Annotated in this window: 111 protein-coding genes and 1 pseudogene (2 of these 112 running past the window's edge); 70 read left to right on the top strand and 42 right to left on the bottom strand. The window is 67.7% G+C overall.

Annotated elements, in window-relative coordinates; all coding sequences use genetic code 11:
• The 9 genes from aosR to AC5592_RS18425 form a co-directional block, all read left to right on the top strand.
• Positions 1–554 carry the 3' portion of an oxidative stress transcriptional regulator AosR gene (aosR, locus tag AC5592_RS18465; protein ID WP_063013169.1) on the top strand. The gene continues 16 nt to the left of window position 1, outside the view, so the window shows 554 of its 570 coding nt (coding positions 17–570); the start codon falls outside the window, past its left edge; its stop codon occupies positions 552–554.
• A 42-nt stretch (positions 555–596) separates the two neighbouring features.
• On the top strand, positions 597–1655 hold the full coding sequence (locus AC5592_RS18460) for a P1 family peptidase (protein WP_063064945.1): 1059 nt from the start codon (positions 597–599) through the stop codon (positions 1653–1655).
• Between the two features lie 163 nt (positions 1656–1818).
• Positions 1819–2241, top strand: coding sequence for a M67 family metallopeptidase (locus AC5592_RS18455; protein ID WP_063064944.1), 423 nt, complete (start codon positions 1819–1821; stop codon positions 2239–2241).
• 47 nt (positions 2242–2288) lie between these two features.
• Positions 2289–2600: a MoaD/ThiS family protein gene (locus AC5592_RS18450; protein WP_051024368.1), complete on the top strand. Its 312-nt coding sequence runs from the start codon at positions 2289–2291 to the stop codon at positions 2598–2600.
• Between the two features lie 5 nt (positions 2601–2605).
• On the top strand, positions 2606–3568 hold the full coding sequence (locus AC5592_RS18445; protein WP_036498670.1) for a cysteine synthase: 963 nt from the start codon (positions 2606–2608) through the stop codon (positions 3566–3568).
• 307 nt (positions 3569–3875) lie between these two features.
• A complete protein-coding gene (locus AC5592_RS18440) occupies positions 3876–4445 on the top strand; it encodes a rhomboid family intramembrane serine protease (protein WP_232329425.1) in 570 nt (189 codons plus the stop codon).
• Between the two features lie 69 nt (positions 4446–4514).
• Positions 4515–5279 carry a cyclic nucleotide-degrading phosphodiesterase gene (locus tag AC5592_RS18435; RefSeq protein WP_036498675.1) on the top strand — a complete coding sequence of 255 codons (765 nt, stop codon included), beginning with the start codon at positions 4515–4517 and terminating at the stop codon, positions 5277–5279.
• Between the two features lie 52 nt (positions 5280–5331).
• Positions 5332–6099, top strand: a complete 768-nt coding sequence (rph, locus tag AC5592_RS18430) for a ribonuclease PH (RefSeq protein WP_063064943.1) — start codon at positions 5332–5334, stop codon at positions 6097–6099.
• Positions 6099–6707 (top strand): non-canonical purine NTP pyrophosphatase, encoded by a 609-nt coding sequence (locus AC5592_RS18425; protein WP_063064942.1) that lies wholly within the window; start codon positions 6099–6101, stop codon positions 6705–6707. The genes rph and AC5592_RS18425 overlap by 1 nt, the downstream gene beginning before the upstream one ends.
• An 18-nt stretch (positions 6708–6725) precedes the next feature.
• Here the strand turns inward: AC5592_RS18425 and AC5592_RS18420 are convergent, their stop codons facing one another.
• From AC5592_RS18420 to AC5592_RS18410, 3 genes are all read right to left on the bottom strand, one after another.
• Positions 6726–7133: a DUF3817 domain-containing protein gene (locus AC5592_RS18420; RefSeq protein ID WP_063064941.1), complete on the bottom strand. Its 408-nt coding sequence runs from the start codon at positions 7131–7133 to the stop codon at positions 6726–6728.
• Complete coding sequence (locus AC5592_RS18415) at positions 7130–7603, bottom strand: hypothetical protein (protein ID WP_063064940.1); 474 nt, start codon at positions 7601–7603, stop codon at positions 7130–7132. Before AC5592_RS18415 ends, AC5592_RS18420 begins: the two co-directional genes overlap by 4 nt.
• Before the next feature lie 64 nt (positions 7604–7667).
• The gene (locus tag AC5592_RS18410) at positions 7668–8543 is read right to left on the bottom strand and encodes an oxidoreductase (protein WP_063064939.1); all 876 of its coding nucleotides are present in this window, start codon (positions 8541–8543) and stop codon (positions 7668–7670) included.
• A 230-nt stretch (positions 8544–8773) separates the two neighbouring features.
• On the opposite strand from AC5592_RS18410, the gene AC5592_RS18405 reads away from it, so the two are divergent.
• Positions 8774–10807 carry an MDR family MFS transporter gene (locus AC5592_RS18405; RefSeq protein ID WP_063064938.1) on the top strand — a complete coding sequence of 678 codons (2034 nt, stop codon included), beginning with the start codon at positions 8774–8776 and terminating at the stop codon, positions 10805–10807.
• A 55-nt stretch (positions 10808–10862) separates the two neighbouring features.
• On the opposite strand, the gene AC5592_RS18400 is transcribed toward AC5592_RS18405, so the two are convergent.
• Positions 10863–12071, bottom strand: a complete 1209-nt coding sequence (locus AC5592_RS18400; protein WP_063064937.1) for an FAD-dependent oxidoreductase — start codon at positions 12069–12071, stop codon at positions 10863–10865.
• 188 nt (positions 12072–12259) lie between these two features.
• The gene (locus AC5592_RS18395; RefSeq protein ID WP_063064936.1) at positions 12260–12919 is read right to left on the bottom strand and encodes a PadR family transcriptional regulator; all 660 of its coding nucleotides are present in this window, start codon (positions 12917–12919) and stop codon (positions 12260–12262) included.
• Between the two features lie 381 nt (positions 12920–13300).
• Here AC5592_RS18395 and AC5592_RS18390 point away from each other — a divergent pair, with 381 nt between their 5' ends.
• Complete coding sequence (locus tag AC5592_RS18390; RefSeq protein ID WP_036498705.1) at positions 13301–13915, top strand: NAD-dependent epimerase/dehydratase family protein; 615 nt, start codon at positions 13301–13303, stop codon at positions 13913–13915.
• 31 nt (positions 13916–13946) lie between these two features.
• On the opposite strand, the gene AC5592_RS18385 is transcribed toward AC5592_RS18390, so the two are convergent.
• Positions 13947–14732, bottom strand: a complete 786-nt coding sequence (locus AC5592_RS18385; RefSeq protein ID WP_036498770.1) for a helix-turn-helix domain-containing protein — start codon at positions 14730–14732, stop codon at positions 13947–13949.
• Between the two features lie 85 nt (positions 14733–14817).
• Here AC5592_RS18385 and AC5592_RS18380 point away from each other — a divergent pair, with 85 nt between their 5' ends.
• On the top strand, positions 14818–15255 hold the full coding sequence (locus AC5592_RS18380; RefSeq protein WP_063064935.1) for a hypothetical protein: 438 nt from the start codon (positions 14818–14820) through the stop codon (positions 15253–15255).
• Positions 15256–15296: 41 nt separating this feature from the next.
• Complete coding sequence (locus AC5592_RS18375) at positions 15297–15956, top strand: pentapeptide repeat-containing protein (RefSeq protein WP_063064934.1); 660 nt, start codon at positions 15297–15299, stop codon at positions 15954–15956.
• Here the strand turns inward: AC5592_RS18375 and AC5592_RS18370 are convergent.
• A complete protein-coding gene (locus tag AC5592_RS18370; RefSeq protein ID WP_063064933.1) occupies positions 15953–16690 on the bottom strand; it encodes a VIT1/CCC1 transporter family protein in 738 nt (245 codons plus the stop codon). The two genes, AC5592_RS18375 and AC5592_RS18370, sit on opposite strands and share 4 nt — an antisense overlap.
• Positions 16691–16791: 101 nt before the next feature.
• Here AC5592_RS18370 and AC5592_RS18365 point away from each other — a divergent pair, with 101 nt between their 5' ends.
• Positions 16792–17439, top strand: coding sequence for a class I SAM-dependent methyltransferase (locus tag AC5592_RS18365; protein WP_036498714.1), 648 nt, complete (start codon positions 16792–16794; stop codon positions 17437–17439).
• Here AC5592_RS18365 and AC5592_RS18360 read toward each other — a convergent pair.
• Both AC5592_RS18360 and AC5592_RS18355 read right to left on the bottom strand, forming a co-directional pair.
• Positions 17411–18373: an MBL fold metallo-hydrolase gene (locus AC5592_RS18360; RefSeq protein WP_232329417.1), complete on the bottom strand. Its 963-nt coding sequence runs from the start codon at positions 18371–18373 to the stop codon at positions 17411–17413. The genes AC5592_RS18365 and AC5592_RS18360 overlap by 29 nt on opposite strands.
• A 22-nt stretch (positions 18374–18395) precedes the next feature.
• Positions 18396–18842 (bottom strand): MarR family winged helix-turn-helix transcriptional regulator, encoded by a 447-nt coding sequence (locus tag AC5592_RS18355; RefSeq protein WP_051024370.1) that lies wholly within the window; start codon positions 18840–18842, stop codon positions 18396–18398.
• Between the two features lie 93 nt (positions 18843–18935).
• Here AC5592_RS18355 and AC5592_RS18350 point away from each other — a divergent pair, with 93 nt between their 5' ends.
• Entirely contained in the window at positions 18936–19883 is a 948-nt protein-coding gene (locus AC5592_RS18350) for a phosphotransferase (RefSeq protein WP_036498718.1), read from the top strand.
• An 11-nt stretch (positions 19884–19894) separates the two neighbouring features.
• Here AC5592_RS18350 and AC5592_RS18345 read toward each other — a convergent pair whose 3' ends face one another.
• Positions 19895–20461, bottom strand: coding sequence for a YbhB/YbcL family Raf kinase inhibitor-like protein (locus tag AC5592_RS18345; protein ID WP_063064932.1), 567 nt, complete (start codon positions 20459–20461; stop codon positions 19895–19897).
• Complete coding sequence (locus tag AC5592_RS18340) at positions 20458–20871, bottom strand: alpha/beta hydrolase family protein (RefSeq protein WP_157121989.1); 414 nt, start codon at positions 20869–20871, stop codon at positions 20458–20460. Before AC5592_RS18340 ends, AC5592_RS18345 begins: the two co-directional genes overlap by 4 nt.
• On the opposite strand from AC5592_RS18340, the gene AC5592_RS18335 reads away from it, so the two are divergent.
• From AC5592_RS18335 to AC5592_RS18280, 12 genes are all read left to right on the top strand, one after another.
• Entirely contained in the window at positions 20861–21142 is a 282-nt protein-coding gene (locus tag AC5592_RS18335) for a MarR family winged helix-turn-helix transcriptional regulator (protein WP_157121987.1), read from the top strand. The genes AC5592_RS18340 and AC5592_RS18335 overlap by 11 nt on opposite strands.
• A gap of 106 nt (positions 21143–21248) precedes the next feature.
• Entirely contained in the window at positions 21249–21824 is a 576-nt protein-coding gene (locus tag AC5592_RS18330) for a methyltransferase family protein (protein WP_063064930.1), read from the top strand.
• A 69-nt stretch (positions 21825–21893) separates the two neighbouring features.
• The gene (locus AC5592_RS18325) at positions 21894–22982 is read left to right on the top strand and encodes a calcium:cation antiporter (protein WP_063064929.1); all 1089 of its coding nucleotides are present in this window, start codon (positions 21894–21896) and stop codon (positions 22980–22982) included.
• Positions 22983–23259: 277 nt separating this feature from the next.
• Positions 23260–24105, top strand: coding sequence for an ABC transporter permease (locus tag AC5592_RS18320; protein WP_063064928.1), 846 nt, complete (start codon positions 23260–23262; stop codon positions 24103–24105).
• A 1-nt stretch (position 24106) separates the two neighbouring features.
• Positions 24107–24973 carry an MlaE family ABC transporter permease gene (locus AC5592_RS18315; RefSeq protein WP_063064927.1) on the top strand — a complete coding sequence of 289 codons (867 nt, stop codon included), beginning with the start codon at positions 24107–24109 and terminating at the stop codon, positions 24971–24973.
• 5 nt (positions 24974–24978) lie between these two features.
• Positions 24979–26004, top strand: coding sequence for an MlaD family protein (locus tag AC5592_RS18310; protein WP_083870621.1), 1026 nt, complete (start codon positions 24979–24981; stop codon positions 26002–26004).
• Positions 26001–26999 carry an MlaD family protein gene (locus AC5592_RS18305; protein ID WP_036498738.1) on the top strand — a complete coding sequence of 333 codons (999 nt, stop codon included), beginning with the start codon at positions 26001–26003 and terminating at the stop codon, positions 26997–26999. Before AC5592_RS18310 ends, AC5592_RS18305 begins: the two co-directional genes overlap by 4 nt.
• Positions 26987–28033: an MlaD family protein gene (locus AC5592_RS18300; protein WP_036498741.1), complete on the top strand. Its 1047-nt coding sequence runs from the start codon at positions 26987–26989 to the stop codon at positions 28031–28033. The genes AC5592_RS18305 and AC5592_RS18300 overlap by 13 nt, the downstream gene beginning before the upstream one ends.
• Positions 28033–29118: an MlaD family protein gene (locus tag AC5592_RS18295; RefSeq protein WP_036498785.1), complete on the top strand. Its 1086-nt coding sequence runs from the start codon at positions 28033–28035 to the stop codon at positions 29116–29118. The genes AC5592_RS18300 and AC5592_RS18295 overlap by 1 nt, the downstream gene beginning before the upstream one ends.
• Positions 29115–30176, top strand: a complete 1062-nt coding sequence (locus tag AC5592_RS18290; RefSeq protein ID WP_063064926.1) for an MlaD family protein — start codon at positions 29115–29117, stop codon at positions 30174–30176. Before AC5592_RS18295 ends, AC5592_RS18290 begins: the two co-directional genes overlap by 4 nt.
• Positions 30173–31129: an MlaD family protein gene (locus AC5592_RS18285; protein WP_063064925.1), complete on the top strand. Its 957-nt coding sequence runs from the start codon at positions 30173–30175 to the stop codon at positions 31127–31129. Before AC5592_RS18290 ends, AC5592_RS18285 begins: the two co-directional genes overlap by 4 nt.
• A 22-nt stretch (positions 31130–31151) precedes the next feature.
• Positions 31152–31784 (top strand): hypothetical protein, encoded by a 633-nt coding sequence (locus AC5592_RS18280; protein WP_036498745.1) that lies wholly within the window; start codon positions 31152–31154, stop codon positions 31782–31784.
• 22 nt (positions 31785–31806) lie between these two features.
• Here the strand turns inward: AC5592_RS18280 and AC5592_RS18275 are convergent, their stop codons facing one another.
• Both AC5592_RS18275 and AC5592_RS18270 read right to left on the bottom strand, forming a co-directional pair.
• A complete protein-coding gene (locus AC5592_RS18275; RefSeq protein ID WP_063064924.1) occupies positions 31807–32286 on the bottom strand; it encodes a carboxymuconolactone decarboxylase family protein in 480 nt (159 codons plus the stop codon).
• The gene (locus AC5592_RS18270) at positions 32283–33377 is read right to left on the bottom strand and encodes an NAD(P)H-dependent amine dehydrogenase family protein (RefSeq protein WP_063064923.1); all 1095 of its coding nucleotides are present in this window, start codon (positions 33375–33377) and stop codon (positions 32283–32285) included. The genes AC5592_RS18275 and AC5592_RS18270 overlap by 4 nt, the downstream gene beginning before the upstream one ends.
• Before the next feature lie 124 nt (positions 33378–33501).
• Between AC5592_RS18270 and AC5592_RS18265 the strand changes: the two genes are divergently transcribed.
• The gene (locus tag AC5592_RS18265; protein WP_036498749.1) at positions 33502–33798 is read left to right on the top strand and encodes a DUF6412 domain-containing protein; all 297 of its coding nucleotides are present in this window, start codon (positions 33502–33504) and stop codon (positions 33796–33798) included.
• A gap of 113 nt (positions 33799–33911) precedes the next feature.
• Positions 33912–34745, top strand: a complete 834-nt coding sequence (gene yidC / locus AC5592_RS18260) for a membrane protein insertase YidC (RefSeq protein WP_051024375.1) — start codon at positions 33912–33914, stop codon at positions 34743–34745.
• On the opposite strand, the gene ctaD is transcribed toward yidC, so the two are convergent.
• Entirely contained in the window at positions 34742–36487 is a 1746-nt protein-coding gene (gene ctaD, locus AC5592_RS18255) for an aa3-type cytochrome oxidase subunit I (RefSeq protein WP_083870622.1), read from the bottom strand. The genes yidC and ctaD overlap by 4 nt on opposite strands.
• A gap of 339 nt (positions 36488–36826) precedes the next feature.
• Here ctaD and AC5592_RS18250 point away from each other — a divergent pair, with 339 nt between their 5' ends.
• Both AC5592_RS18250 and AC5592_RS18245 read left to right on the top strand, forming a co-directional pair.
• Positions 36827–39376, top strand: coding sequence for an ATP-dependent Clp protease ATP-binding subunit (locus tag AC5592_RS18250; RefSeq protein WP_063064922.1), 2550 nt, complete (start codon positions 36827–36829; stop codon positions 39374–39376).
• Positions 39377–39390: 14 nt separating this feature from the next.
• Complete coding sequence (locus AC5592_RS18245; RefSeq protein ID WP_198163874.1) at positions 39391–39801, top strand: DUF1801 domain-containing protein; 411 nt, start codon at positions 39391–39393, stop codon at positions 39799–39801.
• A gap of 75 nt (positions 39802–39876) precedes the next feature.
• Here AC5592_RS18245 and AC5592_RS18240 read toward each other — a convergent pair whose 3' ends face one another.
• Positions 39877–40593, bottom strand: coding sequence for a TetR/AcrR family transcriptional regulator (locus tag AC5592_RS18240; protein ID WP_051024376.1), 717 nt, complete (start codon positions 40591–40593; stop codon positions 39877–39879).
• 113 nt (positions 40594–40706) lie between these two features.
• Between AC5592_RS18240 and AC5592_RS18235 the strand changes: the two genes are divergently transcribed.
• Both AC5592_RS18235 and AC5592_RS18230 read left to right on the top strand, forming a co-directional pair.
• Complete coding sequence (locus AC5592_RS18235; RefSeq protein WP_036498754.1) at positions 40707–41477, top strand: SDR family NAD(P)-dependent oxidoreductase; 771 nt, start codon at positions 40707–40709, stop codon at positions 41475–41477.
• A gap of 104 nt (positions 41478–41581) precedes the next feature.
• A complete protein-coding gene (locus AC5592_RS18230; protein ID WP_036498801.1) occupies positions 41582–42064 on the top strand; it encodes a nuclear transport factor 2 family protein in 483 nt (160 codons plus the stop codon).
• A 13-nt stretch (positions 42065–42077) separates the two neighbouring features.
• Here AC5592_RS18230 and AC5592_RS18225 read toward each other — a convergent pair whose 3' ends face one another.
• Positions 42078–43145 carry an AraC family transcriptional regulator gene (locus AC5592_RS18225; RefSeq protein WP_232329416.1) on the bottom strand — a complete coding sequence of 356 codons (1068 nt, stop codon included), beginning with the start codon at positions 43143–43145 and terminating at the stop codon, positions 42078–42080.
• Between the two features lie 9 nt (positions 43146–43154).
• Between AC5592_RS18225 and AC5592_RS18220 the strand changes: the two genes are divergently transcribed.
• Complete coding sequence (locus AC5592_RS18220) at positions 43155–44627, top strand: flavin-containing monooxygenase (protein ID WP_036498757.1); 1473 nt, start codon at positions 43155–43157, stop codon at positions 44625–44627.
• Positions 44628–44682: 55 nt separating this feature from the next.
• On the opposite strand, the gene AC5592_RS18215 is transcribed toward AC5592_RS18220, so the two are convergent.
• Positions 44683–45105, bottom strand: a complete 423-nt coding sequence (locus AC5592_RS18215; protein ID WP_036498760.1) for a PPOX class F420-dependent oxidoreductase — start codon at positions 45103–45105, stop codon at positions 44683–44685.
• 149 nt (positions 45106–45254) lie between these two features.
• Between AC5592_RS18215 and AC5592_RS18210 the strand changes: the two genes are divergently transcribed.
• The 3 genes and pseudogenes from AC5592_RS18210 to AC5592_RS18200 form a co-directional block, all read left to right on the top strand.
• A complete protein-coding gene (locus tag AC5592_RS18210) occupies positions 45255–45740 on the top strand; it encodes a methylated-DNA--[protein]-cysteine S-methyltransferase (protein ID WP_063064920.1) in 486 nt (161 codons plus the stop codon).
• Positions 45730–46473, top strand: coding sequence for a 2OG-Fe(II) oxygenase (locus tag AC5592_RS18205; RefSeq protein ID WP_051025429.1), 744 nt, complete (start codon positions 45730–45732; stop codon positions 46471–46473). The genes AC5592_RS18210 and AC5592_RS18205 overlap by 11 nt, the downstream gene beginning before the upstream one ends.
• A pseudogene (locus AC5592_RS18200) lies at positions 46466–46753 on the top strand (Ada metal-binding domain-containing protein); the annotation flags it as partial. The gene AC5592_RS18205 and the pseudogene AC5592_RS18200, both read left to right, overlap by 8 nt.
• 6 nt (positions 46754–46759) lie before the next feature.
• On the opposite strand, the gene AC5592_RS18195 reads toward AC5592_RS18200, so the two are convergent.
• Positions 46760–47137: a hypothetical protein gene (locus AC5592_RS18195; RefSeq protein ID WP_036508983.1), complete on the bottom strand. Its 378-nt coding sequence runs from the start codon at positions 47135–47137 to the stop codon at positions 46760–46762.
• A 375-nt stretch (positions 47138–47512) separates the two neighbouring features.
• On the opposite strand from AC5592_RS18195, the gene AC5592_RS18190 reads away from it, so the two are divergent.
• Positions 47513–48217: a VIT1/CCC1 transporter family protein gene (locus AC5592_RS18190; RefSeq protein WP_063064919.1), complete on the top strand. Its 705-nt coding sequence runs from the start codon at positions 47513–47515 to the stop codon at positions 48215–48217.
• 25 nt (positions 48218–48242) lie between these two features.
• Here AC5592_RS18190 and AC5592_RS18185 read toward each other — a convergent pair whose 3' ends face one another.
• Positions 48243–48416 carry a hypothetical protein gene (locus AC5592_RS18185; protein ID WP_156055668.1) on the bottom strand — a complete coding sequence of 58 codons (174 nt, stop codon included), beginning with the start codon at positions 48414–48416 and terminating at the stop codon, positions 48243–48245.
• Between the two features lie 118 nt (positions 48417–48534).
• Positions 48535–49533: an acyl-ACP desaturase gene (locus tag AC5592_RS18180; protein ID WP_063064918.1), complete on the bottom strand. Its 999-nt coding sequence runs from the start codon at positions 49531–49533 to the stop codon at positions 48535–48537.
• Between the two features lie 217 nt (positions 49534–49750).
• On the opposite strand from AC5592_RS18180, the gene AC5592_RS18175 reads away from it, so the two are divergent.
• From AC5592_RS18175 to AC5592_RS18165, 3 genes are all read left to right on the top strand, one after another.
• The gene (locus AC5592_RS18175) at positions 49751–50995 is read left to right on the top strand and encodes a KasA/KasB family beta-ketoacyl-ACP synthase (protein WP_036508992.1); all 1245 of its coding nucleotides are present in this window, start codon (positions 49751–49753) and stop codon (positions 50993–50995) included.
• 95 nt (positions 50996–51090) lie between these two features.
• Positions 51091–52959, top strand: a complete 1869-nt coding sequence (fadD32, locus tag AC5592_RS18170; protein WP_063064965.1) for a long-chain-fatty-acid--AMP ligase FadD32 — start codon at positions 51091–51093, stop codon at positions 52957–52959.
• Positions 52960–53121: 162 nt separating this feature from the next.
• Positions 53122–53322, top strand: a complete 201-nt coding sequence (locus tag AC5592_RS18165; protein ID WP_062963520.1) for a hypothetical protein — start codon at positions 53122–53124, stop codon at positions 53320–53322.
• 54 nt (positions 53323–53376) lie between these two features.
• Here AC5592_RS18165 and AC5592_RS18160 read toward each other — a convergent pair whose 3' ends face one another.
• Positions 53377–54543, bottom strand: a complete 1167-nt coding sequence (locus AC5592_RS18160; RefSeq protein WP_063064917.1) for a thiolase family protein — start codon at positions 54541–54543, stop codon at positions 53377–53379.
• 221 nt (positions 54544–54764) lie between these two features.
• On the opposite strand from AC5592_RS18160, the gene AC5592_RS18155 reads away from it, so the two are divergent.
• From AC5592_RS18155 to AC5592_RS18145, 3 genes are all read left to right on the top strand, one after another.
• Positions 54765–56279, top strand: a complete 1515-nt coding sequence (locus AC5592_RS18155) for a hypothetical protein (protein WP_063064916.1) — start codon at positions 54765–54767, stop codon at positions 56277–56279.
• Positions 56280–56323: 44 nt separating this feature from the next.
• On the top strand, positions 56324–57163 hold the full coding sequence (locus AC5592_RS18150) for a DUF72 domain-containing protein (protein WP_036509023.1): 840 nt from the start codon (positions 56324–56326) through the stop codon (positions 57161–57163).
• 86 nt (positions 57164–57249) lie between these two features.
• The gene (locus tag AC5592_RS18145) at positions 57250–59784 is read left to right on the top strand and encodes an MFS transporter (RefSeq protein ID WP_063064915.1); all 2535 of its coding nucleotides are present in this window, start codon (positions 57250–57252) and stop codon (positions 59782–59784) included.
• Here AC5592_RS18145 and AC5592_RS18140 read toward each other — a convergent pair.
• Positions 59757–60248 carry a hypothetical protein gene (locus tag AC5592_RS18140; protein WP_063064914.1) on the bottom strand — a complete coding sequence of 164 codons (492 nt, stop codon included), beginning with the start codon at positions 60246–60248 and terminating at the stop codon, positions 59757–59759. The genes AC5592_RS18145 and AC5592_RS18140 overlap by 28 nt on opposite strands.
• Before the next feature lie 387 nt (positions 60249–60635).
• Between AC5592_RS18140 and AC5592_RS18135 the strand changes: the two genes are divergently transcribed.
• Genes AC5592_RS18135 through AC5592_RS18125 form a run of 3 tightly spaced genes read left to right on the top strand, consistent with a single transcriptional unit; the run spans position 60636 to position 64104 of the window.
• Positions 60636–61685, top strand: a complete 1050-nt coding sequence (locus AC5592_RS18135) for a helix-turn-helix domain-containing protein (protein WP_063064913.1) — start codon at positions 60636–60638, stop codon at positions 61683–61685.
• Positions 61682–63085 (top strand): pyridoxal phosphate-dependent aminotransferase, encoded by a 1404-nt coding sequence (locus tag AC5592_RS18130; protein WP_063064912.1) that lies wholly within the window; start codon positions 61682–61684, stop codon positions 63083–63085. Before AC5592_RS18135 ends, AC5592_RS18130 begins: the two co-directional genes overlap by 4 nt.
• Positions 63082–64104: a Rossmann-fold NAD(P)-binding domain-containing protein gene (locus AC5592_RS18125; protein ID WP_036509009.1), complete on the top strand. Its 1023-nt coding sequence runs from the start codon at positions 63082–63084 to the stop codon at positions 64102–64104. Before AC5592_RS18130 ends, AC5592_RS18125 begins: the two co-directional genes overlap by 4 nt.
• Here the strand turns inward: AC5592_RS18125 and lipB are convergent.
• From lipB to AC5592_RS18110, 3 genes are all read right to left on the bottom strand, one after another.
• Positions 64047–64697 carry a lipoyl(octanoyl) transferase LipB gene (gene lipB, locus AC5592_RS18120; protein ID WP_051025431.1) on the bottom strand — a complete coding sequence of 217 codons (651 nt, stop codon included), beginning with the start codon at positions 64695–64697 and terminating at the stop codon, positions 64047–64049. The two genes, AC5592_RS18125 and lipB, sit on opposite strands and share 58 nt — an antisense overlap.
• Positions 64698–64759: 62 nt before the next feature.
• On the bottom strand, positions 64760–65989 hold the full coding sequence (locus AC5592_RS18115) for a DUF475 domain-containing protein (protein WP_083871434.1): 1230 nt from the start codon (positions 65987–65989) through the stop codon (positions 64760–64762).
• A 122-nt stretch (positions 65990–66111) separates the two neighbouring features.
• On the bottom strand, positions 66112–66606 hold the full coding sequence (locus tag AC5592_RS18110; RefSeq protein WP_232329415.1) for an aggregation-promoting factor C-terminal-like domain-containing protein: 495 nt from the start codon (positions 66604–66606) through the stop codon (positions 66112–66114).
• Positions 66607–67004: 398 nt separating this feature from the next.
• Between AC5592_RS18110 and AC5592_RS18105 the strand changes: the two genes are divergently transcribed.
• Genes AC5592_RS18105 through AC5592_RS18095 form a run of 3 tightly spaced genes read left to right on the top strand, consistent with a single transcriptional unit; the run spans position 67005 to position 71042 of the window.
• Positions 67005–67514: a MarR family winged helix-turn-helix transcriptional regulator gene (locus tag AC5592_RS18105; protein ID WP_063064910.1), complete on the top strand. Its 510-nt coding sequence runs from the start codon at positions 67005–67007 to the stop codon at positions 67512–67514.
• Between the two features lie 13 nt (positions 67515–67527).
• Positions 67528–70224: an MFS transporter gene (locus AC5592_RS18100; RefSeq protein ID WP_084506835.1), complete on the top strand. Its 2697-nt coding sequence runs from the start codon at positions 67528–67530 to the stop codon at positions 70222–70224.
• Positions 70221–71042: a YceI family protein gene (locus AC5592_RS18095; protein ID WP_036509014.1), complete on the top strand. Its 822-nt coding sequence runs from the start codon at positions 70221–70223 to the stop codon at positions 71040–71042. The genes AC5592_RS18100 and AC5592_RS18095 overlap by 4 nt, the downstream gene beginning before the upstream one ends.
• Before the next feature lie 22 nt (positions 71043–71064).
• Here the strand turns inward: AC5592_RS18095 and AC5592_RS18090 are convergent, their stop codons facing one another.
• Together AC5592_RS18090 and AC5592_RS18085 are read right to left on the bottom strand one after the other, a co-directional pair.
• The gene (locus AC5592_RS18090) at positions 71065–71397 is read right to left on the bottom strand and encodes a hypothetical protein (protein ID WP_036509016.1); all 333 of its coding nucleotides are present in this window, start codon (positions 71395–71397) and stop codon (positions 71065–71067) included.
• 203 nt (positions 71398–71600) lie between these two features.
• Positions 71601–72776 carry a PucR family transcriptional regulator gene (locus AC5592_RS18085; RefSeq protein WP_063064909.1) on the bottom strand — a complete coding sequence of 392 codons (1176 nt, stop codon included), beginning with the start codon at positions 72774–72776 and terminating at the stop codon, positions 71601–71603.
• A gap of 249 nt (positions 72777–73025) precedes the next feature.
• Here AC5592_RS18085 and AC5592_RS18080 point away from each other — a divergent pair, with 249 nt between their 5' ends.
• On the top strand, positions 73026–74570 hold the full coding sequence (locus AC5592_RS18080; RefSeq protein WP_063064908.1) for a long-chain-fatty-acid--CoA ligase: 1545 nt from the start codon (positions 73026–73028) through the stop codon (positions 74568–74570).
• 103 nt (positions 74571–74673) lie between these two features.
• On the opposite strand, the gene AC5592_RS18075 is transcribed toward AC5592_RS18080, so the two are convergent.
• The 7 genes from AC5592_RS18075 to AC5592_RS18045 form a co-directional block, all read right to left on the bottom strand.
• Positions 74674–76737, bottom strand: a complete 2064-nt coding sequence (locus AC5592_RS18075) for a CocE/NonD family hydrolase (protein WP_063064907.1) — start codon at positions 76735–76737, stop codon at positions 74674–74676.
• A 108-nt stretch (positions 76738–76845) separates the two neighbouring features.
• Positions 76846–78078 carry a cytochrome P450 family protein gene (locus AC5592_RS18070; protein ID WP_063064906.1) on the bottom strand — a complete coding sequence of 411 codons (1233 nt, stop codon included), beginning with the start codon at positions 78076–78078 and terminating at the stop codon, positions 76846–76848.
• Complete coding sequence (locus AC5592_RS18065) at positions 78075–79352, bottom strand: cytochrome P450 (protein ID WP_063064905.1); 1278 nt, start codon at positions 79350–79352, stop codon at positions 78075–78077. The genes AC5592_RS18070 and AC5592_RS18065 overlap by 4 nt, the downstream gene beginning before the upstream one ends.
• Entirely contained in the window at positions 79349–79927 is a 579-nt protein-coding gene (locus tag AC5592_RS18060) for a GTP-binding protein (protein WP_269750197.1), read from the bottom strand. Before AC5592_RS18060 ends, AC5592_RS18065 begins: the two co-directional genes overlap by 4 nt.
• 49 nt (positions 79928–79976) lie before the next feature.
• On the bottom strand, positions 79977–80342 hold the full coding sequence (locus tag AC5592_RS18055; protein ID WP_063064904.1) for a DUF742 domain-containing protein: 366 nt from the start codon (positions 80340–80342) through the stop codon (positions 79977–79979).
• A gap of 10 nt (positions 80343–80352) precedes the next feature.
• On the bottom strand, positions 80353–80760 hold the full coding sequence (locus AC5592_RS18050) for a roadblock/LC7 domain-containing protein (protein WP_036506268.1): 408 nt from the start codon (positions 80758–80760) through the stop codon (positions 80353–80355).
• Entirely contained in the window at positions 80757–82172 is a 1416-nt protein-coding gene (locus AC5592_RS18045; protein WP_232329414.1) for a sensor histidine kinase, read from the bottom strand. The genes AC5592_RS18050 and AC5592_RS18045 overlap by 4 nt, the downstream gene beginning before the upstream one ends.
• 494 nt (positions 82173–82666) lie before the next feature.
• On the opposite strand from AC5592_RS18045, the gene AC5592_RS18040 reads away from it, so the two are divergent.
• From AC5592_RS18040 to AC5592_RS18030, 3 genes are all read left to right on the top strand, one after another.
• Entirely contained in the window at positions 82667–83470 is an 804-nt protein-coding gene (locus AC5592_RS18040; protein ID WP_036506274.1) for an SDR family NAD(P)-dependent oxidoreductase, read from the top strand.
• Between the two features lie 8 nt (positions 83471–83478).
• Positions 83479–84327, top strand: coding sequence for a TIGR03619 family F420-dependent LLM class oxidoreductase (locus AC5592_RS18035; RefSeq protein WP_063064964.1), 849 nt, complete (start codon positions 83479–83481; stop codon positions 84325–84327).
• Positions 84328–84470: 143 nt separating this feature from the next.
• Positions 84471–84947: a nuclear transport factor 2 family protein gene (locus AC5592_RS18030; protein ID WP_036506264.1), complete on the top strand. Its 477-nt coding sequence runs from the start codon at positions 84471–84473 to the stop codon at positions 84945–84947.
• A 7-nt stretch (positions 84948–84954) separates the two neighbouring features.
• Here AC5592_RS18030 and AC5592_RS18025 read toward each other — a convergent pair whose 3' ends face one another.
• The 3 genes from AC5592_RS18025 to AC5592_RS18015 form a co-directional block, all read right to left on the bottom strand.
• Positions 84955–86721, bottom strand: a complete 1767-nt coding sequence (locus AC5592_RS18025) for an oleate hydratase (RefSeq protein ID WP_063064903.1) — start codon at positions 86719–86721, stop codon at positions 84955–84957.
• 66 nt (positions 86722–86787) lie between these two features.
• Positions 86788–87648, bottom strand: coding sequence for a 3-hydroxyacyl-CoA dehydrogenase (locus tag AC5592_RS18020; protein ID WP_063064963.1), 861 nt, complete (start codon positions 87646–87648; stop codon positions 86788–86790).
• Between the two features lie 41 nt (positions 87649–87689).
• The gene (locus AC5592_RS18015) at positions 87690–88346 is read right to left on the bottom strand and encodes a TetR/AcrR family transcriptional regulator (protein ID WP_306304660.1); all 657 of its coding nucleotides are present in this window, start codon (positions 88344–88346) and stop codon (positions 87690–87692) included.
• Positions 88347–88554: 208 nt separating this feature from the next.
• On the opposite strand from AC5592_RS18015, the gene AC5592_RS18010 reads away from it, so the two are divergent.
• From AC5592_RS18010 to AC5592_RS17970, 9 genes are all read left to right on the top strand, one after another.
• Complete coding sequence (locus tag AC5592_RS18010; RefSeq protein ID WP_198163873.1) at positions 88555–89541, top strand: DUF2804 domain-containing protein; 987 nt, start codon at positions 88555–88557, stop codon at positions 89539–89541.
• Positions 89542–89663: 122 nt separating this feature from the next.
• Complete coding sequence (locus AC5592_RS18005) at positions 89664–90461, top strand: MlaE family ABC transporter permease (protein WP_036497686.1); 798 nt, start codon at positions 89664–89666, stop codon at positions 90459–90461.
• 12 nt (positions 90462–90473) lie between these two features.
• The gene (locus AC5592_RS18000; RefSeq protein ID WP_036497687.1) at positions 90474–91319 is read left to right on the top strand and encodes an MlaE family ABC transporter permease; all 846 of its coding nucleotides are present in this window, start codon (positions 90474–90476) and stop codon (positions 91317–91319) included.
• A gap of 43 nt (positions 91320–91362) precedes the next feature.
• Positions 91363–92496, top strand: a complete 1134-nt coding sequence (locus AC5592_RS17995) for an MCE family protein (protein WP_063064962.1) — start codon at positions 91363–91365, stop codon at positions 92494–92496.
• Positions 92493–93515, top strand: a complete 1023-nt coding sequence (locus AC5592_RS17990) for an MCE family protein (protein WP_063064902.1) — start codon at positions 92493–92495, stop codon at positions 93513–93515. The genes AC5592_RS17995 and AC5592_RS17990 overlap by 4 nt, the downstream gene beginning before the upstream one ends.
• A complete protein-coding gene (locus AC5592_RS17985; RefSeq protein ID WP_063064901.1) occupies positions 93515–94549 on the top strand; it encodes an MCE family protein in 1035 nt (344 codons plus the stop codon). The genes AC5592_RS17990 and AC5592_RS17985 overlap by 1 nt, the downstream gene beginning before the upstream one ends.
• Positions 94546–95793: an MCE family protein gene (locus AC5592_RS17980; protein ID WP_084506833.1), complete on the top strand. Its 1248-nt coding sequence runs from the start codon at positions 94546–94548 to the stop codon at positions 95791–95793. The genes AC5592_RS17985 and AC5592_RS17980 overlap by 4 nt, the downstream gene beginning before the upstream one ends.
• Positions 95790–96911 carry an MCE family protein gene (locus tag AC5592_RS17975; protein ID WP_063064900.1) on the top strand — a complete coding sequence of 374 codons (1122 nt, stop codon included), beginning with the start codon at positions 95790–95792 and terminating at the stop codon, positions 96909–96911. Before AC5592_RS17980 ends, AC5592_RS17975 begins: the two co-directional genes overlap by 4 nt.
• Positions 96908–98416 carry an MCE family protein gene (locus AC5592_RS17970; protein WP_232329413.1) on the top strand — a complete coding sequence of 503 codons (1509 nt, stop codon included), beginning with the start codon at positions 96908–96910 and terminating at the stop codon, positions 98414–98416. The genes AC5592_RS17975 and AC5592_RS17970 overlap by 4 nt, the downstream gene beginning before the upstream one ends.
• Before the next feature lie 18 nt (positions 98417–98434).
• On the opposite strand, the gene AC5592_RS17965 is transcribed toward AC5592_RS17970, so the two are convergent.
• Both AC5592_RS17965 and AC5592_RS17960 read right to left on the bottom strand, forming a co-directional pair.
• Complete coding sequence (locus tag AC5592_RS17965) at positions 98435–99046, bottom strand: hypothetical protein (protein ID WP_063064899.1); 612 nt, start codon at positions 99044–99046, stop codon at positions 98435–98437.
• Entirely contained in the window at positions 99043–99882 is an 840-nt protein-coding gene (locus AC5592_RS17960; protein WP_232329412.1) for an Rv1363c family protein, read from the bottom strand. Before AC5592_RS17960 ends, AC5592_RS17965 begins: the two co-directional genes overlap by 4 nt.
• Before the next feature lie 268 nt (positions 99883–100150).
• On the opposite strand from AC5592_RS17960, the gene AC5592_RS17955 reads away from it, so the two are divergent.
• Both AC5592_RS17955 and AC5592_RS17950 read left to right on the top strand, forming a co-directional pair.
• The gene (locus AC5592_RS17955) at positions 100151–101350 is read left to right on the top strand and encodes a cytochrome P450 (protein WP_063064898.1); all 1200 of its coding nucleotides are present in this window, start codon (positions 100151–100153) and stop codon (positions 101348–101350) included.
• A gap of 121 nt (positions 101351–101471) precedes the next feature.
• Entirely contained in the window at positions 101472–102266 is a 795-nt protein-coding gene (locus AC5592_RS17950; protein ID WP_063064897.1) for an SDR family NAD(P)-dependent oxidoreductase, read from the top strand.
• 71 nt (positions 102267–102337) lie between these two features.
• Here AC5592_RS17950 and AC5592_RS17945 read toward each other — a convergent pair whose 3' ends face one another.
• Positions 102338–103606 carry an alpha/beta hydrolase family protein gene (locus tag AC5592_RS17945; RefSeq protein WP_063920339.1) on the bottom strand — a complete coding sequence of 423 codons (1269 nt, stop codon included), beginning with the start codon at positions 103604–103606 and terminating at the stop codon, positions 102338–102340.
• Between the two features lie 299 nt (positions 103607–103905).
• On the opposite strand from AC5592_RS17945, the gene AC5592_RS17940 reads away from it, so the two are divergent.
• Positions 103906–104799: a universal stress protein gene (locus tag AC5592_RS17940; RefSeq protein WP_036507841.1), complete on the top strand. Its 894-nt coding sequence runs from the start codon at positions 103906–103908 to the stop codon at positions 104797–104799.
• 45 nt (positions 104800–104844) lie between these two features.
• On the opposite strand, the gene AC5592_RS17935 is transcribed toward AC5592_RS17940, so the two are convergent.
• Complete coding sequence (locus AC5592_RS17935; RefSeq protein ID WP_063064895.1) at positions 104845–106104, bottom strand: cytochrome P450 family protein; 1260 nt, start codon at positions 106102–106104, stop codon at positions 104845–104847.
• A 1224-nt stretch (positions 106105–107328) separates the two neighbouring features.
• On the opposite strand from AC5592_RS17935, the gene AC5592_RS17930 reads away from it, so the two are divergent.
• Positions 107329–108276, top strand: a complete 948-nt coding sequence (locus tag AC5592_RS17930) for an alpha/beta hydrolase (protein WP_063064958.1) — start codon at positions 107329–107331, stop codon at positions 108274–108276.
• Positions 108277–108304: 28 nt separating this feature from the next.
• On the opposite strand, the gene AC5592_RS17925 is transcribed toward AC5592_RS17930, so the two are convergent.
• Positions 108305–109762 (bottom strand): wax ester/triacylglycerol synthase family O-acyltransferase, encoded by a 1458-nt coding sequence (locus AC5592_RS17925; RefSeq protein ID WP_063064894.1) that lies wholly within the window; start codon positions 109760–109762, stop codon positions 108305–108307.
• 452 nt (positions 109763–110214) lie between these two features.
• On the opposite strand from AC5592_RS17925, the gene AC5592_RS17920 reads away from it, so the two are divergent.
• The 3 genes from AC5592_RS17920 to AC5592_RS17910 form a co-directional block, all read left to right on the top strand.
• On the top strand, positions 110215–111012 hold the full coding sequence (locus tag AC5592_RS17920; protein WP_157121984.1) for a DUF8176 domain-containing protein: 798 nt from the start codon (positions 110215–110217) through the stop codon (positions 111010–111012).
• Between the two features lie 76 nt (positions 111013–111088).
• Positions 111089–113242: a molybdopterin oxidoreductase family protein gene (locus AC5592_RS17915; RefSeq protein ID WP_063064892.1), complete on the top strand. Its 2154-nt coding sequence runs from the start codon at positions 111089–111091 to the stop codon at positions 113240–113242.
• Positions 113243–113354: 112 nt separating this feature from the next.
• Positions 113355–113505 carry the 5' portion of a biotin/lipoyl-binding carrier protein gene (locus tag AC5592_RS17910; RefSeq protein WP_036504493.1) on the top strand. 65 nt of this gene lie beyond the right edge of the window, so only the first 151 of its 216 coding nucleotides appear in the window; the start codon lies at positions 113355–113357; its stop codon lies beyond the right edge, outside the window.

The raw sequence follows: 113505 nt of genomic DNA, 5'->3' as shown, positions 1-113505 counted from the left end.
GGAAGAACTCGCTGAGCGGGCTCAAGCTGCGGTCGGAGATGGACCCCCGGGAGGCGGACGTCCTGCGTTCGCTGGTGGGGGCGGTAACCGGACTGCTCACCGATCGGGCCCGATCCACCCCCGAGGACGATCTCGCGGAGCTGACCGGACTTCGCACCGGCAACAGCGTTCCCCCGGACGATCCGCGACTGGCGCGGCTGCTGCCCGACTTCCATCGCAAGGAACCCGGTTCTCCGGACGCCGACCGCGCCGATCTCAACAGCGCCCTGCGCAGTCTGCACGAACCCGAGATCATCGACGCGAAGGTGGCCGCCGGCACGGTGGTCCTGGAAACCCTGCCCGAGCGCGGCGGCAAGATCGTGCTCACCCCCGAACAGGCCGACGCCTGGCTGAACGCCCTCAACGACGTGCGGCTGGCACTGGGCACCGCACTGGGCATCGACGCCGACACGCCCGACCAGCTCGATCCCGACGATCCGCGCGCCCCGCACCTGGACGTCTACCACTGGCTCACCTGGATGCAGGATTCGCTGCTGCACGCCCTCGCTCCCTGACTCCGCGCGCGCTCGCGCAGGCCCACCTCTGCAGGAGGACATGTGACTTCGGTGCCGGGACCTCGGGATTCGATCACCGATGTGGCGGGTGTGCTCGTCGGCCACCACCACGAACTCGATCCGGACGCGACGCTCGGCTCCGGCGCCGCGACCGGCTGCACCGTGGTGCGCGTGCCGGGCGGAGCCACCGCGTCGGTCGATATGCGGGGCGGGGGACCGGGCACCCGTGAGACCGATCTGCTCGATCCCGGACAGACGGTGCGGCAGGTGAACGCGGTGCTGCTCACCGGCGGCAGCGCCTACGGGCTGGCGGCCGCCGACGGGGTGATGCGCCGGCTGGAGGAGGACGGCGAGGGCATTCCGATGGATCCGGCCGATCCCTCGCGGGTGGTGCCGATCGTTCCCGGCGCGGTGATCTTCGATCTCCCGGTGGGAGCGTGGGATATCCGTCCGACCCCGGAATTCGGTTATCGCGCAACGCGATCGGCGAGCGAGACTTTCGAGCGTGGCAGTGTGGGGGCCGGCGTCGGTGCGCGGGCCGGTTCCATCAAGGGCGGAATCGGTACGGCCAGTGTGCGTTTCACCGCGGGACCGGCCGCCGGCCACACCGTCGGGGCGCTGGTGGTCGCCAATCCGGTGGGTTCGGTATTCGATCCGCGTACCGGCCTGCCGTGGGGTGCGGGTACCGACGGACCGGAGCATTTCGGTCTGGCACCGGCCACCGCCGAAGCCCTGGCCCGTGCCAATGCGCTGCCGGTGAAGGGGACGGTGCTCAACACCACCATCGGTGTCGTCGCCACCGATGCCGCGCTGGATCCGGCGGGCTGTCGCCGGCTCGCGGTCACCGCGCACGACGGGCTGGCTCGGGCGATCCGGCCGGCCCATTCCCCGCTCGACGGCGACACGCTGTTCGCGCTGGCCACCGGCACGATCACCGCGGAGTCGAATATTCCACTGCCACCCGCGTTTCCGGCGGATCTGTTGCTGCTCGACGAACTGTGCACCGCGGCCGCGGTCTGTGTGGAGCGGGCGATCGTGGACGCGATCCTGCGGGCGAACCCGGTGGCCGGCATCCCGACCTACCGCGAGTTGTTCGGCTGAGTCCCGGCCTGCCCCGATCGAGGCATTCCGTGCCGTGTGATGCGCTATATCAGGCCCGCCCGTGCGGTGGGTGGGAATAGCCGAATATCCTCGGCCGTTGACGGCAGCGATACGACCCGCGCGGGCCGGGCGCGTCGCGGGCGTGAGCGGAAGGATTCGAACTGTGCTGGTGATCAGGGCCGATCTCGTGGATGCGATGGTGGCGCACGCCCGCGCCGATCATCCCGACGAGGCCTGCGGTGTGATCGCCGGCGCCGAGCGCTCCGACCGCCCCGAGCGTTTCGTGGCCATGGTCAACGCCGAGCGCTCGCCCACCTTCTACCGGTTCGACTCCGGCGAGCAGTTGCGGGTCTGGCGGGAGATGGACGACCGTGACGAGGAGCCGGTGGTGATCTACCACTCGCACACCGCCACGGAGGCCTATCCCAGCCGGACGGACATCTCGTACGCCTCCGAGCCCAACGCCCACTACGTGCTGGTGTCCACCCGCGACCCGCAGGAGCACGAACTGCGCAGCTACCGGATCCTCGACGGTGTGGTCACCGAGGAACCGGTCAAGATCGTGACCGAGTACCCCCCGGCCTGAGCCCGACGCGTCCGCGAACCAGGCGACCAGAAGAAACAGGAGCACCCATGTCGGTAACCGTGTCCATCCCGACCATCATGCGCACCCTCACCGGAGGTGAGAAGCGGGTCCAGGCGACCGGTTCCACCCTCGCCGAGGTGATCGGCGACCTCGAGGCCAACTACCCCGGACTCGAGCAGCGCCTGCTGTCCGACGGCAAGCTCAACCGCTACGTCAACATCTACGTCGACGACGAGGACGTGCGCTTCGCCGGTGGGCTGGAGGCCGAGGTTCCGGCCGACGGCTCGGTGACCATCCTGCCTGCCGTCGCCGGAGGCGGCCTGGACAGCACCGTCGCCGGCGGCGCGCTCGGCCGCTGATTTCCGTGGCACGCTACGAATCGCTGATCGAGACCCTCGGCAACACCCCGCTGGTGGGTCTGAAGACGCTGTCGCCCCGATGGGATGGTGACGACCACGTCCGGTTGTGGGCCAAACTGGAGGACCGCAACCCGACCGGGTCGATCAAGGACCGTCCGGCCCTGCGCATGATCGAGCAGGCCGAGACCGACGGCACGCTGCGGCCCGGCTGCACGATCCTGGAGCCGACCAGTGGCAACACCGGCATCTCGCTGGCCATGGCCGCCAAACTCAAGGGGTATCGCCTGGTCTGTGTGATGCCGGAGAACACCTCGGTCGAGCGGCGGCAGTTGCTGACCATGTTCGGCGCCGAGATCATCGACTCCCCGGCCGCCGGCGGCTCCAACCAGGCCGTCGCGAAGGCCAAGCAGATCGCCGCCGAACATCCCGACTGGGTGATGCTGTACCAGTACGGCAATCCGGCCAATGCCGATGCGCACTATCAGGGCACCGGCCCGGAGATACTGGCGGACCTGCCGGAGATCACCCACTTCGTCGCTGGGCTCGGCACCACCGGGACCCTGATGGGGACCGGCCGCTACCTGCGGGAGAACGTCGCGGAGATCGATATCGTGGCCGCCGAGCCGCGCTACGGCGAACTGGTCTACGGGCTGCGCAACATCGATGAGGGCTTCATTCCGGAACTCTACGACGAATCGGTGCTGACCTCGCGGTTCTCGGTGGGGCCCTACGACGCGGTACGGCGCACGCGGGAGCTGGTGCTGGAGGAAGGCATTTTCGCCGGTATCTCCACCGGCGCGATCCTGCACGCCGCCCTCGGGGTGGGCAACAAGGCGTTGCGCGCGGGTAAGCGGGCCGATATCGCGTTCGTGGTGGCCGACGGCGGCTGGAAATACCTGTCGACCGGCGCGTACGACGGCACGCTGGAGGAAGCCGAGGAACGTCTCGAAGGTCAGCTCTGGGCCTAGTGCTTCCGGCGGGCCGGTCGTCCCGCGGCCGAGTGCCGGTCCTCGCCGCAGCGGTACCGTTGAGGGCGAGCGACCGGACGGCCGGTCTCGCGAGGAGGTGATGGCGGTGGCCGAGCAGATGGGTCCGTCGTTCGACCCGGATCGGATTGCCGCGCTGCGGGCCGAACTGCAGAAGTCCGCGGGAACGCCCGCCGGTTCCGTACCGTCCGGTTCGCAGTTTCCGTCGCCCCGGCCCACCTCGTCGGCGTCGGCGTCGGAGCCCGGACGTACCGCCGCGCTGAAGTTGTTGTGGCAGCGGGCAATTGCGATGACGCTCACGTTCGTGGCGTTGTTGTACGCGGTCGAGGGCGTCGACACCGTCTCGCATCACGACCTCGACGGTGCGGGGGTGCGACCCCGGACGGCCGAGGGGCTGGAGGGCATCGTCTTCGCTCCCGTACTGCACGCGAACTGGGCGCATCTGATCGGCAACACCCTGCCGGTGATCGTGCTGGGCCTGCTGACGCTGCTCACCGGGATCGGTCGCGGACTGGCCGCCACCGCGATCGTCTGGGTCGTGGCGGGGGTCGGCACCTGGCTCACCGGGGCGAGTGGTTCGGTGCACATCGGCGCCTCGGTGCTGGTGTTCGGCTGGCTCACCTATCTGATCTCGCGCGGCCTGTTCACCCGCCACCTGTGGCAGATCCTCGTGGGTGTCGTCGTGGGGTTGGTGTACGGCTCGATTCTGTGGGGTGTGCTGCCCGGCCAGGCCGGAATCTCTTGGCAAGGACATCTTTTCGGTGCGTTGGGTGGACTGCTGGCCGGCTGGGTACTCTCATCGAATGAACGTCGTCATCGTCGCGAGGAGAGTGCCGGCCGCCTCGCATCGTCGGGGTGACTGCGGCACTCGGCCGGCGATTTGGGGGATCCCCAGTTGAGTGAGAATGCAGCGTGGCAGCATGGGGGAATGCGACTCACCGTCCTCGGGTGTTCGGGCAGTGTGTCCGGCCCGGATTCCCCTGCGTCGGGCTATTTGCTGACCGGTCCGGATATGACCCCCACCGTGATCGATTTCGGTCCCGGCGTGCTGGGCGCGTTGCAGCGCTACCTGGACCCTGGCGAGGTCGACATCTTCCTCACCCATCTGCACGCCGATCACTGCCTGGACCTGCCCGGATTGCTGGTGTGGCGGCGATATCACCCGAACCCGCCGACGGGGAAGGCCATCGTGCAGGGTCCCTCGGATTCGGCGCTGCGGATCGGTAACGCCTCGGCCGAGATCGGCGGCGAATGCGACGACTGGTCCGACGTGATCGATATGCGCCCCTGGCAGGAGGGCGCCGAGGTGCGTTTCGGTCCCGGCCATACGGTGGTCGCCCGCCGGATGTACCACCCGCCGGAGTCCTACGGCCTGCGCATCACCACCGCCGCCGGCCGCACCCTGGTCTACACCGGTGATACCGCCTTGTGCCCCGCGGTGTTCGAACTCGCGGAGGGCGCCGACGTGCTGCTCTCGGAGGCCTCGTGGACCCACGATCCGGCCAATCGCCCACCGGGCATTCACCTTTCGGGTACCGAGGCCGGAATGATCGCCGCCCGTGCGGGTGTCGGCGAACTGCTGCTCACCCACATTCCGCCGTGGACCTCGCGCGAGGACGTCATCGCGGAGGCCAAGGAGCAGTTCAGCGGTCCCGTGCACGCGGTCTCGCCGGGTGAGGTCATCGAAATCTGAGCACCCACCCCGCCGGGGCGGAGGCGTCGTACCCATCCCTTAGGCTGGCGTTGTGTCTAGACGAGCCGATGGCAGAGCGGACGACGAACTCCGCGAGGTAAGGATCACCCGGGGATTCACCACGCATCCGGCGGGTTCGGTACTGGTCGAATTCGGTCAGACGCGGGTGATGTGCACCGCGAGCGTCACCGAGGGGGTGCCCCCGTGGCGGCGTGATTCCGGATTGGGCTGGCTCACAGCCGAATACGCGATGCTACCGGCCGCCACCCACACCCGCAGCGGGCGCGAGTCGGTGAAGGGCAGGGTCGGCGGGCGCACCCAGGAGATCAGCCGTCTGGTCGGCCGGTCGCTGCGGGCGTGCATCGACCTGGCCGCGATCGGCGAGAACACCATCGCCCTCGACTGCGACGTCCTGCAGGCCGACGGCGGCACCCGCACCGCCGCGATCACCGGCGCCTACGTGGCGCTGACGGACGCGATCACCTACCTGGGCGCTGCCGGGCGCCTGGCCGACCCGCAGCCGATCTCGTGCATGATCGCCGCGGTCAGCGTCGGCGTGGTCGACGGGCGGGTGCGCCTGGACCTGCCGTACGAGGAGGATTCGCGCGCCGAGGTCGATATGAACGTGGTCGCGACCGACACCGGCACCCTGGTCGAGATCCAGGGCACCGGCGAGGGCGCCACCTTCCCGCGCTCCACCCTGGACAAGCTGCTGGATTCGGCACTGGCCGGCTGCGAGCAGCTGTTCGAGGTGCAGAAGCAGGCGCTCGCGCTGCCGTATCCGGGGCAGCTGCCCGAGCCGGGCGAGAAGAGGAAGTAATGGCGCGCCGGGTACTGGTGGCCAGCCGCAACGCCAAGAAGCTCGGCGAATTGCGCCGCATCCTCGACGAGGCGGGAGTCGCGGGTCTCGAGATCGTCGGCCTGGACGAGGTGCCGCCGTTCCCGGAGGCCCCGGAAACGGGCGCGACCTTCGAGGAGAACGCTCTCGCCAAGGCGCGCGACGGCGCGGCGGCGACCGGATTGCCTTGTGTGGCAGACGATTCCGGCCTCGCCGTCGACGCCCTCAACGGTATGCCCGGCGTGCTGTCCGCGCGCTGGTCGGGCCGCCACGGTGACGATGCGGCGAACAACGACCTGCTGCTCGCCCAGCTGGGTGACGTCCCCGACGACCGCCGCGGCGCCCGCTTCGTCTCGGCCTGCGCCCTGGTCGCCGACGGCCGCGAGGTCGTCACGATCGGCGAATGGCCGGGCACGATCGCGCGAAAGCCGGTCGGCGACGGCGGTTTCGGCTACGACCCGCTGTTCGTCCCGGACGGCGGAACGGTCTCGGCGGCCCAGCTCACCCCGGCGGACAAGGACGCCGCATCACACCGCGGCCGGGCCTTGCGCGCCCTGCTACCCGCTTTGGCGCAACTCGCCGAGGGCTGAGAGCGGCGCCTTGGCGGCTCAGCTCAAGAATTCGGCGCGGATTTGCCGGGTGCGGTAGTGCTCGCAGACGAAGGACAGGAATGGGATGGTGCCGGCCAGGGCGGTGATCACCAGCGTGAGCGGCTTCCACCGCGTCTTGATGCCCAGGTCGATGGTGAACACCAGGTACAGCATGTAGAAGATGCCGTGGATCTGGCCGACGTAGAAGAGCCAGTGCGGCGCCTTGCTGCTGTCGTCGAGCAGCAGGTACTTGTACACCATCTCCGCGCACAACAACAGCAGCCAGACACCGGTGATGTAGGCGAGCACGCGGTAGCGGGTCAGCGCCGAGCGGATGCGGCCGGTGTCGCGGGCCGCGGGGGCCGGCGTGGCGGCCGGTGCCGGTGTGGTGGTGGCGGCCGGGGTGGTGGGGTGGTCGGCGCTCAACCGGCTCTCCTCTCGGTGTCGGGGCCGTCGAGCCCCACGGCGTGCATCCGCTCGCGCACATCCTGTGCGTGCAGATCGGCAAGATATTTGTTGTATTCGACCAGCACCGGGTCATCGTCGCGGGCGGCGGTCGGCCGTTCCGGCAGGATGCCGGCCGGGATCTCGCGCGGGGCAGCCCGTTCGATCCTCCGCCGGGCCGGGGTCGCGGATTCGGCCGGGCTCGATGGCTCGGTGGTCTCCGCTGCCTCGGTGTGCTGGGCGGCGGTATCGCGCTCGAGTCGCACGAATCGGAAGTAGGCGAAGACCACGAATCCGGCGAACAGCGGCCATTGCAGCGCGTAGCCGAGGTTCTGCGCGGTTCCGGACGAGGATTCGAACCGTCCCCACTGCCACCAGCCCAGCCCCAGGCAGGCCAGCGCGGCCACGACCACCAAGATGATCAGAGCCGGGCGACGATGTGGTGCGGACACGCCTACCACGGTACCCGGTCTACTACACGGCCCGTAGTGTGAGGTGCCCGGCGATCACCGCTGGTCAGAATTTGTAGGTGACGCCGGTCAGCCGCTCGGATTCCTCCCACAGCCGCCGCTGCAGATCGGTATTCTTCGACAGCGCGCTCGACGGCGACGGCCGGACCGGACCGCGCGAACCGAACAGCAGCGTCGGCCCCCAGTAGGTGTTCGGATCGGCGTCCGGCACGGTGGCCGCGAACAGGCTCGACTCGGCGGCCTTGCGCGGCGAGTGGCCGGCCAGGGCGATGAAGGGTTTGGCGACCTTGTCGAGCGGGGTCTCGGTGCGGGTGAACAGATCGGTGGGCGAGACACCGGGATGTACGGCGTAGGACCGGATGGCGGATCCCGATTCGGCCAGGCGTCGCTGTAGTTCCCGGGCGAACATCAGATTCGACAACTTCGACTGGGCGTAGGCGAGGTTGCGCTGGTAGCGGCGGTTCTCGTAGTTGAGATCGTCGATCCACAGCTTCGGGGTCTGCCGGTGCGCGATGCTGGCGAGGCTGATCACCCGGTCGCCGATGCGGTCCAGCAGCAGTCCGGTCAGCGCGAAGTGCCCGAGATGGTTGACCCCCCACTGGGTTTCGAACCCGTCCACGGTGCGCGAGAAGGGGATGTTCATCAGTCCCGCGTTGTTGATCAGCACATCGAATTCCCCGGTGCGCTCGGCGAATTCGCGAATCGATGCGAGGTCGGCCAGATCCAGTGCGGATACCCGGACGTCTCCCTCGATACCGTCGGCGACCTGCTGTGCGGTCGAGGTATTGCGGCAGGCCATGATCACGGTCGCCCCCTTGGCGGCCAGGGCCCGGGTGGTGTGCTTGCCGATACCGCCGTTGGCCCCGGTGATCACGAACGTGCGTCCGTGCTGCGCCGGGATCTCGCTGGGATTCCACGCCATGGTGAGACCTCACTGTTTACCGTTGGGGAAGGAGCCTCGTCGCATCCTCACCGCCTGACCTTACTCCAGAGTAAGTTCCGGCGGTAGGGTTGTGTCACAGTGTCCTCAGGGTATCGATCGTGGTCTCCGCGCACTCGATTTGAGTGCCGGAGATTTGCGGTGTCGGCGAGCGAGCTGGTGTATTGCCGTGTTGCGCCGTCCGAATCGGGCTCAGGGCACATACTGAGCTAATGTCCGGTGTTGCCGCAGTCGCCGAATCGCCCGCACCCGTGAGTCATACCCGCGCCAACGTCGTCTTCATCACCGTGGTGCTGGGGATGTTGATGGCCGCGTTGGATCAGACCATCGTGTCGACGGCGTTGCCCACCATCGTCGCCGATCTGGGCGGCGCCGGGCATATGGCCTGGGTGGTGACGGCATATCTGCTGGCCGAGGCGGTCGCCACCGCGCTGGCCGGCAAATTCGGCGACCTGTTCGGCCGCAAACTGATCTTCCAGCTCAGTGGCCTGATCTTCATCATCGGCTCCATGGTGGCGGGGCTCGCCCACGGCATGACGTTGCTGATCGTCGCGCGCGGTATCCAGGGCGTCGGCGCGGGCGGGCTGATGGTGACCTCGATGGCGCTGATCGCCGATGTGATCCCGCTGCGTGACCGGGGCAAATATCAGGGTGCGCTGGGCGCGGTCTTCGGCATCACCACCGTCGTCGGCCCGACGCTGGGCGGGCTGTTCACCGACCATGCCAGCTGGCGCTGGTGCTTCTACGTGAACGTGCCGCTGGCGATTCTGATGATCGCCGTTGCGGCGCGGGCGATTCCGTCGATCCGCGCGGCGGTGCGGCCGGTGGTCGACTATGCCGGCATCGCGCTGGTGGCGATCGGTGTCAGCTGTCTGATCCTGGGACTGGAATGGGGTGGTCAGGAATATCCGTGGGGTTCGGCGACGATCATCGGACTGTTCGCGGCCGCGGTGGTGCTGCTGGCCGCGTTCGTCTTCGTCGAGACACGCGCGGCCGAGCCGATGCTGCCGATGCATCTGTTCCGCAGCAACGTCTTCACCGTCTGCTCGATCCTCAGCTTCATCGTGGGCTTCGCGATGCTCGGCGCGATGACCTATCTGCCGGCCTATCTGCAGTACGTCAACGGTGTGTCGGCCACCGCGTCCGGACTGCGCACGTTGCCGTTGGTGGTCGGCCTGTTCACCACCTCGATCATCTCCGGGCAGGTGGTCGGCCGGACCGGCTACTACAAGTACTTCCCGGTCGCCGGTACCGCGGTCATGGCGGTGGGGCTCTATCTGATGTCGACCATGGGCCGGACCACGGGCTTCTGGCTGCAATCGCTGTACATGCTGATCCTGGGTCTGGGTATCGGCCTGGCGATGCAGGTGCTCACGATCGTCGTGCAGAACACCGTCCCGTACCAGGACCTGGGCACCGCCACCTCTGGTGTCACCTTCTTCCGGACCGTCGGATCGACTTTCGGCACCGCGATCTTCGGCACGCTCTACAGCAATCAGCTGGAACCGAATCTGCGTCAGGCGCTCACCGAGGTGCCCGGGGTGCCGCCCGCGGTGGCGCAGAGTCCGCAACTGCTGCACCAGCTTCCGTACGCGCAGGCGATTCCGATCATCGACGCCTATGCCGACACCATCGATTACGTCTTCCGCTGGGTGGTGCCGGTGGCCGTGGTCGGCTTCGTCGTGGCGTGGTTCCTCAAACAGGTGCCGCTGCGCGACAGCGTCCGTGCGGAGGCGGCCGATGTGGGCGGCGGCTTCTCCGTGCCCGATTCCCCGGATCGCACTGTCCGCCTGGAACATTCACTGGCCAACGTGCTGCGCAGACTGCGCGACGACGAGCTGCCCGATCCGCGGATCCTGGCGGCCGCCGACAGTCCGCTCGGCCGGGATCAGGCCTGGGCCATCGGGCAGGTGAAGATGTTGCAGCGCGCCCGCGGATCGGCAGATCTGGCAGCCGTGGCCCGTGCGCACTGGATGCCGCCGGAAGTGCTGGAACCGGTGTACGACAAGGCCGTACGATCCGGATACATCGAAGTGAACGGCGACCGAATGGAATTGACCGCGAGTGGCCAGGCGGAGTACGACCGCATTCTCGCCGCCTGGCGCAAGTGGCTGTGCCGCTATCTCGACGATTGGGATTGCGCCGACCCGGATGATCGCGCACTCTTCGACCGGGCGCTGGACAACATCGCGGCGAAACTGCTGGAGGAAGTGGAACGACCGGAGGCGCTGCGGCTGACGGTGTGATTCACCGCCGGCCGCAGCACCGCGTTCGATTATTCTGAACTACACGGCGATACGCTCACGCGACGGCGAGTTCGGCGCGCTCGTCGACCGGTGCGTCCCAGTCGATGGTGTAGCTCTGCTCGCGCGCCATGACCTCTTCCATCTTGAAGAGTTTGGTCGCCAGCGGCATGACCAGCGGCATCATCCGGCGCATCACCGGGCCGACGGTCTTCGACTGGTTGATCTTGGCGCCGCGGGCCGCGACCTTCTCCACCCGGGGACGGCGGATCCGTTCGTAGGCGGCGAAAGCGGTTGCCGGCGAATCGAAATCGCGCAGGCATCGAGCCAGCTGCACGGCGCTCTCGATGGCCAGCGACGCTCCCTGGCCGGTGCTGTTGGACGGCGCGTGCACCGCGTCGCCGACCAGGACCATACGGTCGCGATACCAGTGCGGCACCGGCGGCATGATGTGCAGGCCGCCGGTGACGACCAGCTCTTCCGGCGGCGTGTTGCGCACCAGCTCGGCGCCGGGGGTGTCCTCGGCGTAGACCTCGCGCAGTGTCCGCAACCACTGTTCGGCCGGAACCTCGCGAGCCTCGGTCAGCGAAAGATATTGCTTCTGCGGCAGATTCGCGCCCCAGGCGATCCGGCCGTCGGGCATGGGCCAGTACAGGTAGTAGGCGTTGCGTCCGTAGGCGAACACCATGGTCTCCGGGGGGACCGGAGCCGAGCATTCGGTGTAGGCGCCGAATCCGAGCATGCCGGTGTAATCGGCCCCCGGGGCGTTCGGATCGATGAGCGTGCGCACGCGCGATTTGATGCCGTCGGCGCCGACGATGATGTCGGCGGTGGCGGTGGATCCATCGGCGAACCGAGCGGTCACACCGTCACGATGTTCCTCGACGCCGACCAGGCGCTTGGAATATTCGACGGCCACACCGGCCTCGACGGCGTGATCGTGCAGTACCTGGTGCAGATCGCTGCGATCGATCGCGTGCAGCGGTTCCAGGCCGGCGGCGGTGGGCAGCTCGATGTCCTTGTGGCCCAACGACATCACCATGCGACGGATCGGCAGGGCGATCGCGCGCACGGCATCGCCGGCGCCGATGACGTCCAGGGCCGCCAGGCCGTTGGGGGCGAACCCCAGGGCGCTGCCGATGTTGTAGGCCGGTCCCGGATAGGCCTCGTAGACGGTGGCCTCGATCCCGGCCGCGCGCAGGGCGGTGGCGGCGACGGGGCCGGCGACGCCGCCCCCGATGACGAGGGCGGATGTAACTGCGGACATGGGAATTCTCCTCGAGTGGATGAACCCGATCCGATCCGCGCACGCGCCGCCCAGTTATCCTGAAGTTGCCATACTCGGGCTGGGTTCGCCTGCGTGAATGCGGTTCGAGAGGTAGGTGGATCGGGCTCGGCGCGGTGTTGCCGCACTGCGCCGGGCCCGGTTCGTATCGTGGTCTTTCGTCCTGGATTTCAGTCGGTGGTCGGCTGTCGGAACGTCCCTCCTTCCACCATCGCGGCGATCTCGGCGGGCGGAATCTGCTCCGAGTGGGCACGCCGCCAGAAATCGATATCGGGGAAGGTGCCGGCGGCGAGTTCGGTGCGCAGTCCGGCGACCCACGCCGCCTCGGCCTCGAGCATCGCCACGCCGAATTCGGCCTCGACCAGGAAGAGCCGGGGCAGAAATTGCGTCTGCTCTTCGATTTCGCGGCGCCGCACGGCGATCTCCGCGGCGAGCAGCCGGGTGCGTTCGTCGAGCAGCGGGATCACCTCGTCCGGCGGCAGCAGGGCCACCACGGACAGGCCGGCCACGAACCGATGCGGTTCGGGTTCGGGGGTCGAGATCAGTTCGCGGATCCAGTCCTCGGCCTCGGCGCGGCCGGCGTCGGTGAGCCGGTAGATCGTCCGCTCGGGCCGGGCGCCGTCGCGTTCGCTGCCGATGACCTCGACGAATCCGTGCTTCTCGAGGTTCTGTACGACCGTGTAGAGCGACCCCCATTTGATGTCCATATCGCGGTCCTTGCCGCGTTCGCGCATCTGGGCCGCGATCTCGTAGCGGTGCATGGGACGTTCGATCAGCGTCGCCAGGACCGCCAGGGCCAGCAGATTGGCGACCTTTCGCTTCTTGGGCATCGCCCGCACCTCCTTACTCGTCTACGAATATACGTCTGCGAGTATGGTGTCGGCAAGAGTCTTCATTGCGTGATGGGGCGTGGGGTACATACGACGAGCACCCCCGGGAGGTGGCGTGCCGGCGCCGTCCCGGGGGTGGATCGTCACGAGCGACGCGCGCGACCGCCGAGGGGCGGGCTGCCGGTGGGCGGCGACGACCGGGGCCGATGAGGGGTACCCCGTCGCTCGCGCCCCGCGCGAGACGGCGTGACGTTCGAGGGTGGGGACAGGTTCCGGGTCCCCATATCTACTATTTGTGTACGTAGACAGTAGGTTAACGGCCAGGGTCGGTCAAGAGTGTCGAACCGGCCGACCGACGCCGGGCGGTTATCGTGATCCGTCGTGCGGATCTTTGTGGCGGGCGCTACCGGAGTGCTGGGCGCCAGACTGACACCCCTGCTGGTCTCGGCCGGATTCGAGGTCGCCGGGCTGACGCGCTCGGAGTCGAAGGCGTCGATGCTGACCGGCTTCGGCGCCCGGCCCGTCGTGTGCGATGTCTACGACGCGGCGGCGCTGGAACAGGCGGTGCGCGATTTCGCGCCCGATCTGGTGATGCATCAGCTCACCGACCTGCCCGACGATCCCGCCGATCTGCCCGCCGGCCGGGCGGCGAATTCGCGGATGCGCCGCGAGGGCACCGCCAACCTGCTCGCCGCGGCACAGGCGGCGGGCGCGAAACGCTTTCTCGCCCAGAGTGTCGCGTGGGAGATGACCGGAGAGGGACAGGCCGCCAAGCAGTTCCTGGAGGACGCGGTGCTCGGCGTCCGCGGCGTCGTCCTGCGCTACGGCCAGTTCTACGGTCCCGGAACCTACTATCCCGAGAACGCGGACCGGCCCGATCCGCCGCGCATTCATATCGCCGAGGCCGCGGCGCGCACCGTGGTCGCGCTGGATCTGGCCTCGGGCATCTATGCGGTGACCGAAGACGGCCGCGTGGATTTCGAACCGGTGCAATAGTCTCCGACGCCCGCCGATCGTCGGCGACGGGTCATCCGGCGCGCTGCCGGAGCACTTCGGCGGTGGGCTCGTCGGCGGGCAGGAAGGCCTCGAGGTGCAGTTCCGCCAGCGAGACGTCGGTGGCGGTGGCGAACGAGGTGAGCGTGGTGATCAATCGCAATTCACCGGCCTCGCTGCGCAGTCGCAGCGGCACCGCGAAGCCGAGGTAGCCGGGTCCGGGGTCGGTCTCCGGGAGATAGCTCTCGAATTCGGCGACCAGTTCCTCGGCGCGCGGATCCGGTGACGTGCGGTTGCGCGCCCGCATGGATTCGGTGACATGCCGGCCCCATTCGGCGAAGTTGACCACCCGCGGCGCCAGGCCGTCCGGATGTAATGCCAAGCGGCGCACATTGATCGGCGCGGTGAGCAGTTCGGGCGCACAGCCGTCGGTGAAGACGTCGAACGCGGCGTTCGCCTCGATCAGGCTTCCATAGCGGTCTGCGATCAGCGCCGGATAGGGCATATGGCCGGACAGGATCGTGCGCAGGGCCTCGCGTACCGGAGCCAAGTGCGGTGCGTCGACGCCGGATTCGTCGTAGGCGGGTGTGAAGCCGGCCGTCGCCAGCAGCGCATTGCGTTCGCGCAGCGACAGTTCCAGCGATTCGGCCAGCCGTAGCACGATGGCGCGACCCGGCCGGGAACGGCCCTGTTCGAGATAACTGAGATGGCGCTGCGTGGTGTCGGCGCGGATGGCCAGATCGAGCTGGCTCCACCGCCGCAGCCCTCGCCAGCGTCGCAGTTCCTGTGCGAAGGGGCCCGGTCGCGCGACTGTCGTCATGGGATCATCGTCGGCCCCGACGGGGCGCTTCGCCATACCCTGTGGGGAATCGCGCGAGTGCGCGCCGACGGACAGACTCGGCGGCATGAGCTACGAACCCACCGATATCGAACTGAAGAATCTGCTCGACCGCTGGATCGGCCAGTGGAACGAGCCCGATGCCGACCGGCGCCGCGAGCTGATCCGCGAGGTCTGGGCCGAGGACGGCTATCAGATCCTGGTCAACCCGCCCGAGGGCATCCGCGATACCGCCCGCCAGTACGGAGTGTCCGCCCCGGCGGTCGAGGTCCGCGGCTACGACGCGATGTTCGCCCGCGTCACCCGGGCATACGAGATGTTCGTCGCCGATGGTGAGCACTTCTTCGAAGCCGAGGGCGAGCCGGTTCGGCACGCCGGGGCCGCCGTGGCGCTGACCTGGGTGATGCGCGCACGCGCGGACGGCACGGTCGCCGGCGCCGGACTCGAGGTGCTGACCTTCGATCCCGACGGGAGGGTGCGCACCGACCACGAATTCGTGAACTGAGCCGGCGTAGACCTGTCGGTGCGCCTGTCTAGGGTGCAGGAATGCCTCGCGACCTCGCCGACCTGCCCTATGCCCGGAATCTGACGCCGCTGCGGGAACCGCTCGCCCCCGATACCGAGTACGAGCGGGTCCACGTCGACGCCACCTCCGTCGACGAGGTGTCGGCCGGCGGCTCCTGGTTCAGTGAGTCGGCGCTGACCGGTGTGGTGCTCGGCGGCGGCAGTCTGAACCACTGCCGGTTCGACGACGTCTGGCTGCGCGGGGTGCGGTGGATCGGAGTCGATGCCTGCGAAACCCGTTGGCTGGATGCCGAATTCGTCGACTCCGCGTGGTCCGGGGTGGTCGCCGTCGACGCGCAGCTGCGCCGTATCCGTTTCGAGGGCTGCAAATTCGAATCGGTGAACTTCCGTGCGGCCACCCTGCGGAACGTGACCTTCGCCGAATGTGTCTTTCGCGACACCGACTTCTCCGCCGCCACACTCCGGAAGGTCGATTTTCCCGGATCGCGGCTCGAAGGCGTCGCCCTGCACGGCGCCACCTTCGAAGATGTCGATCTGCGGGGTGCGGCGGCGCTGGACCTCATCGCCGATATCGGAACGCTGAAGGGCGCGATCATCACCACACCTCAGCTGATGGAGATGGCTCCCGCCTTCGCGCGAGCGGCGGGAATCATCGTGCGCGACAATCGAATCCGCGACTAGCTGCTGGAAACCCCGGGGATCTGCCCGATACCGTAGGTCACCGCCATGGCCAGCGCGCCACCGATCACCACCCGAAGGACGGCCCGGCGCCGATTGCTGCCGCCCAGGCGTGCGCTCAGCGATCCGGTCGCTGCCAGCGCCAGCAGTACCGCGCCGAAAGTCACCGGAATACGCCAGTTCGCCGGCGGCAGCAGAATCGCCAGCAGCGGCAACAGGGCGCCGCAGGTGAACGCCAGCGCGGAGGAGAAGGCGGCCTGCCACGGGTTGGTCAGCTCGTTCGGGTCCAGACCCAATTCCGCCTCGGCGTGCGCGGCGAAGGCATCGTGGGCGGTCAATTCCTGCGCGACCTGCCGCGCGGTCGCCTCCGAGAGTCCTTTGTGCCGATAGATCTCGGTCAACTCGGTGAGTTCGTAATCGGGGTCTTCGGCGAGCTCCCGCTTCTCCAGCGACAGCAGGGCACGTTCGCTGTCGCGCTGCGTGCTCACCGAGACGTATTCGCCGACCGCCATCGACAGCGCACCCGCGACGAGCCCGGCCACACCCGCGGTGAGGATGGGCGTGGTGGCCGCGGTGGCCGAGGCGACGCCGACCACCAGGCCCGCGGTCGACACGATGCCGTCGTTGGCGCCCAGGACCCCGGCGCGCAACCAGTTCAGCCGGGACGCGAAACCTCCGCCGTGCGGTTCGTGCGGATGCTTCCAGCTCCCGGTCCCCACATTGTCGGAGTCGTCCACGGATGCAGAGTAGGCCGTCGCCCGGGCCGGGCGGTGGATCCGCGCCGCAGGCGAGCCGCGCCCGCCGGTGCGGCGAGGTCCGGATCGGTAGCATGCGAGGCATGAATTCCCTTGTCACGCGCGCTATGTCCACGGTCGCCGCGCAACTGGGCAATCCGCACGGGGTGCTGGGCAAGGTGGTCGCGCGGATGCTGAACCGGGCCAATCGCTTCGCCATCGATGCCGCGGTCGAGGCGGCCGAGGTGGGTGCGGGGCAGGCCGCGGCCGATATCGGTTTCGGCGGCGGCGTGGGACTGTCGATCCTGCTGCGCGAGGTCGGCGACACCGGGACCGTGCACGGCGTGGAGATCTCTCCGGATATGTCGGCGCGGGCCCGTGCACGCTTCACCCGCGACATCGGCACCGGCCGGCTGCGGATCGTCGAGGGCGGACTCACCGAGTTGCCGCTCGCCTCGGCGAGCCTGGACGCGGTGATCACGGTGAATACCGTCTATTTCATCGATGATCTGGACCGGGCCTGCGCGGAGCTGGCGCGCGTGCTGCGCCCGGGCGGGCGGGTGGTGGTCGGTATCGGTGATCCGGCGGCGATGGCGAAGATGCCGTTCACCGCGCACGGCTTCCGGTTGCGGCCGGTCGACGACGTATCGGAGGCGCTGGAACGAGCCGGGCTGGCGGTCGAACACCGGCGGATCGACCGGCAGCCGATTCCGGCTCATCTGCTCATCGGCCGCCGGGGGAGCGAGGACTGAGCACCGGCAGGGCGACCACGTCGATCTCGCGACTCACGGCGCCGATCTCGTCGGCCACCGAGGCCAGGGCGATATCGATGGTGAAGCCCATCGGCGCGTCGAGCGGCCGGAGGAAATCGTCGTAGTGCATGGGTACCACGGTGGCGGGGCGTAGCCGGGTCAGGATTCGGCGCCAGTAGTCCGGCGTCACCGACCGTCCGGCCACCCCGGCGAGGAAGATGTCGATGTCGCGATGCCGGATCGCCTCGTCGACGAGGTCGGCGCTGCCCTGGTGATAGATCTCGACACCGGCCACCGCGATGTGGATACCCCAGGTCTGTCCGCAGCCGTAGGCCATCGGCGCCAGCGCGGCCAGGGATTCGCAACTGGTGTCGCCGGGGGACGGGATCCGGGTGCCGAAGGGGATCTTCGAATGCACGCTCGGCACGAAGGTCACCGTGAACGGCCCGAGTTCGTAGCGGCGGTAGGGTTCCACCTCCACACCGCGCTCGCCGAGCCCGTGCAGATCCATGAGATTGCGCACCGATCGTGAGCCGTAGACCGCGCAGCCGAAGCGGCGCGCGAGCTCGGGGGCGTCCAAGGCGTGATCCCAATGACCGTGTCCGACAACGATTCCCGCTACCTTGTCGAGGGCCGGCAGGAAGCGGTCGATCGATGCGGGATCGGGAAGTGCGGTGCGGCGGCGTACCACCGTCGACAGCGGCACCCGGGTGAGGAAGGGATCGACGAGCAGCGTCACGCCCTCGTAGGTCATCCGGTATCCGGCGGTGCCCAGCCATTCGATCTCCAGACCGGCCGGCAGCGTGAGCGGCCGGGCCTCGAGCTCGCGCAACGCCTGCGCGTCCTCGCGGTCGCGCGCGCTCTTGTTCAGGAAGTAACGGGCATAGCCGGCGGTGTGCCGAAGCGGATCGAGAACCGTCGAGAGAGCGGGCATCGGTCCATTGTGCGCGCCCGGCTCAAGGCCGGTCGTCGGCGAGCACCTTGTGCAGGGCGGTGGCGAGGGCGCCGAGTTCGTCGGCCGCCAGACCGGCGAAATGTTGATCGACGACCGCATGGTGATGCGGAGTGGCCTCGTGCAACCGCTGCCGCCCGGCCGCGGTGATGGCGACATATGCCGATCGGCCGTCCGCGGGATTGGTTTCGCGGGTGACCAGGCCGCGCGCCTCCAATTCGGTGACCAACCGGCTCACCCGGGTGCGGCTGAGCACCATGGTCTCGCCGAGGTCGCTCATCCGCAGACGGGTGGTGCCCGCGAGTTCGACGAGCATGTCGTACCAGCTGGCGGGCATGCCGTGGCCCCGGCGCAGTTCGGCATCCAGTTCCGGGCGCAGGTCGACGTACACCCGCTGCAGCGCCCGCCACACCTGGACCGAGGCGGGTACTGAGCTCCCGGATTCCGGCACGCCGCCGATCTTAGACCGCCGCCACCCCGCCCGCCCGGCCGCGCGGATCGCCGGGCGGCGATAACCGCTGGACACCGGATCTACGATGCGGACATGGATATGCGCGCGAGCGTGGAACTTCCTCCCGATTGGCAGGCCCGGGTGCGCGGCGCTCTCGTGGACTCACCCCGGCCGGAGTTGGCGGACGGTTCACTGCGGCTGCTGGGCGCGGGTTTGGACAGTGTTGCGCTCCAGCTGGATTCGGCGGCGGATGCCTATGTGCTGCGCCTGCCGCAGGATCCGCACGGGGCGGAAGGGATCGCCCGCGAGGCCGGACTGCTTCCGGAGTTGGCCCCGCTGCTGCCGGTGCCGATTCCGCAATTCCTGTTCACCGCGCCGAATCCGCTGGGGCCCGGGGAGTTCTGCGTGTATCCGCTCGTGCCGGGCGAATCGCTCGACGAAACGGACTGGGCCGAGCGGGGACTGCTGCGCGCCGAATCGGCACGCACGATCGCGGAACTGATCGAACGGATCCACTCGTTTCCGGTGGACCGCGCCCGGGACTTCGGTGTCGAGGTCACCGATCTGCGGGGGGATTTCGCCGCGGATCTGAAGTCCGTTCGTGCCGAGGTGCTTCCGTTGCTGGACGCGGCCGAGGCCGCGGAGCTGTCGGGGGCGTGGCAGCGATATCTCGACGACGACGCCAACTTCGATTTCGAACCGACGCTCATCCATGCCGATATGAGTCTGGATCATCTGTTGATCAGCGGCGGCACGATCACCGGACTGATCGACTTCGGCGATGTGGAGATCGGTGACCCCGACTACGACCTCTGCTACCTGTATCCGGAGGCGGGGCACGAGTTCGTGCGCGAGATCCAGCGGTGTCGCGCACGGGATCTCGGGCCCGTCATCGAGAACAAGCTGCGCTTCTGGGCGTGTGCCGATCCCGCGCTCGACGTGCTGGACGCGATCGAACAGGGCCGCACGGACTTTCGCGAACAGCGGCTGACTGTCCTGCGGCAGGCGCTGCGCAGCTATCGGCCGAACGGCATGTCCTGAGCCTCTGGGCCTCAGCGGCGTTCGTAGAATCCGTCGATCCGCGCCCGGCCCTCGGCCTGTGCGGCCGCCAGCACCTCCCGGGGTTTCGCACTCTCGACGGATTTCCCCGCGGCCGTGGTGAGGGGCGCGTTCAGGGCGAACAACTCGAAGACGTACCGGTGCGGTCCGTGCCCCTTGATCGGTGCGGGACCCATGTACCCGCGGCCGAATCCGGACCGCAGTACCCGCACACCAGCTTCGTCGGTATCGGCGCGTAACGCGTTGCGGGACAAGCTCCGCACCGACGGATCGAGGAGCGCGACGCAGTGGACGAACGGCCTTCGCATCGGAGCGTCAGGATCCTCGACGACCAGCAGATAGCCCGTCGCAGCGTCCGGCGCGCCGCTCCAGCTCAAGGCGGGAGACTCGTCGGCGCCACCGATCCGGCGGGAGGCATGCCGGATGTCGAGCGTGGTCTCCGGCTCGAAGTCCGGACTCGTGAGTCGAAAAACGGTGTCGCCGAGCAGGTTCGGCTGGTTCCATGCCAGTCCCGATTCACCGGCGCGGCGATGGGTGAGTAGCTTGCCGAGGATACTCATCGGTTCTCCTTCTCCGACCGAGGTGGAAGTAGCCGCCGCGCTGCCGGTCGCAGGAGCGGGCGGGCGAAGTGATGGATTTCTACCGTGGCATCGAATTCCAGGGTGGATGCCGCGCCGGGAGTGCCGGCCCATTCCTCCGGCACGGCGACGCCCGGCCAGGTGTGGCCCCCGCCGAACACCGTCCATGCCGTGACGGCGGTATCGGCGATGCCGTGGGCGGTGGTGACGCGGCGCGAGCCGGCGGTCGTGACGGTGGTTCGGTCGCCCGGGCACCGGTCGAGCCTCGCCCAGTGGTCGGCGGTCGCGGCGGCGCCGAGAATCCGCCCGCGCGGTTCACCGTTCGGCCCGCGGTGGCGGGAGTGGCCGCCGCCCAGCGGGACCAGGGGATCGGCATCGCCGTTGATCAGCATCGCCGACACCGCATGGGTCGGCCGCACCGCGGTCAGGTTGGCAGGCAGCGGTTTCCGCCCTGGAAGGCCGGGGCTGCTGAGGCGCACCCCCGATCCGGACGATCAGCGGCGCAAGCGGTTGCACATCACCGATGCCGGGCTGGAGCTGCTGTCGGAACGGCGCGAGGCCGGGTACGGCCACCTGGCCGAACTGATCGCCGCTCGTCTGACTCCCGCCGAACAGCGGCAATTGGCGGCGTCGCTTCCGATTCTGGGCAAACTCCTGGACTGAATCGGGGGAGATCTCCGGGACCTTCCCGATGTGCCGGACGTGGCCGCGGTGGTTTATTTCCTATCGGCGGGCATCCGGTCCGCCGCGCGGTCGTGGGAGGGTCGTCGTGAATGCCGCCGTGGTGACGACGTGGATCTGGTTGAGCTTCGAGATCGGACTGGCGCTTCGGGATCGGTTGCGCAGCAAAGGATCCACCGCACGCGACCGCGGAACCCGTACCACCATCATGATTGTCGTCGCCGTAGCGATCGGGGTGGCGAATGTGGTGTCGATCGTGCTGCCGGCCGACAGCGATCTGCGCTTCACCACTCGTCACGAGGTCGTCTGGCAGATCGCCGGAGTCGCGCTGATGGTCGCGGGGCTCGGTGTGCGAATCTGGGCTATCGCGGTGCTGGGCGCGGCATTTCGCACCACCGTCGAGGTCGACACCGATCAGGCCGTCGTCGATCGCGGGCCGTACCACTGGGTGCGCCACCCCTCCTACACCGGAGTTCTGTTGCTCACCACGGGTTTCGGTGTCGCGGTGGGGAACTGGATCTCGCTGCTGCTCCTGATCGTCGTGCCCACCTTGGCGTTTCTGCGCCGGATCGAGGTGGAAGAGGCGGCGATGGTCGAAACCCTCGGCCGTTCCTACGAGGACTATCGCGCTCGCACCAGACGGCTCGTCCCCGGCCTCTGGTAGCCGTTACATCGTTCGGGCGAATGGAGGTGCATCTCTCCTTTTGGTCGATTTGTCCGATTCGCCGGGACAATGGTGATCATGAAGTATGCGTTGACCCGACACTGGACGACCGTTGTTCCGCTCCTGGCCGCCGTGGTGCTGGCAATCGCATGGTTCACCCATCCCGCCGGAGCGGCGGCGGTACTCGTGGCGCTGGCGCTCGCGGGTGCGGTTCTGGCGGCGGTGCAGCATGCCGAGGTGGTTGCACATCGCGTGGGGGAGCCGTTCGGCTCGCTGGTGCTGGCGATCGCGGTCACGGTGATCGAGGTCGGGCTCATCGTCACCCTGATGGTCTCCGGTGGGCAGGATGCCTCGACACTCGCCCGCGACACCGTCTTCGCCGCGGTCATGATCACCTGCAACGGAATCTTCGGCCTGTCACTACTGGTCGGGGCGTTGCGCCGGCGCGTGGCGGTCTTCAACGCCGAAGGTGCGGGCGCGGCCCTGGCCACGGTCGCGACCCTGGCGACCTTGAGCCTGGTGTTGCCGACCTTCACCACCAGCAAGCCGGGCCCGGAGTTCTCCGGCTCGCAACTGGCCTTCGCGGCGGTCATGTCACTGCTGCTCTACGGATTGTTCGTCATGGTGCAGACCGTGCGGCATCGCGACGACTTTCTCCCGGTCGAGGAGACCGAGATCGACGAGCACGATGTCCGTCCGGCCGCTCGCACCGCCGCGCTGTCGCTGGCGCTGATGGTTCTCGCGCTGATCTGTGTGGTCGGGCTCGCGAAGATGGTCTCGCCCTCGATCGAGCGCGGGGTCGCCGCCGCGGGACTGCCGCGCTCGGCGGTCGGTGTGGTGATCGCCCTGCTGGTGCTGCTGCCCGAAACGATCGCCGCGGTGCGCGCCGCCCGCGGGGACCGGGTGCAGGTCAGTCTGAATCTGGCACTCGGTTCGGCGATGGCCAGCATCGGTCTCACCATTCCGGCGATCGCCCTGGCGTCGATTTGGCTCGACGGGCCCCTGACCCTCGGCCTCGGCGCCACCCAGATGGTGTTGCTGGCGTTGACCGTCGGCGCGGGTGTGCTGACAGTTGTCCCGGGCCGCGCCACTCCCTTGCAAGGCGGTGTTCACCTGGTGTTGCTGACCGGATTCGTCTTTCTCGCGGCGAGTCCGTAACGGCGAATCATTGTGGCGGGCCACACGTGATGTGGGTCATAGCGATAGCAGATCAGTGCTGATAACAGGTTCTAGAATGCTCGTTTACTTAGAAAAACATGCACGTTAGCTGGATTTATCGCCGTCCTTCGCGCAGGTCTCGAAGCGGCCACCCTCACACCGTGATCGGCTTTACTGTAACTAGTTGTAACCGATAGCTTCGTGTTGGCAGTGTTGCCGATCACGGAGAGACGATTGTGAAATTCGAGCCACACCGCCCGGACCGGGCCCGCCGCTCATGGCGCCGGTGACCCGCGCCACCTCGGGCGCGTCCGCTGTTCGTATCGTTCGCAAGAATTTCTCGGACACCGTCGTGTCCGCACTGCGAACCTTCGGCAGGGCAGTGGATATCGCCCGGGAGTCGGTGACCGGCACGACCACCGACATCGTCCGGCGCGAATTCCAGTGGCGGGAAGCGGTTCTGCAGGCGTGGCGGCTGGTGACGGTGACCGCGATCCCCGCGATCCTGATCGCCATCCCGTTCGGTGTGATCGTCTCGGTGCAGGTCGGCAACCTCATCCACACCCTGGGCGCGGATTCGCTGCTCGGCGCGACCGGCGGGCTCGGTGTGATCAAACAGGGCGCACCGCTGGCCACCGGCTTCCTGCTCGGCGGCGCGGGCGCGGCCGCGATCGCCGCCGATCTGGGCGCCCGCACCATCCGCGAGGAGATCGACGCGCTCGACACGATGGGCATCTCGCCGATCCACCGATTGGTGATCCCGCGGCTGGTGGCGATGATCCTCGTCGCGCCGCTGCTGAACATCCTCATCATCTTCGTCGGCATCGTCGCCGGCTACGCGGTGGCCGTCGGCGGCCAGAACGTCACCCCCGGAAGTTATTGGGCCACTTTCGGATCCTTCACCACCGTCGCCGACGTGTGGGTCTCGCTGCTCAAGGCCGTGCTGTTCGGATTCCTGGTGGTGATCATCGCCTGTCAGCGCGGACTGGAGGCCAAGGGCGGCCCGCGCGGGGTGGCCGACGCCGTGAACGCGGCCGTGGTGCTGTCGGTGGTGTCGATCGCGATCGTCAATCTCGGCGTGACCCAGGTGGTCGAGATGTTCCTGCCGACGAGGTTGGTCTGACGTGGCGATTTCGACCTATATGCCCAAGGGGTTCAGCCACTTCGTGCGCTTCTACCGCCGCCGCGGTCTGCTCCTGGCGCGCGTGGAGGGACTGGGCTTCGTCCTGTCCTTCATCTGGCAGGTGCTGTCGTCGATTCCCTTGACGCTCAGGCGGTACCGGGACGAGACGCTGCGCATCATCTCCGATATGACCTGGGGGCGCGGGTCGGTGATCGTCGGCGGCGGCACGGTGCCGATGATGATCGTGCTCGGCCTGGTGATGGGCGCCTCGGTGGCCGTCGAATCCTTCACCATGCTGAACATCCTGGGCATGGGCCCGGTGTCGGGCATCGTCTCGGCCTACGCCACGACCCGCGAGCTGGCGCCGATCGTGGCCGCCATCGGATTCGCCGCTCAGGCCGGCTGCCGCATGACCGCCGAGATCGGCTCGATGCGCATCTCGGAGGAGATCGACGCGATCGAGGCGCTGGGCCTGCGGTCGGTCCCGTTCGTGGTGACCACCCGGGTGATCGCGGGCGCCATTTCGATCGTGCCGACCTTCCTGATCGGGCTGATCCTGTCGTATCTGGCCTGCCGCGGGCTCATCACACTGGTCCACGGCCAGTCCGCCGGTGTCTACGACCACTACTTCTTCCAGTTCGTTTCCGGATTCGACGTGATCGCCGCGGTGATCAAGGTGGCGATCTTCGCGACCGTCGTGATCCTCATCCACAGCTACTACGGCTTCTTCGCCACCGGCGGGCCCGAGGGGGTCGGCATCGCGTCCGGCCGCGCGGTGCGTGCGTCGTCGGTCGCGATCGTGGCCATCGACATGGTGCTGACGCTGATGCTCTGGGGTTTCAACGCGTCGATCGACTTCACGGGGTAGTACAGGTGCCGAATTACGGAATGCCCGGAGTGGCGGTGGACAAGCGGCGCTCGCTGCTGGTCGGCGGGGTGGCGATCGCGGTCGTGGCCGCCGTCGCGATCGCCTCGCTGGCCTATCGCGGGCTGCGGTCCGACGACAGCCTGCGCATCGCCCTGCACACCGAGCAGATCGGTGACGGCGTGCTGGCCGGCACACCGGTGCGGGTGGACGGTGTGCAGGTCGGCGAGGTCGCGGCGATCGTGCCCGTCGACGGCGGGACCCAGCGAATCAGTCTGCGGCTGGACCGATCTCAGCTGCACGGCATCGACGACAGCCTCCGGGTGGACTACGCGCCGGCGAACCTGTTCGGTATCAGCGAGATCGAACTGCGGCCCGGCTCCGGCGGCGCCCCGTTACGCGGCGGGTCGACGATCGACCTGACCGGACAGCACGCCGACGCGGTCTACGACGCGACCATGGGTGGTCTGCTGCGCGGACTGTCGCAGACCGGCAACGCTCTGCTGACTCCGCAGATGGCCACGGTGATCGCCCAGGTCTCCAACGATGTGCGGGGTTTCACGCCGCTGGCCCAGGCCTTGATCTCGGTGGCGCAGACCATCACCGACAACCAGACGATGCCCAGTTCCGAACTGGTCGGACGGCTCGGCCCGGCCTTCGACGGCGGCGGTCGCTTCGCGGGCGCGACCATCCAGGTGCTCGATCTGTTGCGCAATATTCCACGGCTGCAGGATCATCGGGGCTCCTACGACGCCGGAACCTCGGCGCTGACCGGTTCGGTGCTACCCGCGCTGGCCGGTCTGGGCACGCGTGCGGGATCCGAATTATCCGGCGCCACAGACACTCTGGCGCCGATGCTGGCGGTCCTCGCGCAGCTGGTTCCGCATCCGCAGCAATCCGGCGCCGACCTCGCCGAACTCGTGCGACGCCTGCGCGCCGGACTGCACGACACCCCGGACGGCCCGGTGCTGGACACGGAAATCGACGTGCGCGGCGTGCCGGTGCTGGCACCGCTGCTGGGAGGAATCCGATGAAGGTCGGCGCCGCCGCCTGGCGGCTGGGTTTGTTCGCGGTGGTGATGATCGTCGTGCTGTCGGTGGTGTTCACCGCGATCAAGCGGCCCGTCGCGGGCGACACCGATACGCATCAGGCGCTGTTCACCGATGCCAACGGGCTCAAGGTGGGCGACGACGTGCGCCAGTTCGGTGTGCAGGTCGGCAAGGTCGAGGACATCTCGCTCGACGGGGCACTGGCGCGAGTCCGGTTGTCGCTGAGGACCGATGCGCCGATCTTCGACAATTCGAAGCTCGCCATCCGCTATCAGAATCTCACCGGTCAGCGCTATATCGATCTGCAACAGCAGCCGAAGCCGGGGACGCGGCTGCCGGCCGGCCGCACGATCGGCGTCGACCACACTGTGCCGTCGTTCGATGTGACGAGCATGTTCAACGGACTGAAACCGGTGCTGGCCACCATTTCCCCGGACGCGATCAACCAGTTCAGCGCCAGCATGGTCGCGCTGATCGAGGGCGACGGCACCAACGTCGAACCGGTGCTGGCCGCGATCGGGCGGCTCGCCTCCTACGTGGACAACCGTCAGCAGGTGATCGGCGCCCTCATCCACAACATGTCCGATCTGTCGCAGCGCGTCGGCGGGCGGGTGCACTACCTGGTGCCGCTGCTGGCCCGGCTGACCGACATCTTCGAGGCCCTGCAGACGAATATCGGCGGGCTCGCGCAGTTCGCGATGGCCGCGCCGTCGGTGCTGGGACCGTTGGACAGCCTGTTCGACGCCCTCGGGCTGCAGTCCGGCACCGATGTCGACGCGCTCATCCGGCGGCTGTTCCCCGACCCGGAAGAGGCCGTGGACGTCTTCGGCAAGTTGCCGGCCCTGCTCGGCGGACTGGACGCGGCCACACCGAAGCCGGTGGCGGGCTGGAAACCGCAGTGCTCCAAGGGAAATGCCGAAGTGCCGCAGGTGGTGCGGGTGCTCGTCGCGGGACAGCAGGTGGCGATATGCAACGGCTGAATCGGTTCGGGTCCGGCCTGTTCCGGCCACGGGATCGGCGCGTCGCGGACGCGGCGACCACTCGCCGCCGCGAAATCCGGCTCGGTATCGTCGGCGTCGCGCTCGTCGTGGTCTGCGCGGCCGCCGCGGGCATCCTGTACGTGGTGCCGTTCGGCAAGAAGACCTACAGCGCCGAACTGTCCGAAGCGCAGTCGGTGAAGGTCGGCGACGATATTCGCGTCGCCGGAATCCCGGTCGGCAAGGTGGAATCACTGGAGCTGCACCCGGATCGGGTGCGGATGCGGTTCACCGTCGATTCGGACGTCTTCGTCGGCGACCGGTCCACACTCGACATCCGGATGCTGACCATCGTCGGCGGCAACTACGTCGCGCTGTTTCCCGCGGGCGATAAGTCGCTGGGCGACAGGGCGATTCCGATGGATCGCGTGCGGCTGCCCTACAGTCTCGTGCAGACCTTCCAGGACGCGGCGCAACCGCTGCGGCAGATCGACGGCGACACGCTGCGCCGCAATCTCGCCGCCCTGGACACCTCGATCGAGGCCGCACCGGATGCGCTGCGCACGACGCTGAACACGCTCGGCACCTACGTCGACGCGCTCAACCGGCAGCGCACCCAGGTCACCGATGCGATCGCGGTCGCCGACGAATACGTCACCATGTACGACGGGGCCAAACACGATCTCGGCCGCCTGATGGTCAACGTCAACCAGATGGAGACGTTGCTGGTCGACAAGCGCGCCGAACTGCGTGAGGGCGTGCGATTGCTGCGTGCGGTGATCGAGCGGGTGGCCGCGCTGGCGCCCACCTACGATTCGGCGCTGAAACCGAAACTCCAGCAGTTGAGTGAGGCACTGCCGCAGCTGGAAAAGCTCGGTGGCGAACTCGAGCCGGTGATCGGCACGGTGCAGAGCCTGCAGCAGAAGTTCGCGCAACTCAGCGGTGCGGACGACGCGGTGACGGTCGACCAGTCGGGGCAGACGGTCGGCGCGCCGGCCGCTCACCTGTGTATCCCGGTGCCGGGAAAGGACTGCTGATGCTGCACAAGCTGCTCGGTTCGCGGGCCTTCATGTCGATCGCCGGGACGGTGGCCGTCGTCGCGGTCGCGGTGTTCGGCTATCTCGTCGCCTTCCAGCCGCTGAAGGCGACCACGGCCTACTGCGCGATCATGCCCGACAGCGTCGGGCTCTACCCCGGCAACCAGGTCACCATGCGCGGCATCACCGTCGGGACGGTGAAATCCGTTGCCGTGCAGGGCAATGCTGTCAAGGTCGAATTCGACGTCGACACCGATCACCCCGTCCTCGCCGACGCCGGTGCCACGACCCTGTCGGACAGCATCGTGGCCTCCCGCGAACTCGCGGTGGTGTCCGGCGGCAAGGACACCGCGCGCTGGGATCCCGCCCGCTGCCTCACCAAGACGCTGACCCCCAAGAGCATCAGCGACACCCTGAACGCGCTGGCCCAGCTGTCGTCGCAGATCCAGGGCCCCGACGCCGCGCACCCCGATGCGCTCGCCCGCGGACTCACCTCGCTGAACAACGCCACGGCGGGCACCGGACCGCAGATCAACGCGCTGGTGCAGAAGCTCGGCGCCGCACTCTCCGCGCCGGACGCCGATATCGCCCATCTGGCAGGCATTTTCGATGCGTTCGCCTCGGTGTCCAAGGATGTGGAGGCGCACTGGGGTGAGCTGAAGACGATGCTCACCCGCCTGGGCCCGGTCCTGGACCAGGCCACCGAGGATCTGCTGCGGCCCGGCGCGGCGCTGTTCGACGGCCTCGGTCGGGTGCTGCCGATGCTCAACGACATCACCACCCTGTTCGGCGATCCGATCATGCGCGCCCTCGACGACACGGTCCCGCTGGTGAAGTTCCTGCGCGCGAGCGTGGGCTCACTGGCCCAGATGATCTCGCTGACACCGGTTCTCGCCCAGGTCGTACACACGGCCGGTGCCTCCGGCATCGGCTACGCCCCGCCGAAGGTGGCGATTCCGCAGGACCACGCCGACCAGGTGTGCGCGGCGATCGATGCCCTCGTCCCCGGGCGCTGCACGGCGGCCGACGGTCTGGCGAAGGTGGACATGGCGGCCCTGATATTCGGATTGGCAGGTGCGCGATGAGATTTCGGCGAATCACGCTCGGCTCGGCGATCGTCGTGGCGGCCGCGTTGTCGGCCTCCGGATGCGCGTTCGACCCCTCGTCGGTACCGGTGCCGGGAACCACGGTGTCGGGTCCGACGTACCACGTGCGCATCGAGTTCTCGAATGTGCTGAACCTGCCGGCGCGCGCCAAGATCATGGCCAACGGCGCACAGGTCGGCACGGTCTCCGGGGTGACCGTCGTGAAACCGGGCGCCGCGGGCGGACGCGGTGGCTACGTCGTGGTCGACGCCGACATCTCGAAGTCGGTGCGCCTTCCCGCGACCACCGTCGCCGAACTACGGCAGAACACGGTGCTCGGCGATATCCACGTCGCGCTGACCACTCCGCCGAACGGTTTCGGCACCCTGCTGCACGACGGATCCACGATTCCGATGGCGCAGACGAAACCGCCTGTGCAACTGGAGGACACGATGGCGCTGGTCGCCGCGTTCACCCAGGGCGGTGCGGTGACACAGCTGCAGGACGTCATCGAGCAGTTCAATCGCACGCTGCCGCAGGATCCGGCGCAGACCGCCCGGATCTCGCACACCATGGCCACCGATGCCACGGATTTGGCGGACAACCTGGACAGCGTCGACGCGCTGCTCAACGGCCTGGGCACGAATGCGCAGGTGCTGCACGACATTCAGCCCGAACTCGACGACATCCTCAGCCGCACCTCGGTCGATCAGATGAACGGCATCTCCGACTCCATCGTGGGCGTGACGAAGATCTTCGGTGGGCTGGGGCCGGTGGGTGCGTCGCTGACCTGGCTCGGGCCCGTGCTGCGTGATGCCGACGGGGCGGTCCGGGCGTTCGCGCCGTTGCTGCTCTCAGCCGGCCCGGTGGACCTGAGCCGGCCGTCGAATCTGCAGGCCGTCGTGGAACTGTTGCGCGACAAGGTGATTCCGTTCGTCGAACGCGGGCCGAAGGTGAACATCGTCGGAGTGCGCTCCGACGCGTCCGCGGACGTGCCGCCCGATCAGCAGACCGACCGCATCCTGGCGACCCTGCGGATGATCGGAGTGGTGCGATGAGGTGGGGTGCGCTGACCTCGCTGGGCGGCATCGTCGCGATCACCGTCCTGGGGGCGAGCTATCTGACCTTCGGCGTCGTCCGCGCCGACCCCTTCGCCGACTACCACCGAACCACCATGGTGCTGACCGATTCCGGTGGTCTGGGTGTGGGATCGCCGGTGCTGCTCACCGGACTCGAGGTCGGCCGCGTGACCGCCGTGCGCCATACCGCCGCGGGTGTCGAGGTCGGCATGCGGCTGGCCGCGGACAAACGGGTGCCGGCAGACAGCACGGTGACCATCGAACATCTGTCGGCGCTCGGCGAACCGTATGTCGAATTCCGGCCCGTCTCGGGCGGCGGGCCGTACCTGCACGACGGCCAGCGCCTGGAAACGTCGAATGTGCGCATGCCGCTGTCCATTCCGGACGTCGCGCGGCTGGTCACCAAGACCATGAACCAGCTCGATCCCGAGGTGGTGGGCTCGCTGGTCGCCACCGCGAGCTCCGCGCTGAACGGCACCGACGCCGCGATTCCGAATCTGACCCGATCCGGAGATCTGCTGGCCGCCGCGATCATGAGCCGCAGCCCGCGAATCGCGGATCTGCTCAACAGCTTTCAGGCCGCGGCGGCCGACATCGAGTGGGCCGGCCCGGCCACGAGTACCGCGGCGCCGGCGTTCGTGCGGTTCACCCACGCCCTGAACGATCTGGTCGCGGCGGTGGGCCGGATGGTGGACGCGCGTCCCGCCGGAAGCTACACCGAGGGTAACGGTCTGGCGCCGTTCCTGGCGAAGCTGACCGACCGGCTCGCGGAACTCGGCCCGGAGCTGAAGTCCCTGGGGCCGGCGCTCGCGCCGCTCGCGGAGGCGACCACGAATGCCGCGCCGCGCATCGACATCTCCAGTCTGATCACGCAGGCCCTCGACGATGTGGGCACCGACGGAACCGTGCGGGTGCGGATCAATGTCAAGTAGTACCACCGAGAAGGAGGACACCATGTCGAACGACACTGGTACCGAACCGAAGCGGGCAGTCGACGCGGAGGCCGAGTCCTCCGTGCCCACCACCAACACCACCGAAACTGGGGTGAAACCCGCGAAAGCGCCTCGCACACTGTCGATCCGGCTCTCCACCGTGGTCACCGCGGCGGCCGCAGTGGCATTGATCGCGTTGGCCGCGGTCTTCGGATCGCTGTGGCTGTCGGCGCGCGGCGATCTGCACGAGCGCGACGACCGGGCGGCGGCGCAGCAGCATGCCGAGCAGGTGGCCACCGATTACGCGGTCGGCGCCTCGAATATCGACTACCAGAACGTCGGCGCGTGGATCGGCAAACTGAAGGCCGGCACCTCGTCACAACTGGCGCAGAAATTCGACGCCACCGCGCCGAAGCTGCAGGAGATCCTGGTCCCACTGAAGTGGACCTCGTCGGCGACCCCTATCGCCGCCAAGGTGATGAGCACCGAGAACGGCCTCTACAAGGTCGACGTGTTCCTCAACGTCAACTCCACCAGCGCGCAGACGCCGCAGGGTGCGCAGACCACCGTCACCTACACGGTCGACATCGACCCGGGCAGCGGCTGGAAGGTGACCGACGTCGGCGGGATGGCCGGGGCCCTGCCCAAGCAGTGACACCCCTGCGGAGCAGCAGCGGTCAGTGGCCGGGCAGGACGCACACGGTGTCGAGTCCGAGCACGCGGTTGAGCCGGCCGAACGCCAGCCATGAGCCGATGCACATACTCAGCTCGACGATCTCGGCCTGGCTGTAGTGCGCTCGCATCCGGGTCCAGAACTCGTCGTCCAGGTTGTGGTGATCGAGCACGTAGCGTTCGGCGTATTCGGCGGCCAGCCGGGTCCGATCGTCGAAGGAATCGGTGGTGCGCCATTCGGTGACGGCCTGGTCGAAACCGTCTTCGACCTTCTGCCCGTCGCGTTCGGTGCGCCAGTCCTGACAGAACAGGCAACCGTTGATCTGGGCGATCCGCAACCGCGCCGCCTCGAATTCACGAAGTCCGAGGGTGCTGTGCGAGTAGACCGCCAGCGACAACTTCGAGGCGGCGGGCCCGATGCCCGGCACCATCTCACCCCAGACGTAGCCGATCGGATCCTTCCCCTCGGGGATATCGATGTTCATTGCGGTGTCCTTTCCGATGGGGCGCTCGCGAATCTGCCGACGGCGGGGCGCAAGGGAACGTCGAGGGCGTCATAGAGACCGGGCTCGGCCGCGGCCAGCCAGTCGATGGCGTTGACCAATCTGCCGACGGCAGTGGCATTTCCGCCGGCGGCGCGGTTACCGCCCTCGGTCTCGGCCTCGACGGTCACCTCGATGCGCGGATCGCCCTCCACGATGATGCGATGCGCGCCCGCACCGTCGGGCGGCCGCGGCCAGTCCGGTGCGCAGTCGGGATGGATGCGGGTGACGTGTTCGATCACGATGCGCGGCCGGCCGCCGACCATGCCCTGCACCTCGAACCGCACCGCGCCCTGCGTGCCCGCCTCGAAGTCACCCATCGCCGCGGTGGTCACCGTGGTGTCGAGGGCGCGGCGGTCCAGCGTCTCGCGGATACCGTCGAGTTCGGCGCCCAGGGCGCGTGCCATCAGCCGAATCTGCCCGCCCCACACCATGGTCGGGACGCCGGGCGCGGTCATCGGCGGTTCGTAGTCCATCGGCTGCCCCATCCCGACCAGGTAACGCACCGAATCCGGCTGGTCGTAGGTGGAATAGTCGAAGATCTCCTGGCAGCGGATCGTGTCCACCCGGTGCCCCAGCCCGCTCACGAGCAACGGCAGCACGTCGTTGCCCCACCCGGGGTCGATCCCGGAGACGAACAGCGAACCGCCGCCGGCCGCGATCGCCGCCCGCACCGGCTCGCGCACCTCGGCGGGGGCGTTGCGGGGATCGTAGAGCGCGTAGAGCGCGGGCGTGACGACCACCGCGCCGGCGCGGATCGCGGTGACGATATCGCGCAGTGCGTCGTCGGGCCGGATATCGCCCGACGCGGCGTACACGACCGCGCGGGGATGGCGGTCCAGCAGGGCGTCGACATCGGCCGAGGCCGTGACGCCGAGGTCGTGGTCGAGTCCGGCCAGCCGGCCCGCATCGCGCCCGACCTTGGCCGGATCGTGCACCAGCACCCCGGTCAATTCCAGTTCGGGATGTGCGTGCACGGCCCGGATCGCGGCACGGCCGACATTGCCCGTACCCCAGACGATCGTCGAGATCATCCCACCGACACTAGCAAGCGCTTGGTTCCGTGTGGGCGTTTTGCGTGGGTCCGCGGGCCCCGCGTCCGGACATGAGGTCGCCGGCTGAGCTCCACGTGCGTGGACGTTCGGTATTCTGATCGGCATGGCGATGCGGATCCGTTCGACGGCGCTGATGCTGTGCGCCGTCGTGCTGTCCATCGTCGCCGTCACGGTTGTGCCTGCGGGCGAACCGAATTCGCTGCTGGTGGTCGGAGCCGCGGCGATTCTCGCATTGGCGGTGGTCGCCGCCTGTTCCGGCCGGATGCGGCCGGCGCCGGTCGCGGTCCACAGCGGGCCTCCCGGCTCCGCGCAGCAGCGGCGACGGGGTTCCTTTCTCCGACAGAGCAATCCGGATACGGCGGGCCGGGTGCGGCCCAGGGCACCGGGTCACCGGAGCTGATCGCGCGTCACCACGCCGGGGCTCTCGCCGGTCGAAGTGAACGCGCGGCTGCTCGGCCGACCCTGTTCACTCGCCCGTACCTGCACGGGTGCCTCGAAGTGAGGTGATATCCCATGCTCGATTTCGTGTACTACCCGGTCGCCGCTGTTCTCTGGTTGTGGCACACCGGATTCGCCGTCCCGTTCGGCGCCGCGAGCGGTCTGTCCTGGGCCCTGGCGATCGTCATGCTCGTGGTGACCCTGCGCGCCGTCCTGTATCGGCCGTACCTGGCTCAGGTCCGCTTCTCACGCACCATGGCCGTGCTGCAACCGAAGATGCGGCAACTGCGCGCCGAATGCGGCGACGACCGCGAGCGGCTCGCCGTCGAAACCCGGAAACTGCAGCAGCAGCACAACTTCAACGCGCTCAGCGGTTGCCTGCCGGTGCTCGCGCAGTTGCTGATGTTCCTGGGACTGCTGCACGTGCTGCATTCCTTCGACCGCACCGCGGTCTCGCATGTGCCGTTCCTCGGCAGTTCCACCGCGATGACGGCGGCACAGAACGCCGACACCGCGAACTACGTGTTCGCACCGGAACAGGTGCGGTCGTTCCTGCACGCCGATCTGTTCGGCGCGCCGCTGTCGGCGACGCTCACCTCCGCCGATTCCGTCGCGTCGGTGGCCGTGGTGGCGATCCCGCTGGTGCTGATCGCGGCCGTCGCGACGCACTGCACCGCCCGGGCGTCGATCGCCCGCCAGCTCGAGACCACTGCGCAGACGCGGCTGATCAACGCGATGACACTGTGGCTGTTCCCACTCGGCACACTGGTCGCCGGATTGGTGATGCCGATCGGCATTCTGGTCTACTTCGCGACCGGCAACACCTGGACCTTCGTGCAGCAGCATGTGGTCCATCGCAGGCTCGGCCCGCTGGAATCCCTACCGCCACCGGCAGTTCCGACGGTCTAGGTCCGCTCCGGTTCGGCCGCCGCGGTCTCGTGCACGTCCGCATGCGGGGCGCCCCAGCCGATATGCGATTCGGCGCGCAGGCGGTCGATCATGTGCGGATAGTGCAACTCGAATGCCGGTCGCTCCGAACGGATCCGGGGCAGTTCGTAGAAGTTGTGCCGCGGCGGCGGGCAGGTCGTGGCCCATTCCAGCGAATTGCCGTACCCCCACGGATCGTCCACCGTGACCACCTCGCCGTAGCGGTAGCTGCGGAACACATTCCAGACGAAGGTGATCATCGAGAAGCCGAGGATGAACGAGCCGATGGTGGAGACGGTATTGAGCGTGGTGAAGCCGTCGGAGGGCAGATAGTCGGCGTAGCGGCGCGGCATACCTTCGTTGCCCAGCCAGTGCTGCACCAGGAAGGTGGTGTGGAAACCCAGGAAGGTGGTCCAGAAGTGGATCTTGCCGAGCCGCTCGTCGAGCAGCCGGCCGGTCATCTTCGGGAACCAGAAGTAGATGCCGCCGAAGGTCGCGAACACGATCGTCCCGAACAACACGTAATGGAAGTGCGCCACGACGAAATACGTGTCGGTGACGTGGAAGTCCAGTGGCGGGCTGGCGAGGATGACACCCGACAGGCCGCCGAACAGGAAGGTGACCAGGAATCCCAGCGCCCACAGCATCGGCGTTTCGAACGTCAGCTGCCCCTTCCACATGGTGCCGATCCAGTTGAAGAACTTCACTCCGGTCGGCACGGCGATCATGAAGGTCATGAACGAGAAGTACGGCAGCAGTACGGCTCCGGTGGCGAACATGTGGTGCGCCCACACCGCCACCGACAGCGCCCCGATACTCATCGTCGCGTAGACCAGTGCGGTGTAGCCGAAGACCGGTTTGCGGCTGAACACCGGGAAGATCTCGGTGACGATGCCGAAGAACGGCAGCGCGATGATGTACACCTCGGGATGACCGAAGTACCAGAACAGGTGCTGGTAGAGCAGATTGCCGCCGGTGGCGGGATCGTAGATGTGTCCGCCGAGATGACGATCGAAGGCCAGCGCCATCAGCGCCGCGGTGAGGATCGGGAAGGCCAGCAGGACCAGCACGCTGGTGACCACGATGTTCCAGGTGAACATCGGCATCCGGAACAAGGTCATACCCGGCGCGCGCAGCACGACCACGGTGGTGAGCATATTGACCGCCCCGAGGATGGTGCCCAGACCGGAGACGGCCAGACCCAGAATCCACATATCGCAGCCCACGCCGGGGGCGTGGACCACATCCGACAGCGGGGTGTAGGCGGTCCAGCCGAAGTCCGCGGCGCCGCCGGGAGTGACGAATCCGGCGGTGGCGATCGAGGCGCCGAAGAGATAGAGCCAGTAGCTGAGCGCGTTGAGTCGCGGGAACGCCACATCGGGCGCGCCGATCTGTAACGGCAGGATGCAGTTGGCGAAGCCGAACACGATGGGCGTGGCATAGAACAGCAGCATCAGGGTGCCGTGCATGGTGAACAGCTGATTGAACTGCTCCGGCGACAGGAACTGCAGGCCGGGGCGGGCGAGCTCGGCCCGCATCAGCAGCGCCATCAGCCCGCCGATGAGGAAGAACGCCATCGAGCTGACGATGTACATCATGCCGAGCAGCTTCGGATCGGTCGTCGTGACGATCGTCCAGATCTGCGAACCCTTCGGGGCGATCCGCCGGGGATAAGGCCTTACGGCTTCGATCTCGGCGGCGCCGCGAGATGGTGCTGTAGTCACAGTTCCTCCTCGAGCCCAACCATCTTCGAGTGTGGCACCGCGGCAAGATCAACGTGTTCGAATCCCGCCGGGCATCGGTATGCGATCGGTGGTGATCTTCGGGACGGGGCCCATGCTCCCATCGATACCCACTTCACGACGGATGGATCGCCGGAAACGTCCACGTGGATCGCTGGAAAGTAACGGATGCATCGGCGGCCGCCCCGGAAAGGCTGGCCGAGGGTACGGTGGGACCCGACCGTTTCGGAGTGGTTCTGCGAGTGAGTGCGGCGATGCGGACCGTAGCTGTCCGTTCGCTCGCCGCTGCGACGACGAGATTCCGAGATATGAGGTGTGGACATGACCGCTGCCTGGCCCAGTTCGTTCAATTCCTTCGACGACCTCTTCAACCGCTTCTTCGGCCCCGGTATGGCCGCGCAGCCGCCGGTGCAGCGCATCGATCTGGGGCGGCTGCTCAGCGACAGCGCCAAGGAGCTGATCGCGATCGCCCGGTCGGCCGCCCAGGACTGGGGAAATCCGGAGGTCACCGCCGAACATCTGCTCTACGCCGCTACCCAGGTCGAGCCGTCGCGCGGGATCATCGGCCAGCTGGGCCTGGATCCGGACAAAGTCGCCGCGCAAATGAGGGGTGCGGTCGGCAGCGGAGAGGCCACCGCGACCGCGGGCGGTCAGGTGGTACTCGGGCCCGGCAGCAAACTGGCCCTGCGCACCGCACAGCGCAACGCCGCCGAGGCGGGATCCAGCTACATCGGCCCGGAACATATTCTGCTCGGCATCGCCGACAATCCGGAAAGTCCTGCCGCGCAGTCGCTTTCGGGTGCGAAACTGCCGGTCGCCGAGGGGCAGAAGAAGCCCACCGACACTCCGACGCTCGACGAATACGGCCGGGATCTGACCGCCGAGGCCCGCGCGGGCAAGGTCGACCCGGTCGTCGGCCGCGCCGAGGAGATCGAGCAGACCGTGGAAATACTTTCCCGGCGGCGGAAGAACAATCCGGTGCTCATCGGCGATCCCGGCGTCGGCAAGACCGCGATCGTCGAAGGTCTGGCGCAGCGCATCGTCAACGGCGATGTGCCCAGCACGCTGGCCGATCGGCGGGTGGTGGCCCTCGATGTGGGCTCACTGGTGGCGGGCAGTAAATATCGCGGCGAATTCGAGGAGCGGCTGACCAAGATTCTCGACGAGGTCCGCGAGCACTCCGACGAACTGGTGCTGTTCATCGACGAGCTGCACACCATCGTGGGCGCCGGCACCGGCGGCGAGGGTTCGATGGACGCCGGCAACCTGCTCAAGCCGGCCCTGGCCCGCGGCGAACTCCATGCCATCGGCGCCACCACCATCGACGAATACCGGCGCTACATCGAAAAGGACGCCGCCCTGGAACGCCGCTTCCAGCCGGTGCTGGTCTCGGAACCGTCGGTCGCCGACACCATCGAAATCCTGCGCGGACTCGCCGACGTCTACGAGGAGCACCATCAGGTGCACTACGAGGACGAGGCGCTGATCGCCGCGGCGGAGCTCTCCGATCGCTACATCACCGATCGGTTCATGCCCGACAAGGCGATCGACCTGGTCGATCAGGCCGGTGCGCGGGTCCGGTTGCGTACCCGCATGCCCGGCCCCGATCTTCGTGCGGCACAGGAGGAATTGTCGCGCCTCGAGCGGGAGAAGGATGCCGCGGTCGCGGGTGAGGACTACGCCCGCGCGGACGAACTCAAGAGCGAGATCACCGCCGCCGAGGAGCGGGTCGGCCACATCACCGCCGACGAGGTGCCGACGGTCACGCTCGACGACATCGCCGAGGTGGTGTCCAAGCAGACCGGAATTCCGGTGTCGGAGTTGACGGTCGAGGAACGGCAGCGCCTGCTGCAGTTGGAAGACGTGCTGCACGAGCGGGTGATCGGGCAGGAGGAGGCGATCGTGGCGGTCGCCGAGGCGGTGCGCCGCGCCCGGGCCGGGATGAAGGATCCGAACCGCCCGATCGGCTCGTTCCTGTTCCTCGGCCCGACCGGTGTCGGCAAGACCGAATTGGCGAAAGCCTTGGCGGAAGCGGTATTCGGCGACGAGGACCGGCTGATCCGGTTCGACATGAGCGAATTCCAGGAGAAGCACACGGTGTCCCGGCTGGTCGGCGCACCGCCCGGATATGTGGGCTACGAGGATGCCGCACAGCTCACCGACAAGGTGCGCCGCCAACCGTATTCGGTGATCCTGTTCGACGAGGTGGAGAAGGCCCATCCGGACGTGTTCAACGTGTTGCTGCAGTTGCTCGACGACGGGCGCGTCACCGACGCCAAGGGCCGCACCGTCGATTTCAAGAACACCATCGTGATCATGACCAGCAATATCGGTTCGGACCTGATTCTGAAGGCCACCTCGGCGGAGCTCGACGCCATCACCCCGCGGCTGATGGAACGGCTGCAACAGCATTTCCGGCCGGAATTCCTCAACCGCATCGACGAGACCATCGTGTTCCATCGGCTCGACCAGGAACAGTTGCGCCGCATCGTCGATCTGGTTCTCGACGGCCCCCGTCGTCGCCTGCGCGCTCAGGACATCGAGCTCGACGTCACCGACGCGGCGCGGGATTGGCTGTCCGAGAACGGATATCAGCCCGAATTCGGTGCCCGCCCACTTCGCCGGACGGTACAGAAGCAGCTGGAGAATCAGGTGTCCCGGCTGGTACTCGGTGGCGAGCTGAACCCGGGCGACACCGTACGCGTCGACGCCGACGAGTCCGGACTGATCGTCGCCGCGGTGGCCGGCTCCGGAGCCGAACGTTCCCTCGACGCCTCCGCGAACGGCCAGAAGCCGAAGGGAAAGAAGGCGAACGGCAAGGCGGAAGCCAAGTCGGAGAAGAAGTCCGGAGCGAAATCCGCGAAGAGCTGATCCGGGAGAAGCCGGTGGTGAGCTACGTGGCCGACCCGCGCGTCGACGCCTACGTCGACGCGCTACCGGCCTGGCAGCGCGACATCTGCCGCGAGGTGCGCGAACTCGTCCACGCCGCCGACCCGGAGGTGACGGAGACCGTCAAGCGCAGGGTACGACCGTATTTCGTGCTCGACGGCAACATCTGCGCGCTGCTGGCGACGAAGACGCACGTCGACATCTTCCTCTACGACGGTGCGATCGTGCCCGATCCGGCCGGCATCATCACCGGCGGGCACGACAACACGACGGCACGCACCGTGGCGATTCGCGAGGGCGAGAAGGTCGACGCTCCCGCGCTGTCGGCGATGCTGCGGCAGATCATCGCGAACAATCGCGCGGGCGGTTGGCGCAAGCTGAAACGCGATGCGGCACCGGCGGATTGATCGGAGAGGGACCGGCAGAGGGCGGTTGGTCGGCGTCAGCGGCGGATCGCACGGGCCGGGCCGCCGCCGCGACCCTCAGCCCGACGCTGTCGTATCCGTAGGAGCTTGCGCATAGACGCCGGCGGTGAGTTCGCGCATGCATCTGACCACGAGGGGAGCGGGTCCGCCCGATCGTGTTGCGGTCGAAGGTATTTCGTCGAGCCCGTCGGCCGGTGCCGGCGAGTGCGCCGGGCTGTCGTCGTCGGCCCATTGCTCCAGTCCGATGCGGATCGCGCCGGCGGCCGCGGCGGCCAGCGTGCGCAGGCGCAGTGGATCGGTGTCCGGGGACAGTTTCGTCAGCAGCTCCAGCAGGGCGTGCTCGCCGGTGAGATTGACCCGGAACCAGACCGCGCGCAGGGCCGTATCGTCGGCCATCGCGCGCAACAGGCCGCGGGTGATGTCGAGTTCGTCGCGGTCCACCACGGTCAGGGCGCGGATCGCGGCGATTTCCAGTTCCGCGATGGTAGGCAACCGGTCCGGTCCGTCGCCGAGGATGTCCAGCCAGCGAGACGCACCCGCCGACAGCATCGGTTCCACGGCATCCTCTTTGGTACGGCAATAGCGATAGAAGGTGCGCAGGCCGACGCCGGAGGCGGCGGCGATCTGCTCGGCGGTGACCGCCGCGGTGCCACGCTCGGCGAACAGGCGGGCGGCGGTGTGGGCGATCTCCATCCGGGTCGCCGACTTGCGCCGCTGGGCCAGATTCGGCCGCGGCGACGCGGTGGCGGAAGGGCCGGTTCTCGACTCGGGCATGAGTCACCTCCTGTCCGCACAGTCTAAGCGCGATTTGTCACCCTGGCACAACGTGCCACTCGGGCGTAGTGTGTCAATCGAACGAGAAAATCGCAGATGAGGAGAGTTTCGCAATGGAGCGTTTCGCAGATCGCCGAGTTCTGATCACCGGCGCCGGATCCGGTATCGGCCGCGCCACCGTGCATCGCATCCTGTCCGAGGGCGGCACCGTGGTGGCCGCCGACGTCAGCGAGGCGGGCCTGGCCGAAACCGCGAAACAGGCGGCCGAGAAGGGCAGCGCCGATCGGCTGACCACCGTCACGATCGACATCTCCGACGAGTCCTCGGTGCAGGCCGGGGTCGCCAAGGCCGTGGAAACCCTGGGCGGGCTGGACGCGCTGGTCAACGCCGCCGGCATTCTCCGCTCGGCGCACACCCACGAGATGCCGCTGGCCGACTGGAACCGCATCATCACCACCAACCTCACGGGCACCTTCCTGATGATTCGCGAATCGCTGCCGGCGCTGCTGGACAGTGGCCGTGGCGTCATCGTGAACTTCGCCTCCACCTCCACCTACTTCGCGCACCCGTACATGGCCGCCTACGCCGCGTCCAAGGGCGGCATCATGTCCATGACCCACGCGCTGGCCTCGGAATACTCCAAGCAGAACCTGCGCGCGGTGGCCGTGGCGCCCGGCTCGATCTCGAGCGATATGACCGACGGCCGCGGCCCGGGCCTGCCCGAGGACGCCGATTTCTCGCTGTTCACCAAGCTGATGCCGATGCTCGGCCAGGGTTTCGCCTCGCCCGACACGGTCGCCGGCGTGGTGGCCATGCTCGCCTCCGACGACGGCGCCTTCATCACCGGCACCGAGGTGCGCATCGACGGCGGCACCCACGCCTGACCGGTCCGAATCGGTCCGGGCCGTCCCGGTCAACGGGAAAGCCCGGACCGAAACAGAAACCTGTTCTATTGTGCTGGCGGGGCCGATACCAGGAGGTGACCGCGATGGATCTGGTTGCGTTGGAAGAGATTCGTGCGTTGAAATACCGCTATCTGCGGACGCTGGATCTGCGGGAGTGGGACGAGTTCGCCGATACTCTCGCCGCGGACGCGGTGGCCGACTACGGCTCGCCCTCCGGCGGTAAACCGCTGCAGTTCCAGGGGCGCGACGCCATCGTCGGCTATCTCAGCGGCGCGATGTCCGGCACCATGATCACCTCGCACGTGTGCAGCCACCCCGAGATCGCGGTGGACGGTGACTTCGCCTCCGGCAGTTGGTGTCTGGAGGATACGGTCATCGTTCCCGACCACGGGATCATGATTCGCGGCGCCGCGTACTACCGCGACACCTATCGCCGGGAATCCGACGGCCGCTGGCGCATCACGAGCACCGGATATCAGCGCAACTACGAGGCCATGATTCCGCTCGCCTCGATCCAGGGCTTCACCATCACCGCCAGCCGCTGGGATCCGAGCGTCACGCACTGAGCCGACCGGCCGCTCAGGCCCGGGCGGTGCGCCGGATCGCGGTGGGAGTGCTGTCCCACCAGCGGCGCGCACAGCGGGTCAGAGTGGCCTGTTCCGCGAGGCCGAGCAGTGAGGCGATCTGGCTCATCGGCAGATCCGTCGTGGTCAGATAGCGCCGCGCCTCACCGCGGCGCACATCGTCGACGATGGCGGCGAAGCTCGTGTGCTCGGCCGCCAGGCGGCGCTGCAGAGTGCGCGGATGGATCGTCAGAAGCCTCGCCACCGAATCGATCTGCGGAGCGGTCGTACCCAGTAGTTGCTGCACGGCGGCTCGCACCCCCGGCACCGTGGAGGCGCCGGTGTCGCCGGCCTGTTCGGCCAGGAACGCCACCGCCAGCCGGCGCAGATTCGCATCGCCGCCCGCGATGGCCCGCGACGTGAGGTTGCTCGGCAGCCGCAGCATCGCCGCCGGTCGCTCGAAGCGCACCGGGACGCCGAAGAAGTTCTCGTAGGTCGCGCGCGAACCCGGCGGGCGGTACGGCAGTTCCACCGAGCGCAACCCGTACGGGCCTTCCACCAGCCGGATCAATGTGCGATGCAGGAATCCCAGGCCCAGGTCGGTGCCCTGGACGGGTTGCGGAAATCCGGGTTCGACGCCGTAGCGCAGGGCCGTCACACCGCGGTCGCCGTAGGGATCCGGTTCGATCGTCAGGCTCAGCGAGCGGGCGTGCACGAACAGGTAGCGCGAGGTGCACTCCAGCGCGTCGGCCAGGGTGGGGGAGCTGCGGATGGCCAGCGCGAGCGGTCCCAGCATGCCGAGGTCCTGCCGGGCGGCGATCCGCAGGCCCAGATCGGGACACCGCAGCCGGTCGGCGGCGATCTCCAGTACCAGGGCCATCGCCTCGTCGGAGACCAGCAGGTCGTCGGCGTCCAGGGCGGCGATCGGGTATCCGGCGGCAGCCGCGTATTCCTCCGCGTTTCCCCCGAGTTCGGCCACGGTCGCGCGGAAACCGCGCAAACCGGCCGAGCGGATCACCGACATGTCGTCCAGAATCAAATACTTGTCGTGCAAAGTCAAGAATGCCGGGAAAGGAACCAGCACACTGGAACCATGACCGCAGCTGGTGAATATGTCGATGTCGTCATCGTGGGCGCCGGTCTGTCCGGAATCGGCGCCGGTTACCGCGTGCAGACGGAATTGCCCGGAAAGTCCTATGCGATCCTCGAGGCGCGCGAGGCGCTGGGCGGCACGTGGGACCTGTTCCGATACCCCGGCATCCGGTCCGATTCGGATATGTTCACCCTCGGCTATCCGTTCGAGCCGTGGCGCGATGCCAAATCGATCGCCGACGGTCCCTCGATTCTGCGCTACATCACCGAGACGGCGCGCCGGCACGGGATCGACAAGCATATTCGCTACGGCACCAAAGTCGTTGCGGCACAATGGTCCAGCGCCGAATCGCGCTGGACGCTGACCGTGCGGCAGGGCGATGCGGAGCGCACGCTGAGCTGTCGCTTCCTCTATTCGTGCTCCGGCTACTACGACTACGACCAGGGGCACGCCCCCGAGTTCCCGGGTGTGGAAACGTTCTCCGGCACCATGGTGCATCCGCAGTTCTGGCCGGAGGATCTCGACTACGCCGGCAAGAAGGTCGTGGTCATCGGCAGCGGCGCCACCGCCGTGACGCTGGTTCCGGCGATGGCCGAACAGGCCGAGCGGGTGACCATGCTGCAGCGTTCACCGACCTGGATCTCCGCGGTCCCCGGCCGGGACAAGCAGGCCGACAAGATTCGGGAACTGCTGCCGGCGGGCTTGGCGCACCGGGTGATCCGCACCAAGAACATCCTGTTCAACGTCGGTTTCTACCAGTACTGCCGGCGTCGCCCGCAGGCCGCGCGCAAGCTGCTGACCGGGCTGACCACTCGCATTCTCAAGGACGAGAAGTTGGTCGCCGAACATTTCACCCCGGAGTACAACCCGTGGGATCAGCGGCTGTGCGCGGTGCCGGACGCCGACTTCTTCAAGGCGATGCGCAAGGGCAAGGCCGAGGTGGTCACCGATCACATCGACACCTTCGTGCCCGAGGGGATCCGCCTGAAGTCGGGCCGGGTGCTTCCCGCCGACATCGTCATCTCGGCGACCGGTCTGAAGCTGCTCGCCTTCGGCGGGATCACGCTGGAGGTCGACGGTGAGCCGGTGAACCTGTCCGACCGGTTCGTCTGGCAGGGAACGATGCTCACCGGCGTCCCCAACTTCGCGGTCTGCATCGGCTACACGAACGCGTCGTGGACGCTGCGCGCCGACCTGACCTCGCGGCTGGTGTGCAGGGTGATCGCCCATATGGACCGGCGCGGATACGAGGCGGTGGTGCCGCAGCCGCAGGCCGAGCTCACCGAACATCCGCTGCTCGACCTCGCCTCGGGCTATATCCAGCGCTCGATCGGCGACTTTCCGAGGCAGGGCGACCGGCATCCGTGGAAGGTGCGCCAGAACTACCTGCTGGATTCGGCCACGACCATGCGCACGAATCTGGACAAGACGTTGCAGCCGGTCCGGCGCACGGCGGTGCTGTCGAACGCCTGAGCGCGGCGCCGGACGGGTGCGCGGCGCCGGCCCGGGCACGCCCGCGCTGATCCGTTCAGTTCGTCCAGGGACCGATCCCGCCGATCCGGTCGATCCGGATGCGGGTCAGCAGGCCCGGCGGCGCGTCGGCGGGCGGGAACTTCGATGTGGGCGAGGACAACACCGCGGCCAACTCCCGCAGCAGTTCCGGTGCCCCGCCCTCGACGATGCGTGCGGTGCCGGTGACCGACAGATACGGCCGCATGAACTCGCTCGGCTGATCCGAGACGATGGTCAACGCCACCCGCGGGTCGCGGCGCACGTTGCGCACCTTCAGATATTCGCCGAGGTGGGCGCTGACCAGCTCGTCGCCCTCGGGTGTGGACTGCAATGCCACCCAGACGACGGAGACCTGCGGGCTGCCGTCGGCGTTCAGGGTGACCAGGGTCGCGTTGGCGCCGGCGCCGACGAATTCGCGCGCGGAATCGGGAAGTCGCATATCCGGTCCGACGCCCGCGCGAATCGTTTCATTCCCGCGGTACGCGCACCCGGCGCGCGACAGGACGCGATGTCTGATTTCCGCCGGTATTCGATCCGGAGCTCCGGCAGATTGGGGAGCGTACGGATCGAATACCGAAAGGATCAGCAATGACGGTCTACACGACGACGGCGAGTCCGCTCGGTGAGCTGATGCTCGTCGGCGAGCCGCGCCCGGCCGGTGCCGTGCTCACCGCCCTGTCCATCGCGGGCGGGAAAGGTGGTGGAGCGCAACCTGATTGGATCGAGGATCGCGCACCGTTCGCGTCGGTGATCGACCAGCTCGACGGCTACTTCGCCGGGCAGCGCACCCGTTTCGAACTCGACTACGCGGTCGAGGGCAGTGAATTCCGGCGTCGGGTCTGGCAGGCACTCGACGACATCCCGTACGGCCGCACGGTGACCTACGGCGATATCGCCGCCCGAGTCGGTGCGCCGCGGGCGGCGGTGCGGGCCGTCGGCTCCGCGATCGGCGCCAATCCGGTGCTGATCGTGCGGCCGTGCCATCGGGTGATCGGCGCGAACGGCCGCTTGACCGGCTATGCGGGCGGGATCGACCGCAAGCGGCAACTGCTGGAGCTCGAACATGCCGCGTGAAACCCGCCCGGCGCCGCCCGGTCCGGGGCTGCCGTTCGGCGCTCGGGTGGATGCGCAGGACTGGACGCGGATAGCGGACGAACTCGACGAGCACGGATACGCGCTCAGCGGATGCCTGCTGAGCGCCGGCGAGTGCCGTGCGCTCGCGGCGCTGTACACCGAGGACGACCGCTTCCGCTCCACCATCGAGATGTCGCGCCACCGTTTCGGCTCCGGCGAGTACCGCTACTTCACCCACGATCTGCCCGCGGCGGTGTCCGAGTTGCGTGCCGCGCTGTATCCGAAACTGCTGCCCATCGCGCGGAACTGGGCGCAACGCCTGGGCCGCCCCGGTTCGTGGCCGGACGGCCTCGACGACTGGATCTCCCAGTGCCACCGGGCCGGGCAGCATCGCTCGGCGCAGATCCTGCTGCGCTACGGCCCCGGCGATTGGAACGCGCTCCATCGAGACCTCTTCGGCGACATGATCTTTCCGCTGCAGGTGGTGATCGGACTCGATGCCGCCGGCGCGGACTACACCGGCGGCGAATTCCTGATGGTCGAACAACGCCCGCGCGCCCAATCACGCGGCGCGGCAGTCGCTCTGCCGCAGGGGCACGGGCTGGTCTTCACCACCCGGGAACGCCCCGTACGGTCCGCGCGTGGCTGGTCGGCCGCGCCCATGCGCCACGGCGTGAGCGTGGTGCGCAGCGGGCATCGCCGCACTCTGGGCCTGGTTTTCCACGATGCGTGAGGAATGCGGCGCGGGGGGTGAGGACGCAATCGCGACGCGGGATTACCTACTGCTCGACTCGGACGCCGTGCCGTATCGCAGCCCGACCGCGGGCACCGTCGGCGGCCATCGGCGTCAGCGCATCTACGGGCGGCTGGACTGCCCGGCGGCGCTGCGCGCACTGCGTCGCGGCAATTACGCCGCATACCGGGTGTTCTTCGCAGACGAGGCCACCGCCGTCGCCGCCGGATACCGTCCGTGCGCGCGGTGTCTGCCGGAGGCGTATCGGCGCTGGAAGTCCGGGTGCTCAGATGCTGCGCTGCCGCCGCCGGACCGGCGGCCGGGGCGGACCGATGTGCCGGTGCACCAACTGCAGGGCGGCCAGCAGGATCAGCGAGAATCCGGTGGACAGATAGTCCTCGGTCAGCACGCCGAGGACCGCCAGGCCGCCGAAGACCGGTAGTTCCAGCCACGAGCACCAGGCCAGTAGTCGGAGCCGGGAGGCGTGGGAATCGAGCCAGGCCAGTCCGTCGTCGACGATGTCGGCGGCCGTGTCGAACTCGACCAGCCCGTCGCCCACCTGCACGAACCGATGTACCGCCTGCTCGCGACTGATCCGCCCCAGCCACACCTCGTCGATGAGCCGCTTACCTTCGACCGCAACTTCCGTGACGACCGCGTCCATTCTGCGCCAGTCCCTTTCCAGTTGGTCTCGCAAAGTGTAAGCGCCGAGAGCCGCAATCACCCCGCAATCCGGCCCGCCCAAGGCTGGGTGGCGCGACACGGGCGGGCCGGGACCGTGCGGGCGTCATGGCCGATCGAGGCGAATCGGACAGTGCCGCAGCGCACCCGGTGCTCGCGCGAAGGCGGCACCGAAAGTCTTGGCAACGAACGGAATTCGGTACCGCCGACATTGATCGAGTGCGCGTTCCCGCTTTTCGAAATAAGGTATGGAATACCTTCCTGTGCAATGGTTTACCTAAATTCGGGCAGCCTTTCTTTGCTGGCGGAGAAAAGGCTGCCGAGTTATTTTTGTCCGGTGCAAGCGGATACGGCGGTAATGGAGAGTGTGGTCCGGCCGGAAACTCACGGCCCGGGTTTGTCGGTGCGACTGAATTGGCTGCGGGCCGGGGTGCTGGGTGCCAACGACGGAATCGTCTCCGTCGCAGGGATTGTCGTGGGTGTGGCGGCGGCCACCACGTCGACGTCGGCGATCGTCACCGCGGGCGTCGCCGGACTAGCCGCGGGGGCGGTGTCGATGGCGCTGGGCGAGTACGTCTCGGTGAGCACCCAGCGCGACAGCGAGCGCGCGGTGCTGGCCGTGGAACGGCGCGAACTCGCCGAGGACCCGGCGGGTGAACTCGCCGAACTGGCCGCCATCTACGAGGGCAAGGGGCTGACGCCGGCCACCGCGTGGAAGGTCGCCGAGGAGTTGACCGCCAAGGACGCGTTCGCCGCGCACGCCGAGGCCGAATTGGGAATCGACCCGAGCGAGCTGACCAACCCGTGGCATGCCGCGCTGTCGTCGGCGACGGCGTTCACCATCGGCGCCCTGCTGCCGCTGCTGGCCATGCTGGTACCCGCGGCGATCCGGGTTCCGGTCACCGCGGCGGCGGTTCTGGTGGCCCTGGCCGTGACCGGCGCAGTCGGTGCCCGGCTCGGGCAGGCGCCGGTGCGGCGCGCGACGATTCGCGTGCTGGCGGGCGGTGCGCTGGCGATGGCGACGACCTATGCGGTCGGCCATCTGGTCGGGATCGCGGTCTAGCGGGCGGTCGGGGCGGCAGGCGAAATCAGCGGTTCCGGAACCGGTTTCCCACGCGCAGCCGGTCCATGACCGCGCGCATCTTGGCTTGCCGGTGCGGATCGCCGATCCGGAATTCGACGTGCACGACGGGGTGGGATGCGTCGATCAGCGCCACGGTTTCGCGGTCCGTGGAGTGAGCAGCGCGGGGTGAAGCGGTCATAACTCCCAGTGTGCACCCGCGGCTATTTTCTGGCAATGTGTTCTGCCGCTCTGTCGCTTTCGAAACCCAATCGAAATGCTCGGGGATGCAGTCGCTTACACCGCCGCGCCGCCGCCGCTCACGGCCGGGAGCCGACCAGGTCCCGTTTGCGGGCCTCCCGGGCCAGCGCCCGGTCACGCTGTTCTTCGAAACGCGCACAATCGTTTCGCAGTTTCTCCAGGAATTCCCCGAGGGTATTGCGCGCACGGTCGCCGCGTGCGGTGAAGTCGTTGCGATCGAACACATTCCACTTGCGCAACACCGGCATCACCACCTCGTCCAGATGCTGGCGCAGATCGTAGATTCCGTGCTTGGCCATCAGCACGCCGTTGCGCCGCCAATCCGGCATTCCGGCGCCCGGCATCCGGAAATTGCACACGATATCGGTAATCGCCTCCAGCGCCTGGTCGGGTGCCAGATCCAAAGCCGCCGCGCACATATTGCGGTAGAAGATCATGTGCAGGTTCTCGTCCGCGGAGATGCGCGCCAGCATGCGGTCGGCGACCGGATCCTCGCAGACCTTACCGGTGTTGCGGTGTGAGACCCGGGTGGCCAGTTCCTGGAAGGTCACGTAGGCGACCGAGTGCAGGAATCCGGTGCCGGCCCGCTCCACGACGCTGGCCTTGTCGCTCTCGCGCACGAGTTTCATCGCGTCGTAGCCGTTGGTCATGTGGACCATCCGGGCCCGCTCCAGGGCCACGGGGTCGACCGCGCGGGTGACGACCAGATAGTCGCGAATCGCTATGCCGTGCCGGTTCTCCTCGGCCGTCCACCGCCCCACCCAGGTGCCCCAGGCGCCGTCGGACGAGAAGTTCTCGGCGATCTCGCGATGGTAGGACGGCAGATTGTCCTCGGTGAGCAGATTCGTGACCATCGCGGCGCGGGCGACCTCGTTCAGCCGTGACTGGGCGGGGTCCCAATCGGTTCCGCCGAGGGCGGCGAAATTGCGTCCCGCGTCCCACGGGACGTAGTCGTGCGGATGCCACGTCTTCGCCATCGACAGATGTCGATGCACGTTGCTCTCCGCCACGGGCTCGAGCTCCAGCAGCAACTCGAGTTGGGTGAGATTCCTGACCACGGTGTTGCCCTTCCTCGTTGTGGATCGCCGTGCGACGCTGCGGGAAGAAACCGGTACAGTGCAGTCACGACCGGGTTGCCGGGTGGCACTCAGGGCTGCGCCGGTCGTGTTCGCCTCGCTAATGTAGCCGCTCCACCGCCACCGTTGTCGCTCCAGCTTGTATTCGCCGCAGTGTTGCCCCTGTTCCGCAGTGTTGCCTGTCGAAAGTGAGCCGAGAATGACGGTTTCCAGCCGTATGCGCTACCGCGATGTCGTCGTCACCAGCCTGGCCGCGACCACGTCCATCGCCGGTGATGTCGACTCCACGTGGAAGGGACTGTTGAACGGTGAGAGCGGAATCGACGTACTCGACGACGGTTTCATCGACCAGTTCGAACTTCCGGTTCGCATCGGCGGTCACCTCAAGGTCGTTCCGTCCACCGTTCTGAGCCGCGAGGAGACCCGCCGGCTGTCCTACGTCGAGCAGATGGCGCTGGTGCTGGGGCGCGAGGTGTGGCGCAACGCCGGTGCGCCCGAGGTCGATCCGGAGCGGCTCGGCGTCTCCATCGGCACCGGACTGGGTGGTGCGGAGGCGCTCATCGACGTCAAGGACAAGATGGCCAACGGCGGATATCGCCGGGTCAGCCCGCTCGCGGTGCAGATGATCATGCCCAACGGCGCGGCCGCGGTGGTCGGGCTGGAATTGGGCGCCAAAGCCGGTATCGCGACCCCCGTTTCGGCGTGCTCCTCGGGGTCGGAGGCCATCGCCAACGCGTGGAAGATGATCGTGATGGGCGATGCCGATGTGGTCGTGACCGGCGGTGTGGAGGGGTCGATCCAAGCCGTGCCGATCGCCGCCTTCACCATGATGCGCGCGATGAGCACGCGCAACGACGATCCGAAACGCGCCTCGCGCCCGTTCGACACCGATCGCGACGGGTTCGTCTTCGGTGAGGCGGGCGCGATGATGGTGCTCGAATCCGAGGAACACGCCCGGGCCCGCGGCGCCACCGTACACGCCCGGCTGCTCGGCGCCGGTCTCACCTCCGACGGTTTCCACCTGGTGGCGCCGGATCCGGACGGCAAGGGCGCGGCGCGGGCCATCGCCCGCGCGTTGCAGACCGCCGGATTGTCGAAAACCGATGTGGCACATGTGAACGCGCATGCCACGGCGACCCCGATCGGCGATACCGCGGAGGCTCGCGCCATCGCCGCGGCGGTCGGCAGCCACGCCTCGGTCTACGCGCCGAAATCGGCGCTGGGACATTCCATCGGCGCCGTCGGGGCGCTGGAATCGGTGCTCACGGTGCTGTCGATCCGCGACAGCCTCGTCCCGCCCACGCTCAACCTGGAAAACCAGGATCCGGATGTCGATCTGGACATCGTCAAGGGCCAGGCCCGGCCCGGGCGGATCGACTACGCGGTCAACAATTCCTTCGGATTCGGCGGCCACAATGTGTCGTTGACCTTCGGCCGGTACTGAGTTGCCCGGCCGGAGCCTCGCCGAGGGCGGGCTCCGGGCTTTCGTTCCTGCGTGACTGTTCGTGCGTGACGTTCGTGCGTGAAAAGGATGAGGGAATGATCGGCGAAACCTTCGATGACTATCTGGATGAAGACGGCAACATCAGCATCCTGGGCGATGCGACCCTGATCGATTTCGTCGACAAGCACAGCGCGGCGAACGGGGACGACTTGGCCTACCGCTACATCGACTATTCGCGCGAGCGCGACGGTGAATACCACGAGCTCACCTGGCGCCAGTTCGGTGCGCGGTTGCGGGCGGTGGCTGCCCGGTTGCAGCAGGTGACCCGGCCGCGGGACCGGGTGGCGGTGCTGGCGCCGCAGGGCTTGGACTACGTGGTGGCGATGTTCGCGGCGGTGTACGCGGGCAATATCGCTGTGCCGCTGTTCGACCCGGAGGAACCCGGCCACACCGACCGGTTGCACGCCGTCCTCGGCGACTGCCGGCCGACCGCGATTCTGACCTCGAGTTCCGCGGCGGGCGGGGTGCGGGAATTCTTCCGCGGCATGCCGGCCGGGCAGCGTCCGCGCATCATCGCGGTCGACGCGATACCCGACAGCGTCGGCGTGGGCTGGACCCAACCGGATATCACCATCGACAGCGTCGCCTATTTGCAGTACACCTCCGGCTCCACCCGCACACCCGCCGGTGTGGAGATCACGCACCGCTCGGTCGGCACCAATCTGCTGCAGATGATCGACGCGCTCGGGATCGACGAAACCGCCCGCGGCGTCACCTGGTTGCCGCTGTTCCACGATATGGGCCTGCTGTGTGTGATCCTGCCGGCGATCGGCGGCAAGTTCATCACCATCATGTCGCCGAGCGCGTTCGTCCGGCGTCCCTATCGCTGGATCAAGGAGCTGGCCGCCGCCTCCGACGGCGCCGCGACCTATGCCGCCGCACCGAATTTCGCCTTCGAGCACGCCGCCGCGCGGGGGCGGCCGAAGGCGGGGGAGCACCTCGATCTGTCGAATGTGATCGGCCTGATCAACGGCAGTGAGCCGGTGTCGGTGTCGTCGATGGCGAAATTCACCGATGCCTTCATGCCCTACGGGTTGCCGAAGACGGCGATCAAACCGTGTTACGGGATGGCGGAGGCCACCCTGTTCGTGTCGGCCACCCGGCGCGAGGACGCCGCGCGGGTCGTCCACGCCGACCGCACCCGGCTCAACGCCGGGCACCTGGTCGAGGTCGATCCCGATGCGGAAAACGCCGTGGCGCAGGTGTCCTGCGGATATGTGGCGCGGTCGCAGTGGGCGGTGATCGTGGACGACAACGGCGCCGAACTGCCGGACGACCGGGTCGGGGAGATCTGGTTGCACGGGGAGAACATGGGCATCGGTTACTGGGGCCGTCCCGAGGAGACCGAGGCGACCTTCCACAACCGGCTCAGCGCCCGGCAGGCCCGCGGCAGCCACGCCGAAGGTACTGCGCCGCAAGCCTATTGGATGAGCACCGGCGACTACGGGGTGTATCACGACGGCGAGTTGTACATCACCGGCCGCGTCAAGGATCTGGTGATCGTCGACGGGCGCAACCACTATCCGCAGGATCTGGAGATGTCGGCACAGGAGTCGTCGACCGCACTGCGGCCGGGTTTCGTGGCCGCCTTCTCGGTGCGCGGTGACGAACTGCCCGCCGACCTCGCCGCCTCCGGGGCGGGCGGCGAACATCTGGTGATCGTGGCCGAACGGGGAAGTGGCGCAGCCAAACTCGACGCGGGCCCGGTGGCGGAGGTAGTGCGGGCCGCGATTTCGGCGCGCCACGGAGTGACGGTGCGTGAACTACTGCTGGTGCCGGCCGGATCGATTCCGCGCACGTCGAGCGGCAAGATCGCCCGACGTGCTTGTAAGGCCGCGTATCTGACGGGAACCCTGCGTGGCGGCCACCGGCAGCAGGCCTTCCCGGATGTCTCCGACGAGTAGCCGAGGCGGATCGGGCGAGTGGATTAGGTGAGGCAATCCTCGTGTGCCCGTTGAGATGTCCTCTGGGCACCGGATTGTCCGGTACTTGTCCGTCGGCAACGGCCCGCTATGGAGTTACCGTGTAGCTACATCAACATGTAGAACCGGATATGGGGCAATGTCATGGAGTTGTCTACCGATTATCTCATTGTGGTGATGGCACATTCGGCGCCCACCCGGCCGTTGACCGTGGAACGTGCACACCAGGTGATGCAGTTGCACACCGATTGTTCGACCGACGGCTGCGGTATCAAGCAGGCGGCGTTCGACGCGCTGGTAACCGCCGGGCATATCGTGCCCGACAGTTGCCGGCATCGCGGGTAGCGTGCGTCGGTCGGCGTCGGGGACGCCGACCGGCACACGTGATGCGACCGATCCTCAGAGCCGTTCGATGACGGTGGCGTTGGCGAGCCCACCGGCCTCGCACATCGTCATCAGGCCGTAGCGGCCGCCCGACTGTTCGAGGTGGTTGACCAGCGTCGCGAGGATGCGGACGCCGGAGGCGCCGAGCGGATGCCCCAGCGCGATGGCGCCGCCACGGGGATTCAGCTTGGCCGGGTCGGCGTTCAGTTCGCGCGCCCACACCAGCGGGACGGGCGCGAAGGCCTCGTTCACCTCGTAGGCGTCGATGTCGTCGATCGACAGACCGCCACGGGCCAGCACCTTCTCGGTCGCGGGGACGACCGCGGTCAGCATCAGCAGCGGGTCGTCGCCGGTGACGGCGAAGGAGTGGAAGCGGGCGCGCGGGCGCAGACCGAGGGCGGCGGCCTTCTCCTCGCTCATGATCAGGGCCGCGGAGGCGCCGTCGGTGAGCGGGGAGGAGTTGCCCGGCGTGATGGACCATTCGATCTCCGGGAAGCGGGCCAGATACTGGTCGTCGGCGAAGGCCGGACGCAGACCGGCCAGCCCCTCGACGGTGGTGGTCGGACGAATGGTCTCGTCGGCCTGCAAGACTCCGGCCGCGACGATCTCGCGATCGAATCCGCCCGCCGCGGCGGTTTCGGCGGCCAGCCGGTGTGACCGAGCCGCGAATTCGTCGAGAGCGGCGCGGTCGAACTTCCAGCGCGCGGCGATCACTTCGGCGGAAATGCCCTGCTGCACAAGGCCTTCGGGGTAGCGATGGGCGATCGGGCCGCGATTGGCATCGGCACCCTGGCCGTTGGAGAACATCGGGACCCGCGACATCGACTCCACGCCGCAGGCGATGGCGATGTCGTAGGCGCCGGCGATCACGCCCTGCGCGGCGAAGTGCGCGGCCTGCTGGCTGGAGCCGCACTGGCGGTCCACGGTGGTGGCGGGAACGGCCTCCGGAAATCCGGCCGCGAGCACCGCCGTGCGGGCGATGTTGAACGCCTGTTCCCCGCTCTGGGTCACACAGCCGGCGATCACGTCGTCGACCAGTGCCGGATCCAGGTCGTTCCGTGCGACCAGGTCGGACAGCACTCCGGCGAGCAGGGTGGCCGGGTGGACCTGGGACAGGCCGCCACCGGTTTTTCCCTTACCGGACGGGGTCCGGACGACATCGACGACGACTGCCGTGGTCATAGCCACTCCGATCGATCAAAGTTACTTGAGGTTCTTCTATAAGTTAACACCGATTCGCTTCTTTTCCGAGAGTGGGCCCGGTTTGCCGGCGCTCCGCGGCCCGGCAGCGGCGCGGCTCGCGGACGTCGTCGGCTGCTGCGCGCTCCCCGGATGTGGCAGACTCGGCACGGCACGATGCGGCCGGTCGACGACCGTATGCGGAAGGTGATGCGGGAGTTGGGATGGCGAGTGCGCTGAGCGCGATCGAACAGCAGGTGGCCGACCACAGACGGGCCGCCGCCCAGGAACGTTCGGCCGAGGCCGAACTGCGCCTGGCGACGTCGCTGTGCGAGCTGGCCAGGGCCTGCCTGGACACCAAGGCCGAGGGCGCCGACCGCGACCGCGCGCCCGCCGCGCTGGAACCCGCCCAGGAGGCCGTGCTGATCCGGCTGCACTGGCTGACCGCCGGTCATGTGACCGCGCAGTTCGCCGGGCAGGTCACCGAGGCGCTGCGACTGTTCGAACAGGCCGCCCGGACCATCGGCCATCGTGAACTGGCCACCGCGACCATCCGCCAGGCCTGCGACGCGTATCACCAAGTGGCGCAGAACTATCCGATGGCGGCCGGAGTGTGCGCCGACGGTCTGTCCAAATGCGGGGTGTGGCTGTGCCGGCTGGATCCGGAGTCGGCGGTGGCGGCCAGTGCCGAGGCGGTGCGCATCCGCGCGGGCCTGTTCGCCGCCAATCCCGATCAGGCGGGGCGCTATCTGGCCAGCCTGAACATGCTGCTGCGCACCCTGATGATCGGCCGCGGGCGCAAGCAGGCGTTGGCGACCTATCGCGAACGGTATTCCGCGTGGACCACGCCGGAGATGACGACCCGGCTGCGGGAGACCTCGATCGACGAACTCGAGTTCACCAGCAAAACCCATGCCGCCCTGGTGAAGTTGGAATGTCCGACGCTCGAGCGGGCCGGATATCTCACCCAGCAGCAGATTCTGTACCAAACCGCCGGTGATCTGACCACGATCGAGGAGATCAACTGGAAGCTCGGCCTGGTGGGGCTCAAACCCCTCGCCGCCGGTGCGCTGGCTGACCCGCCGTCCAAGCCGATGGAGATCGCGACTTCCTACGGTGCGTTGAGTGTGCGCTGCGCCGCCGCCGACGCCGTGGCCCGGGTGCGCGCGGCGGTGATCGAGGCCTATGCCGCCGACGGCGCGCATCCGGTGGACAGCAGCGCCTTCGCCGGAGTCGGCGAAACCCATTGGCATATGCCCGATCCCGCCCTCAACGCCGCTCCGGACCTCGGTGACGACGTGGTGCTGCTGCAGCGCGCGGGCAGCTGGGTGCATGTGCTGAGCCTGTTCTGGGAACTCGCCCCCACCGGCAAAAATCCTCTGGCGCTGCGGCTTTCGCGGCAGTGGCCGGTGCTCGCGGTCAACACCATCGAGAATCTGACCTACGAATTGTGCTGGTACGCCGACGGTGCCGCCCGGCAGTTCGCCGCCCTGGGGCGACCGGCCGGGCAGGAGCCGCTGGACGAACCGCTGGCGCCGTTGGATTTCGCGATGCTCGCCGACTACGGCGCCGACTACGCCTCCGAAACCCAGGTCCGCGCGGCGTTCGGCAACTCCGGCATGTTCGCCAAACTGACCAACCTGCCCGCCAGCGGTATCCGGCAGGCCGGGCAGGCGCGTGCCCTGGCCGACTACGGCGACCAGATCCTGTTCTTCCGCGGCGGCGCACCGCAGAGCTGATCCGCCGCGCGGTGTTGTCACCGCCGGCGGATACCGTCGACACCATGACACTCTCGGTCGGATGCGCGCAGTGGACGCACGAGGCGTGGCGCGCGTATCAGCCGGATTCGCGGCGGCGCCTGGGCGGATATGCCCGGTACTGCACCGCGGTGGAGGGCAACACCACCTTCTACGCGACGCCGAATCCGGCCACCGTGCGGTCGTGGGTGGATCAGACACCCGAGGACTTCCGCTTCGTGCTGAAGCTGCCCAGAACCATCACCCACGAGCGCCGGATGCGCGGTGCGGAAACGGAATTGGCGGAATTCCTGCGCGCGGTCGAACCACTCGGGCCGCGCATTCACGCGCTGTGGGCGCAATTGCCGGCCTCGTTCGGGCCGGACGATCTCGGCGTGCTCGCCGGACTGCTGCACCGCCTGCCGCGCCGGTATCGCTGCGCGGTCGAGGTGCGCCACCGCGCCTTCTTCGCCGATCCGGAGGCCGCCGGCCGGTTGGAGTATGTGCTGGAACGCGTTGGCGCCGAATGGATTCCGTTCGACACCACCACCCTGTTCGCCGCGCCGCCGCGCAGCCCCGGCGAGTACGAGGCGAGCGCGAAGAAGCCGCGGCTGCCGCGCCGCTTACGCGCACTGACCGAATATCCGATCGTGCGGTATCACGGCAACGACGATATCGAGGCGACCGTCGCCGGCTGGCGGCCGTGGCGCGATCTCGTCGTCGAGTGGTTGCGCGAGGGGCGGTCACCGACGGTCTTCGTTCACACTCCGGACAACGCGGATTCGTTACTGCTGGCCCGGCGGTTCTACGATGACGTGCGGTCCGCCGGCGCGGAGCTTCCGGCTCTCGTGGATCCGGCGCCGATCGGGCCGATGACCTTGTTCTGAGGAAACGAACGACCGCCGTACGCCCTCTGTATACGCTTCGAATCAACTCCACCACCCACGGCCGAACCGAAACAGGGCTTGGAAATATGACCACTTCGACCACCCGGGAGCCGGCGGCGCAGCCGGCCCCGGGCCCCGCGCCGAGCACTCTGTCGCATCGGCAGATTTTGACTATTTTGTCCGGTTTGTTGCTGGGGATGTTCTTGGCGGCGCTGGATCAGAATATTGTGAGTGTGGCGATCGTCCGGATCGCGAATAGTTTGCATGGTTTCGATCAGCAGGCGTGGGCGACGACGGCGTATTTGATTACGGCGACGATTTCGACGCCGTTGTACGGCAAGTTGGCCGATATCTATGGTCGGAAGCCGTTCTATCTGTTGGCGATCGGTATTTTCGTGGTGGGTTCGGCGGCGTGTACGTTCGCGACGTCGATGTACGAGTTGGCGGCCTTCCGGGCATTCCAGGGGCTCGGCGCCGGTGGGCTGATGTCCTTGGCGTTCACCATCATCGGGGATATCGTGCCCGCTCGCGAACGCGTGCGGTACCAGGGCTATTTCATGATGGTGTTCGGCACCGCGACGGTCGCCGGCCCGGTGCTCGGCGGCTTCTTCTCCGATTACGACACGCTGTGGGGTATCGACGGCTGGCGTTGGGTGTTCCTGGTGAACGTCCCGATCGGTGTGCTCGCGCTGGCCGTGGTCGCCAAGGTACTCAACGTGCCGCACGAGCGGCAGCGCCATCGCGTGGACTGGTTCGGTGCGGTCGCGCTGGCGATCTGTGTGGTGCCGTTGCTGATCGTGGCCGAGCAGGGCCGCGGCTGGGGCTGGGAGTCACCGCGCGCGCTGCTCTGCTACGGCATCGGTGCGGTCGGACTCGTGCTGTTCGTCCTCGTGGAATTCCTGATGAAGGATGCCGCGCTGATTCCGTTGCGGCTGTTCCGGAATTCGACGTTCTCCATCACCATTCTGGGTGGTTTCATCGTCGGTATAGCGATGTTCGGCGCGATCAGTATGGTGCCGCTGTATCTGCAGGTTGTGCGCGGCTATTCGCCCACCAAGGCGGGTCTGCTGATGCTGCCGCTGGTGCTCGGCATCATGATCGGCTCGCTGATCGCGGGGCAGGTCACCAAACTGACCGGCCGCTACAAGATCCTGCCCGTGCTGGGCACCTTCGTGATCGCGTGCGGGGCGGCACTGTACGCGCAGGTGCACTACGACAGCCCGCTGTGGCAGCCGCTGGTGTACAGCGCGGTCATCGGCTTCGGCCTCGGTGGCTGTATGCAGACGTTGATCATCGCGGCGCAGAACGCGGGTCCGCGGTCGGATATGGGTGTGTCGACGGCGTCGGCGACCTTCTTCCGGCAGATGGGCGGCACGCTGGGTGTCGCGGTCTTCCTGACGATTCTGTTCAATCTGTTGCCGCACAAGATCATCGACGCGTTCGGCGGTGTGCTGCCGCCCGGCTTCGACACCGGCGAACTCGATCGGTTGCAGGCCAACACCAGCGGGATCGCGGCACTGCCGGCGCAGGTGCGCGATCCGATTCTGATCGGCTTCACCGACTCCCTGCACGGCGTGTTCTACGCCGCCGCGGGGGTGGCGCTGCTGGCCTGTGTGGTGCTGTTGTTCATGAAAGAGATTCCGCTGCAGGACAGTTCGGCGCCACCTCAGCGCGCCGAGCCGCCGCAGGACGCGCGGGCCGTAGCCGAAACCGAAGCCGCCGAGTCACCCGAACCCTGGGAGCGGGAGCCGTCGTGGGAGGCGGACGGCGAAGCCGCGCGCCCGGAATCGGCGCCGGCCCTTGCCGAACCGGCCGCGCACACCGCGTTCGCGGAGGCCGTCGGCGACGTGCCCGGCGACGCACCTGTGTCCGGACGCATCCACCGCGAAGACGGGCAATCGGTACCCGGTGCGGCGCTGACACTGATCGACCAACGGGGACACCAGGTTTCGCGCGCGACGACCGACGGTGCGGGCGGCTACCGCCTGAGCGTGCCGGACGCCGGTAATTATGTGCTGATCGTTTCCGCCGAGGGACATCAGCCCGCCGCGGTGAACGTCGCGATCGGTTCCGAACCCCAGACGGTCGATCTCACGTTGCTGGGGTCGGGGGAGCTGTCCGGCATCGTCACCGAGGGGCCGGGCCGGCCACTCGCGGGCGTGACCGTCACCCTGACCGATCGGCGCGGCGAGGTCGTCGGTGCCGCGGTGACCGGAGCCGACGGCGCCTACGCCTGTCACGGCATCGTCGCGGGCACCTACACCCTGGTCGCGGTCGCCGGACATCGCAGGCCGGATGCCACCACGTTGACCGTCCCCGAGACCGGCGTGTTGCGCTACGACATCGAACTCGCGCCGACGGCGGTGCTGTCGGGCCGGGTGCGCTCCGAGCGCGGTCCGGTCGCTCACGCGCACGTGGCGGTGCTGGATTCGGGCGGCGCGGTGGTGGCCGCCGCGTTGACGGACGGGGAGGGCCGCTACCGGATCGACGATCTCCCCGCCGGGGACTACACGGTGGTGGGTCGCGGCTATCCGCCGGCCAGTGCACGGGTGGCGGTCGACGGTGAACAGATCGCCCACGACCTGCGGCTCTGCTACGACGGCGCGGCCGACAGATCGTGATCGGCATGCCGCGGCCGGTGCAGCGACACCGGGGTGCGGTGGACATGCGGTAGGTGCGGGTGGCCTCGGACCGGGCCGTATTCGGTGGCACTCGCCCCCCGGTCACCCGGCCCGATATCCCCGGGCTCGATGTCGCCGGGGTCGATGTCATCCGGCCCGATATCGCCGGATCGCAGGGCTGTGCGGTCGAGGACCCGGGCGCACAGCCGGATCACCGCCTCGTCCAGGGTGATGCCGAGTTCGGCGGCGTGCAGGGTGGCCATCTCGACGGCCCCCAGGTCGTCCACGAAAGCCGGATCGGACAGGATCTCGTCCAGGATCATGCCGCTCAGCGCCTGTTCCTGGGTCAGAAGCTCGCCGGGCAGCCAGCTCAGCAACCACTGTCCGGGAAGGGACGGCAGGCGCTGGGCAGATTCCGGGGTGACATCGCTGGTCATCAACCAGTCGGTGATATGAAGCGTCATGGCATTCCCCTTCCACCAAGCCGGCCGCTGCGGCGGTCGTTGCCGCTCCGATAAACGGAGAGCCGGTGGCTATAGCTAAATGCTAAGGACGGCTTTCCGGGGCTGTCAACTAAGCATCTGTGCTTATCTGCGATATCTTCGGGACCTCAATGCCCATCTTCAATCAGATACGCCCAGCGAATATCTGAATTGATTACCGATGAGGGGTGTGGCGGCGTGAAAGTTGGCTCTGCGGAACGCTTTCGAGCGTCGTGTGGCAGAATCCGCAGCGAGCCGGGCACATTCGGGTTATCGGTGAGCTGCGTTCGCCGGGCGTTCATCGGAGTAATGAAAAATTGATGTTTAGCTGATGATGCGATAGGCCACATGTGATTAGAATTCCGCATCGTGACACAATCTGACCCAGACGGTGGCGAACGGATCGGCGAACTGGTGCGCCGGCTCCGAATCGAGTCCGGTCTCACCCAGGCCGCGCTGGCCAAACAGGCGGACTGTTCACGCAGCCTCGTTCAGCAGATCGAGAACGGCACCCGCGTGCCGCCGCTGCCGCTGCGGGAACGTCTGAGTTCGGCGCTGGGACAGGAACTTCCGATGGACGGCGTCGCCGGCTCGTCCGAACCCGGCGGGCATTACGACCTGCGGATGCGTTTCAACGTGCTTCTCGGCAAGGACCCCGGAGTCGTGGATCGGGTGCTGACGATCGCGCAGACCGTGCTCGACGCCCGCGGTGCGCGCGAGGAGGTGGAGCCGTTGCGCCTCATCGCCGCTCGCCAGCTCGAGCGCGCGGAAGAGCTGCTGGCGCAGATACCTTCGCGCAGTGCGACGGTGTGGGAGTGGAATACGGTCAACGACTGGCTGACCATTCTGGAACAGGCCGAACAGTCCGTGCGCGCAATCCACACCGCCGACCTGGGCACCATCGGCGGTGACGTCGGCGACGATTACCATGCCGCGATCGTGCGCCTCGCCGATGCGGTGCACGAGCCGCGAGTCACGGTGCGGCGCATGTACGTGCTGGATCGCATCGAAGATGTGTGGCCCTACGACGACAAGCTGTGGTGGCAGGCGCGCTCCGGTGTCGAGAGTGTGCTGGTGAAGCGGGAGCACGCGCGCAACGCGCAGAGCATGCTGGTCGTCGACGACCGGTATGTCTGTGTCGGGGAATACGACTACTCCCGCCAGACCCGGGTCGCGACGCGCTTCTCGGTGCTCAAACACGATGTGGCGTTCGCGGTCCGGCGCTTCGAGAAACTCTACGACCTGCGGCGCATCGGTTCGGCGATCGTGGTCAACGATCTGCTGGCCGACCCGCGGCTGGCCCGGTTCGACCGCCTGGGCGATGGTGAGGGACGGGACCTGTTCCGCGAGACGCTACTTCGCGCCTGGGACGACATCCCGACCCCCGGCCAGGCGTCACTGGAAACAGGGCGGCTGTGACGAGCGGCCCCCGGCATACCGAGCGGGCCGCCGCCGCGATGATCCTGCGTTCGGAGGAGCGCAAGAAGGAACTGCGCCGGCAGCTGTCGGAGACCGCGCCGTTTCCCGGCCGATCCGGTCGCCGGTATGACGGTGTCCTGGACGCGTATCACGGCGAGACCGGATTCGAGATCGATCCGGCGGCGGCGCGCGCCCTGCGGCGGGCGTGGAACGACCTGGCGCCGCATCGGATCCGGCGCAGAGGTCTGCCGGACTACGACAAGCGGCAACCGCTCGAGTTGCGGGAGTCGGCCGCCGCCCGCCTGTTCGACCGGCTGCACCGCCCCGCCGACGGAATGGCCGGCGTCCGGGTTCGTCCCGACGAGGTTGTCGTCTGCCCGTATTCGAGCATGCTGATGCTCGAGGAGGTGATCGCGACCGTCGTGCGTCCCGGCGGAGTGATCGTGTGCCCCGAGGGCTTCTACAAGAACTTCGCCACCCACATAGCGAAATTCGATGTGCGCGTGGTGGTTCCGGCGGCCACGCCGGACGATTCGTTCCGCATCGACCCGATCGCACTGGCCCGGGAACTGGCACGCCACGGTGATGCCGTCTGTGCCGTACTGCTGACGCTACCGGGCAATCCGGTCGTCACGCGGTACTCGCCGGACGAATTGCGGGAAATCGCAGAGGTTCTCGTCGCGGCCGATGTTCCGGTGGTCTGCGATATGGCCTTCGACCGGCTCGTCGGCGGACATATCCCGCTCGCCGCGCTGGAGGTGCCGACCGCGCACGGCTCGGTCCGGTTGTACGACCGGATGGTGACCGTCACGGGTAATTCGAAGGGCTACAACGCTTTCGGGCCGTGCAAACTGGGCGCGGCGTGCACCGGCGACGCGCAATGGCTGGAGCGTATCCGGGCGCGACTCACGATCGCTTTTCAGCGTGAGAGTACGCATCTGGTGCGCGCGGTGCTGGACCATACGCCCGACGCCTATTTCGAGCACAACCGGAAGCTGGTGCGCGAACAGTTCGACACCGCTCTGGACCGGATCGCCGCGATCGATGCCGAATTCGGGTCGAATGTTCTGCGGCCGCTGGGCTCCGGCGCGAGCATGTTCCTGTCCGTCGTCGTCGATCCCGCCCTGCTGGACGCGGCGGGAGTGGGCGACAGCGCCGAGCTCGAGGACCTCTTGCTGGCCGGTGCGGGAATCGACAGTGTCGCGCTCGGGCGCACCGGATCACCGCGGACGGGTGTGCGGCTCAACGTCCTCGCACCCCGGCACGGACCCGGCACCGAATCGCGGGAGTTGATCGACGAACTGTTCGACCGGCTCGGCGGGCTGGTCGCGGAGCTGGCCGGTGGCGCCACCTACCGCGACATCCTGCGTCGGCGCGGTCTCGCGGAGCCACCGGCGTGATCGTCGGTGTGCTGCGCGAAACCGCCGCCCGGGAACGGAGGGTGGCGCTGACGCCGGACGGAGTCCGATGCCTGATCGCGGCCGGGATGCGGGTCGTAGTGGAGGCCGGCGCCGGACGGTCGGCCGGATTCGACGACGCCGCCTACCGATTCGCGGGTGCGGCCCTCGTCGGCGATCCGGGCGCCGTCGTCGCGGCCTGCGATGTGCTGGCGTGGGTGAAGCCGACGTCCCACGATCTGCGCGCGATGTCGCGGCGGCCGCAGCTCACGCTGATCGGCTTCCAGGACCCGCTGCGGCGAGCCGCGCAGATCGCCGAACTGCGCGGTTCGGGCGTGGAATCGATTGCGTTCGAGCTGTTTTCCCACGAGGCCGGTGCCTTGGACGCGCTTTCGGCGATGAGCCGGATCGCCGGCAGGGTGGCCTACCTCGCGGGCCGGCGGCTGGTGCCGCGCACCGTGCGCAGGCCGATCCGTTCCCTGATTCTGGGATGCGGGCCGGCGGGACTGTCGGCCGTCGCGGCGGCAGCCGCCTGCGGGGCCGAACCGCCGGTAGTGCTGGGGCGTCGGCCCGAACTGCGACCGGCGCTGAACGCGCAGGGTCCCAACGTCTTTCACTGGTCCCACGACGTCGACACCGCCTGCGTCCTGGAGCGGATCCGCGCGGACAAACCGGATCTGATCTTCTGCGCCGCGGTGCGGCGTGGACAACGGGCTCCGCTGCTGGTCGACGGGACCGCACTCGACGCGCTCGGGGACGGCGCGGTCGTGGTCGACCTGACCGCCAAGGCGGGTGGCAACTGTGCGGCGACCGTCACCGACGCGACCGTGGCGCTGCCCAACGGCGTCGTGGTGACCCACCGCTCGAACTATCCGGCGCGCCGACCGGCCCCGGCCAGCCGGGCCTACAGTGCGGCGGTAACCGCCGCGATACTGCGACTGGCGGAATCCGGCCTGCCGCGTGATCAGACGGTGTCGGATGTCTTCGCTTCGAATGCTTCGGCCACGATCGGACGGACCTGATCCATTCCGGCGCCCGGTTGTTCGCGCCGCACCGACGTCATATCCACGTCGGGCAGTCCGCACGCGACGGCCCACTGCCACGGTTCCAGATCGCCGTCGACGTTCATGGCGAAGCCGTGGCTGGTGACGCCGCGGCTCTGCCGCATGCCGATGGAGACGATCTTGCGGCCCGTCTCGACGGTCCACACGCCGGTGAGCAGTTCCGCGCCCGGCGGGGTGTCGCGGCGTTGCGCCCGGATGCCCAGCCGGTCGAGCGCGGCGACCAGGCGGTGTTCCACCTCGCGGATGTAGTCGACCACGCCCTCGCCGTCACCGAGCTTGACGACGAGGTATCCGACCAGCTGCCCCGGGCCGTGATAGGTGAGCTGCCCGCCGCGGGTGGTCTCGACCACCGGAATCCCGTGGTCCGGATCAGGCAGATGCGCACTCGGCGTCCGGCGCCCGATCGTATAGACCTGCGGATGGCTGAGCAGCCACAACGTATCCGGCCGTTCGTCGCGCTGGCGTTGTTCCACCAGTTCGGCCATGCGCTCCATGGCCTTGTCGTAGTCGACGAGTTCGTCCTGGATCAGTGTCAGCGGCCGCGACCTCATGATCCGAGAATACGGCCGGGGCGGCGGGCGACGTCGGGCACCGGTCCGCGGTACGCCATTTCTCAATACGCCTCGGTGTTGAGCTTGTCTCGCGCCGGCAGCGCGTCGCCGCGCAACGTGACCCGATCGATGGGCAAGCCGCCGTCGAGGCTGGACAGCGTGCCGGTATCGCCGCGCAGCGTCAGCTCGTCACCGCCGAGGGACAGATGTTCCAGCTCGGTCTCGGCGGCAGCGGGCGCGGGGTGGCGCCGGTTGTGGACGATGCTGCTGAGGTAGGCCGCGACGATGATCCCGACTCCCAGCAGCCCGGTGACGACCTCGTTCAGGTGGTGGCCGGTGGAGACCAGCAGGATCGCCGCGAGTGCGCCGATCGCCCAGTGCGCACCGTGTTCGAGATAGATGTACTCGGCCAGCGTGCCGCGCCGGACCAGGTAGACGGTGATCGACCGGACGAACATCGCGCCGATCAGTCCCAGCCCCAATGCGATGACGATCGGATCCGCGCTGATGGCGAAGGCGCCGATCACTCCGTCGAAGGAGAACGAGGCGTCCAGCACTTCGAGATACACGAAGCCGAAGAAGGCGGCGCGACCGGTCAGCAGGGCGGCGCGGGAGGGGCCCTGGCCGGGCTGGTCGTTCTCGAAATGGGCGCCGAGGCCGTCGACGAGGAAATAGGTGGCCATGCCGAGGGCGCCGGAGACCATGACGACGTCGGCCTTGTTGTTCGGCGCGAGCACACCGGCGGTGAGCACCAGCGCGATGAGCGCGATCACCACGGTGAACATCGAGAATCGCCCGATCCGCGCCAGCGGCCGCTCGAGCCAGCTCAGCCAGGTGACCTCACGCTGGGCGCAGATGTAGTTCAGGAACAGCAGCAGCAGGAACATCCCGCCGAAGGCCGCGATCTTCGGATTGGCGTCGTTGAGCAGCGTCTCGTAGCTCGGCCGGCCGTCCGGGAAGAAGGGCGCGCCGCCGGCGGGTGGGTTCATCGCCAGCCGCAGCGCCTCGATCGGGTCCAGATGTGCGCCGATCGCTACCACCACCAGTGGGAACACCAGGCGCATGCCGAAGACCGCGATCACCATTCCCACGGTGAGGAAGATGCGCTGCCAGAACGCGCTCATGCGTTGCAGGACACTGGCATTGACCACCGCGTTGTCGAACGACAGCGATACCTCGAGAACGCCGAGGGCTGCGACCAGCACCACGGCCTCCGGCCCGCCGTACAGCACCGCGACGACGAGGGACGCCGCGGCAACCAGGAACGACAGGGCGAAAACTCGCACGAACATGCCGATGCCTTTCGTCAATTCGACACCCGCGGGGGGTATGACCTCGCGGGTTACAGCATTCAGAGTGCTCGCAACCCTGCCCTCGATTGTGACAGTTGAAGTGGTCCGGCGACAATCGACAGCTAGTACCAGTGGTGGGACTGCCAGAATGCCCACGCTCCGTCGGGGCTGCCGTACCGCTCGACCATGTAATCGTAGGTCCAGCGGATCTGGGTCACCGGGTTGATCATCCAGTCCACGCCGTGCGAGGCCATCCGCTCCGGCGGCAACGCCTGCCCGAGGCCGTAGGCGCCCGATTCCGGATTGACGGCGAACGGATTCCAGCTGCTCTCGTGGGTGATCACGTTGTCGAACGAGGGGAACTGCGGGGCCGGAACGATCGTGAGGGCGACCGTCTTCATCGGCAGGCCGAGCAGCAGACCCGCGGTGGCGGAACCGGAGGATCCCGCCGAACCCGAGGCCGAACCGGATGCCGATCCGGAGGTGTCGGCGCAGGCGGGGCCGCAGTCGGCGCCGGCCGTCGCGGCGAGGGCCGCCGGTGCTCCGATCAGCCACAGGGCGCAGAACGCGGCGAGGGCGGCGCGGCGCAGAGGGAACCCAGGTGTCGTCTCGGTCACAATTTCGCCGCCGGTCGGGGCGGGTTCCGAAGATGGCGGCAAGGTTGCCGAGCCGATCGGTGATGCGGAGGTGACCGGAAAATGCGTTGCCGAATCGGTGGGCTTCGCGGTCTGATTTGTCGGCTGGGCCGGAATTCGGGCGGGCTCGATTGGCGCAGACATGGTCAGCTCGGTCCTTCCGTGTCGACTTGCCGATCGATCAGAGTCGGAAATGCGACAGGTCGAGCAAACCACCGGTAATCCCGGGATGTCCGGATTGGGATCGGCGTGTCCGGCGCGGGCTTCCCGGGTGTGGGCCGGGGTACGTGCGAGCGGTATCCGAACGTATGTATAGTTGGCCTCAGCAACTAGTTGTACATGCTAATCAAATGCGTCGCGGGGAGTAAGGAAACTCGATCATGGTCGTCGATGCCCGTGATCCCGGCGCCGGCGTCACCGAACAGGATGTGGCCGATCGACTCGGCGGCCAGCTGATCCGGTTGATGCGGGCGATCGGCAGAACCAAATCGCACATAGCCAAGTACGGTCCGGACGGTCTGGAGCGATCGGCCTATTCTGTGCTGTTCTGCCTGGTCCACGACGGTCCGCAGCGGACGGGGAAGCTGGCGGACACCTTGCATACCGAAACATCGACCATCAGCAGGCAGACCAGATCGCTGGTGGCACACGGCTTGGTGGAACGCCGGGCCGACCCCGTGGACGGACGGGCCTGCGTGCTGGCGCCCACCGCCGAAGGGGTGCGGGTCTTCGAGGAGAACCGCCGCAACCGCAACCGCTGGCTGGCCGAGGTGATGGCCGAGTGGCCCGCCGACGATCGGGCCAGATTGACCGATCTCCTCGAGCTGCTCGTCAGCGGCATCGAAGAATCCACAGCTGAAAAGTCCACCGCAACAGCCGAATCGAATTAGGGCTTACATACACATGACGACTTCGACCAGTGAGGCTCCGCCGGCGCAGCCGAACGCTCCGACCGTCGCGCCGGCGGCGGATGTGCGACCGTCTCTGTCGCATCGGCAGATTTTGACTATTTTGTCCGGTTTGTTGCTGGGGATGTTCTTGGCGGCGCTGGATCAGAATATTGTGAGTGTGGCGATCGTCCGGATCGCGAATAGTTTGCATGGTTTCGATCAGCAGGCGTGGGCGACGACGGCGTATTTGATTACGGCGACGATTTCGACGCCGTTGTACGGCAAGTTGGCCGATATCTATGGTCGGAAGCCGTTCTATCTGTTGGCGATCGGTATTTTCGTGGTGGGTTCGGCGGCGTGTACGTTCGCGACGTCGATGTACGAGTTGGCTGCGTTCCGCGCGTTCCAGGGCTTGGGCGCCGGTGGCCTCATGTCGCTGGCCATGACCATCGTCGGCGATATCGTCCCCCCGCGTGAACGGGCCCGCTACCAGGGCTATTTCATGATGGTCTTCGGCACCTCGACCGTGCTCGGCCCGGTGCTGGGCGGCCTGTTCTCCGATTACGACACGCTGTGGGGTATCGACGGCTGGCGTTGGGTGTTCCTGGTGAACGTCCCGATCGGCGTGGTCGCGCTCGGGGTCGTGGCCAAGGTGCTCAACGTCCCGCATCAGCGGCAGAAGCTGAACGTCGACTGGTGGGGCGCGATCGCGCTGGCGATCTGTGTGGTGCCGTTGCTGATCGTGGCCGAGCAGGGCCGCACCTGGGGCTGGGGCTCCGGCGATTCGGTGATCTGCTACGCCATCGGCGCGGTGGGCCTGGTGTTGTTCATCGGAGTGGAATACCTGATGAAGGATTCCGCGCTGATTCCGCTGCGGCTGTTCAAGAATTCCACCTTCTCGGTCGTGATGATCGGTGGTTTCATCGTCGGTATCGCGATGTTCGGCGCGATCAGTATGGTGCCGCTGTATCTGCAGGTTGTGCGCGGCTATTCGCCGACCGAGGCGGGTCTGCTGATGCTGCCGCTGGTGCTGGGCATCATGATCGGCTCGATGATCTCCGGTCAGGTCGTCAAGCGCACCGGCCGCTACAAGATTCTGCCGGTGGTCGGCACCTTCCTGGTGACCGTGGGCGCGCTGCTCTACGCCCAGCTGCATTTCGACAGCGCGATGTGGCAGGTGCTCGCGATCGGCGCGCTGGTCGGCCTGGGCCTGGGCTGCTGTATGCAGACGTTGATCATCGCGGCGCAGAATGCCGGTCCGCGGTCGGATATGGGTGTGTCGACGGCGTCGGCGACCTTCTTCCGGCAGGTCGGCGGCACGCTGGGTGTCGCGGTCTTCCTGACGATTCTGTTCAATCTGTTGCCGCACAAGATCACCGACGCCTTCGGTGGACATCTGCCGCCCGGGCTCGACGCCGGCAAGCTGAACCAGCTGCAGGCCAATACCGCCGGAATCGGCGCGCTCCCGCAGCAGATCAAGGATCCGATCCTGATCGGGTTCACCAACTCGATGCACGGCGTGTTCTACGCCGCGGCGGGCGTGGCCCTGCTGGCCTGCATCGTCATGATGTTCATGAAAGAGATTCCGCTGCAGGATGCTTCGACGCCCGCCCCGGCGCCGAAGGATCCGGTCGAGACGGCCGAAGCCGAGTGGGCCGAGAACCAGGTGTGGGAGGGTGCCGCCCAGGCGCTCTCCGAGCCCGAACCGGTTCTCGCCGCCGCGGCGGCAGGTCGGCACGCCGCGGCCAACGGCCACGAATCACATCGAATTGCGGAGGTTTCGGCGATGACAAACACCCCTGTCGTCAACTCCCACGGCAGCGGCCACGCCATCGGCGGGCAGGTGCAGCGGGCCGACGGCCGACCGGTCGCGGGCGCCGCGCTGACACTGATCGACCAACGTGGACACCAGGTTTCGCGTTCGACCGGCGACAGCGGCGGCCGCTATTCGATCGAGCCGCCCGGCGCGGGTAGCTACGTGCTGATCGTCTCGGCGAACGGTCATCAGCCGGCCGCGGTGAATGTCACCGCCGACGGACGTACCCAGCGTCTCGATCTGACCCTGCAGGGTTCGGGCGAGCTGTCGGGTACGGTCCGGACCGCCGTCGCCGGACAGCCGCTGGCCGGTGCGACCGTCACCCTCACCGACCTGCGTGGTGAGGTGGTCGGCGCGGCCGTCACTGACGCGTCCGGCAACTACCTCTGCCACGGTGTGGTCTCGGGGACCTACACCCTGGTGGCGGTGGCCGAACACATGCGCCCGAGCGCGACCGCGCTGGTCGTGCCCGACAGTGGTCTGCTGCACCACGACATCGAGCTCTCGCCGATGGCGGTGCTGACCGGAACCGTGCTCGCCGACGGTGGTGCGGTGCTGGACGCGGAGGTCACGGTGCTGGATCGCTCCGGAACCCCGATCGGGACCACTCGCACCGACGAGAACGGCCAGTACGTCCTGACCGATCTCAGCGAGGGTGAGTACACGGTGGTCGCGCGCGGTTATCCGCCGGTGACCAGCCGGGTCACCGTCGGCGGCGGCGAGGTCGAGCACGATGTCCGGCTGGGTTACGACGGTGACGAGGGCGATCGCCCGGCCGCCGAGCCCACCGGAGTCGCCGGCACGAACGGTGCCGCGACGAACGGAGAACGGAACGGGGTGCGGCACAATGGTGTCGAACCCAGTGGTGTCGATCAGAACACGGAGCTGTCATGAGCGGTTTGACCGCACAGGTTCGCAATTCCGATGGCTGGCCGGTGCCGGGTGCGCTGCTGACCGTGACCGATCTGACCGGTCGCCAGCTCGCCCGGGCGGTGGCCGACGAGACCGGGGCCGCGGCCACCGAGCCGCTGCCCGCCGGTATGCACACCGCGGTGGTGACCGCCCCCGGCTACCAGCCGGTGGCGCAGATAGCGCGGATATCTGCTTCCGGCAGTGGGCAATTGGGTGCGGTGGCGTTGCAGTCGGAGGCGAGCTCCGTCGGCACGCCGGCGCCCGGCCCGTGGACCATCGACCCGGTGCATTCCACGGTCGTGGCCACCGCCCGCCACCTCGGTATCGCGAGTATCAAGGCGCGCTTCGCCGAGGTGGGTGGCCGGCTGGATGTGGCCCGGAACTTCGAGCAGACAACCGGATTCGCCGAGATCAAGGCGGCCAGCATCGATACCGGAATCGGGATGCGCGACGACCATCTGCGCTCGGCCGACTTCCTCGATGTCGAGAGCTACCCGCTGATCGGCTTCACCGGAACCGGATTGCGGCGCACCGGCGCCGATACCTGGGTGATGCCCGGTGAATTGGAGTTGCACGGACAGCGCCGCCCGGTGGAGCTGGACCTGACCTACGGCGGTTCGGGACCCGACCCGTGGGGCGGGGTCCGCGCCGCCTTCCATGCCGAGACCCATTTGCACCGCAACGATTTCGCGATCGACTACAACGCCGTCGTCCGCGCCGGCGTCGCCGCGGTGGGCACCACGGTGAAGGTCGAGCTGGATATCGAACTGGTGCAGGGAGATTCGCTGCCGCAGATGTAGCGGGCGGGCCGGCCGGGGCCGGTCAGCTCGCGTGGCGTTCCGGGACGACCCAGATGCGCTGCACCGCGGGGAATTCCGTGGTGTCGGCGTTGGGGTCGACCTCGATCTCGGGATCGAATTCCGGATACCAACGCGTCATGCCCGCAAGGGAATTCGCCGCACCGGGAATGTCGAGTTGCAGCTCGATGGTGTCGGTGAACGGGTCGATCACCGCGGCGTGGCGGGCCGGCTCCGGCGCCGCGTGGCGCGGGCGAAACCGTAGCCGATCGATGAAGTCATCGACGGAGGTGTATCCGGCCTCGTAGATCTCGGCCAGCAATCGTTCGGCGGGCGACGGGGCGTGGGATCCGCGCATACTGTCCCTCGATTTATCGATGTTTCACACTACGGTGTTGTTCAGGGGCGATGGGGGCTGTCGGGGACGCAGCCCCCATCTGACCTGATTTTGCGACAGCAGGACGCTGTGGGCATGGCGACCCGCTCTGCAAGCCCCGAGCTATCGAGGCAGTCCGAGCCTAAGCCACTTCGTGGCAACCGCACGGCATTTCGGGGGAAACTTCACTGATTCGCAGACGCGAAATTCGTTGCGCCAGGCCGTACCAGACGGTCGTATTGAATCGCCCACCACACCTGTGCGCCGGTGTGGGCCCGGCGCAGATCGCACCCGGTCAGCTCCTCGAAACGAGCGATGCGATAGCGGACCGTATTCGGATGCACGATCAGTCGCTGTGCGGTCGCCTCGATGCGCATACCGGTATCGAGATATGCGGTGACGGTATCGATCAGCGTCGTCGCCGAGCCGCTGCTGCCCAACGGCGCGAGATAGCGGCGCACGAGTTCGGCGCCCAGTTCGGGATCGGCCGCGACCCCGGGCAACAGGCCGAGACCGTCGAATTCACAGGTGCCGGTATGGCCGAGAGCGGCTGCGGTGGCGAGGGCGCGGCCCGCCAGCCGAAACGAGCGCGGGGCCTCGGCGAGCGGGCGCGGCGGCCCGAACGCAAGCAGTGCCGTACCCGGGATGTGGATCGTGCGATCGGTGAATCCGGCGTAATCCCCGTCGATCACGGTGCGGAAGGCGTAATCGGCGCCCTGGGGTCGCAGCAGACGGTCGAATTCGGCCGGCGGCGCGGCGTCGGCGCGGGCGCGGAAGGCCCGGTATTCGGCGTCGGCGCGCAGGCCGTAGCGCTGGATGCCCAACGTCAGTTCGGTGGCCGAGATCGTGCCCGCCAGCACCGCCCGGGTGAATTCCGCGCGCTGGATGCGGTCGTGGCCGGCCCGGGTGCGCTCGACCTCGTGGTGGGCGTCGGAGAAGGAGGTCGCGGCCTCGTCGACCAGGCGCAGCAGGTCCCTGGTGATCTCGAACAGCACCGCGTCGTCGGCGCCGCATTCGGCCGCGACCGCGCTCAAGGTCTCGAGATGCAGCCGTTCGGCGAGGCGCCAGGCTCGCAGCAGCGCTTCCATCGACACGTCCTGAGTGGCGCGGATGCGGCCGTAGTCGGTCATCCGGGCGCCCTCGGGCGGCTCGATATCGGCCGTACCGGCGAGGGAGGCGAACAATCGGTCCATGATCGCCGTCGTCGTCGGGAGCAGATCGGCCGCCTCGATCGTGCGGTAGTCCGGAATCTCGGCGCGGGCCCGGTCGACGATGCGGGCCGCGAGGGCGTCGCGCTCGGCCCGCATCCGCACCAGCAAGCGTTGCCGCGGGGAACTCGGGACCTCGGACGATTCGCTCATGACAGGCCCGAGGATACGACGCGCCTTTGGAGAAACCAACAAAACGCGGCCCCCGAACTTCGACACGGAATCCATGGCCGCCCGCGATGTGGTGCACGACACTCAACGGTGTTCCTCCGGACGGGTCTCGGCCGCCTCGATTTTGGACTGACGGAGCGAGGGAGCGCAGCGACTGAGCGGAGGAAGGAAAAATCGAGGCCAAGGGGCCGAGACCCCGCCGTAGCGAAGCGAAGGCAGAAGGCACAGCCTATGTATCTCACTCAGGGCCTGCACCGGGCCGTCCAGCAGAACCCCGACGGGGTCATGTCGATCTGCGGGGATCGCACCCGCACCTTCGCCGAGGGCGCCGACCGGGTGGCGCGGCTCGCCGGGGCGTTGCGGCAGCTCGGTGTCGGCGAGGGTGACCGGGTCGCGATTCTGGCGCTCAACAGTGACCGGTATCTGGAGTACGTGCTGGCGGTGCCGTGGGCCGGGGCAGCGCTGAATCCGGTCAACATTCGCTGGAGTCCGGCCGAAATCGCCTATTCGCTGGAGGATTCCGAGACCGCGGTCCTGCTGGTCGACGATGTCTTCGCCGCGATGGTGCCGGCGCTGCGGGCAGCCGCGCCGGTGCTGCGCACCGTGATCCACTGCGGGGACGGTCCCACACCCGACGGCATGCTGTCGTACGAGGAACTGATCGCCGGCGCGGATCCTGTCGAGGACGCTCGCCGCGGTGGTGACGCCCCGGCCGGAATCTTCTATACCGGCGGCACCACCGGTCACCCCAAGGGCGTGGTGCTCAGCCATGCCGGGCTGCAGATCTCGGGCCTGGGCAGCTTGTCGACCGGATATCTGGCGCAGCCCGGCGCCCGCTATCTGCATGCCGCGCCGATGTTCCATCTGGCCGACCTGGCCGGTTGTGTCACCCAGATCATGATGGGCGGCGCCCAGGTGATGGTCCCGGCGTTCGACCCCGTCGCGGTGATGACAGCGATTGCCGAGCATCAGGTTACGGATACGCTGCTGGTGCCGGTGATGATCCAGATGATCGTCGACCATCCGCGGGTGAGCGATTTCGATCTGTCCAGTGTGCGCGGCATCGTGTACGGGGCCTCCCCGATCGCGCAGGCCGTGCTCGAGCGCGCCATGCGCGCGTTCCCGCAGGCGCGTTTCGCCCAGGCCTACGGGATGACCGAATTGTCGCCCGTGGCAACGCTGCTCGGTCCCGACGACCACCTGGCCGGACGGTTGCGTTCGGCGGGCCGCGCGGCTCCGCACGCCGAGGTGCGCATCGCCGACGCCGAGGACGACGAGGTGCCGCGCGGGACCGTCGGCGAGATCCTGGTGCGCGGCGGCCATGTGATGCTCGAGTACTGGAACCGGCCCGAGGAGACCGCGGCGGCGCTACGCGGCGGCTGGATGCACACCGGCGACGGCGGCTATATGGACGACGAGGGCTATGTCTACATCGTCGACCGGATGAAGGACATGATCGTCAGCGGTGGCGAGAACGTGTATTCCGCCGAGGTGGAGAACGCGGTCTCCGCACATCCGTCGGTGGCGGCGTGCGCGGTGATCGGTGTCCCGGACGAGGAGTGGGGCGAGCGGGTGCACGCGGTGATCGTGTGCCACGCCGGCGCCACCGTCACCGTCGAGGAGATCCGAGACCACGCCAAGCAGTTGATCGCCGGCTACAAGGCTCCGCGCACCATCGAACTGGTCGACGCCCTGCCGGTCTCCGGTGCCGGCAAGATCCTCAAACGGGAACTGCGCAAACAGTATTGGGGCGAGGCGGAGCGGCAGGTCCACTGAGCGTGTCAGCGCAGCAGGCCGGCCAGGTGCGGTAGCGCTTCGACGGGATGGGCGGCGCTGATTCCGGCGGCGACCTCCCGGAATTCCCAGCCGTGGCTCTGTTTCAGCCGAGGGGCCGATCGGTGGGCAGATTGACGTAACTCGGTGCGTTCGGATCCAGGCGCAGATGCTGGGGCTTGAGTTCCGAATCGTTGAGCATCGGGCGGAACGGCATGGCCTTGGGCGCGTTGGCCGCGAACAGATCGATACGCAGCCGATGTCCGATCTGGAGCCGCGCCTGGGTCGGGATCACCGCGATGTCGAGGCCCACCGGTTCGCCGGGCGTCACCGGCTGCCGCGCCGCGGCGGTGAGGAGATGGAACGGAACGGTGTAGTCGCCGTTGGCGGATCGGGAGCTGCGGGCATCGTCGACGGCGCGCATGGAGACGGTGAGCTGGCCGGTGGTCAGGGCCGTGGAGGTGCCGTCGGGTGCGACGTCGTTGACGGTGGCGCTCCAGAATCCGTCGGTGGCGTCCTGCACGGTCTCGAGGTGGATGTCGATCGGCCCGGAGATGGCGGTCGGCGCCGACACCGGGGCGCTGGTGAAGGTCAGCGCATCGTGTTCGGCCACCCGGGAGTCCTTGGCGCAGGTGTCGAGCATCGCGGCCGAACCGGCCGAACCCTGGGCCGCGTCCCGTGAGCAGAGGGTCGCCAGCCCCGGCGCCACGGTGAGTGCGGAGACCTCGGCCGGCGGCTGGGCGCTCAACGAGCCGTCGTGCACGGCCGCATCGGTGGTTCCGCTGGGCGCGGCGGTCAGGTAGATCCGGCGGTGGTCGGCTCCGGGCTGCGGGTACTGCGGCAGTGTCACCCAGCCGCCGCCCTGTTCCTTCAGCACGATGGGGCCGTAGCCGTCGATACCGTTGTCGATGTCCTTGAGCCACTTGTCGAACCACGCTCGCTGCAGCACCTCGAGCCGCGGCGGGGCGCCGGGTACGCCGGTGCCGGCGCCGGGATTGGCGTGATAGGTGTCGCCGATCACGAGTTGCTTGCGACCGGCCGGCAGCGGGATGGCCTGATAGATCTTGGTGGCGCTGTTGGCGAAGATGTCGTGCCAGCCGCCGTAGACGAAGGTGGGCACGGTGACTCGTTCCGGATGGCCGGTGAGGGCCTGGCGGAAATCGCTGCCGGAGTCGAGCGCGTCCGACAGGGCGGGCGGCATATCGTCCATCGACGGCGTCAGCAGGGCCTGCGCGAGCAGGTCGACATTGGTGGCCGGATCCGCCACCCGGGAGGCGAGCCATTTCCAGTCGAAGGTTCCGTCGAAGATCGACTTCAGGTCGGGGATCAGCTTGAGCTGATTGACCGTTTGGAGCCACATCGGCAGGAAGGTGGTGCCGACGCCGCCGCCCGGCGCCACCACATCGCGCATGAGATCGCTGCCGGGGACGACCGGGAAGATGGCGCGGAGCGCGGCCGGGGCGTCCTCTGCCGCGCGCAGCTGGTTGATCGCCGCGTACGAGCCGCCGCTCATCGCCACCTTGCCGTTCGAGAACGGTTGTGCCGCAGCCCAATCGATCACTTCGCGGGTATCGAGCTGTTCCCGCGCGCCCAGGGTCTCCCAATTGCCCTGGGACTGTCCGGTGCCGCGCACATCGGCGACCACCAGCGTGTAACCGCTGCGGATCAGATTGCGGTCCAGGCCGAGGACGGTCGGCACGGTGCCGCCGTCGAGGGCGTGCAGCAGGTCGCCGAAGCTGCTGATCGGGGTGCCGGAGAGGTTGATCTGCCGCACCAGCGACATCACCAGCGGCTGCAGTTGCGGATTCTCCACCGCCGAGCCGACCAGATCGGTCATCAGCTTGGTGTAGGGCGTGAGATTGACGATGGTCGGCAGTGGCTGGGCGACCACGGCGCCGGAGGCGTCGACCGGCCGGTAGACGTCGGCCTTCAGCAGCACCCCGTCGCTCATCCGGATCGTCACATCGGAATCCACGTGGACGTCGGGATATTGCTGCGGGCCGTCGTGCACGGCGGTCCACTGGTCCTCCCGGCCGGCGAGGCTCGGGGCGCCGGAGTGCGGTAGGCCACCGAAGAGCGCGGTGGCGGTCGCGGAAAGCCCCACTGCCGCAACGGCAATCAGGGTTCGGACGGGCACGACGGGTTTGCGCGATCGCAGCTGCCCGAACATCACGCCCCTTCTCGGTTGAGTTTTCGCGCACGACTGGGCCGGTCATCGACGATAGCAATGCGCTACCGAGAAAGCCGGTAGCGCGGCCCTGGTGTCGCGCGCGGAAGCTCAGTCGCCGAGCCGGACCGGGAACTGTGCCAGATCGTTCTGCGTCAGCACGGGAAGGTTGTGAATCTCCTCCACGGGTACGGCCAGGGACAGCTGCGGGAATCGTTCGAACAGCGCGGGCAGCGCGATCGAGGCCTCCAGCCGGGCGAGTGCGGCACCCGGGCAGATGTGCGGGCCGTGACCGAAACTGATGTGCCGCTTCGCCGTCGGCCGGGTGATGTCGAATTCACCGGCATCGGCGCCGTGCACCGTGGTGTCGCGGCCGATGGCCCGATACGACATGACCACGCCCTCGCCGCGTTCGATGACGGTGTCGCCGACGGTGATGTCCTCGGTCGCGAACCGCATCAGCAGATGTGTCACCGGGCCGTCCCAGCGCAGCGTCTCCTCGATCGCGGTCTCCCAGTCGATCTGCCCCGACCGCACCAGCGCGAACTGTTCCGGGTGGGTGAGCAGGGCGCGCGCGGTGGTGAGGATCAGCGACACCGTGGTCTCGTGCCCGGCGGCGACCAGCGCCTGCAGATTGCCGACCACCTCGGCCTCGCTGAGCGGTTCGCCGCCGTCGGTGGCGAGGATCAGCGCGCTGGTCAGGTCGTCGGCCGGGTCGGCGGCCTTCTTGCGCACCATCTCGGTGAAGTACTCGCCCATCCGCTCGATCACCGCGAGCCGCTCGTCCTGCGGGGTGAGCAGGGAGAAGAACGCCTTGTACCAGTCGAGCAGCATCGGATGGTCGGCGTGGTCGACGCCCATCAGCTCGCTGATCACGCGCATCGGCAGCGGATAGGCGAAGACCGATTTCAGGTCGACCGTGCCCTGGCCGGAGGCGGCGGCGAGATCGTCCAGCAGTGCGGCGACCGTCGATTCGATGAACGGGCGCAGAGCGGTCAGGCGGCGCGCGGTCAACGCCTGGGTGGTCTTGATCCGCAGGCGGCGGTGTTCGGGGCCGTCGACGGTGAACATCGAGACCCCGACATCGATCATGCCGATCAGCGGCCACTGCCGGGTGACCACGCCGTCGCGCCACAGCGACCAGGAGTTGATGTCCTTGACCAGTCGTGGGTCGATGAGCAACTGCCGGGCCAGGGTATGGCCGGTGACGGTCCACGCCGGGACGCCCAGCAGTTCGATCCGGGTCAGCTGTCCGGCATCGCGTAATCGGGCGGTCTCCCCGGCGAGGTCGCCGACCATCGGATCGATCACGAGCGGTGCGGCATGCGGGCAACTGGCATTCACGGGGTACCTCCCACGGTACGAACGGGTGTGAAGGTGACCGGCAGCGACGTCATTCCGCGCAGGAACGGCGAGGGCCGGCGAGTCAGTTCGGTGGCGGCGACGGCGAGGTCGAGATCCGGCAGCCGATCCAGCAGCACTTCGATCCCGGTGCGCGCGATGATCTCCGCGATCTGCTGGGCCGGGAAGGGACAGCGATATTCGCCGTAGCTGAACGCGAAATGCGCGCTGTTGCCGCTGTGCGCGGGGGCGAGCGAATCGGAAAGGTCCTGGCGCACATGCGGATCGGCGTTCGCACCGGCCAGGCCGAGCAGCAGCATATCGCCGCGCCGGATGGTCTTGTCGGCCAGCCGGGTGTCGCGCGAGGCCCAGCGCCCGGCCAGGATCTGGGTGGGAGTGTCCTCCCACAGCACCTCGTTCATCGCCTGGCCGATGCTGTGGCGGCCGCCGCCGAGCGCGGCCGCGAAACGGTCGTCGGTGAGCATCAGCCGCACCGAATTCCCCAGCCAGTCGCTGGTCGGCAGCTGGCCCGCGGCGGTGACGGCCATCAGGTCCAGGGCGTATTCCTCGTCGCTGAACCGTTGCGGCGAACTCAGCATCCGTGAGGTCAGATCGTTGCCGGGCCGCGACTTCTTCATCGCGACGAGTCGCTGCATATGGTCGGCGAACCGGCCGTAGGCCGCCTGCGCCTCGGCGCCGCCGTCGGCCAGCGTCTTCATCGTCCAGGCCAGATCCGCGCCCTGATCGTCGGGGAATCCGATCACCCACGCCAAGGCCAGTACCGGCAGCGGTTCGGCGTATTCCGCGATCAGATCGGCGTGGCCGCGCCCGCAGAAGTGGTCGATCAGCCGATCCGCCAGATCCTCACAGGCCCTGCGCAATCCGAACGGGTCGACCTGTTCGAGGGCGGGCTCGACCATGGCCAGATGCCGCAGATGTTCGGCGCCGGCGGTGAAATAGATCGAGGGCATCGGACGGCCGACCATCGGCAGCAGCGGCCAGTCCTCCGGGATGTTCGGCCATTGGTTCCAGCACGCCACGTCGCGCGGGAACAGTTCCCCGTCGCTGGTGACCTGGTGCACTTCGCGGTAGCCGATCACCAGCCAGGCCGGAATCCCGCCGGGCAGTTCCACCGAGACCACCGGGCCGTGGGCGCGGCGCATCTCGCGGTACAACTCCTGCGGGTCGGTGTGGAAACGCGGTCCGCTCAACGGAACCGGATCGGTGGGCGACACCGGGCAACCGCCGGTGGTGAGGCCGCGCTGCGGCGCGTTCATCGGGCGGATCCCCGGGCGGCGGCCCGCAGACCGGCGGCGTGCAGATGTTCGACCAGGGCGATCAGTACCCGCTTGCCCGAATCCCGCGAGCGCGCATCGCATGCCACCATCGGCACGTGCGGATCCAGATCCAGTGCCGCGCGCAATTGGGTGTCGTCGTGGCCCGTGGCCCCGAAGATGTTGCACGCCACCACGAACGGCGTCTGCTGATGTTCGAGCCGGTCGATCGCATACCAGGAATCGGTGATCCGGCGCGGGTCGACCAGCACGATCGCGCCCAGCGCGCCGGTGAACAACCGGTCCCACAGAAACCAGAAGCGCTCCTGTCCGGGAGCCCCGAACAGATACAGGACGTGTTCGGCGTCGATGGTGATGCGGCCGAAGTCGAAGGCGACCGTGGTGGTGGATTTGGCCGGTGCGCCGGTGGGATCGTCGATGCCGATGCCCAGCGAGGTCATCGTCGCTTCGGTGTCGAGCGGCCGGATCTCACTGACCGCGCGGACCATGGTGGTCTTGCCGACGCCGAAACCGCCGACGATGACGACCTTGAGCCCGTGCCGGACGGTATCGGCCAGCGGGGCCTGGGCCCGGGCGGGACGGTCGCCGAATCCGGTGCGGAGCGGATCAGAGGTTGCGGAGTCCAACGAGCACCTTCTCCAGTATTTCGGTGTCGGGCAAGGCTTTCCACGGCTGCCACGCGGGGGCGGAGCGCGGGTGGCGCACGGTGATCTTGCCGGCGTCGAGCAGGTCGGCCAGCAGGACCATCGTGATGCCGACCGGCAGCCGCAGTTCGGCGGCGATCTCGACCACGGCCGCCGGCGCCCGGCAGATCTCGAGGATCGCGACCTGTTCGGACTGCATACCGGGGACCGGAGCCGATTCGGCCACCACGAGCGTCACCAGATCGAAGGCATCGGTATCGGGGTGGCTGCGGCCGCCGGTGAGGGTGTAGAGCCGGTCCGGGGTGTCGTCGCGGCCCGGCCTGGTCATCGCGGCCGCCTCACGGACGCGGACCGCGCGGCGCGGCGGACAGGTGTTCGCCGAGCTGTTCGACCAGTTCGCTCATGTTGTGGCCGACCAACCCGGCATCGGCCTCGGCATCGGCGACGACCGCGATGTGGGCTCCCAGCCCGGCTTCGACGATGAACAGGATGCCGCCGTAGAACTCCGTCATCGACTGCCGCACGCCACTGCGCCCGTCGCCGAATTCGACCGAGGCGCCGTGCGAGAGGCTCTGGATACCGGCCGCGATCGCGGCCAGTTGATCGGCCTTGTCCACAGACAGTTCCGGGGTGTGGCAGATCTTGAGACCGTCGCTGGACAGCAGCAGGGCGTGGCGGCTGTGCGGGGTGCGGGCCAGCAGCTGGTCGAGTAGCCAATCCAGGTGTGCCGGTACGGAAGTGGTCACCGATCGTTCTCCAGGGCAATCGAAGGGGAGGGGGAATCCGGGGCCGAGACCGCACGCTGGAAGGCGCCCAGGGCCGAGGGGCGCGCCGGCGGGTGGGCGGAAGTGTCGGCGGCGGTGGTGCGCAGGCCGTCGGGATGCACGGCGGCCAGTGTGCTGCCGCGGCGGCGCTTCGGCAGTGGTTCGGCCGACCGTTCGAGGGGTGGAACCGATTGGGCGGCAAGCTGTTCCGTGTTCGGCGTGGACGGGGCCGGTGCACGGTCGCCGGTCAGGGGCGGTCCGAACGGACTCGCGGGAATTGCGGCCGGGGTGACCGATCGTGCCGCGGGCGGCAGTTCGATCGTCGCGGTGGAGCCGGGGGAGCGGTCCAGACGGGTGGTCAGATCGCGCGGAACGACCACGACGACCGCCGTGCCGCCGATCGCCGACGGGCGGTACGACACGGTCAGCGCGTGTTTGCGGGCCAGATTGCCGACCACGGCGAGCCCCAGGCGGGTACCGGTCAGTGAGGACAGATCGGTATCGGCTCCGCGGCCCGCCACGGTGCCCGATACCGCCTGTTCGGCGCGGCGCAGGGCGGTTTCGCTCATCACGAGTCCGCTGTCCTCGATGGTGACGACGACGCCGGCCGGCACTTCGGCGGCATAGACGTGGACTTCGGTCGTGGGCGGGGAGAAGTTGCACGCGTTGTCGATCAGCTCGGCCAGCGCGTGCATGACTCCCTCGGCGGCGTGACCGGCGATCGCGATTTCGGCGACCGCGCGCAGGCGCACCCGGCGGTAGCCCGCGACGCGGCCCATCGCGCCGCGCAGAATCGACTCCATCGCAATGGGTTTCGCCCATCGGCGGCCCGAGCGGGCGCCGCTGAGCACCGCGATACTGTCGGCCAGGCGTCCGGCCTGTGCGGTGCGGTGGTCGAGAGTCAGCAGGTCGGCCAGCACCGACGGATCGGCGTGCCGATGTTCCATCTCGCGCAGTTCGGCCAGCATCGAGGTGGTCATGGCCTGCATGCGCCCGGCCGCACCGGCGAACGCCGCCATCGCGGCCACCCGGCGGTTCTCGCTACCGTTCGCCTCCCGCCCCGCCACGGACGCGGTGTCGTGCGCGGCGGCCAGGCGCGCCTCGCTCTCGGCGACGTAGGTGGCGGCCGCACGCTCGGCCCTGTCGTTCGCTTCGCGACAGCGAATCGCCAGGTCACGGTAGTGCGCCGCACATCCCGACGTCACGGCGAGGATCAGCCCGGCGGCGCCGGCGGCGATGGCGAATGTCACCCGTCCGGTAGCGGGTGCGAACCGGAGTAAGGCGAGGCAGGCCACGGCGCCGGTGAGGACGCAGATCATGGCGGGAAGGAGGAAAGCCGGTAGCCGTCGCGGTGGCCGGGAGGTGGCGCCGGAGGAGGGCTGCTGCGTATTCACTGAATAGATCACTATCGATACTTCCGGATCCACATCCACCCGTGCGGAGACGGCACAGTTCCCCCACCTTCCGCTGTGCACGGCTGGCTCGAATATGCGGACCGCCAGACGTTTTCGAAATTCGCGCACGAGCATAACGCCGACCTCGAGGGTGCGCTACCCGAAGTGTTCTTGCCGTCCGGCGGCTTCGAAATGGAAGTTTCACGGCGAGTTTTTCGAAATGAAGGAATGTGATGCCGAGTGGTCCGTTTTCGTGAAAACGCTGCTCGGCGAGCATGTTCGAAAATACTGGCGAATGCGTCGCGCGATCGATCGACACGATCACGAACTGAAAACGTTGCGTCACAGTATCTTTCGGAAATTCAGTGAACAGCGTTCATTTCACCCTGAGCAGTGCTTTTCTTCGCGAGGCAGGCTGTCCGGTGAGCGGGAGTGCGCGCCAGACCGAAACGTGTGTCAGTTACCGTCCCGGCATGGCCGCAGAACCGAACGACATCATCGATCCGCACCGCTACGGGCCGTGGGCTGTCATCGCCGGCGGTTCGGAGGGGGTCGGCGCGGAGTTCGCCGACCGGCTCGCCGCCGCGGGGATCAACATCGTGCTGCTGGCGCGGCGGGAGGGCCCGCTGGCCGAGACCGCCGCACGAGTCGCCGCGCGTGGTGTCCAGGTGCGGACACTGGCGGTGGATCTCACCGCGCCGGATGCGCCGGCTCGGGTCGCGAACGCCACCGCCGACGTGGAGGTCGGCCTGCTCGTCTACAACGCGGGGGCCAACACCCACAGCGCCGAATTTCTCGACGGCGACCTCGAGGCGTTCGCCGCCATGAACGCGCTCAACGTGACCGCGCCGCTGGCACTGGTCCATCATTTCGGGAGCGGTATGCGTGCGCGGGGCCGGGGCGGCATCGTACTGGTCGGCTCGCTCACCGGATACTGCGGTTCGGCCCGCCACACCGTGTACGGCGGGTCAAAGGCGTATCTGCGGATCTTCGCCGAGAGCCTGTGGCTGGAACTGCGGGAGTACGACGTCGATGTGCTGCATCTGGTACTCGGGGTGACCCGGACGCCGGCGATGGCACGGGCGGGCTTGAATTTCGACATTCCCGGAATGCTCGTGGCCGAACCCGCGGATGTGGCGCGCGAGGGGCTCGAGCAGTTGGCGAACGGGCCGGTGTTCGTCGCGGGCGGCAATGCCGAGACGGCCGCGCGCAGCAGCGGTCCGGATCGGGCGGCGATCGTGCTGGGCGGGCATCGCCGGATGCAGAAATTGATCGGCGCCGAATCGGATGCGCGATGACCGCGCCGTTGCGGCTGGCCCTCTCGTCGCCGATCGTGGTGCGGTTTCCCGGGCAGTATTCGCCGTGGGAGGCCGACGCCGGCATGGAGGAGCTCGCCCGCATCGCCGAGGCCGCCGATCGGCTCGGATTCGACCATCTCACCTGCAGTGAGCACACCGCGGTCCCCGCGACGGTGGCCGCCTCCCGCGGCGCGACCTATTGGGATCCGGTGGCCACGCTGTCGTATCTGGCCGCACGCACCACCCGGATCCGGCTCGCCACCTCGGTGCTGGTGCTGCCCTATCACCACCCGCTCGAGATCGCCAAGCGCTACGGCACCCTGGACCGGATCAGTGGCGGGCGGGTCGTTCTCGGCGTCGGAGTGGGTTCGCTGCGTGCGGAATTCGAGCTGCTGGGCGCGTCGTGGGAGGGACGTGGAGAGCAGGCCGACGATGCGATCGCCGCGCTGCGGTCCGCGTTCGGTGTGCGCGAACCACACTATGCCGGAACGCATTACAGCTTCTCGGAGATGATCGTCGAACCGGCCGGCGTGCAGGCCCGCGTGCCGATCTGGGTCGGCGGGCGAACCATGCGGTCACTGCGCCGCGCGGTCCGCTTCGGCGACGGATGGATGCCGTTCGGATTGCCGATGGCGGAACTGAAGACCATGCTCTCGCACGTCGAATCGTCACCCGGCTTCGAGGTCGTACTTCCCACCGGACCGCTCGACCCGCTGGGTGAGCCGGACCGGGTGACGCGGCGGCTCGCGACCCTGGCGGATGCGGGCGCCACCCTGGCCGGATGCGCGGTCACCGCGAACTCGGCCGAACACTACTGCGATCAGCTGGCGGCACTGGCCGAGCTGGCGAACCGATGAGCCCGATTCGCCGCGCGGGGACCTTGCCGCCGGACCAGCCGACGGACGCCCCGCGGCCTGCGGCGAGCTGAATATTCTGTGACACAACGTCGGCGCGGGACTCGACCGGTGCGAGTGCCGGCGCCGGTACGGAGGAGGACGAGATGGCCGAGACCGAACTCGCGGAAATCCTGCGCCGATTGCGGCGGGTCGAGGACGAGCTGGCGATCATGCGCATCATCGCCTCCTACGGGCCGCTGGTGGACGCCGGAGAGGCCGAGGCGACTGCCGAATTATGGTGTCCCGACGGCGAATACGACGTCGAGGGATGGCGGATGCGCGGCCGGGACCAGGTGCGCGCGATGGTGAACTCGCCCGCACATCAGGGTCTGATCACGTCCGGGTCGGCGCATTTCCAGGGGCCGGCACGCATCGACATCGACGGCGACGAGGCGCTCGCGGTCTTCGAATCACTGCTGGTGCACCGCGAATCGGAGAGTTACTCGGTACTGCGCGCGAGTGTGCACCGGCTCGAACTCCGCCGCGAATCCGACGGGTGGCGAATCGCCCGCCGCACCGGGCGCCTGCTCGACGGCGGTGAGCAGGCACGGGAACTCCTGTCCACCTTCGCGCGCGACTGAATGCCGGTTACTTGTCGGCGATGAGCCCGTACTCGGTGAGCAGCTTGCCGACCTCCGAACTCTCCAGCTTCCCGATGAGCCTGCGCCGCAACGCCTCCGGGCCCGGAATCGTCAGTGCGTCCCCGTCGCGCATGTGGCCGACCGCACTGAGCAGACTGCGCACGTCGTAGGTGGAGTTGAACACCTCCGGCACGCCGCGCTCGATGCCCAGCAGCCGATAGGCGGCCTCCATACCGGTGCGCACCGAGTACTCGGTGGTGAAGATGCAGTCCCGGCTCGTTTCGGCGAACTGGCCGATGAAGGCGAAGTTCACCGCGCCCTCGGGGACCACGTCGGGCCGATCACCGGCCTGTCGCGGCATGAAGAACGAGGTGACGTACGGCATCATCACCGGCACGCACTTCGCCGCCTCGGCCGCCAGTTCCGGGATGTCGTCGAGCGGAACGCCCAAGTGGTACAACCACTCCTGGGTGATCTCCTCGCCGGTGCACTCCTGCATCGTCTTGTGCACATAATCGCCCGGCTTGTCGGCGAACAGCGAGTACACCCACACCACGATCTGATCGGCCGGCTGCTGTTTGAAGTGCGGTTGCCGGTTCACCGTCCAGCTCAACAGCCAGCTCGAATCCTGCGCGGTGACGATCCCGCCGGTGACGACCTTGCCGCTGAACGGATCTCGCTTACAGATCTTGCGGATGTATTCCGGGATGCGCTGATCGAGCGTGGTGACGGTCGCCGATTCCCATTTGGTCTCGGGGATATGGGAACCGAAGACGTCGGGGCGGCCGAAGGCGGGGTCCACGGCCGCGATCCGCCGCCACAATTCCCACGCGGGCGCCGGTCCCTCGTTCAGTTTCGCCGGGGTGTGTTGATCGCCCTCGTCGGAGTTCTCCACCAGCGACCCGATCGTGGTGAACAACAGATCGTCCGGGCCCAGCCGGACGCCGCCCTCGACCCCGTCCGATACCCAGTGGATACCGGTGGCCTGCTTGCGATCCGGGGTGATGTCGAAGTCGATGTCGGTGACCTCGGTATCGAACCGGACCGTCACGCCCTGATCGAGCAGCCACCGATACAGCGGCAGCACCAGCGATTCGTACTGGTTGTACTTGGTGAACTTCAGTGCCGAGAAGTCCGGCAGTCCGCCGATGTGGTGGATGAACCGGTGCAGGTACAGCTTCATCTCCAGCGCGCTGTGCCACTCCTCGAAGGCGAACATCGTGCGCCAGTACAGCCAGAAGTTGCTCTGCAGGAAGTCCTTTCCGAACACCTCGTCGATACGCTTGTTCTCCATCTCCTCGCGGGTGGCGAGGAAGACCTTCGCGATGTCCTTCTGCGCCCTGTCGTTCAGCGCGAAGAGTCCGTCGGTGTGCGCGTCCTGCCCGCGATCCACGGTGGCGCGTTGTAGCGAGTAGTTCGGATCGTCCTTGTTCAGCCAGTAGAACTCGTCGAGGACACTCGCGCCCTCGATCTCGATCGAGGGCACCGAGCGGAACAGGTCCCACAGGCATTCGAAGTGGTTCTCCATCTCGCGGCCACCACGGATGACGAAACCCTTTGCGGGCTCCTTGACTCCGTCCAGCGCGCCGCCGGGCAACTTCAATCGCTCCAGGATGGTGATCCGGTCACCGGACATCTGCCCGTCGCGGATCAGGAAGGCCGCGCCCGACAGCGAGGCCAGGCCCGCCCCGACGAACCACGCCGTCTTGTCGTCGACGCCCTCGGGTTTGCGCGGGCGAGCGAACGCCTCGTAGTTGCCGCTGCTGTAGTACATCCGGGTCTTCTCCTGCCTGTAGGTTGTTCGCGCCCCGACGGTCGAATGTGGCTGTCCTGTAACCCCTTACGCGTTGTACCGGTAGAAGCCTTCGCCGCTGGCCAGGCCGAGCTTGCCCTTGTCGATGTATTCCGACTTCAGCCACTGCGCCAGCTTCTGGCCGTCCTCGCCGCTGTTCACCAGGATGTTGTACGGCGTGGTGAGGCCGACGATGTCGAGGATCTGGAACGGGCCCGCGGGTGCGCCGGTCCCGATGCGCCAGGTCTCGTCGACCGCCTTCGGTTCGGCGTAGCCGCCCGCCGCCAGCGCCATCGCCGAGTTGAGGAACGGCACGAGCAGCGAGTTGAGGACGTATCCGGCCTTCTCCTTGTGCAGTTCGATCGGCACCATGCCGATGGCCCGGGCGAATTCCACCACCGCCTGGTACACCTTCGGATCGGTGTCCTCGGTACCCATGACCTCTGCGGTGTTGAAGTGCCACACCTGATTCGCGAAATGCAGAGCGAGGAACCGGTCCGGGCGGCCGGTGGCGTCCTTCATATCGCTGGGCAGCAGCGTCGAGGAGTTGGTGGCGAAGATGGTGTGCTCGGGCGCGAGTTCGCCGAGCCGGCGATAGGTGTCCTGCTTGATCGACAGCACCTCGGGCACGGCTTCGATGATCAGATCCGCGTCCCGGGCGGCCTCGGCGAGATCGCTGGTGAGCGCGATGCCCGCGGCGGTGGCCTCGGCCTTGCCGTCACCCGCGCCCGGTACCTGCTCACGGTAGGTGGCCGCGAGTTTGTCGAAACGCTCGTGCGCCGCGGTCAGCGCCTCGTCGTTGATGTCGTAAGCGGTCACCTCGAAACCGTGGAAGGCGGTCTGGAAGGCGATCTGGGATCCCAGGACTCCGGTCCCGAGGACGCTCACCTTGCGAATCGTGCCGGACATGTCGACTCCGTTCTGCGGACCGTGGTCCACGCTGGTGTTCTTCAGGTTCCGGTGGCCGCGGCGCTGCGGAAACCGGCGACGAGCTGAGCGATCTGGGCGTGCAGATCATCGATCGGATCGTGGTGGGGGTGGACGCCGGTGGACGGGCGCACCAGCGCCATGTGCAGGACCGCGAAGAGACTGCGGCCCGCCACGCGCGCCGCCTCCCGCTGCGCGGCCGTGGGATCGACGGAGTCCGCAACCGCGGTCAGCAGGATCTCGGCGAGGACCGACTCGAGCTGTGCCACCAACGCCAGCCCCTGTTCGCGGTAGGTCTCCTCGGGCGGGCCGAACAGCAATTCGCGCTGGTAGGCGATGGTGTTCTCGGTATTGCGCGCGGCCGCGACCAGGATCGGCCGCAGCAGTGCCGTGATCGCGCCGACCGGATCGGCGATGTCGCGGGCACGGCGGGCGCCGGTCTCGAGTGCCGATCGGAAGTCCTCGTTGTACACCATGAGCAGCAGTTGCCCCTTGGACGAGGCGTAGCGGAACAGGGTGCCTGCGGCGATATCGGCCCGATCGGAGATCTGCTGGGTGGTGACCGCGGCGAATCCGCGTTCGGCAAACAAGCGTGCGGCCACCTCGAAGATCCGGCTCTGCTTCTCTCGCATATTGCGGACCCGCCGCCCGACCTGCCGGCTCTGCTGTGTGCTTGCCACCCGACACCTCCCATCGGTCGATAAGAATGAGTGCGCTCATTAATGAGCATACTCAGAGCTATTGGAAGCGCAACACGTCCAGCATGACGTCGGACACGTGTGCCGGTCATCGCCTCGTCGCGGGCGTGGCCCGTTCGTGATGACCGGCCCGGCCGCGACAATGGATCGACCGCGGTCGCGGCGACTGCGGCAGCGAAGGAGGGCCACGATGGCCGAAAGGGTGACCACGGAGCGCGAGATCACCGCGAGTGTCGATCTGTGCACGCCGCGGGGCCGGCTGAACCCCGACGCGGTGGGCTGGACGCGCCGCCCGCTGCACCGGGCGAATCTGCGCGGCTGGGGTCGCACCAAGCGATGGGAGTACTGGGGCATCGTCACTCCCGATCACATCATCGGAATCGTGCTGACGTCGCTGGATTACGCCGGGCTACAGGGGATCTACCTGTTCGACCGGGCCAACGGCACCGAGATCGTCAAGGATGTGGTGACGCCGTTCGCCCGCGGTGTGCACCTTCCCGACCGCAGTGGCGTCGGTACCGCGTCCGGGCATGCCGGCGATCTGGTGATCGAATTGCGAAACGAGCTGGGCGGCACCAGGATCCACGCCGCCACGCCGCGGATGGATATCGATCTGACGGCCGGGCTGCCGGCCGGACACGAATCGCTGGGTGTCGTGGTGCCGTGGAGTGCGAAGCGCTTCCAGTACACCGTCAAGGATCTCGGCCGCCCGGTCTCGGGCACCCTCACCGTGGACGGCGTCGCCTACGTGATCGACGACGGATTCGCCGTCCTCGACCACGGACGCGGGAAGTGGCCGTACTCGATCGCGTGGAACTGGGCCGCCGGCTGCGGTCCGGAGACGGCGATCCAGCTCGGCGGCAGGTGGACCGACGGCACGGGTTCGACCGAGAACGCGCTGTTCGTTGGCGGCCGGTTGCACAAGATCGGCGACGAGCTGGAATGGGTGTACGACCGCCGGGATTGGCTGCGGCCGTGGGTGATTCGTGGTCCACGCGTCGCCGTGGAGTTCACTCCCTTCCATGTGCGCGAATCCCGGACGGCGTTGGGTGTGCTGGCCAACGACACTCATCAGTGCTTCGGGCACTTCACCGGCCGCGCCCGCACCGACGAGGGGGACTGGGTGGAGTTCGACGGCCTCACCGGCTGGGCGGAAGAGGCGCGTAACCGCTGGTGATCCGAAACGCTACCCACTCGCACTAGCTATTGCGTTCTTGCCTCGCGGATGTAGCATTATCGAAACCGAGAATGCGATTTCCGTCAGGATCGCGACGCAGCGGGGCTCCGGGAGGTGGCGGCATGGCGATAACTCTGCCGGGGTGGTCCCGGAGTCTGTCTCGCCGTTCGGCGGGCGGGCTGCAGACCGTCGGCGGGCTGTTCGCCATGTCGGCCGACGCGGTGAAATTCGCCTTCCGCCGCCCCTTCCAGACCCGCGAATTCCTCGAGCAATCCTGGTTCGTGGCACGGGTGTCACTGATTCCGACCCTGCTCGTGGCGATTCCGTTCACCGTGCTGGTGAGCTTCACCCTCAACATCCTGCTGCGCGAGCTGGGTGCGGCCGATCTCAGCGGCGCGGGCGCGGCATTCGGCGCGGTCACCCAGGTGGGTCCCATGGTGACCGTGCTGATCGTCGCCGGATCCGGTGCCACCGCGATGTGCGCGGATCTGGGCTCGCGGACCATCCGCGAGGAGATCGACGCCATGGAGGTGCTCGGCATCGATCCGGTACAGCGACTCGTCACGCCACGCATGCTCGCTTCGGGGCTGGTGGCGCTGCTGCTGAACAGTCTGGTCTGCATCATCGGTATCGCCGGTGGTTACGTCTTCTCGGTCTATGTGCAGAACGTCAACCCCGGCGCCTTCGCCAACGGCATCACCTTGCTGACCGGGCTGAACGAAGTCGTGATCTCGGCGGTCAAAGCGCTGCTGTTCGGCCTCGTCGCCGGCCTCATCGCGTGTTACCGCGGGCTGATCGTCTCCGGTGGCGCCAAGGCCGTGGGCAATGCGGTGAACGAAACCGTGGTCTACGCCTTCATGGCGCTGTTCGTGATCAATGTCGTCGTGACCGCGATCGGCATCCAGATGACGGCCAGATGAGGGGATACGGCTGTGGTACTGGAAGCGAGATATCCGCGTGCCGTGCGGCGGGCCCGCCGGCCGGTGAAAAGCCTCGGCAGCATCGGCGATCACACCCTCTTCTATGTGCGGGCGCTGTTCGGCGCGCCGTTCGCCGCGTGGCGCTACAAGAAGGAAACCATCCGGCTCATCGCCGAATTCAGCATGGGCTCGGGCACTTTGGCGGTTTTCGGCGGCACCGTGGTGATCGTCGGATTCCTCACGCTGGCCACCGGCGGCACCCTGGCCGTGCAGGGCTACAGCTCGCTGGGCAATATCGGCATCGAGGCGTTGACCGGATTCCTGTCGGCCTTCATCAATGTGCGCATCTCGGCGCCGGTGGTGGCCGGCATCGGACTGGCGGCGACGTTCGGCGCGGGAGCCACCGCGCAGTTGGGCGCGATGCGGATCAACGAGGAGATCGACGCGCTGGAATCCATTGCGATCGAACCGATCGCCTATCTGGTGGGCACCCGCATCGTGGCCGGAATGATCGCGATCACCCCGCTGTACTCACTGGCGGTGGTGGCGTCCTTCCTGGCCAGCCGGGTCACCACCGTCTTCCTGCTCGGCCAGTCCTCGGGGCTGTACGACCACTACTTCACCACCTTCCTCAATCCGCTCGATCTGGTGTGGTCGTTCGTGCAGGCGATCCTCATGGCGCTCACGATTCTGTTGATACACAGCTATTTCGGGTTCTTCGCCGCCGGTGGGCCCTCCGGCGTGGGTATCGCGGTCGGCAACGCGGTGCGGACCTCGCTGATCGCGGTCGTCTCGGTCACCCTGCTGGTCTCGCTGGCCATCTACGGCTCCAACGGCAACTTCAACCTGTCGGGCTAGGGGAGAAGCTTTGCTGCGCAACATTTTACGACCGATAGTGGGTCTGTTGTCGATCGCCGCGATCGCCGGGGTGGTCGCACTGGCGGTGGTCATGTTCCGCGGCGGATTCGCCGATACCGTGCGGGTCACCGTCCTGTCACCGCGCGCGGGTCTGGTCATGTATCCCGACGCCAAGGTGAAGATGCGTGGGGTGACCGTCGGCAAGGTGGCCACGGTGGACGAGCGGCCCGACGGACTCGCCGCGATCCAGCTGGCGATCGACGCCGAACAGGTGCGACGGATCCCGTCGAATGTGACCGTGGACATCGCCTCCACCACGGTGTTCGGCGCCAAATTCGTCGAATTCGTGCCGCCCGCACAGAAATCCGCGTCCTCGATCCACGCCGGCCAGATCTTCGACTCCGGGCACGTGACGGTCGAGATCAACACCATCTTCGAGCGATTGACCGCGGTGCTGGGCCAGATCGAACCAGAGAAGCTGAACGAGACGCTGGGGGCGATCGCGGGTGCGACCAACGGTCGCGGCGAACAGGTCGGGCAGATGCTCACCGATCTCGACTCGTTCCTGGCGAAGATCCAACCGGCGCTGCCCGCCCTGAGCCGCGAGATCTCCGCCGGACCGAATGTGGCCGCCTCCTACGGCGACGCCGCGCCGGATCTGCTCTCCACCGCGCGCAATGCCGCCACGATCAGCCGGACCGTGGTGGATGAACAAGCGAATCTCGACGCACTGCTGGTCAACGCGATCGGCCTGGCCGATGTCGGCAATCAGGTGCTCGGCGACAACGGCGCGCCACTGGCCTCGATGCTGCACCTGCTGGTGCCCACCACCGATCTGGCCGCCGAATACGCACCGGCGCTGAAGTGTTCGATCGAGGGCCTGGACTATATGGACAATGTGAAACCGGTGCAGGTTCCGGGGATGGGCCTCACGGTCAACTTCCTGTGGGGCGCGGAACCGTATCGGTATCCACGTGATCTGCCGAAGGTCGCCGCATCCGGTGGTCCGCAGTGTTCGGTGCTGCCGGTGCCCTACAACGGCAAGCCCCAGTTCGTGGTGGTCGACGACGGCGCCGTGCCCTTCCCGAATACCAACCGCACCCTGCGCGTGAATCCGGATCTGCTGCAGAGCGTGCTGTTCGGGGCCGTCGATCCCACCGCCGGAGGTCCGCGATGAGACAACGGGATACACCACTGCTGAAATTCGGCGCCTTCGCGCTGGTGATGGTGGTTCTCTCCGGATTCCTGGTCCTGGTCTTCGGCCAGTACCGCACCGGCTCGACCAACGGCTACTCGGCGGAATTCACCGACTCGTCGGGACTGCGCTCCGGAGACAGTGTGCGGGTGGCCGGAGTCGAGGTGGGACGGGTGCGGGGGGTGACGCTGCGCTCGGATCAGCGGGTGGTGGTGACCTTCGACGCCGACCGCGACATCGTGCTCACCGGAGGCACCAAGGCCGCCATCCGCTATCTGAATCTGGTCGGCGACCGCTATCTCGAACTGACCGACGGTCCGGGATCGACCGCGACCCTGCGGCCCGGCGCGCGCATTCCGCTCGAACGAACCACGCCCGCACTGGATCTCGACCTCCTGCTCGGCGGCCTGAAACCGGTGCTGCAGGGCCTGGACGCCCAGGAGGTCAACTCGCTCACCTGGTCGCTGGTGCAGATCGTGCAGGGCCAGGAGGGCACGGTCGATTCGCTGCTGACCAAGACCGCCTCCTTCACCTCCAGGCTCGCCGACACCAGCGATGTGGTGGGCAAGTTGATCGACAACCTGAACCAGGTGATGGAAACCCTCGCGAGCAACGGCACCCAGTTCTCCGACGCCATCGACCGCCTGGAGCAACTGGTGACCCAGCTGTCTCAGGACCGCGATCCGATCGGCTCCGCGATCGACGCGCTCGACCGCGGAACCGCCTCGGTCGCGGACCTTCTCACGCAGAGTCGGGCCCCCTTGGCCGACACCGTCGACCAGCTCGCGCGGCTGGCACCGGCCGTGGACGACGGTAAGGACAAGGTCGACTACGCATTGCAGCGGGCGCCGGAGAACTTCCGGAAGATGGTGCGGACCGGTTCCTACGGCAACTTCATCCAATACTTCGTGTGCGCGTTGACCATTCGGGTCAGCGATCAGTCCGGGCAGGTGGTCCAGCTGCCCTGGATCAAAACCGAGACGGGGAGGTGTGCACCGTAATGCTGCATTACCGCGGCGGCCATCTGTTACGTCCCGGACTGGTCGGGATCGTGATGATGGTGTGCGTCATCCTGATCGGCCTGCAATCGCAGAAGTTCATGGCATGGGGCACCACCGTGCGCTACCAGGCGCTGTTCGGCGAGGCGGCCGGACTCGCGGTGGGCGACGACGTGATCGTCTCGGGCGTGCGGGTCGGCACGGTGCAGAAGGTGGTGCTGCACAACGGGGATGCGCTGGTGGTGTTCTCGGTGAACTCGACCATCCGGCTCGGCACCGACAGTTCCGCGCATATCAAGACCAGTTCGCTGCTGGGCAAGCGCGATCTCACGGTGATCTCCGCGGGAGCCGGCCGGATGCGCTCGCTCGACACCATTCCGTCCTCGCGTACGTCCTCGCCGTACTCGCTGACCGATGCCGTCGGTGATCTGAGCACCAAGACCTCGGCGATCGACATCGATTCGCTCAACCGTTCCCTCGATATGCTGTCCTCGACGTTGAACCACATCGCACCGCAGGTGGGTCCCGCATTCGACGGGCTCACGCAGTTGTCGAAGACGATCAACAGCCGCAACGAATCGCTGCGGCAGCTGCTGGCAGGCGCGGGCACGGTCACCTCGGTGCTCGCCCAGCGCAGTCAGCAGGTGAATTCGTTGATACTCAACGCTGATGCGCTGGTCGATGTGCTCGCGCAGCGCCGGCAGGAAATCGTAGACCTGCTCGCCAACACCTCCGCGGTGGCGAAGCAACTGTCGGGTCTGGTCGCCGACAACGAAGCCGCGCTCGGGCCGACACTGGACCGGCTCAACTCCATCGCCGCGATGCTCGAGAAGAATCGCGACAATATCGGCAAGGCCATCCCCGGATACGCGAAAGTCGCCCTGACACAGGGGGAAGCCGTCTCCGGCGGCCGCTTCTACAACGCCTACGTCGCGAATCTCATCGACGGCCAGGATATTCAGCCCTTCATCGACCGGGCGTTCGGCGTGAACCCGCCGGCCCAGTTCCCGCTACCGCATCCGGAGCCGCCGCGATGAGTACGAGATGGATCGTCCGGATCGTCGGTACCGTGGTGATCGTCGCGGTCGTCGTGACCGGGGGCGCGATCGGTTATCGAGAATTGTTCGGGCCCACGCACTTCACGGCGATATTCACCACCGCGACCGCCATCTACCCCGGCGACGACGTGCGTGTCGCGGGGGTGAAGGTGGGGCATATCCGGTCGATCACCCCGCGAGGGACGACCACCGAAATGGTGCTCGCCGTGGACCGTGATATCCGCGTGCCCGCCGACGCGCGGGCGGTGATCGTGGCGCAGAGCCTGGTCGCGGCCCGCTACGTCCAATTGACGCCCGCGTATCGGACCAGCGGCCCGACGCTCGCCGACGGTGCGGTGATCCCGGTCGAACGTACCGCGGTACCGGTGGAATGGGACGAGATCAAGGCCCAATTGACCAAGCTGGCAACGGGTTTGGGTCCCGATGGCGGCGCCGCAGGCAGTTCGATGGGCCGATTCGTCGACAGCACCGCCGCCGCACTGAGCGACGGCAACGGGGAGAAGTTGCGGCAGATGCTGGCCCAGCTGTCCGCGGTGGGGCGCATCCTGGCCGACGGCAGCGGCAATATCGTCGACATCCTGCAGAATCTGCAGACCTTCGTGGACGCGTTGAAGGGCAGCGGTACCGAGATCGTCCGGTTCGAGAATCGGCTCGCGACGCTGTCCAGTGTGGTCGACGACAGCACATCCGATCTGGACGCCGCGCTGCGCGAACTGTCGGTCGCGGTGGGCGAGGTCCAGCGCTTCGTCTCCGAGAACCGCGCGAAGGCCGGCGAACAGGTGCAGCGGTTGGCGAACGTGACCCAGAATCTGGTTGATCATCGCGCGGATCTGGAGAATCTGCTGCATATCGCGCCGAACAGCATCGCCAACTTCTATCACATCTACAATCCCGACACCGGCACGGAGGCAGGGGTTTTCGAGCTCAACAACTTCTCCAACCCGATGCAGTTCATCTGCGCCGGTGTGGCGAGTATCGAGAACGCCACGGCCGCGGAGTCGGGGGAGAAGTGCCGCCAGTATCTGGGTCCGATCCTGCCCCTGCTCAGCTTCAACTATCTGCCGTTCCCGGTGAGCCCGGCGACCGGACCGGCGCCGGATCCGAACAACGTGATCTACAGCGAACCCGATCTGGTGCCGAAGATCGTCGGACAGCAACCCGGCCCGTCGGCGCCGACGTCGGTCACCGAACTGCTCCAGCCCTGGGGGAGGCCACCGTCATGATCGCGCGGCTGTTGGTTCTGTGCGCGTGCGCACTGGTCACCGTCACCGGATGTGGCTGGCGCGGAGTGGATTCGCTGCCGTTGCCCGGTGCCCCCGGTCGCGGTGCGGACGCCGCGATCTACCACGTCGAAATGGCGAATGTCGGCACGCTGGTGTCGAATTCGCCGGTCATGATCGACGACGTGGTGGTGGGCAGCGTCGGGTCGATCACCGTGCACGGCTGGCACGCCGTCGTGGACGTCTCGGTCAAACCGGATGTGGTCGTGCCCGCGAATGTGGCGGCGACCATCGGGCAGACCAGCCTGCTCGGCTCGACCCATCTGGCGTTGAATCCGCCGGCCGGACAGGCGCCGAGCGGGCGCCTGCGGCCCGGGGCGACCGTGCCGCTGAACCGGACCTCGACCTATCCGTCGACCGAACAGACTCTCGCGTCGCTGTCGGTGGTGCTCAACGGCGGCGGGATGGGCCAGATCAACGACATCATCCACAATCTCGATGCCGCGTTCTCCGGTCGCGAGGGCGCCATCCACGACCTGATTCCGCGCCTGGACGCGTTCATGACCGTGCTGGATCAGCAGCGCGAAAACCTCCTCGCCACCGTGACCGGGTTGAATCGGATGGCGGAAACCTTTGCCCAGCAGCGCGATACGGTCAGCGACACGTTGCGTCAGGTCGGGCCCGCGCTCGAGGTGCTGCTCACCGAGCGGCCCGCCATCACCACCGCCCTGGACAAACTGCGCACCTTCAGCGACACCGCGACCGGGGTGATCTCGCAGGTGCAGGCGGATCTGCTGACGAATCTGCACAACCTCGAACCGACCCTGCGGGAATTGGCCGATGTGGGGTCGAAGATCGACGGTGCGGTCTCCTTCCTCACCGTGTTCCCCTACGGGCAGTACGGCATCGACCACGGTATCCGCGGCGACTACGTCAATCTGTTCGCCACCATCGACCTCACGGTGCCGCGGTTGCGCCGCGAACTGCTGCTCGGCACTCCCCTGGGAGATCCGAATGCCGTGCTGCAGGCCATGGTCGGCGACCCCGGCTACGGCAAGCCGACCAACGACCCGCTGGGTGCTCCGGTGAACCCGTCCGATCCGAACGGAGGCGGCCGATGATTCTCACCCGATTCGTCCGAGCGCAGCTGGTGATCTTCTCGATCCTGGCCGTGATCGGCATGGTGTCGATGGCCGTGCAGTACATGCGGCTGCCGACCCTCGCCGGCATCGGCACCATGAAGGTGACGCTGGAACTTCCGACCTCCGGTGGGCTGTACCGATTCGGCAACGTCACCTATCGCGGGGTCCAGATCGGCAAGGTCACCTCCGTCGATCTGACCGACGACGCGGTGAAGGCGACCCTGTCGATCGACGGCGGGCACAAGATTCCCGCCGACCTGCGCGCGCAGGTGCGCAGTGTGTCGGCGGTGGGTGAGCAGTACGTCGACCTGCAACCGCGCACCGACGCGGGGCCGTATCTGCACGACGGATCCGTCATCGACGTGCGCGACAGCACCGTTCCGCAGCCGGTGGGGCCGATGCTCGACGAACTCGACAGCCTCGTCGGCAGTATTCCGAAAGACCGGCTGCACGACATGCTCGACGAGGTGTTCACCGGTGTGAACGGCGCGCGCTACGACCTGCAGTCGCTGCTGAACTCGGCCGCGACCGTGGCCGCCGATGCGAATCGGACCGGCGACACCACCCGTGACCTGCTGGCGAAGGCCGAGCCGCTGGTGGATTCGCAGGACCGCTCGGCCGATGCGATCCGGATCTGGGCGCGCAGCCTCGCCGGGGTATCGGGACAGATCGCGACCGACGACGAGCAGGTGCGGACGCTGCTGAACACCGGACCGGGCGCGGCGCGGGAGGCGACGAAACTGCTGGATTCGGTGAAACTCACGCTGCCCGTGCTGTTGTCGAATCTGACCTCGGTCGCGCAATTGGGCGTCACCTATCACGCGGGGCTGGAACAGGTGCTGGTGTTGCTGCCGCCCGAGGTCTCGATCGTGCAGGCGGTGCAACCCACCAAGAACGCACAGGGGTTGGGGCCCGGAGACTTCCGGATCAGCGGCGTCTCGGATCCGCCGGCCTGTACGGTCGGCTTCCTGCCGCCGTCGGCATGGCGGCCGCCCTCGGACACCACCACGATCGACACCCCGGACGGGCTGTACTGCAAGCTGCCACAGGATTCGCCCGTCGCGGTACGCGGTGCGCGCAACTTCCCGTGTGCCGGCAAACCGGGTAAGCGGGCGCCGACAGCGGAGATCTGCAACAGCGACCAGGAGTACGAACCGGTGGCGCCGGACCAGCCGGTGGTGGGACCGTACCCGCGCGATCCGAATCTGGAATCGCAAGGCATTCCGCCGGATTCGCGGTGGAATCCGCCCGCCCCCGCTCCCGCGCCGGCGGCCCCGTTGCCGCAGCTGCCGCAGCTCGAGCTACCCAGGATTCCCGGGCTGAACGCTCCCGCGGCATCGCGCACCGGGACCGAACCGTCGGTGGGATTCGCGCACTACGACCCACATACCGGGAACTACCTGGCGCCGGACGGAAGGATGTATCGGCAGGGCGATCTGGCCGGCGCCCGGCCGGCGAGTTGGAAGGATATGGTGGCGCACTGATATCGAGTGTGCTGCCGATCAGACCGGATCGAACGAGGAGATCAACCACTTCCCGTCGACGTGCGACAGCGACACCTTGACGCTGCTCGAGGTCATCGACGGATCGGGTTTGTCGGAGGTGGTGGTGGTCTGGTTGATGAACACCAGCACCACGGCCGAATCCGGATGGATCTGCTCGACCGCCGAACGGACTACCGCCGCAGATGTTTTCACCGTTTTCTGCTTCGCGGCCGGCGCCACCACCTGCTGGGTGAACTGCCCGTAGTAGGTGAGGAAGTCGCCGGTCAGGAAGGATTTCGCGGTGGTGAGATCGTGGTCCAGCGTATCGGGGGCATAGGAGAGGATCGCGACCGAACCATCGGTCGCGGCGGCCGTGGCCGCGCGTTGCGCCGCCTCGTCGGTCTGCTGATCGGGCCGATACTGGGTGAAATACACGCCTGTCGCCGCCGCGACGGATGCCAGTGCGAGCGCGCCGAGCGCACCTGGTCCGACACCGGCACGATGGCCGCGCAGCCAGGACAGGGCCGCGTGTGGGCGGGAGAGTGGTGCGGCCGCTTCGCCGGTTGCCGGTCCGCTGTGCTCATGGTCGACGGTGTTGGCGCCGGTATCGGATTCGGATGGTGTGCTCATGGGACGAACTCCACTTTCGACATCTTGAGCCGGCCGTCGACGCGCTCCACGGTGACGCTCAACCGCCAGGCACGCGGTTCCTGTTTCGCGCCTGCGGAATTGGTGACTTCCGAGGTCGCCGCGACCAGGACCACGGCGGAGTCGTCGGTCATCGACTGCACCGCGGCGGCGTTGACCCTGCCCTGGGTGGCGACCTTGGACTGCTGGATCACCTTGGCGAAATCGTCGGCGCGGGACTGGAAATCGTTGCGGAAACTACCCGTGGAATCGTCGAGCACGCGCTTCACGTCATCGGCCGCATGATTGAAATCCAGTGAGGTCAGCGTGGTGACGCCCTGCCGCGCTGCCGCCACGAACTCCGCCTCGCGATGCTGCTTCGCGCTCACTTCGTGATGCCGCCACATCATGTATCCACTGCTGCCCATGCCGGCGCACACGACGATCGCCGCGACCGCCACGCCGGCTGTGCGCCGCCGGATATGCCGAACGGCGCCCAGACGCGGTCGCTTGCGGCGACGGCTTTCCAGCGTTCGCTCGGCGCTCGGAGCGGCCTGCCGGGCCGACGCGACGTCCGGACCGGGAGCGCCAGTGTTGTCTTCTGTGTCGGGACCAGGGTCGGCGCTGTCCGGGGTGTCGTCCGCGTACGAGGGTTCGCCCGTCTGTGCGGCGGCCCCGGCGCGGCGGCGCAGGGTTGCCGCGCGGGCTCGGGCGCGGGCGGCTTCGGCCACCGCTTCCGCGGCTTCGGCCTCCGCCTCGGCTTCCGCGGCCGCCAGCAGCAGATCACGCTCGGTGATGTCCCCGGGATCCGGCGGCGAGGGGTGTTTTCCGGACGTCACTGCGTGCTCCGTTCGTCGGGCGGTGCCGGGCAGATCGGCGAGAACAATATTTTCGCACAACGAGAACTGTACTCTACCTGTATGGACGGATGAAGGTTGTAGTTATTGCCGGATTCGCCTGCGACCTAGGGGATTGTTATTGTCAATCTCAGAGAATATCCTTCTCTCACGGTGGTGGGAGGCGCCATGACGTGAGGTCGGCGGCGCCTGCCCCTGTGCCTGTCCGCGGCCGAGCCGCATTCCGGAGATTTCCGCAAGGGGTGAACCAGTGACCATCAGCGCGGCCAGCGACGTCCACTACGACCCGTACGACGTCGAACTCAACGCCGATCCCTATCCCATGTTCCAGCGTCTGCGCGACGAGCTCCCGCTCTACTACAACGCACAGCACGACTTCTACGCGCTGAGCCGATTCGAGGACGTCAACGCCGGCCTGATCGACAAGGACACCTTCATCTCCGGGCGCGGCGCCATCTTGGAGCTCATCAAGGCGAATATCGAGATACCCTCCGGCGTCCTGCTTTTCGAGGACCCGCCGGTGCACACGATCCACCGCAAACTGCTGTCGCGGATGTTCACGCCGCGCAAGATCAAGGCGCTGGAATCGAAGGTCCGGGACTTCTGCGCCGAAAGTCTCGATCCGCTGGTCGGTACCGGGCGCCTGGACTTCATCGCCGATATCGGCGCCCGGATGCCGATGCGGACCATCGGCTTGCTGCTCGGCATCCCGGAAGAGGATCAGGAGGCCATCCGCGATTTCGCCAACGAGCAGATGCGTACCGAGGAGGGTAAGCCGATGAAGGCCGCGTCCGAGGGCATGGTGTCCGGTGACATCTTCGGCCCCTATATCGACTGGCGCGCCGAACATCCCTCCGACGACATCATGACCGAACTGCTCAACGTCGAATTCGTCGACGAGACGGGCACCGAGCGCCGCCTCACCCGCGACGAACTGCTCATGTACGTGAATGTCGTATCCGGCGCCGGGAACGAGACCACGACGCGCCTGATCGGCTGGGCCGGAAAGGTTCTCGCCGACCATCCCGACCAGCGCCGGCTGCTGGTCGAGAATCCGGCTCTGATCCCACAGGCGATCGAGGAACTGCTGCGCTTCGAATCGCCCGCTCCGCACACGTGCCGCTACGTCACCCGCGAGGTCGAGTACTACGGACAGAAGGTGCCCGAGGGGTCGGTGCTGATGTTCCTGATCGGCGCGGCGAACCGCGACCATCGCCACTTCGCGCCGGACGGAGACGTTTTCGACATCCTGCGCGCGCCGCGACCGCATCTGGCGTTCAGTGTCGGCACCCACTTCTGCCTGGGTTCGGCGCTGGCGCGGCTGGAGGGACGCATCGCAGTCGAGGAGATCCTGAAGCGGTTCCCGGAGTGGGACGTCGATCTGTCGCAGGCGCGACTGTCGCCGACCTCGACGGTGCGCGGCTGGGAAAGTCTGCCCGCCCGCACCTGATCCCGTTGTCGCGCAGGGCGGATCGCGAAGGTCCGCCCGGCCCTCGCCGGAGGCGTGCTCGTCTCCCGGATGCGATGATCGGACTCGCATACGTTTCTGATCGGAGTCGAGGAGACAGCAGATGAGCTTTCCGCAGCGGTACGGGCCGTGGGCGTTGGTGGTCGGTGCCGCGCTGGGACTGGGGGCCGAATTCTGCCGTCAGCTCGCCGAGCGCGGCCTGAACCTCGTCATGGTGGCGCTGGAGAAGGACGAACTCGACACGCTGGCAACGGATCTGGCCGACCGGTACGGCATCCGCACCCAGACGGTGACCGGAGACGTCACCGCGCCCGAGGTGCTGGAATCGGTTGCGCTGCTGGTCGGCGACGTCGAACTGGGCCTGGTCGTCTACAACGCCGGGCTCTCGGTCTGCGGCATGTGGCTGGACACACCGCTGGAACGGCATCTGAAGACGATCGACATCAACGTGACCACGATGATGACCGTGCTGCACCGCTTCGTTCCGCCGATGATCGAACGCGGCCGCGGCGGGGTGATCCTGCTCAGCTCCATGTCCGGTCTTCTCGGCACCCCCATGTACGCCTCCTACGCGGGCACCAAGGCGCTGACACTGAATCTGGCCGAATCACTGTGGGACGAATGGCGTCCGCACGGCGTCGACGTCGTCGCGGTCGTGCCCGGCCCCACCGACACCCCCGGCTACCGCGCCGACGCACCGCGCACGATCCGCAATTCCCCGAAGGTGATGCCGGTGGCTCCGGTGGTCGCCGCCGGCTTGACCGCACTCGGCAGACAACCCTCGGTCATCCCCGGCCGGGCCAACCGTTTCAACGGCACGCTGCTGTCGCGAATACTGCCCCGCAAGAAGGCCGTCGCCCTCATGGGCAAGAGCATGCGCGAGATGTACGGGGAGTAGACCGCCGACGCCCGCCGGCTCGGCTGGCATCCGAATGCGCTGGAGCCGAGGCGAATTCGCGTCGGCGCGGTTCAGGAGGTGAAGCGCGCGCCGACCCAGACGAGGGCGTCGGGAAGCGAGGCCTGCAGGACGCCACGATGGTCGGCGCCGGGGTAGGTGCGGTAGGTGAGCTGCTGATCGGTCAGGCGCAGGCGGGCGACCATCGCGTCGGTCGCCCGCGGGGGCACCGTCGTGTCGGCGCTGCCCTGCAACACCAGCAGCGGTGTGTCGATGCGCAGCGTGCTGGGATCGTTGTCGGTCAGTACCCGGAGGAAAGGCGCGGCGTCGCCCAGTGGGCTGAACGCGGCATCGGCGGGGAGGCCGCCCCAGCTGTCCGGCGCGCGCAGGGCGCCGATGCATCCGGTGTCGGCCTCGGGCAGCAGGGTCAATGCGCGCGGCGTCAGGAAGCGGGCCGGATCGATACTCTCGGCGGTCTGCGCGCCGCGAATCAGCAACGGCAGGAACGCATTCGAGTTGCCGAGTGTGCCGGCCAGCGCCTCGCCGGCTCCCGCCGTACTCGCCACGCGCTGCGCTCCGATGCCGAATTCCACCTGTGATGCCGGTGCGAGTGCCACCACGGCGCGCAGATCCAGTCCGGGTGCCCAGGCGCGGGCCTGCGCATCGGTGAAGATCGCCGCCTGGCCGCCCTGCGAATGGCCGATCGCCGCCCATCGCGTGCCGATCGAGGCGTCGAGTTCCCGCGCGGCCAGCGCCATATCGGCGACGGCTCGCGCCTCGGTGGTGCCGATCAGGTATCCGTGCGGGCCCGGCGTGCCGAGGCCCTGGTAATCGGTCTGCGCTACCGCGTATCCGGCCGCGAGCCAGTGCTGCTGCACCTCGCGCACCTGCGCGGTGTAGTCGTGGGCGGGATAGTCGGGGCCGGTATCGCGCGAGGGCGCGCAGATATCGGCCACACCGGTGGTGCCGTGTGCCCACGAGATGAGCGGCCAGCCGTCCGGCGGCGGTGTGCCGTCGGGCACCGCCAGTGTTCCCGAGACCGCCACCGGACGCCCCTGCAGATCCACCGAGCGGTACAACACGAGCAGATTCCGCGCCCCGGGCAGCCCCGGATCGCCGGTGATACTGCGGGCCCGGATCACCGAGCCGTGTGGTCCGGCGATCGCCTCGGCGGGTGCGTCGTAGAAGGCCTGCCCTTCCGGGACGGCCGTCGTGCCGGTGGGGTCCGCCGCCACGGTGGCCGTCGTGGCCGCGATCGAGACCAATGCCGCGACGACGACCAGCCGACCACGTCGTGCCCGGCGATTGCGGGCGATCTTGGTCGGTGACGACACGCGAGACATGAATCCAACATAACGGGGCCGTGTGGAGCGCGGCCATCGCGCTGGAATCATTGTGGCTCAACTTGTCTGCATATCGATACCTCCGCGCAACCCGCCGGATCGCCGTCCGTCCACAGCGTCACCACGCTGTGCGCTGAAAGATTGCTGACCTGGCGATACGCGACGTCTCCCACGGCGGGACGCCCGTCGGTCGTACCGGACCGGAATCCGCGACTCATCCGGAACGAGCGATGCCGCATCCCGCCTTCCCCGGTAATCTCGGCGCGGAGACCGCTCGCCGAAACGAAGTGGAGCCGACTGTGACCGAATCAGCCGAGGCGTACCTCGCGGACGAACCCGACCGGCCCATCGTGGTCGGCGTCGACGGCTCGGAGATCTCATATCAGGCGGTGGCCTGGGCCGCGGTCGACGCCGTCCTGCACGGGCGGCGTCTGGACATCGTCACCTCGGCCACGCTGCCGACCGGTTTCGGCTCCGAGGTGTGGACGGGCGGCGCGGATTGGGTGCGCGAGGACGGTGAGCGCATCGTCGCCGAGGCGCGCCGGGTCGCCGGGTTGGCGAAGGGGCCGCTGGAGATCAATGCCGAGTTGGTGTTCGACCCGATCATCCCGACCCTGATCACACGTTCGGAACGGGCGTACCGCCTGGTCGTCGGTAGTCGCGGGCGCGGCGCCATTCGGCGGGCGCTGCTCGGTTCGGTGAGTTCGGCGGTGGTGCAGCGGGCGCACTGCCCGGTCGCGGTGATCCCCGGGAATTCCGCGACCGACATGGTGACCGCGGCGAAGCCGGTGGTGGTCGGCGTCGACGGCACCGAGAACAGTGAACCCGCGATCGGCGTCGCCTTCGACGAAGCCTCGCGGCGGAAGGTGCCGCTGATCGCCGTGCACACGTGGAGCGATATCAGCCTGCCCGAGATCGCGGTGGCCGGCTGGGACACGCTACGCGAATCCGAGCGCGCCGCGCTCTCGGAGAGTCTGGCCGGATGGCGGGAACAGTATCCGGATGTCGATGTGCGGCCGGTGGTGTGGGCCGATCGGCCGGCCCGTGCGCTGCTCGCCGAATCCGAACATTCGCAGCTGGTGGTGGTCGGCAGCCACGGCCGGGGCGGATTCACCGGCATGCTGCTCGGTTCGACCGGTCATGCCCTGTTGCAGTCGTCCGAATGCCCGGTGATCGTGGTGCGCCGGCGGTGAGACGCCGGCCGGGCGGCCGACCGGCCGCCCGGTGACAGTCGTCGATCACACCCCGGAGAACTCCAGTTCCGGTTCGTTCGCCGGCACCATGCTCACCGGGAGTGTCGCGAGCCCGCGAATCAGCAGACTCCGCCGCCAGATCGGTGGCCCGTCCTCCGGGGCCAGGCAGAGCTCCGGGATCCGGTCCAGCAGCCGGTTGACGGCAATGGTCGCCTCCATCCGGGCCAGCGCCGCGCCGAGGCAGAAGTGGATGCCGTGCCCGAAGGCGATGTGCCGATTGTCCTCACGATCGACGTGGACCAGGTCCGGCCGTGTGAAACGGTCCGGATCGCGGTTGGCCGCGGCCAGCGAGATCATGATGAATTCGCCCGCGCCTATCTCCCGGCCGCCCAGCACGATCGGCCGGGTGGTGTAGCGCGCGGTGGCCAGGTGCACCGGGCCCTGGCTGCGCAGGATCTCCTCGACATACGCCGGAACGGTTTCCGGTTCGGCTCGCAGCCGCTCGGCGATGCGCGGATCGCGCAGCATCTCGTAGACCGCGTTGCCGATCAGGTTGACCGTGGTTTCGTGCCCGGCCGCCAGTAGCAGCAACAGCATCGAGATCAGTTCGCTCTGGTCGAGGCGGTCGCCGTCCTCCTTGGCGATGATCAGTTCCGAGAGCAGATCGTCACCGGGGCTGTCGGTGCGTGCGGCGATCAGCTTCGTCATATAGGCGAAGAAGTTGACGCCCGCGCTGGTGCGCTCCTCGATCGGCGCGGAATCGTTGACGACCACCGCCGTCCACGCGCGGAAATCGTCCTTGTCGTCGTCCGGGACCCCGAGCAGTTCGCAGATCACCGCGACGGGCAGCGGAAAGGCATAGGCGTCCAGCAGGTCGACCCGGTCGCGAGTGGCCATCTCCGCCAGCAGCTCGTCCGCGATGGTGGTGATGCGGGGCCCCAGTTCGCGGATGGCGCGGCCGGTGAAGGCCTTGGTCACGAGCTTGCGCAGGCGGGTGTGCTGGGGCGGGTCCGCGAAGAGCATGTTGTCGTTGATCGCGCCGTTGAACTGGTCGACCGCGCCGTTCTGCGCGAGTACGGCCTGCCCCTCCGGCGACCCGATCCTCTTGCTGATGCCGGGCTCGAGGAAGGCCTGTTTGGCGACGTCGTGATCGACCACCAACCAGCCCAGCACCCCGTCCAGCCGGATGCGGTGGATCGGGCCGCGAGCCCGGAGCTCCCGGTAGACCGCGTGCGGGTCCTGGTAGAAGTCGTCGGTCAGTTCGAGGATCGCGTCCGCGGCCTGCACCGAATCCGAATATGTCACGTGCCAAAGTCCTTTCGACGTTCGATCGAAATCCGACGTGCGGCCGATGCGGCGCCGTGGGACGGCCGGCGACATGACGAATCGACACGGCGTAACGGCGTGGCAAACCCAGAGCGACGGCGCAGCTGCAGACAGCGGTCGGCCGGGCAGGCATCGGTGAGGGTCGAGCACCAGCACTCGGTCTATTGACCAGGAAAAGCCTATGGAGAGAACAACTTCGGTCGCCGCGACGAGGAAGCGGCCGACCGTCCGAGCCGTTCGACAAGATCATCGCACACCATCCGCGCGGCCGGGATCACCGGTCTCGAGCGGCGTTGTGAGCCCGATTCCCGGGGTGTGGCGGGACTCCGGCGGGTTCCGAAAAAAATTTCCTAGCAAAACGAAGGGTCTCGCGGACCGGGCGAGACCGTCGAGCGGTGTCGTGCGTGCACCAACCTTTACCCGGCTCCTCGAAAGCTGAAACTTCCGATCGGAAGTGAAACGTGTTGTCGAGCAAGGCAACTCGCCGAGCGAGGTGCGGTGCGCGTGGCGGACTCCGGTCCGGTTCGAGGTAACCGATTCCGTACGGAAGTTGCTAGGAAGTAGCTACAAAGCGGAAGCGAAGCGGCTCCCTGTTTTAGAGGAGGCGCTTGCTTGAAAAGTGGACGCTTGATATGTTGCCTCGGTCACTAACCGGTACCGGCCGTGACCGATAACTCTCAGGCGTGATTCCGGCGGCTGAGAGGCGATTGAACACGCTCACAAAGGAGATTCATCGATGGGTTCGATGGGCGACTTGCTTACCGCGTTGATTCCGGCCCTGGGTTCCGCAGTTGCGGGTGACGGGCTGTGGGAAACCTTCCTCGGTTCGCTCGGAAGCATCGTCAAGTAATTCGACGAAACCGCTCGTATTCATCGAGTTGCGCGCGGCAGCTCGTGGCACGGATATTTAGGAGAAAAGTATGGGATCGCTCATCGATATTCTGGGAATGGGCACGCAGAGCGCCGGTTCGGTCGGAACCACCATCGTGAATGCGCTCATCACCCTCAGCGGTGGCACCCCGGCCGCCGGAAAATAATCCAGTCGTCGATGGTGGGGGCTCACTCGAACCGGGTGCGCCCCCACAGTGCTGTGTAGAGGTGGTAGTGGTGTCGAGCGGTAAGAGGACCGGCACGGTGCGCGGGATCGCCTGGTTGACGGCATATCTCGGTGCGGCCGCCCTGCTGTGGACGTCGGTCGCGCCGATCGGCTCGGCCGCTCCGGCGGCCCATATCGTCGGTGAAACCCCGGGCCCCGGGCGTGTAGTCCGGATCAGCGTCCATTCGCCGGCGATGGATCGCGATATCCCGCTGCAAGTGTTGCCCGCGAAGGACTCCCGCACCCCGGCGCCGACGCTGTATCTGCTCAACGGCGCCGGCGGTGGCGAGGACGCCGCGACCTGGCTGGCGCAGACCGATGCCGCGGACTTCTTCGCCGACAAGCACGTCAACGTGGTGATCCCGATGGAGGGCGCGTTCAGTTACTACACCGACTGGGAGCGCGACGACCCGGGCCTGGCGAAGAAACTGAAGAACAACGGCCGGAACAAGTGGGCCACCTTCCTCACCGACGAGCTACCGCCCGTGATCGATTCGGCCTTCGGCACCACCGGCGCCAATGCGCTGGCCGGCATCTCGATGGCCGGTACCTCGGTGCTGGATCTGGCGATCGAGGCCCCGGCGCTCTATCGGAGCGTCTCGGCGTACAGCGGTTGCGCGATGACCAGCGATCCGCTCGGTCAGTCGTTCGTCAGCCTGGTGATCGGCCTGGGCAAGGGCGATGCGACGAATATGTGGGGACCGGTCGGCGGTGAGGGCTGGAAGGCGCACGATCCGTATCTGCACGCCGACCGGCTGCCGCGGATTCCGATGTACATCTCCAGCGCGAGCGGGCTCCCCGGCCGGCACGACAGTCTCGCCGACCCGAGCGTGCGCGCGAACACCGAGGTGCTGGCCAATCAGGTCCTGCTCGGCGGCGGTATCGAATCGGCGGCGAACTACTGTACGACCAAACTCGCCGAGCGCACCCGGGAACTCGGACGCACGGACATCACCTACAACTTCCATCCGGCGGGCACCCACTCATGGGGCTATTGGCAGGACGACCTGCACAAATCGTGGCCGATGATGGCGGCGGCGATCGGCGCGAACTGAGCCGCTCCGCCCGCCGCCGCGCGGTCCGTCACCGTTGTGCGGCGAGCCGCTCACTCAGCTCCCGGAACGAGCGCAGCAGCAGTTCGCCGTACCGCGCCGGGTCCGGGAGCATATCGGTATCGGAGCTGACCGCGATCACCACCTGCTCGCCCTGAGACGTGATCAGATGCCGCAGCCCGTCGCCGTCCATGATCGGGAGCACACCGAAGACGCTGAGCACCGGTGCGCCGAGAAATTCCAGCCGGTCCGCGACCGGAGGCACATTGCTGACGGTGGTGTTGGACAGCGGCACCGTGTCGACCTCATCGAAAACCCGCTGCGCGCGGGCCCATCCGGCCAGGCGCAAGAGCCAGGCGGGTGAGGTCTGCATGCGGCCCTCGCGGGCGATGACCGCCGGGTCGGCCCAGCGCCGCTTCTCCGCCCGCGCGGAGTTCCGGATGGCGGACAGGCGTTCCAGTGGATCGGCGAGATCGGTGTGCAGGTCCACCGACATCTGGCACAGCTGGTTCGCCGAATTCCACTGCGCGAGCCCGCGCATCGAGATCGGCACCATCGCACCGAGCGATGCGGACGGCGTTTCGCCCTGCTCGGCGAGATAGGCCGACAGCGCGCCCGAGACGACGGACAGCAGCAGGTCGTTGACCGTAATGCGCTCGGCGGAGGCCGCTTTCGCCGCTCTGACCTGTGCGAGCGGCAGGGTGACCAGATCGAAGACGGGCGTCGTGCCGATGCGGCGATTGAAGCGCGTGGCGGGCCGCAGCGGAATCGGTTCGCGGAGTAGGTTTTCCGCCGCCTTGGCTGCAACCGTGCGTGCCGCCGCCCGCGTGCGGGCCACGCCGGAGACGAAACGTGTGAACCGATACGGCGTAACGGCGGCGGCCCGCACCAGCGCGCCCGGCCGCGACCAGCGGCGAACGGTCGTGGGAAGCGGAGGATGAGTGTCCGCGGTGCCGAACAGTTTCCGTTCGAGTTCGCGGGTGGCCACCCCGTCGCCGACGCTGTGATGGAACTTCAGCACCACGATCGTCACCGGATCGGCGGTCCCGGGAAAACCGCGCACACCATCGAAGAGGTGCAGTTCCCACGGCGGCCGGGTGAGATCCATCCGGGCCGCGGCGATCTCGGCCAGGTGGCCGCGCACCTCGTTCCAGGACCATGACGCGCGCTCCTCGATCGTCACGTGATGATCGATGTCGAAGCCGGGGTCGGGAACCCAGTACGGCAGGTCGACATCGCCCGCTACCCGTTCCAAGCGGCGGTGGAACAGTGATGCGTAACCGAGCCGCTCCCGCATCCAGGCCCGCACCTGGGCCCGGCTCACCGACCGGCCTTCCGGTTCCGCCCCACCGGCGAAGACATAGGCGGCGACGATATTCGACGGATGCCGCTCGAACTCGTCGTAGACGAATACCGCATCACGCGGCGTCAGTTGTTCGGCGGTGACGTGGAGACCGCTGCTCGCATCGCGGACCGTTTTCGTCGTCATGATTACTCCTGACCGGATATTGTGCAGGCGGGAGAGAATATGTCCGCACAATTCTTTCTGCGGCGGAGTCTACAGTCGCGGCGACCGATGCCGCGATGGCGGTAGGAAAATCTGGCGCGAAAATACGCGACGGTCGAAAAAGACATAAAACGCCGCGATGAATGGGGGAATTTCGGAGTGCGCGGGAGAGAGGGCGATCCTGAGTGGTCATGCCGGACCGGTGACGGCGAAGCATCGATTCCGGATAGTAATAGCTGATTCGTATTACTTGGGCTCCGGCCGATGCGTTCTCCGCGTGATTGCCGCGAGAGCCTCCGACGACTGTCCGTAGCCAAGGTCGCCCGTGCATGGCAAGGAGTACCTCCCAGTGCTGGGAGCGGCTTCCGGTTGTGTGCCGGGGCAAGTGCTGGCATCGTCTTCCCCGCGGGACAGCAGCGGGCGTGAGGGATGTGATGAGTTCTGAATCCAACCGGCCGCCCGGACCCGTGCCGCAACCGTTCGGCCCACCGGTCGGCTCGGCCGATTGGTTTACGCCGCCCCGTCCGCCGCAGCCGCCCCCGCTTCGCGATTCGCGTCCAGCGGCATCGCCGCCGCGAATAGTGCGGCGGCCGCCGGAGTCGCCGGAATGGGCGATCGATCCCGATGCCATCCAGCTCGCACTGGCTCCCTCCATCCGGCCGCCGCGCCGGCCCCGTCGGCCCAGGTGGTGGATCGCCGCCGCGGCCGCCGTCGTCGTGCTGGCGCTGGCCGGTGGCGGAATCGCGCTGGCGGTGACGGTCGCGCGCAAGGAGCCGGGTACCGCCGCGGCGGTCGCGACCGCGACGACCTCGGCCCCGGCCGGATCCGCCGAAACATCCGCCCCGGCCCCGCCGCAGACTCCGGCGTGCCCGGCCGAGTCGCACGACGGCATCGTCGTCGGCAACGGCGCCGGCGGCATCACCGACGGGCCGAATTCCATTCTGGGATTCGAGTATTCGTATTACACCGAGCGCAGCGGTGAGCGGGCCCAGGCCTTCGTCGCCCCGGACACCGTCAACGTCGCCGCCGCCGCCGGTCTGCAGCAGGCGATCGACACGGTGATCCCGCCCGGGACCACGTACTGCGTTCACATCACCACGCGCGAGCCGGATCTGTTCGATGTGGATATCGAGGAGCATCGGCCCGACGGCGGCCACACGACCTACCGGCAGTCCGTGCGTACGGTCGTCCGTGACGGCCGCACCCTGCTCTACGAGATCCGCGGGCGGTAACGGCCGATCCGGCTGGGCTGTACCGAGGCCGCGGGCGCCGGTACGCTGCGAGATGCCCCGCGTGAGAGGATGTGCCATGGATACTCGCATTGTTTCTCGACAGTGCACCCTGTGTGAGGCGCACTGCGGAATCCGGGTCACCGTCGAAGGCGACCGCGTCGTCCGGATCGAGGGAAATCCCGACGATGTGCTGTCCGAGGGATATATCTGTCCCAAGGCCACGGCGATGGGAGCGTTGCACCACGACCCGGATCGGCTCCGCACGCCGGTACGCCGCGTCGGCGATCGGTTCGAGCCGATCGGCTGGGACGAAGCCTTCCGCGAGATCGGGCAGCGGCTGCGCCGGATCCGATCCGAGCACGGTCCGAGCGCCATCGGGATGTATCTGGGAAACCCTGCGGCACACAGTTCTTCGGTGTTGTACGGCGTGCTGCTGCGGGTCGCGCTGGCGACCCGCAACTTCTTCTCCGCCTCCTCGATCGATCAGTTACCGCAGGAGTTCGCGGCCTGGCGGATGTTCGGATCCAATGTCCTGATGCCGGTCGCCGATATCGACCGCACCGACCGGCTGGTGATCCTGGGTGCGAATCCGGCGGTGTCGAACGGGTCGGTGACGACCATGCCGAATGCCAAGCAGCGCATCAAGCGGGTGCGTGAGCGCGGCGGCACGGTCGTGGTGATCGATCCGCGCCGCACCGAGACCGCACGACTGGCCGACCAGCACATCGCGGTCGTCCCGGGCGGGGACGTCTATCTGCTGCTGGCCGTGCTCAATGTGCTGATCGACGAGAAGCTGTGCGACGAGCGGGCCGTGCGTGCGCGCTGTTCGGGCTGGGACGAACTGCGCGAGACCGTCGCGCAGTGCACGCCCGAACTGGCGGCCCCGCATGCCGGTGTCGACGCCGAGACCATTCGCGGATTCGCCCGCGACCATGCCGCGGCCCGTTCGGCCGTGCTCTACGCGCGGATCGGCGTATGCCAGCAGGTGACCGGCACACTCACGCACTGGCTGGTGAACACGATCAACGCGGTGACCGGCAATCTGGACCGGGCGGGCGGGCAGATGTTCGCGACCGCGCCGGTCGACGCCGCCCGCTACGGCAAATACCTGCCGATGGGCCACGGCGCGTGGACCGACCGCTCGGGCCGCTACAAATCCTTCCGTTCCGAACTGCCGGTGGCGGCGCTGGCCGACGAGATTCTCACCGAGGGCCGCGGGCAGATCCGGGCGATGGTCACCTATGCCGGCAATCCGGTGCTGTCGACGCCGCAGCGCGGGCGTCTGGACGCGGCGCTGGAATCGCTGGATTTCTTTGTGGCCGTGGACATGTACGTCACCGAGACCACCCGGCACGCCGACATCATCCTGCCGCCGGTGTCCCAGCTCGAGCGTGAGGACGTCAACCTGCTGTTCCCGGTGTTCAGTGTGCGCAACAATCTGCGCTACGACGCCAAGGTGTTCGAGCCGCCGGCCGACGGCCTCGAGGATTGGCAGATCATGGCGCGGCTGGTCACCGAGGTGGTGCCGCTGCCGGCGCGACGGCTCACCGGCAGGATGCTGAACGCGATGTTCGAACGCCTCTCGCCGGTGCGGCTGGCCGCTCTGGGCATCGCGGCCGGTCCGTACGGCGTGCTGCGCCGCGGCCGTGCGGGCCTGACCGTCACCAAGCTGCGCGCCTCAGCGGGCGGCATCGACCTCGGACCGCTGCGCCCGCGCCTGCGCACGCTGATCGGCACCCGCGACCGCAAGGTCCGGTTGGCGCCGGAGGATTTCCGCACCGAGGTGGCGAAACTGCTCGCCGACCTGCCGGCGACGCCGCCCGCCGGAGCCGACGGATTCGATCTGCGCCTGATCGGCCGTCGCCATCTGCGCAGCAACAATTCGTGGCTGCACAACGTCCCGGCCATGGTGAAGGGCCGCGATCGCTGCACCGTCCTCATGCATCCGGCCGACGCCGGTGCGCGCGGGCTGGCCGACGGCGAACCGGTCACCGTCACCTCGCCGAGCGGTTCCATCGTGGTGACCCTGGAAGTCGGCGACGATATCCGCCCGGGCACGGTCGCGATTCCGCACGGCTGGGGCCACCGCGAACCCGGCGTCGGCTGGCGGGTCGCCGCCTCCCTCCCGGGCGCCAACGTCAACCTCCTCCACGACCCGGCACTGGTCGACCCGCTGTCCGGCACGGCCGCGGTCAACAACACCTGGGTCAAGGTGAGCACCACCGCATAACCGGCGCGACAGCGCCTACGGCCCGGTATCTTTCGAGCGATCGAACGCTCTCGGTACGGATGTGGTTGGCTGTACCGTCAGCGGATACGGGCCGATCGACCGGAAGGGTGTCATGGCTGAGGAAGTGCTCGCGGAGATGGTGTCCACCGTCTTCCAGATCGTCGCGCACGAGGGCGCGGCGGTGCGCGAAGGCGACACCCTGGTGCTGCTGGAATCGATGAAGATGGAGATCCCGGTGGTGGCCGAGGCGGACGGCACCGTCG

Source organism: Nocardia violaceofusca NBRC 14427, from assembly GCF_963869435.1.
Lineage (GTDB): Bacteria > Actinomycetota > Actinomycetes > Mycobacteriales > Mycobacteriaceae > Nocardia > Nocardia aobensis.
This window is presented reverse-complemented; position numbering and strand designations above follow the sequence as displayed.

Bases quoted from the DNA above. Each gene is read 5' to 3' on its own strand.
- AC5592_RS18380 (WP_063064935.1), top strand. From the start codon at position 14,818: ATGAGCTACGAACCCACCGATATCGAACTGAAGAATCTGCTCGACCGC.
- AC5592_RS18305 (WP_036498738.1), top strand. From the start codon at position 26,001: ATGAAGGTCGGCGCCGCCGCCTGGCGGCTGGGTTTGTTCGCGGTGGTG.
- AC5592_RS18085 (WP_063064909.1), bottom strand. From the start codon at position 72,776: ATGAGCGAATCGTCCGAGGTCCCGAGTTCCCCGCGGCAACGCTTGCTG.
- AC5592_RS18375 (WP_063064934.1), top strand. From the start codon at position 15,297: ATGCCTCGCGACCTCGCCGACCTGCCCTATGCCCGGAATCTGACGCCG.
- AC5592_RS17990 (WP_063064902.1), top strand. From the start codon at position 92,493: ATGAGACAACGGGATACACCACTGCTGAAATTCGGCGCCTTCGCGCTG.
- AC5592_RS18400 (WP_063064937.1), bottom strand. From the start codon at position 12,071: ATGTCCGCAGTTACATCCGCCCTCGTCATCGGGGGCGGCGTCGCCGGC.
- AC5592_RS18055 (WP_063064904.1), bottom strand. From the start codon at position 80,342: ATGACCAGGCCGGGCCGCGACGACACCCCGGACCGGCTCTACACCCTC.
- AC5592_RS18340 (WP_157121989.1), bottom strand. From the start codon at position 20,871: ATGCTGATCAACGGCGATGCCGATCCCCTGGTCCCGCTGGGCGGCGGC.
- AC5592_RS18190 (WP_063064919.1), top strand. From the start codon at position 47,513: ATGGAGAGTGTGGTCCGGCCGGAAACTCACGGCCCGGGTTTGTCGGTG.
- AC5592_RS18275 (WP_063064924.1), bottom strand. From the start codon at position 32,286: ATGAACATCGATATCCCCGAGGGGAAGGATCCGATCGGCTACGTCTGG.
- AC5592_RS18095 (WP_036509014.1), top strand. From the start codon at position 70,221: ATGAGCGGTTTGACCGCACAGGTTCGCAATTCCGATGGCTGGCCGGTG.
- AC5592_RS18395 (WP_063064936.1), bottom strand. From the start codon at position 12,919: ATGCCCAAGAAGCGAAAGGTCGCCAATCTGCTGGCCCTGGCGGTCCTG.
- AC5592_RS17945 (WP_063920339.1), bottom strand. From the start codon at position 103,606: ATGTCTCGCGTGTCGTCACCGACCAAGATCGCCCGCAATCGCCGGGCA.
- AC5592_RS18025 (WP_063064903.1), bottom strand. From the start codon at position 86,721: ATGTACTACAGCAGCGGCAACTACGAGGCGTTCGCTCGCCCGCGCAAA.
- AC5592_RS18440 (WP_232329425.1), top strand. From the start codon at position 3,876: ATGACGCTCACGTTCGTGGCGTTGTTGTACGCGGTCGAGGGCGTCGAC.
- AC5592_RS17985 (WP_063064901.1), top strand. From the start codon at position 93,515: ATGCTGCATTACCGCGGCGGCCATCTGTTACGTCCCGGACTGGTCGGG.
- AC5592_RS18250 (WP_063064922.1), top strand. From the start codon at position 36,827: ATGACCGCTGCCTGGCCCAGTTCGTTCAATTCCTTCGACGACCTCTTC.
- AC5592_RS18105 (WP_063064910.1), top strand. From the start codon at position 67,005: ATGGTCGTCGATGCCCGTGATCCCGGCGCCGGCGTCACCGAACAGGAT.
- fadD32 (WP_063064965.1), top strand. From the start codon at position 51,091: ATGATCGGCGAAACCTTCGATGACTATCTGGATGAAGACGGCAACATC.
- AC5592_RS18295 (WP_036498785.1), top strand. From the start codon at position 28,033: ATGCTGCACAAGCTGCTCGGTTCGCGGGCCTTCATGTCGATCGCCGGG.
- AC5592_RS17970 (WP_232329413.1), top strand. From the start codon at position 96,908: ATGATTCTCACCCGATTCGTCCGAGCGCAGCTGGTGATCTTCTCGATC.
- AC5592_RS18140 (WP_063064914.1), bottom strand. From the start codon at position 60,248: ATGACGCTTCATATCACCGACTGGTTGATGACCAGCGATGTCACCCCG.
- AC5592_RS17925 (WP_063064894.1), bottom strand. From the start codon at position 109,762: ATGACGACGAAAACGGTCCGCGATGCGAGCAGCGGTCTCCACGTCACC.
- yidC (WP_051024375.1), top strand. From the start codon at position 33,912: ATGCTCGATTTCGTGTACTACCCGGTCGCCGCTGTTCTCTGGTTGTGG.
- AC5592_RS18115 (WP_083871434.1), bottom strand. From the start codon at position 65,989: ATGTTCGTGCGAGTTTTCGCCCTGTCGTTCCTGGTTGCCGCGGCGTCC.
- AC5592_RS18425 (WP_063064942.1), top strand. From the start codon at position 6,099: ATGGCGCGCCGGGTACTGGTGGCCAGCCGCAACGCCAAGAAGCTCGGC.
- AC5592_RS18435 (WP_036498675.1), top strand. From the start codon at position 4,515: ATGCGACTCACCGTCCTCGGGTGTTCGGGCAGTGTGTCCGGCCCGGAT.
- AC5592_RS18265 (WP_036498749.1), top strand. From the start codon at position 33,502: ATGGCGATGCGGATCCGTTCGACGGCGCTGATGCTGTGCGCCGTCGTG.
- AC5592_RS18185 (WP_156055668.1), bottom strand. From the start codon at position 48,416: ATGACCGCTTCACCCCGCGCTGCTCACTCCACGGACCGCGAAACCGTG.
- AC5592_RS18100 (WP_084506835.1), top strand. From the start codon at position 67,528: ATGACGACTTCGACCAGTGAGGCTCCGCCGGCGCAGCCGAACGCTCCG.
- AC5592_RS18065 (WP_063064905.1), bottom strand. From the start codon at position 79,352: ATGAACGCGCCGCAGCGCGGCCTCACCACCGGCGGTTGCCCGGTGTCG.
- AC5592_RS18345 (WP_063064932.1), bottom strand. From the start codon at position 20,461: ATGAGTATCCTCGGCAAGCTACTCACCCATCGCCGCGCCGGTGAATCG.
- AC5592_RS18030 (WP_036506264.1), top strand. From the start codon at position 84,471: ATGGCCGAGACCGAACTCGCGGAAATCCTGCGCCGATTGCGGCGGGTC.
- AC5592_RS18365 (WP_036498714.1), top strand. From the start codon at position 16,792: ATGAATTCCCTTGTCACGCGCGCTATGTCCACGGTCGCCGCGCAACTG.
- AC5592_RS18290 (WP_063064926.1), top strand. From the start codon at position 29,115: ATGAGATTTCGGCGAATCACGCTCGGCTCGGCGATCGTCGTGGCGGCC.
- AC5592_RS18005 (WP_036497686.1), top strand. From the start codon at position 89,664: ATGGCGATAACTCTGCCGGGGTGGTCCCGGAGTCTGTCTCGCCGTTCG.
- AC5592_RS18020 (WP_063064963.1), bottom strand. From the start codon at position 87,648: ATGTCCGGCACGATTCGCAAGGTGAGCGTCCTCGGGACCGGAGTCCTG.
- AC5592_RS17920 (WP_157121984.1), top strand. From the start codon at position 110,215: ATGAGTTCTGAATCCAACCGGCCGCCCGGACCCGTGCCGCAACCGTTC.
- AC5592_RS18285 (WP_063064925.1), top strand. From the start codon at position 30,173: ATGAGGTGGGGTGCGCTGACCTCGCTGGGCGGCATCGTCGCGATCACC.
- AC5592_RS18145 (WP_063064915.1), top strand. From the start codon at position 57,250: ATGACCACTTCGACCACCCGGGAGCCGGCGGCGCAGCCGGCCCCGGGC.
- AC5592_RS18235 (WP_036498754.1), top strand. From the start codon at position 40,707: ATGGAGCGTTTCGCAGATCGCCGAGTTCTGATCACCGGCGCCGGATCC.
- AC5592_RS18165 (WP_062963520.1), top strand. From the start codon at position 53,122: ATGGAGTTGTCTACCGATTATCTCATTGTGGTGATGGCACATTCGGCG.
- AC5592_RS18175 (WP_036508992.1), top strand. From the start codon at position 49,751: ATGACGGTTTCCAGCCGTATGCGCTACCGCGATGTCGTCGTCACCAGC.
- AC5592_RS18210 (WP_063064920.1), top strand. From the start codon at position 45,255: ATGACGGTCTACACGACGACGGCGAGTCCGCTCGGTGAGCTGATGCTC.
- AC5592_RS18270 (WP_063064923.1), bottom strand. From the start codon at position 33,377: ATGATCTCGACGATCGTCTGGGGTACGGGCAATGTCGGCCGTGCCGCG.
- AC5592_RS18320 (WP_063064928.1), top strand. From the start codon at position 23,260: ATGGCGCCGGTGACCCGCGCCACCTCGGGCGCGTCCGCTGTTCGTATC.
- AC5592_RS18090 (WP_036509016.1), bottom strand. From the start codon at position 71,397: ATGCGCGGATCCCACGCCCCGTCGCCCGCCGAACGATTGCTGGCCGAG.
- AC5592_RS18215 (WP_036498760.1), bottom strand. From the start codon at position 45,105: ATGCGACTTCCCGATTCCGCGCGCGAATTCGTCGGCGCCGGCGCCAAC.
- AC5592_RS18450 (WP_051024368.1), top strand. From the start codon at position 2,289: ATGTCGGTAACCGTGTCCATCCCGACCATCATGCGCACCCTCACCGGA.
- AC5592_RS18240 (WP_051024376.1), bottom strand. From the start codon at position 40,593: ATGCCCGAGTCGAGAACCGGCCCTTCCGCCACCGCGTCGCCGCGGCCG.
- AC5592_RS18220 (WP_036498757.1), top strand. From the start codon at position 43,155: ATGACCGCAGCTGGTGAATATGTCGATGTCGTCATCGTGGGCGCCGGT.
- AC5592_RS17965 (WP_063064899.1), bottom strand. From the start codon at position 99,046: ATGAGCACACCATCCGAATCCGATACCGGCGCCAACACCGTCGACCAT.
- AC5592_RS18080 (WP_063064908.1), top strand. From the start codon at position 73,026: ATGTATCTCACTCAGGGCCTGCACCGGGCCGTCCAGCAGAACCCCGAC.
- AC5592_RS18010 (WP_198163873.1), top strand. From the start codon at position 88,555: ATGGCCGAAAGGGTGACCACGGAGCGCGAGATCACCGCGAGTGTCGAT.
- AC5592_RS18350 (WP_036498718.1), top strand. From the start codon at position 18,936: ATGGATATGCGCGCGAGCGTGGAACTTCCTCCCGATTGGCAGGCCCGG.
- AC5592_RS18405 (WP_063064938.1), top strand. From the start codon at position 8,774: ATGTCCGGTGTTGCCGCAGTCGCCGAATCGCCCGCACCCGTGAGTCAT.
- lipB (WP_051025431.1), bottom strand. From the start codon at position 64,697: ATGAGGTCGCGGCCGCTGACACTGATCCAGGACGAACTCGTCGACTAC.
- AC5592_RS18160 (WP_063064917.1), bottom strand. From the start codon at position 54,543: ATGACCACGGCAGTCGTCGTCGATGTCGTCCGGACCCCGTCCGGTAAG.
- AC5592_RS17950 (WP_063064897.1), top strand. From the start codon at position 101,472: ATGAGCTTTCCGCAGCGGTACGGGCCGTGGGCGTTGGTGGTCGGTGCC.
- AC5592_RS18150 (WP_036509023.1), top strand. From the start codon at position 56,324: ATGACACTCTCGGTCGGATGCGCGCAGTGGACGCACGAGGCGTGGCGC.
- AC5592_RS18155 (WP_063064916.1), top strand. From the start codon at position 54,765: ATGGCGAGTGCGCTGAGCGCGATCGAACAGCAGGTGGCCGACCACAGA.
- AC5592_RS17980 (WP_084506833.1), top strand. From the start codon at position 94,546: ATGAGTACGAGATGGATCGTCCGGATCGTCGGTACCGTGGTGATCGTC.
- AC5592_RS18385 (WP_036498770.1), bottom strand. From the start codon at position 14,732: ATGACGACAGTCGCGCGACCGGGCCCCTTCGCACAGGAACTGCGACGC.
- AC5592_RS18300 (WP_036498741.1), top strand. From the start codon at position 26,987: ATGCAACGGCTGAATCGGTTCGGGTCCGGCCTGTTCCGGCCACGGGAT.
- AC5592_RS18325 (WP_063064929.1), top strand. From the start codon at position 21,894: ATGGTGATCATGAAGTATGCGTTGACCCGACACTGGACGACCGTTGTT.
- AC5592_RS18075 (WP_063064907.1), bottom strand. From the start codon at position 76,737: ATGTTCGGGCAGCTGCGATCGCGCAAACCCGTCGTGCCCGTCCGAACC.
- AC5592_RS17915 (WP_063064892.1), top strand. From the start codon at position 111,089: ATGGATACTCGCATTGTTTCTCGACAGTGCACCCTGTGTGAGGCGCAC.
- AC5592_RS17975 (WP_063064900.1), top strand. From the start codon at position 95,790: ATGATCGCGCGGCTGTTGGTTCTGTGCGCGTGCGCACTGGTCACCGTC.
- AC5592_RS18195 (WP_036508983.1), bottom strand. From the start codon at position 47,137: ATGGACGCGGTCGTCACGGAAGTTGCGGTCGAAGGTAAGCGGCTCATC.
- AC5592_RS18280 (WP_036498745.1), top strand. From the start codon at position 31,152: ATGTCGAACGACACTGGTACCGAACCGAAGCGGGCAGTCGACGCGGAG.
- AC5592_RS18230 (WP_036498801.1), top strand. From the start codon at position 41,582: ATGGATCTGGTTGCGTTGGAAGAGATTCGTGCGTTGAAATACCGCTAT.
- AC5592_RS18410 (WP_063064939.1), bottom strand. From the start codon at position 8,543: ATGGCGTGGAATCCCAGCGAGATCCCGGCGCAGCACGGACGCACGTTC.
- AC5592_RS18360 (WP_232329417.1), bottom strand. From the start codon at position 18,373: ATGCCCGCTCTCTCGACGGTTCTCGATCCGCTTCGGCACACCGCCGGC.
- AC5592_RS18205 (WP_051025429.1), top strand. From the start codon at position 45,730: ATGCCGCGTGAAACCCGCCCGGCGCCGCCCGGTCCGGGGCTGCCGTTC.